Source organism: Massilicoli timonensis (assembly GCF_900199515.1).
Classification (GTDB): Bacteria; Bacillota_I; Bacilli_A; order Erysipelotrichales; family Erysipelotrichaceae; genus Massilicoli; species Massilicoli timonensis.
This window is the reverse complement of the sequence record NZ_LT963434.1, coordinates 1,787,605-1,902,947: the sequence shown is the minus strand read 5'-3', so window position 1 is coordinate 1,902,947 and position 115,343 is coordinate 1,787,605. Positions and strand designations below refer to the sequence as shown.

The following is a 115,343-nucleotide window of genomic DNA, read 5'->3' as shown; positions in this document are numbered from 1 at the left end:
GTCTTTAAGATCAATTCTTTATTATCATCGTATGAATTTAAGAAATCATATACGATCTTTTTATATTTTTCAGTCTTGATACCGGCTTCGTCGATGAACTGTTTTAAGAATTGTTCACGCAGTCCCGGGTTTGCAGCAAGTGTCTCAGCCATTAAATCTTCCAGATAAACAACTTCAACACCATTGTCGCGCAGGATCTTGGCGAATGCATCATGCTCCTCCTGTGCCACTTTTAAGAAAGGAATATCATCGAATAATAATCTTTCCAGAGTGTCTGGTGTCAAGTTCAATAACTCTCTACCAGGCCTGTGCAAAAGCACTTTTTTAAGCTTGCCGATTTCGCTTGTTACATGAATTGCTGTCATAATGTACTAATCTCTCCTTCTTCTACTCATGTAGACCATAATGACTGTGCTCTGCTTTGTCAATCCCACTATTTCACAAATGGTAATCGCTTACAGAAACTGAAAAATGAAATTCTACAACTACCGCGGAATGTTGTAAGGGTTTCACTCCCTTTACACGTTTATCTTACACTTTCCTTCATCCCCTTGTAGGACATTTCGCCTAGTCTGAGATTGTATATTCTCCAAAATCATCGTCAAATCGCCTAAAAAAACCTATTTTTACTGAAAAATACGGCATTTTCATCAATGTAAAGGCTTTCATTTGCCGTTCTGCACCTCATTATGACAATCGCATCAAGATAAACACCTCTTACGATCCTGCCGGTTCAAATGGTATCACACTGCTTTCAAGCCGCACGGATACCATTACTAACATGGCAGAACCGCGCTTATTTATACATAATTCCAATTATTAACACACTTGTGAAAATAAATATTTTTATCACATTTACAAGACGGTTTTCTCCGTATTCCTATCCTTTCTTTTATCCTTATGCAGCGAATATAAAACGGTTCGTGCGTTTTCCTTTGCTTTTTTTCAAAACATACGGCATGCGCGTTTCTATCCTTTGCTTCGGTACAAAAAAACAGTGAACGCGCGTTCACTGCTCTTTTCTATTACATTCTTTCCGGTGCGCTGACACCAACCAGATCCAACGCATTGGCTAACGTGATCTTGGTCGCATTCAACAATGCCAGACGTTCATTGGAAAGCTCCGGATTCTTGTCATCCAGCACCTTGCAGGCATTGTAGAAGCTATGGAAGTGCTGTGCCAGCTTCTGAATATAGTTGCATACTTTATTCGGCTGACGAGTAAGCGCCGCATCGGCAACCATTTCCGGGAACTCGGCGATCAGCTTCAATAACGCCTTTTCCTTTTCACTTGTCAAACGTGTATATTCGTTTACTTCCTTTAAGGCAGGCGCCTGCCGCAGGATCGAGCACATACGTGCATGTGCATATTGTGCATAGTAAACCGGATTGTCATTGCTCTTCCGTTTTGCCAAGGCGATATCAAAATCCATATGCGTATCTACCGCTTTGGATACGAACAGGTAACGCGCCGCATCGGCACCGACTTCATCAACCAGCTCGCGAATCGTGATCGCATTGCCGGCACGCTTCGACATTTTTACCTCTTTGCCGTCTTCCACCAAACGCACCATCTGGATGATATCTACTTCCATATCATCCCAGCCATATCCCATCGCATGGATCGCTGTTTTCATACGGGCGATATAACCATGGTGATCCGCACCCCAAAGATTTACCATCTTCGGATAGCCGCGGGCGATCTTATCCATGTGATTGGCAATATCCGGTGCAAAATAAGTGTAAGTACCATCCTGCTTGCGCAGTACACGGTCTTTATCATCACGTCCAAACTCGGTCGTCTTGAACCAGACAGCGCCATCCTTTTCGTAAGTCAGCCCCATGTCTTCCATCTTTTTCAAAGTTTCCTCTACCAGACCGCGGTCATATAAACTCTGTTCAGAGATCCAAGAATCAAAATGTACGCGGAAGTAATCCAGATCGCGCTTGATCTTGTCCAATTCCAGACGGATTCCTTCCTTGCGGAAATGCTGCAGGCGTTCTTCTTCCTGATCGGCCGAAACATTGACCCACTTATCGCCTTCCTGTTCTTTTACGATCTTGGCGATATCCGCAACATCCTGCCCGTGGTAACCGTCCTCCGGCAATGCGGCATCAATGCCGAACAACTGTAAATAACGTGCCAGCAGGGACTGTCCCAGCTTGGTGATCTGCACGCCCGCATCATTCACATAGAACTCGCGCAGGCAGTTATAGCCCGATTTATTTAACAGACGCGTAATGCAATCGCCCCACGCCGCACCGCGCGCATGACCCAAATGCAGATCGCCGGTCGGGTTCGCAGATACATATTCGACGAGGATCGATACACCTTTCCCGCTTTCATTTTCCCCAAAATGTTCCCCTTCTTTTAATACGGTATGGATTACATCGGCAATTTTTGATTTCTTGATCCTGAAGTTGATGAAACCTGCACCTGCTACTTCGGCGCTTTCTACAAACGGACTTGCTTCCTTGATCGCTTCCAACATTCCTTCCGCAATCGCACGCGGACTGTTATGCAGCTGCTTTGCCAAACGCATTGCCACATTTGTAGAATAATCTCCCATATCGGGATTTTTCGGGATTTCGATTACGACAAAGTCGTTTTCTACTTCCAAGTCATATACTTGTTTCAAAGCCGACTTGATCCCTTGTTTCAATTCAGTTTCAATCAAACTCATATCAATATCCTCCATTTTCTTAAACGCTCATATTATACTATACTTATACACAAAATACTACCTATTATGAGAAGAAAAAAACACGCCTTTTCTCGACACCTGCACCACGGTCAAACACTTTTATGCCCCTTGACGCACCATTGACGTCCCATATCTTTTGCGTGCATAAAAAAACTTCTCTTTCGAGAAGCATTTTTCTAAATGGCGCGCCCAGTAGGAATCGAACCCGCAACCTTTTGATCCGTAGTCAAACGCTCTATCCAGTTGAGCTATGGGCGCATGTTGCTATACCTTGAGTACGTTTATTATCTTACTACATGTTTTCTAAAAATGCAAGGACTTTTTTCCAATTTTATCGCTGTCTGCCGGATTTTCACCTTCCCCTCTGCATCGCCTTTTCTAAGCGTTAGATATAAAACGTCTTTTTGTTTCGCTTTTCTTATTTTACAGCCTATTAGCAAAAGTATTTCCGCTCTTTTTCATTAGCCGATCATACAAACAGCCGCTTTCTTCTACAATAAAAAAAACGCACATGCCGTGCGATCTGAAACAACTGGTCGGGATGACAGGATTTGAACCTGCGACCCCTTCGTCCCGAACGAAGTGCACTACCAAGCTGTGCTACATCCCGATATGCCATTATTCTAAACAATTTCCATAAAAAATGCAATAACAAATCTCATTCTTTTCGCAAATCCCATAAAAAGTTTGGCATGCAATGAAGCAGTCCCATAAAAAAAGTTCCGCATCGGAACATTTCTATTAACTGGCGGTCCAGATGGGACTCGAACCCACGATCTCCTCCGTGACAGGGAGGCATGTTAACCACTACACCACTGGACCATCTTTTATCGACTGCTTGCTTATTATAACATAACGCAACCATTTGTCAATGACTTTTTTTTACTTTTATTATCATAATGGCGGAGATGGAGGGATTTGAACCCTCGCGCCAGTTTCCCGACCTATGCCCTTAGCAGGGGCACCTCTTCAGCCACTTGAGTACATCTCCGTTTCTGAACCATTACTGATAATGCTCGTATATAATATCATGTTTCACTATAATTGGCAATAGGCTTTGAGAACTTTTTTACGCGTTTCCCAAAGCCTGATTTACCTGTATCAAGAACCAATATTTCGCTCTAAACCAAGCGATATTTTGATTGCCTGATCAACCTTTTCCAATGTTTCGCCGCTTAGATGACAAAGCCATTGTCCCAGCCTTTTTTTGTCGATCGTACGTACCTGCTCACATAAGATCATCGATACATAATGCAAAGCGTCATCGGAAAAGATCACATGGGTGGGGATGGGCGGCTTGCTCATACGCGTGGATACCGGCGCGACGATGACCGTTTTGGAATAACGGTTGCCTTTGTCGTTTTGGATAATGACCACCGGGCGCATACCGCCCTGTTCACTGCCCACTACCGGCGAAAGATCCGCATAATATACATCTCCGCGTCTGATCATTATTTCATCACTGCCACCTGCATGCTGGAAATGACCCGCATCATTTCCTCCAAAGACAGATCATCGCTGAATACGCTGAATTCCACCCCATTTTGAATCGCACTCATATGATTGCCGTCATAAAAGCCGATCAGATCCAGCGCATCGACCATTTCACCGCTCATCAGCACCACTTCTGTTTCTTCTGCAGGCGCATAAACACTTTGAATGACCGTAAAGTTCTTATCCCCCGTATACTCCATGACATAACGCTTTTTATCACCGGTTTCCACCACACTGCGGTTTTGCAGGACCGCATCAAACACCTGCATCGGATAAAGCGGCAGATCGGCTTCGCTGATGGTGGCAGCCGCTGTTTTCTGCTCCAGCTTCTTCGGCGTCTCAAATACGCTGTCCTTTACCTTTTTGTTATAAGTGCAGGTATGAAAAACCAACTTCATCTGTGTGCTGTTATCTTTGTCAAAGATCTGGATCCATTTGATCTTGCCTTCTTCATCAAACATCATCTCCTGTTTGGCAAAAGTCGGATTATTGGGATAGTCAACCTCGCTTTTCACTAAGTAACCTTCTTTTTCCTCACTGATTTCCGCCTTTTCACTGTTCACGATCTCTGCCATTGACTGAAGCAGATAAGGCTTCGGGGTATTGAGCGGCCAATCCCCTTCAAACTGAAACACTTGATTCAGGCTCGGCGTTGCCACGAATACACCGTCTTGATTGCGAATGATGGTCTGTTCCTGATTCAGCTCCTTATCATAGAGCGATACCCGAAACAGATCCTGCTTTTCCTTTTTCTGATAGGCGACAGACAGTGCAAAGCTCTTTATGTCTTCCCCTTTGGTAATTTCCATATCGCCTTCTAATTCATAAGATGTCAGATCCTGCATCACATCGTCAAAGCGATCCTCAAAAGACTGCGGTTTCCACATCAGCAATAACAATACGACCAAAACGAGCGCACTGATGCCCGCAATAAGTTTTGCTTTCATTTCGTTCTCCTTTCTTCACCTTTAATTTATGCCAAATCTGTCGATAAAATACATAATCAAAGGAAAAGAAATCATAGAGTAATAAGGGTGATAGCATGAATCTTTTACAAAAGAGCGCTCTGTTTCTTTCCATTCTTTTAGGCGTCCAGGGCGGCCTTTATCTGCTGTTTGATTTTGATCTGGGAATTTATGAAATCATGGGGCATCATGGCATGCGCATGGTATATGGAGCGCTGCTCTTAGTCGGTGCATTTATCAATCTCACACTGTTTCGCAAACGCTGAAATGCACATGAAACATGTTTTATCTTTTTGCATCTTTCCATGATCGTTTCCCTATTCTTTTCCACACCGTCTTTTGCCGGCTGATTCCCCTTGCAAAAAACAAAAAAAAGGAAAGCATTCCGGCATTTCCTTCTGTTTGATCCAATCATTTTCAATAAGACTATAAGACCGTAAAGCCGATATCGGAGATCGTCTTTTTCGCAACATTGATCATGTCCGCATCGCCGTACACGATCACTGCTTTCTGCTCCAGATTGACTTCAAAATCCACTCTTGTCTGCTTCAGCGCATTCTCGATTTTCTTGGCACAGTTTTCACAGGCCATATCGCTTACCATTAAAATATGCTTTTTCATCATACTCACCTCGCTCTATTATTATAGCACGCAAGATGAAAAAATGCGCGGCAATTTCACTTTCCGATCACCAAAAATCATCAGGAACCGATCCATGTTCCCTCCTCTTTCGAGAAAGTACCTTTTACATAAATGCGGATGTGATGATCACGCGCATATACGACACAGCGATCATGCAGCACCCGTGAATGCAAAGCAAGCATGCTTCCATAGCTCAGATATTCATATTTGCGGGCGTTCTTTTGCTGCTTGGGATCTTCCACATAGACGCCGTTTACATCGGTATAGATGATCGCTTCCTTTAATCCCAGCATATCGGCGAACAAGACCGCGCTGTAATCACTTCCTCCTCTGCCCAGCGTCGTTACTTCCATCTCCTCATCTATGGCGATAAAGCCGCCGACCACCACGACATCAAACTGTTCCAATGCTTTTAAGATACCGCTTGGATCCATATATTTGACCTGTGCATAATCATAGTGCTGATCGCTGATGATCCCCGCTTCCAGAAAAGAAAGGGTACAGGCGCTGATTCCTTCTTCCAGCAGCTCCGCACACAAGGTCAAGGCAGACAACTGTTCCCCGATCGACACGAGGGAAGCCTGTTCTTTTTTCCGCATTTTCAGTGAACCGAGGGAAAGCAGGGTATCTGTCGCATAAGGGTCGCGAAATCTGCCCATCGCAGAAACAACGACGACCAGCTTTGCTTTCTCCCGCTGCGTTTTGATATGTGCGATGACTGCTTTTCGCGTCGTGCGTGTACGCATTGAAGTGCCGCCGAATTTCAGCACCTGAAGCGGCATGGACGCATCTGTCCGTATGAACCGACCGTTTTTCTCCTTCACTTCCATAACCCCCATATCTGTTCTAAACTATGCGTAAAAAGCAAAGGAGGCTGGGCAATTTTCCTATATGGATCGTTACTTCGTCAAGATGCGTTTTGTCAATTTGCGATAGATCGGCAACATATCCTGTTCCCGTATCACTTCCTCATAGCAATCGATCGCAAACCATTTGACCCCGCTGTTTTCATCCGGCTTGATACGCAAAGGACTTTGATCATCTGCCATCAATGCATAAGTAACATTCAAATGCAGGTGAGCGTTCACGGCTTTCCCGTTTTTACGATGCGCAAATACCGGTGCGATCTCGCAGGAAAGCGGCTTTTCATCCAGCACGGTAAATGCTTCCAGTCCGGTTTCTTCCCTTGCTTCCTTTAACGCACAGGCAAGCAGATCCCGTTCTCCGTCCGCATGGCCCCCGCACCAGCCCCATGAATCATAAATGTTATGATAGATCAACAATACTTTACTTTTATCTTGATTGACGATCCATGCCGAAGCGGTGAAATGGGCAATGCGATTGCTTCGCAAAAATGCGTCGTCATGCTCCTTCAAATATGCGATCATGACCGCTTGATCCGCCTGTTCCGTTTCATCATAAGGAACCAGCGCTTCCAACTGTTTTAACAATTCCATCTCGATCATCCTTTCAGCCATAAGGCAACGGCATCTTTATAGCGCTGATAAGCGCTTGGCAAAGCATACTGTTTATTTAACGTATCCAGATCCACCCATATGCCATCTTGATCAAAGGGTTCCTGCAAGATCGCCAGCCAGCCGTTCATATGCCATTCCAAATGGGTAAAGATATGCTTTGCTTTGCCTAAAGGTACTAATTGCTTTAAGTGAGCAGCTTCTTGCAGCTTGTTCGTTAATTGCGTTTCCTCATAAACGCCTTCATAAACATCGAATTCGTAAAGGGAAGCCAATAAACCGCCGGCTTCACGTTTGCGCAAGTGAAGCTGATCTTCATAAAGATAAACGACAACCGTTTTTTGTTCGATACGGCGTTTTTTCTTGGCGCTTTTGACCGGCAGTTTTGAGGTGATGCCCAGCCGATGCGCTTCGCAAAGCGATGCCAGCGGGCATAAGGAACAATGGGGAGCGCCGTTTGGCACACAGATGAGCGCGCCCAGTTCCATGATCGCCTGATTAAAGATGCCGGCACCGCACGTTGGCACATATTGCATGACGACCGCTTCAAAATGTTTTTTCGCTGCCGCTTTGGCAATATCGCTTTCATCATTACACAAGCGGGAAAATACCCGCATGACATTGCCGTCTACCGCACACACCGGCAGATCATAAGCGATCGAAGCGATGGCGCCTGCCGTATAGCTGCCGATCCCGGGCAGCTTTTGTAATTCCTCATAATCAGCAGGCAAACAGCCGTCATAGTTTTCCATACAGATCTGTGCGCATTTTTTCATGTTCATGACCCGATTATAATAGCCCAGTCCTTCCCACAGCTTATGCAGCTCTGTCTCATCAGCCATTGCTAAATGTCTTAATGTCGGCAGCGCTTCCATAAAACGCGCATAATAGCTTTTGACCGCCTCTACCCGCGTCTGCTGCAGCATGATCTCGCTTACCCAGATCCGATAAGCATCCTGATCTCTGCGCCATGCCAGATCTCGTTTATTTTCTTCATACCACTCCATTAGAGCCGTTGTGATGCTTTGTTTCATGCTCTTCTCTCCTTAAAAGAAAGCCTCTCTGTAAAGAAAGGCTTGTTGATCATGCCAATTTCAGGGCGGCCTCTAACGCCACCTCCATCATATTGGTAAATGAATTTTCTCGCTGCTTTGCCGTAGTCTCTTCATGCGTTACCAAAGAATCGGATATCGTCAAAAGACAAGCCGCATGTTTTCCCAGCACTTTGGCATTGTGAAACAGCGCAAAGCTTTCCATTTCCACACAGACACAGCCATGCTTTGCATAAAACTCCCGATGGCCATCCACATTCGCTTCATGATAGAACACATCGCTGGAATGAATACAGGCTTCCGTTAATGGTTTTTGCAAGGAAGCAGCTGCTTCTTTGATTGCTGCGTTTACCCTTGCACTTGGTTTCTGCCGCGTTTCATCATCGCCGCTTTGGGCAAGTGCAAAAGTGGATTCGCTCCATGCCTCGCTTGCTAATACCAGATCGAATAAATGCAGTTCCTCGGTATAAGCGCCGGCGCTGCCGATGCGAATGATGCACTCCACATCATAGTGAGAGAACAGTTCATAGGAGTAAATGCCGATCGAAGGCATCCCCATGCCGCTTCCCATTACGGAAATGCGTGTTCCTTTATAAGTTCCGGTATAGCCGTACATATTGCGCACGGTATTGAACATCGTCGGATCTTCTAAAAATGTTTCGGCAATGTATTTGGCGCGCAGCGGATCTCCCGGCATCAGCACCACTTTAGCGATCTCGCCGTTTGCTGCCTGATTATGCGGTGTAGACATATAACAACCTCCTTTTTCTGATGAGCCCTATGCTCTTGGTTTCATTATAACATAAAGTATTGGCACTTCAAGAAAAAAGGGTTATACTAAAACATAAAGGAGTGTGATACGATGAAACGAAATGAGATCGAAACCAAGTACACTTGGGATCTAACCAAACTATTCCCCGATCAGCAGGCTTTTGACAATGCGCTTGCCAAGGCCAAACAAGGATTAGCGGCGCTGATCGCGATGAAAGGACATCTGGCAGATACCAAAGACCATTTTATCTGCTATATGGAAACGAAGGAGGATATGGAGCGCTATCTGGAACAGTGCATCGTCTATGCGAATATGAGCTGTGATGTAGAGCCGTCCATTCCCCAAAATACGATGAATAAAGCCGCAGCGATGCAGGTGTATCAGCAGGCGATGACCGGCTTGAGCTTTTGTGATGTAGAACTGATCGAAGCAAAAGAAGCGATCGACTCTTATTTGCAGGATGAGGCATGCGCGGATTTCCGCTATCCGATGAGCGAGCTGTTTCGCACCATTCCACATCGTCTCGACGCGGAAAAAGAACAGCTGTTGGCAGAGATCGGTGAAATCGCCACAGCCCCTGCTCAGATCTATGACGCATTCAGAATGCGTTTTGATCCGGTCATGGTAGATGGAGAAGAGCAGTTTTTAAGTGATGCGACCTATACCTCTTTCTTATTTCACCCTGATGTCGAGGTCCGTAAACAAGCTTTTACGAATCTGTATCAGGAATACGAGCGTTATAGCAATGCACTCGCCCAGATGCTGAAAGGGCATGCGAAAGGACAGGTGTTTAACGCCAAAATGCGTAACTTTTCATCGGCGCTGGAAGCAAGTTTATTCGCAGATGGCGCGGATCAAACGCTGTATGACAAAGTGCTGCATATGGCAAATGAAAAATACAAGCAGGCACGCCATGACTATTTTGCCTTCCGTAAAGAACAACTGGGATTAAAAGAACAGCACACATATGACTTACTGCTTCCTTATATCAAGGACGTCAATGTTTCCTATACGATCGAAGAAAGCTTTGACATCATTCGCAAAGCGCTGGCGCCGTTAGGCGAAACCTATGGAAAACTATTGACGCGTGCGCAGGAAGAACGCTGGGTAGACTGCTTCCCGCATGAACAGAAAGTCGGCGGCGCTTATTCCGGCGGCTGTCATGATTCCCTTCCTTATATCTTAACAAATTTTACGGGCAATTATGATTCCCTCAGCACCCTGGCGCATGAACTGGGCCATTCGATGCACTCTTATTTCTCCCGCACCACCCAGCGCCCGCTGCTGTCCGATTATCGTATCTTTGTGGCGGAGGTTGCCAGCACGGTCAATGAGATCTTGTTAAACAATTATCTGCTGAAGACAAGCGATGATCGCCAATACCGCAAATACATCTTGGCAAACCTGCTGGAACAGCTGGTCGGCACATTATACCGTCAGCCGATGTATGCGAAGTTTGAAAGCCATCTGCATGAACTGATCGAACAGGATCAGCCGGTATCTTCTTCTGTTTTGACTGATTATTTCATTCAGCTGTCAAAAGACTATTACGGAGAAAGTGTCTGCATTGACGAATTAGAAGGCTATAAGTGCTATTATATTCCACACTTCTACTACAACTTCTATGTCTATAAATACACGCTGGGAATGGCAGTCGCTTTAAGCTTCGTCAAGAAGATCGAAGCAGGTGAAGTAGCAGACTATCTCGCTTTCTTAAGCAAAGGCGGCAGTGAATCGCCGATCGATGAACTGGTACATGCCGGCGTCGATCCAAGAAGCGATGCGGTCTACGACGATGCCTTCACATATTTTGAAGATGTGCTGAAGCAATTAAAAGAATTGATGTAAAAAGCATATGGTAAAAATGAAATAAAAACAAACAAGGATTGATTTTCATAAGTCGATCCTTGTTTTCTGTCATCGTTTTTCCATATGCGTGATGTTACAGGATTTTTTAGCTTTAGGCATATCGTTTGATGATATGCTTGGCAGCCTCTTTTTTAGAAATGCAGTGATCCATTGCTTTTTTCTCAAGATAACGATGCGCTTCAGGCTCTGACATCTGCAATTCCCTGATCAACAGCCACTTGGCACGATTGATCATCCGGATCTCTTCCATCCGTTCTTCAATGGAAGAAGTGTTTTGTTCCAGTCGGCGCAGTTGTTCTCTGGCGCTGGACATCCAGCGAAGCGCCTGATGCAAAGTGGCTCTGCTGGTTGGCTTCGGCAAGGTAAACACCCCATATGCCACAACCTTTTCATGTACTTCATCATGCACATCTGCACCCGCCAACAAAAGCACTACCGTATTTTGACCACGGCAGCAGTCAATCGCAAAATGAACGCCTGTGGCATCTGTCAGCGGCGAGTTGATGATGATAAAATCAAATGTACGCACTGCGAGCAGACGCTTCGCCTGATTCACACCGCCCGCAAAACAAATCGGTTCATATCCAGAAGCAGGGAGCAGCTCCGTCATAACCGTTTGAAAGTGTTTTGATGCGGAAACGACCAGCACACTGTAAACACGTTCTTGTAAAGACATGGCATCGCTCCCTCCTTCCCTGATTTCATGAAAACTATTTCTTGCAGTAAATATCTACGACTGCCTGTGGCACATGTTTTGCGATAAATGTGCTCTGTTTGGCAAGCAAACGCGCCTCTGCCAAAGAATCAGGCAGTTTTTGCAGGTGCGCAAGTAGATCCGCATCTGCCTTAAACAGATTTTGATCGACTGCCTGCGGCATGGTCAATTCCTTTTGGATTCCATATAACCCCGCATAAATGATCAAGGCAAACGCAAGATAAGGATTTGCCATCGGATCAGGAGAGCGCAGCTCAGCACGACGATACTCCCCACGGGCAGCGGGAATGCGGATCAACTGGCTTCGATTCTCACTGGACCAGGAAATATAGCGCGGTGCGCGACTATGGCCAAAGCGCAGATAAGACGCTTCGCTCGGATTGAGAAAAACCGTCATTTCCGCAATTTTATCAAGGATCCCTGCCACTACATGATGCAGATGATCGGCCCCGTCATCACTCTTGATCGACACATTGATATGGAAGCCGTTGCCCGGTTCTTCTTCAAGCGGCTTCGGCGTAAAATCAGCACAGAGACCATTGCGGTAAGCAACCGTTTTCACGATCGTTTGAAAGGTCATGACATTGTCGGCAGCCGTAAGCGGGTCCGAATAGCGAAAATCAATTTCATTTTGTCCCGGACCGCCTTCATGATGAGAGCTTTCCGGTCGGATCCCCATTTGTTCCAATGTCAGGCAGATCTCACGGCGGATATTTTCCCCCTTATCATCCGGTGCAATATCCATATAGCCCGCATGATCATAAGGCTTTTTCGTCGCTTCCCCGTTTTGATCCAGTTCAAAGAGATAAAACTCCTGCTCTGCACCGAAATAGAAAGAAGCCCCAGCCTTTTGTGCATCCCGGATCGCTTTTTTTAACAGATATCGGGTATCGCACTCATAAATTTCACCGGAAGGATAGGTTACCTCACTGAACATCCTGACGACCTTGCCATGCTCCGGACGCCAAGGAAGCGCCATCAGTGTTTGACTATCCGGTTTTAAGAACAGATCGGAGTGCGTTTCATCGCCATAACCCTGCACCGAGGACGCATCAAAAGCGATGCCATCCGCAAAAGCACGATCCAATTCCGTCGGCATGATCGAAATATTTTTTTGTCTGCCAAATACATCACAGAAAGCGAGCCGGATAAATTTTACATCATCTTCACTGATGTACTGTTTTACTTCTTCCTCTGCATATTTCATAAAACTACCTCTTTCCTTGATCAAGTGTATATATCTGTTTTTATGATGATCTTGTTTTTTACTTCAACTGCTTAAAATTATAACATATCTATCTTCTTTTTTTCTATGCTCCGATCAAAAAGAACGGTTATCAAACAGGAAAGCCTGCTGAAACGCATTGACAAGCAAACATTCCTATGATAGTATTTCTTCGTTAAAGGCAAAGGCGTCTTTAAGTGGTTTTCATACCCTTAAAGACGCCTTTTTCTATTTGATCGAAGGAGGATAAGGAATGAGCCGCGCAACAGCGATTTTCGGCAGTAACGTTTTCGATGACAGAGTGATGGAGGCTGTGCTTCCCACTGACAGCTATCATGCGCTAAGAAAGGCGATGAAAAAGCGGGCAGTGGAAGCATACAACAAAGAGATGCCCAGACCATCGCTTACAAGCAAGTCAATCATCTGAAATGCCCTGCTCATCAAACTTGCAGATGTCATTGTGCGTATCGCCGCTTTGACAGAAGATCTGCTTGAAAAAGCAGCGGCTGCTTATGATAGCTTGTGCGATCAGATGGGAAAACTACGTATGGTCACTGATGAAGCCGAATGTGTTAGCGCAAAACAGTATTAGCTGTTTCCAACCTATGCTGATCGGCTATTAGGCATTTGTCTAATTGATAAAAAAGAAAGAGGTAGATCGATATGAAAAAACAAAAACTGCTGTATGAAGGAAAAGCGAAAAAAGTATATGAAACCGATGATCCCGCTTTTCTCATCGTTTCCTACAAAGATGATGCAACTGCACAAAACGGGCACAAAAGAGGAACGATCGAAGGAAAAGGCATCATCAATAACAAAATGAGCAATCTGTTCATGCAGGAACTGGAAAAAGCCGGCATACCGACTCATTTTGTAAAAGAATTAAACGAGCGGGAAACGCTGGTAAAAAAAGTAAGCATCTTCCCGCTGGAAGTCATTGTCCGTAATCTTTCCGCGGGATCGTTTGCGAAGCGATACGGCATCGCTGAAGGCATCCCCTTTCCTGCCGCAACCATTGAGTTTTCCTATAAAAACGACGCGCTGGAAGATCCGCTGTTAAATACGTATCATGCGGTAGCATTAGGCCTTTGCGAGCAGGAAGAAATCGAAACGATCAAGCGATATGGCTTTATGATCAATGAAGAGCTGAAGCGATTTTGGGATGAACGCGGCATTACCTTAGTGGATTTTAAGATTGAGTTTGGAAAAGATACAGCCGGCAGGATCCTTCTCGCCGATGAAATCAGTCCGGACACTTGTCGGCTCTGGGATCAAAAAACCGGGAAAAAACTTGACAAAGACCGCTTTCGCTATGATTTAGGCGGCGTTGAAGAAGCATATGGCGAAGTGATGAAACGCGCTTGCGGCCAAGTTTGATAAAGGAGGACATTATGGCAAACTGTGTAGTTGTAGGTATTAACTGGGGAGATGAGGGAAAGGGACGAATGGTCGATCTTCTGACTGCGCATTATGATGTCGTGGTGCGCTATCAGGGCGGCGGCAATGCCGGACATACCATCATCAATGATAAAGGCAAATTTGCCCTGCATCTTCTTCCCTCAGGCATTTTCAGAGAAGGAGTCGTCAATGTGCTCGGCAACGGCGTCGCGCTTGACCCGGAAAGCCTTTGGAAGGAAATCGTACAGGTAAGTGAAAAGGGCGTAGCCATCACTGCGGATAACTTGAAGATCAGTGAACGCGCTTCTTTACTGCTGCCATGGCATAGAGAGATGGACGCACTTGAGGAAATGCGCCTTGCGGATAAAAAATACGGTTCTACCAAACAGGGGATCGCCCCGTTTTATTCGGACAAATATCAGAAAAAGACCGTTTTGGCAGGAGAATTGTTTTACCCGGAAGCATTAAAGGAACAGTTACTGGATCTTATGGAATGGAAAAACCTCACATTGACAAAGGTCTACGGGGCCAAGCCTTATACCGAAGCCATGCTGGATGAATGGCTGCACACTTACTGCGAACAGATCAAGCCGTTTATCTGCGATACCGGCGCCTATTTGAAGAAAGCAGAAGAAGCGGGAAAACAGATCTTGTTTGAAGCCCAGCTCGGCTCGCTTCGTGATCTGGATTTCGGTATTTATCCCTATACCACTTCTTCTAATACCATCGCGGCTTATGCGCCGATCGGATGCGGCTATCCCGGCATAAAAATAGAAAAGGTGCTGGGCATTGTCAAAGCGTATTCCACTTGTGTCGGTGAGGGACCTTTTGTCAGTGAACTGTTCGGCGAAGCGGCTAAGCAGCTGCGGGAAGCCGGAGGAGAATATGGGGCAAAGACCGGCAGAGCGCGCAGGGTCGGCGCACTGGATCTGGTTGCCACTGCATATGGCATTGCCATACAGGACGCAACCGAAATTGTCATTACCAAGCTGGATGTACTGAGCACGATGGAAAAGATCCCGGTCTGTATCGCCTATGAGATCGATGGGAAAACAGTTACGCGCTTTCCTTTCCCCGCCGCCCTTGCTAAAGCAGCGCCGATCATTCGCTATTTTGACGGCTGGATGTGTGATATCTCAGCGATTCGCAAATGGAAAGATCTGCCCGAAGCCGCTAAAGTCTATCTGCGCTTTATAGAAGACACGATTGCCTGTCCGATCCGCTATATTTCAGTAGGTGCGGAAAGAGAAAGCATCATCATCAAAAACAAGGAGGAAGAATGAAAATGAAACAACAATATGAATCTCCATTATCAAACAGATACGCCTCTCCCTATATGCTCGCCTTGTTCTCAGCGGATAACCGCTATCAGACTTGGCGCAGGCTGTGGGTATCTTTAGCAAAAGCCCAGTCCCGATTGGGACTGCCGATCAGCGAAGCACAAGTCGCGGCACTGGAAGCACATATTTGCGACATTGATTATGAATGTGTCAAACAAAGAGAAAAAGAGGTTCGTCATGATGTCATGGCACATGTATACGCTTATGGAAAAGCAGCGCCATCGGCTGCCGGAATCATCCATTTAGGCGCTACCAGCTGTTATGTAACGGACAATGCCGACCTCATTATTTATCGAGACGCCTTACGCTATTTACGAAAAGAATTATTAAAGGTAGTCGCAAATCTCGCTGATTTCGCACAAACCTACAAAGCACTGCCTACCTTAGGCTATACCCACTATCAGCCGGCACAGCTGGTAACCGTCGGCAAACGGGCTGCCCTTTGGTTGCAGGATCTGATGAGCGATTTAGAGGAGATTGATTTTGTACTCGCCCATATGCGTTTTTTAGGATGCCGCGGCACGACCGGAACCGAAGCCAGCTTTGTGGAGCTGTTTGACGGCGATCATGACAAAATCGATGAAATGAATCGTTTGATCGCTCATGATTTTGACTTTGATCAATGTTATCCGATCTGCTCACAAACTTATCCGCGCAAATTAGACAGCAGGATCTTAAACTGCCTTTCCGTAATCGCCCAAAGCTGCTACAAAATGGCAAACGATATTCGTCTGCTCCAGCATGACAGACAAGTGGAAGAGCCTTTTGAAAAAAATCAGATCGGTTCTTCCGCCATGGCTTATAAACGTAATCCCATGCGGACAGAACGTATCTGTTCTTTGGCGAGATATCTCATCTTTGACAGCGGCAATGCGGCCATTACCGCCTCTACCCAGTGGCTGGAAAGGACTCTTGATGATTCCGCTAACCGCCGCATCTCCATGCCGGAAGGATTCCTTTGTGCCGATGCGATCCTGCGCTTAGCACAAAATGTGACAAGCCGGCTTCATGTAAATGAAAAAATCATTGCCAAAACAGTACAGGAATACCTGCCGTTTATCGCAACGGAAAACTTAATGATGGAAGCAGTCAAGCGCGGCGGCGATCGCCAACAGATCCATGAGATCATCCGCACCTGCTCTATGAGAGCGGTGGAAGAGATGCGAAACGGCGGGACTTGCGATCTGCTGCACTTTTTGAGCGCAGAACCGCAATTTGGACTCAGTGAGGCGGAAATGAAAGAACTTTTGAAGCCGGAACGATATATCGGCAGATGTGTGGAACAGGTAGATCATTATCTTGCACAAATCAAACCGTACATTTGCGATATTGACAGAACATCCGCAGAAATAACACTGTGATCATACATAAAAGAGCGAGGAATCGATTATGACAAAATATATCTTTGTAACCGGCGGCGTCGTATCAGGACTTGGCAAAGGCATTACCGCCGCATCACTTGGCAGGCTGTTAAAGGCACGCGGCTTAAAGGTCGCGGCACAAAAGCTGGATCCTTACATCAACGTCGATCCGGGAACGATGAGCCCTTATCAGCACGGTGAGGTTTATGTAACCGAAGACGGCGCTGAAACCGATCTTGACCTTGGACATTACGAGCGTTTTATTGACGAGGACCTAAACCGCTTTTCTAATCTTACTACGGGAAAAGTGTACTGGAATGTATTGAACAAAGAAAGACGCGGTGAATATTTAGGCTCTACCGTGCAGGTCATTCCCCATATCACCGATGAAATCAAAGCATTTGTGTATCGGGTAGGAAAACAAAGTGATGCAGATGTCGTCATTACCGAGATCGGCGGCACCATCGGCGATATTGAATCACAGCCGTTCTTAGAAGCGGTCCGTCAGATCTCATTGGAAGTAGGAAAAGAAAACAGTCTGTTCATTCATGTTACCTTAGTGCCTTTTTTAAGCGGCTCAAACGAGCACAAATCAAAACCGACCCAGCATTCGGTAAAAGAACTGCGCGGCATGGGCATCGATCCCGATATGATCGTACTTCGCTGCAATCGACCGCTGGAACAGTCCATCTTCAATAAAATATCGCTGTTCTGCAATGTCAAAACTGACTGTGTCATTGAAAACATGACGCTCCCCATTCTTTATGAAGCGCCGCTGATGTTGGAAAGATCACACTTTTCAGATGTTGTCTGCCGGGAATTAGGCATCAAAGCCGCACCGCCTGATCTAAGCGATTGGACCGGTATGGTCGAACGCATCAAGGCACGCAAAAACAGTGTAGAGATCGGGCTGGTTGGGAAATATACTGAACTGCATGATGCTTATTTATCGGTAGCCGAAGCGCTGCGTCATGCGGGCTATCATCATAACACGCACATCCACATTCACTGGATCGATTCTGAACAAATTACAGCAGAAACCGCAGATGCCGAGTTATCCGCATTAGATGGCATCATCGTACCCGGAGGCTTTGGCGAAAGAGGCATCGAAGGCATGATCCTTGCGGCCAATTATGCCCGTAAGCATGCGCTTCCTTATTTCGGTATTTGTTTGGGCATGCAGATCGCAGTCATCGAATATGCGCGAAATGTGTTAGGCATTGCCGATGCGAACTCCGGTGAATTTAACGAAGCCTGTGCGAATAAAGTGATCGACTTTATGCCGGGACAAAGCGATACGGTCGATAAAGGCGGAACCTTGCGCCTGGGCGCTTATCCTTGTCTGGTAAAGGCAGACACCGTCTTGAAGAAATGCTATGGCGAGGAGCTGATCAGTGAAAGACATCGCCACCGCTATGAATTCAATAACGCCTATCGCAGTCAGTTTGAAGCAGCGGGACTCACTTTATCCGGTACATCGCCTGATGGAAGACTGGTCGAAACGATCGAATTATCCGATCGCGATTTCTATGTCGGAGTACAATATCACCCTGAATTCAAAAGCCGCCCCAATAAACCGCACCCTCTTTTCAAAGGCTTTATCGGCGCTGCTTTGAAACAGGCATCTAAACAAGAATCCTGATCTTTGGCATTTCAGGCACAGCCGTTTTCTAAAAATAAGCACTGTATGATCAATTCACACAGTGCTTATTTTGTTCCTGTTTTAATTGTTTCCCCAAACTTCCACCCGGATGATATCGGAAGAAATCTTGTTTTTGAAACTGTTTTGCAGAAGACAAAGCGCATGCGAGCGCATCACCAAGCACCAGCATCATCGTGGTAGACGATGTCGGTGCCAGATTCCATTCATCCGCTTCTGTCGGCTTTGGATAGTGAATGTGATAGTCACATGCCTGAGCCAGTGCAGAATCCCGGTTTCCGGTAAATGATGCGCAAACGATATGTCGTGCTGTCAATGGTTCAAGATTCTGCAATACTTCTGTTGTTGTACCACTGTTTGACATCAGTATCACAAAGTCATCTTCATCGATCATCCCCAGATCACCATGCACGGCTTCTGCCGCATGCACGAAAATGCTTCGTATGCCTAAGCTGGAAAAAGTCGCAGCCAGTTTTTTCCCGATATGACCGGATTTCCCGATCCCCATAAATACGACTTTTCCCTTGGTTTCGACAATCGCCGCACAAACTTGTTCCAATTCTTCCATACAGCACTGTTCCAAAAGCCGCAGTGCCTGTATCTCCCGTTCAATCGTTTGCAGTATGATCTCTTTCATTATTTCACCAATTTGTCATATGCAATTTGCATACGTTTTAATCCTTCCTCTATTTTTCTTCTTGGACACCCTACATTGAGCCGCAGACGATGCACAGCCCCATATACCTGTCCTGACATCACCGCAACTTTTCCTTCTTGTACCAGCGCTTCCTGTAACCGTTCATCACTCACACCTAAACGATCGGTATGGATCCATGCAAAATAGCAGCCCATCGGCAAAGTCATCGTCAATAAGGGCATATGCTTTTTCAAATAAGCATCTACATAGCGAAGATTTTCCAACAAATAGCCGTTCAGTTCCTCTACCCAATCATCACATTGATAAGCCGCAACCGTTGCGATCACGCCTAAGATAGCCGGTGAGTTCACAAATTCTGTATAACGCGTCATCGTTTCAAATCGTTTCCACAGCCGCTGATCGGGAATCAGAATATAAGAACCGCCCAGCGAAGGAATATTAAAGGTCTTAGAAGGTGATGAACAAATGACACAAGGTACTTTACAAGGCAGTGACAGGATCGGCGTCAGTTTGTTCCCATATGTGATATCCATATGAATATCATCGGAAATGATGGCGACATCATAGCGTTCACAAAGCGTGATGATCTTCTTCAGCTCCGCTTCGCTGAATACTTTGCCGATTGGATTATGTGGATTACAAAGCAAGAGGATCTTTGCCTGTTTCAGACATTCCTCCAATTTTTCAAAATCGATCTCATAGTCCATTTGATCCTGCTGAAACGCACATGCAATCAAGGTTCGCTCATTATGCTCGATCACATGATAGAAAGCATCATATGCAGGTGTAAAGATTACAACGCCTTCTCCTTTTGCGGATAAAAAGCAGATCATCTTGGCAACCGCATACATTACGCTGGGACTGTAACAGATCCACTCTGGATCGATTTCACAGTCAAAGCGACGTTTATACCAACCGCAAATTGCCTGTAAATAGTCATCGTTTTTCCATCTGCTATAACCATAGATCGGATGTGCGATCCGTTTGTGCAGCGCTTCCTGCACTTCATCGGGACAGGCAAGATCCATATCGGAAATGGTGAAGGGCAATAGTCCATCCACATGAAAACGATCTTTTACATAATCCCATTGCGTACAATAAGTTTGCCTTCTATCGATCCATTCATCAAAACGGCTCATCATGACAGCTCCATTGCTTTATTGATCTGTTTGCGCAGCGCATATACCTGCGTACCGACAATTACCTGAATGGCATGTTCATCTAAATGCACAACCGCGATACCACCGGCATTTTTGATCTCCTCTTCATTGATCAGCGAAACATCCTTTAATTCCAAGCGCAGTCTGGTTACGCAGTTATCAATGGCAATGATATTTTCTTTTCCGCCAAGCGCCTTTAACATTGCGATCCCCTTATAAGCAGAAAGCTGCTCAAATTCACTCGCTTCACTTTCATCCAGTTCCAGCTCTTCTTCACGTCCCGGTGTCTTGATGTCAAAACGTATGATCGCCCATTTGAAGATAAAATAATACAGCACAAAGTAACCTGCCGCAAATGCGACCGCAATCGGCCATCCGGTGCGCGTGCCACGCAATACCCCGAAAGTAACGAACTGGATCAAATCACCGGTATAACCCATCAGCACGCCCAAATATGGCAGCACCATATTCGCCAAACCGTTTAGGATCGTATGTACGACAAATAAAGGCGGGAAGGCAAATAAGAACAAAAACTCGATCGGTTCGGAAATGCCTCCAACCACTACGGTCAATGCGCCGGTGATCAACATGCCTTTGATTTTTTTCTTATTCTGCGGTTTTGCGCAGTGATACATCGCCAAAGCAGCGCCGCATAATCCATACTGGATCATCAGTTTCCCCTGCTCCATCTTACCTGCAAGATCAAGTGGGATATCCATGTTATTGGCAACATAAGCCAAGAACATATTTACTGTTCCCATATACTCCTGTCCGTTGATGATCGCGGTACCGCCGATCGGAGTAAAACGGAAAGTGCTTGTCACAAGGTGATTGAGACCAAACGGAATGGTAACACGCTCTGCCACCGCATAAGAGAAATAGCCGATCGGCCCTGAAGTCGTGATCCATTCTCCCAACATCTTAAAGAACGCATAGAACGGCTGCCAAAACAGCGGTACGACGACCAGACCGAATACGCCCATGATAAACAACATTGCGATCGGCGCCAGTCTTGGTCCACTGTAAAATCCTAATGCTTCCGGAATTTTTAAGGTCGCCAGTTTCCGATACAGCGCATAAGCCATCAAACCGGCTACGATCCCGCCCAGCACACTTGTGTTATACGTTTGGATCCCTAAGATCATCGTTTGCCCGGCCTCGCTCATTTGATCTGCGGCCGCTAATTGATCCGTAGCGCTCAAATAAAAGTTAGTACCGATATGCATCGCCATAAAACTGACAAGCCCGGTAAAAGCCCCAAATTCTTTTTCTTCCTTTAACAGTCCTAACGGGATCGCCATTGCAAACAATGCCCCTAAGTTATTGAAAGCAAATAACCCCAATTGCACCATGAATTGAAAAAACAGATTTACATACGTATTCCCTAAAAACGGAATCGCTTCGATCATGCTCTCATTGGTAAATGCGGAACCGATTCCCAAAAGCATACCGCAGATACTGAGCAGTGCAATCGGGAACATAAATGTTTTCCCTAGCATTTGAAAAAACTGCCAAGTATTGCCTTTTTTCTTTTTTGCCATAAGTTTTCTCCTTTTCTAAAAAAAGACTATGCCCATGTATTACCATGAGAATAGTCTTGCCTTTTCAGTCACAATTACTATTTTTTGATTCTGACAATATGAATCATGATGTAAAATAATTCCTGTTTGTCTAGACAATAATCATAATTACGTTTCACAAATGCTTCGATGCGTTCCAGACAAACAGATAAATTAGGATTCATTCCCAGCATCATCTCATACATCTGGGGATTGTCCTCCATTTTCAGCTCTTCTTTCTTTTTAGAAAAGATACGCTGTCCTAAATACTTTAAGTGCGTCATCAAACGACTGTAGTCTAAATTATCTTCATGCACATCCAGTTTCATCGTTTTTTCAATCAGATCGATGATCTGTTTACTGAAATTCATGATATCCGTCGCAGTTTTCCCACCATCAGCACTTTTGGCATTGATGATGTGCATGGCAATAAATCCAGCTTCATCATAGGGCAAAGAAACACCGGTACGCAAAGCGATGTACTTTAACGCCCATACCCCGATCTGATATTCCTTATGGTAAAGCGTACGGATCTCCGATAAAAGTAAATTCGGTACTTGGATATGATCTTTTTGACGCTGTAAAGCAAAAGCAATGTGATCTGTAAGCATCAATACCATTTGCGAACTCAGACCTCCCTTAAACTCTTTCCAAGCCCTTTTGAAGATAATTTCTGATATTTCAAAATACTCGACCGGCACTTTTTCCAGCATCTGGTAAAATCGTCCTTTTTGCGAATCTTCGATCAAATAGCGCTTTTCTACCTTGCGTTCGTCCAGTTCATCACCGATCTTTTTTTGAAATCCGATACCCGGACCGGTTACGATCATTTCGACTTTATCTTTGGAGAGGGTGGCCACCGTATTGTTATTAAAAACTTTTTCAATTTTCATACATGCTCTCCTTTCTGATAAAAAAAGACCATCGCTGTTATAATAACAGTTATATGGTCTTGCCTTTTCAGTAACAATCCTGTATCTGCTTTCATTATAGAATATTTTACTCTTTTGTCAATAGTCAATTATCGAAAAAACGCGGTGATTTTTGGAAAGGCAAATCTGAACAAACCAACATCAAAAAAAGGAAATGAAGAGATGCAAATATTGATAACTTCATATTGACAAATCAGACAGAACTCATTATCATGTATATAACAATCAGGCATGTTACTGTTGAATCAGGCATGAGTTCATCGAGTGGACTTATGCCTTTTTATTTGGAGGGATAACGATGTTTCATTTATTTAAGAAAGAAAGTATTTGTGTACAGGCGCCTATAAGCGGAACTGTCATTGCATTGGAGCAGGTAAACGATCCGACATTCGCACAAAAGCTGATGGGTGATGGTTTGGCGATCAAGCCGTCTAATAACACCGTCTGTGCGCCGATCGAGGGCGAATTGATCTTAGTAGCAGATACCTTGCATGCTTTCGGTATTCGTGCCAAAGACGGCACCGAGCTGCTTGTTCACATCGGTATTGATACGGTCATGTTAAAGGGAAGCGGATTCCAACAACTGCATCAGCAAGGAGAAACGATCAAAGCACAGGAACCGATCATCACTTTTTCTGAAACCTACTTGCATCAAAAAGATCTTGATCTGACGACCATTGTAATTGCGACCAATGCCGGCAGTAAGTCTTTAGGTAATATGCGGGAAGGTGCGATCCACACAGGCGATCTTCTGTTTTCGCTAAAATAATTCTATTTTCCGTCAAAAAAGCGCACATTTTTGTGCGTCTTTTTTATACCGAAAACTTATCGTAATATTCCAGATCCTCCAACATAGATACATCGTCGATCGGGTTATCGTCTAATCGCAGCTCATATAAATTCTTCAGATCGATCAGCGGCGATACGTCGATGATATAGTTGGCTTTTAAGGTCAAAGAAGTCAATTCTTTCATATTGCGCAGCGGCTCCAAATCAATGATACCGTTGTGATCCAAACGCAGCCGTTTTACATGCGGCAGCTTTGCCATCGGCATCAGATCGCCTACGATATTGTTATAGAAATCAATTTCCACCAGCTTGGTTAACTGCGATACCGCATGAATATCTTTAATGGCGTTATGCGCAAACAAGATCTTACGCAGTTCGACCAATTCTTTGATGCAGTCAATATTGCGTATGCGGTTATTCGATACATTTAAGATCTCCAGCTCTTTGAAATTCTTGACGACCGTAATATCGCTGATCTGATTGTTAAACACATTCAGTTCCTTCATTTTGGTGCAGTGATGTAAAAAGTCGATGTTTTTCAGCTGGCAGCCTCTGGCGATAAAGCTTTTCAGATGCTCATGCTTAGAGAGGCTCTTTTCATGAATGATGCGGTTATTCGAGACATCCAGATATTCAAGATCTTTCATATTCTTTAACAGCGTCAGATCACTGAAACGGGTCTGGCAAAGCGAAAGGTGCGTCAAGCCGTCCAGCTGCGTTAAAAAAGCAAAATCAGCCGGCTCATTATAAGAAATATCCAAATGCTTTAATTCTTTCATCTTCTCTAACAGCGTATAATCTTTCAGATATTTGTTATTAGACAAATTCAGTTTGCGCAAATGCTTCATATTCATGAGCGGAGATAAATCATGAAATAAATTAGTAGAGAGATCCAGTACCTGCAACCGGTCTAAATAATAAAGATCGCTGATCTCATAAAGCCACATACTGGAAAGATCCAGCTCCTCTAAATTCGGTAAAGTAGATAAAGAAGTGAGCTTGAGCGTATTGCAGATCACACCCAAATGAAGCACCCGCAGCTTTTTCATCCCCTCGATCGCATTGATGGAATCTACCTTTGTTCGATGCAGATTCAATTCCTCTAAGTTATCCAAACGAGCAATACCGGACAAATCCAACAAATACAGATTATTGCGGGACAGGTCTAATCTTTTCAGATTGTAAAGTCCGTTCAGCGCCCAGACATCACGAATCTGATTTTTGGAAACATTTAAGATTTCAAGCTGCTTTAACTGTTCCAGCGGCTTCAGTGAAACGATCGCATTGCCGGTCAGATTCAGCTCCCGTAAATTGACGCAGGCCTCTAAGCCGTCTAACTCCGCAATATCATATTTTCCGGCATTCAGTTTGGTAATGGAAGCCAGTTCTTCTTCAGTCGGTTCATGATCCTCTTGGGCGTGCAGCTGCCGCAGGATCGCTTTTTTTAATCCTAGATCTTTTATCATGGTCATCCCTCCGCTTCTGTCTTTATTATACTATCATCTGCCTTTTTTTTCTCATTAAATTTCATTTATTGAAATATAGGACACGACTATCTATAATAGAAGTAGGATCATCAAAGGAGGATAGGATGATGAAAAAGTTTTGGATTATTTTCTGTGCTGTATTTCTGCTGTTTGGCTGTACTTCCAAAGCGCCTAAAAAAAGCGATGCGCAGGGAAGTGATCTTTTAGAGGAAGCAATGCAGGAGGAGGCAAAAGAACCGGAAGATGTCATTTATGATGCCTGGCAAAAAACAAGAACGGTGAAGAGCTATGACGTCTCCTATTCTTGGGAAGCTACGCCTGCCAATGAATTTTACAAATACTCTAAGACCACTTTTGAGGGAACGGTAAGCGACGCTGAAAACGGTGTTCTGGAAGGCTACTACTATAATGAAATGCTGGTAAATGACAATGTCGATCCTTCCACAAAAAGAGGCGATCTGATCACGGAAGGACCAATCACCCAAAAGGCCGGAGAAAATGCGATCTTGCCGGCGGAATATAACGGCGGATATGAGTATTCACCGGGAAACATGAACATTTTTTTGAATACCCCTTATCTTTTTTGGGGAATGTCTGAGCAGGGAGAAGGTTTATTAGAATATTCGCTTCAGGAAGAGGAAAGCGAAAACGGTACGCGTTATATCATTCATGCGGTAGAGAATAAAAAATATGATGACGGAAAACCGGAATTCCAACAAACGACCGACTGCATCTATGAAGTGAATAAAGAAGGCTATCTTGTTTTTTATAAACAAACAAGCGTATCACCTTTTTTCACATTAGATAATCAGCTTACCGATAGAAATCGTACGATCGTGAAACAATGCACCTTCTCTAATCTGAAATAAGCACACGCATCAAGAATTGCGAAATGAGGGGAGAAAATGCTGCGATAAGAATGAACAAGACAGGAGGGATGCGCATGGATCGCTTAGAAACAGTCAGAGCATTCGTTTTTCAGGCATATGCGTCTATTCAGGATGATGCTTTGCGTCATTTGGCAATCGCTCATGCCGCTGAATGTGCTGCGATTGCGGCGCTGCTTGCCGATCGTTATGGTGAAAATGAGGAACTTGCTTATATTTGCGGACTTTGTCATGATTATTATCGCTTCGCCTATAACGGCGTAAAAGAGCATGCGCAAAAAGGAGCACTGCTCATCCGTAAAAAATTAGCAGAGAGCGGCCATTTCAAAGAATCAGAAATAACGATGATCGAAACAGGCATTCGCCATCACAGTGAGAAAACAAAACGGCACGATCGCTTTTCACAGATCATCAAATGTGCCGATGCCCTTTCACAAAGCATGCAGGAAGGCAATACCGAAAATCTGACAAAACTGATCGCATTTTATCTGCCTTAACCTATTTTTTCACACCGCCGTGATTTCCCGCTAAGATATTGGTGTCATAAGTGGTGATCATGGCGTCTTTTCGTCTGGTGCGGCGAATTGCGATCTGGATCAGGCGCATGATGAGGTGACGAAACGGCACCTTGCTTTCTTCCCAGAGATAATAAGCGAGCGAACCGGGAATCGTATTGACTTCATTGATATATAACTGCTTGCCGTCATATAGAAAATCAATGCGGCATACACCGCTTAAACGCAGTGCAACAAAAGCGTTTTTTGCCATGGCTTCCATCTGCTCGCGCAATGCATCCGTCAGTTCCGCGGGAACGATGCGGTTTAATCCCGCCATGCCTTTGCTTTTAGAGCCTTTCTCATATTTATCATGGTAACTGAGAATTTCATCATTTTTCATCACTTCTTCGACAACGGAGGCTTCCTGTTTTTCCTCATCGCCTAAGATCGAAATATTGTATTCTCTGACTTGTTTCAAATATGGTTCTACGACCACATGGGTATCATACTGAAAGGCTTTTTGCAAGGATTGACAGGCTTCTTCATAAGAAGATGCTACCTGAATGCCGATGGAACTGCCCAGCTTTGCCGGTTTGATGATGCACGGATAGCTGATTGCATCAAAACAGCTCTGCCACTGCTTGGCATCTTGAAAAACGGTGATGCCGCGCCATTTCAAAACGGCAATGCCGTTCGCCTCCAAGATCTGTTTCATCAGCCACTTGTCCTGACCGATTGCGGCTGCGGCGGTTTCACTGCCGGCAAAGGGAACGCCGTACATGGAAAGCAAGCCCTGCAAGCAGCCATCCTCGCCCATATTGCCATGTATGACCGGCAATACGACATCAATGTTGATATACTCTTTTAACAATCCTTTTTTCTTGCGGACGATCATCAGCTCCTGACGCTGCCTGATCAACTGTACCGGCTTCATCTTAGCGCATAATTGTTTTAGATCCTTGTAATTATCTAAATCAAATAACGCATCATCGCAATACCAGTCAAGCTGTTTGGATATATAGATGGGGATCGGCTTATAGGGGCCGCTTTCCATCGTGTGCAGTACCTGCATCGCCGATAAAATGCTGATTTCATGTTCGACGCTGGGGCCGCCGAAAATAATTCCTACTTGTAAAGTCATGTCATTCCTCCTATCGATTGAATACTTGCGGAAGATCGTTTTCAATCAAAACGATATCTCCGCTTTTTACTAGTCTGCGCAAAATCGTAAAAGCCATTTCACGATCTGTGGCAATATGGATCGCCTCTTTGGCAAAACATGCTTCCAGCAAGCCGTCGTAAATTGCCTGTATCTGATGTCTGCCCACTAATATTACTATGGATGCACATTGTGCGATCTGCTTGCCGAAGGTGCGGTGCGCCTCTTTCTGATAATCACCCAGATCAACGAATCCCGGCGTCATGACGATCTTTCTGCCTTTCATTTGGGATAACACTTCTAAGGCATAAGCAGCCGAAGCCGGATTGGAATTATAGGCATTATCGATCACATAATAATCGCGCTGACATAAAAGCTGCATACGGTGTGCGACATCGGGAATCTGTGCGACCCGCTTTCTAATGATATCCCAACTGATGCCCAACGTACGTGCACAGGCAATCGCCGCTAAGATATTCAAAACATGCTGCTTCCCTAACAGATGGGTGTGCAGGGGAATGCTTTGCCCTTCATAAAGCAGTAAAAAGGAAGTACCGTAGTGATTGACCTTGACATGCACCGCCCGTAAATCAACATCTGCACTGTCGATCCCATAGCGAATGATCCGGCAATGATTTTGTATGGCATAGCTGCGAATATAAGGATTGTCCATATTGATGATCGCGGTGCCATTGGCAGGCAATGCTTCTACCAGCTGCATCTTTTCCCGCAAAATATGTTCCATTGACCCAAACGTCTGCAGGTGCTGCGGAGCAATGCCGGTAATGATGGCGATAGAAGGTTTTATGAGTGCTGCCAAACGGGTGATCTCTTTCACATGATCTGCTCCCATTTCCGCTAAAAATACCTCATGACGCGGCTTCAAATGTTCGCGGATCGTTCTTGTAAGCCCCATTTCATTGTTGAAAGAGGCCGGTGAAGCACAGGTGTTGAACTCTAAACGTATCAGGTGCAGCAGGATCTGCTTTGTCGAGGTTTTCCCATAGCTGCCGGTAATGCCTACTTTTTTAAGGGTGCGAAGAGAACGCAGCTTTTGTTTTGCCATGTGCACATAACAGCGCTTGATCAAATATTCGATCGGTGTCAGCAAAAGCGCTACAGCAAAAAAGAGTATCCAGCACCACAATGGGAAAAAAAGGGCATACAGCCACATTGCCGCAAAATGATAAGAGCAGCCCCAAGCGCTCACCACAATCAGCAAAAAGCAAACAGACAGCAGTCGTTTCATGCGCGCAGTAATGGCCGGCCGATCATCTTCAAGACGTCGCCATAACAGCACCGCCAGTCCCTCTATGCACAAACCGATCACCAGAATGTTTTTTTGTCGGAACAGAAAAAATACGGTCCATAGAAACAGATGTGCCAAGAGATACTTGTGAAAGAGAAAAGAATGTTCTTTCAGCCAATAGAGCAGCCGCCTTTTCTGATAACGGCACTGCTGAAACACAAAAGCGGCCTTTTGAATGATTTTGACAGCGAAAAGCACGGCAGCGGCGACCCATAAACAGCTCATAAAAAACCTCCCTCTAAATACGCATCGATCACTCTCAAAAACCTCGGCATTTGATGATAGTAGGCAAAGTGATCATCATGGTGAAAAACCACCAGCGTCGCATGCGGCATCTGTTTTTCCATCATCTTCCCCATCCAAAGCGGCGTCTGTTCATCTTGTTCGCCCCATACCAGCAAGGTCGGCGTTTTGATCTTAAAAAGATCGGGTGTAATCGTTTCATTGACGACTTTCACCATGATCTTTCGCATCATGCCCTGTGCCTGCCGATAATCTTCACTTCCGCTTTTAGAAATGGGCAAGTGCAGTTTTTTTCGTACTTTATAGAACGCGACCTTTCCATAGTAACGCAGTGTTCTTCGCTTGCGAATGCCGGCGGCACCGGTCAAGATCATACAGGCGGTTGGATAATGCAAGGCATATTGAAAGGCGATCCTGGCACCGAAAGAATGCGCTATTAAAATCGGTTCCTGCAACTGATTGGCTTCGGCAAATTCATGCAGCCATGCGGCATATTCTAAACTGCCCCACACCGAAGCCGGCGCATCACTGCCGAAAAAACCGGGCAGATCGAGGTTGAGCACCCGATACCGCTTAGCAAGGTGATCTTGGATCGGCCGCATCATTTCCATATTTTGTCCCCAGCCATGCAATAAGATCACCGCACGCCCGTTTCCCTTGATCTCATACCGTATCATGCTTCGCCCCTTTCAACCTACTATATGTAAAAAAAGTGTTTTTCATGCTTGCCTGATAAAGTCTTCTAGATACAACTTTGAAATACTCTGTTTTTGATCCAATACAGAAAAATGATACCTCCTAAGCGGTAGGTCGGAGGTTCAAATCCTCTTAGCGACGCCAAAAACTCCGCCGAAAACTTTGATTTGCGCGAGGCACGAGCCAAGCGGAAATGCTTGCATTTCCTTTGGCGACGCCCGCGTCAGTGAGAAACTTGTTTCTCACGTTCAAGGTTTTCGGCGTTTTCTATTTTCCGAGAAAAATCGAACGCATAGCAATGTGCAATTAGCAAGAGCCAATTCTGCTAATCAGTCAAAGCCAGAAAACAATCGGACTTCACCTCCTGATTTTAGTCATAAGAAAAGCGCCGCTGATTTAGCAACGCCTTGCCTTACAAGTGTCATTAAGTTATTTTCTCGGAGTTTTTCCAGTTAAATGAATGATAGGGTAATTGATATTGACTTTTTTGCTTTTGTATAAATCTTTTCTCATACTTTTCAGTAAATCAGTCAATAGTTCGTCATGTTTCTCTGACACAAAATTGTTTGAATTTGAGGGTTTTATATAATCATGGAAAATCATCAATCTTGCAACTACATCAGCACTACCTACCAATAATAATTGATTTTGTGCGTCTGCTAACTGATCGCGTGCCTTATCAGAATTATCAGAGATAACTATATTACTTACTGCCTCTATATAGTTTAAGTAATGCTTTTCTTTAAGGCGATTTTCATCTGCCGAAATTTGTTGTTTCTTTGCAAAATAGTAAGTAAAGGCTGCGGATACTGCTGCTACAATGATACCTATTACAGGAATGAGAAGATCAATCCAATTTTCAACTGTCATTCCATCACCTCCAATATTTTTCGGTTTGGTCGTCATAACGCGGTACAGCTCCGTATCCTGCGAGAAGCTGTCCACAAATGACAGTATCAATTTTCTATAGAAGATCAGCTCCTCACCGGTTCCTGAATGGGTCACATAGGAAAGTTACTGCGGGGAGATAGCAAATTTCCTTGAAAGGATTTCCCTGCCGCAGGCTATCTGGTTGAGCATATACACGAAGTCAGAGTTTTCAAAGATGTTCTCCACCTCACGGGAAGAAGGCAGGTCCTTAACGTTCTGACTGATACCTGCCGGGATACCGCCCCATTTTCTAAATCGTTTCCAAATATACACGGAATAAGCGGCAGTCTGTTCTTCTTTCAGGAGCAGATGGAACTCGTCACAGTAGAACCAGCTATTTGCGTGCAGCTCACGGTTTTCGTCACCCTGCCTCAGACCTGGTTCTGGATAGTTAGCATACGAGTTTTTTTAGCTACTTGCTAAGTTCCTTGATATCGAGACATACAAGACAGTCCTGAATCTCCACGTTGGTGTTCTCACGCTTCGCGGGGAAACTTTTACCGCTGCCTGGGGTTCACAGAATAAGACTGTTTGGATTTTTAAGTTGTTTGCAATTCGCTATAATCATGTTGCCGGATAAGGCATTGAGCCCATAGTACAGGGTCCCGCCGCCATGGAAAATTCCTAAGAGGTGAACCGTACAACCATTAGAAAAGAAGGATATAAAAGAAAGATATTCCCGAAAAGGAACTATTGTTCCAATTGGATATCAGCCTTTTATGAGATGCTCTAAGCAACATGAATTTATGTTATTACCAAGAAATGCTGTTAAAGCTATTCGATAATCCAGAGATGGCGGCGTTGTCAAAATCATTGACAAAGAATTTATAACCGAGAGGGGCAGTTAAAAAAGATTGTCCTTTTTCTTTGTAGATTTATGTGGTAAAAAATCTGCCGCATGATATAATGAATTTGTCGATAAAGAGCGTTTGAGGTCACGGGCTGTTACCTTAAAATGAAGATACATAAAATTTGAAATGCTATTCTGGCATAGTAAGACAAACTTAAACTTTCAGATTGACATTTAAAATCACGAGCTTAGAACTTGAAGTCGCAAATTGTGACTTCAAGTTCTACCTAGTTTTGATATACCAATTCGGCACCTCAAAACGATAAAGGAGAGATAGGCATGGTAAAAGCAGAAGAAACAGCTTTGGTAGAGCGGAATATTGATTCATCCGTATCGAATGTAGAAATGACGGGATATGATATTAAGAGCATGATTTATGTTGTCCGCAATCAGCAGGTTATGATAGATAATGACTTGGCAATGTTGTATCAAGTGGAAACCAGAACATTAAATCAGGCAGTGAAAAGAAATATAACAAGATTTCCAGAGAGATTTCGTTTCCAGCTAACAAAGGATGAATACAAAAACTTGAAATCACAAATTGTGATGTCAGGTTCAGATGAAGAAAGCAACGGATATGGTGGAAGAAGAACATTACCATTTGCTTTTACAGAACAAGGAATAGCTATGCTATCGTCCGTTTTGAGAAGTGAAGTCGCTGTTCAGACAAGCATCCGCATTATGGATACTTTTGTAGAAATGCGGCGTTTTATTGCCAACAATGCCTTACTCTTCGAGCGTATCAGTAATGTGGAGCTGAAGCAGTTAGAATACCAGAAGCAGACGGATGAAAAGCTGGAGCAGATATTTGAGTACATATCCGAGCATGAAGAAGCCAGTCAAAAGGTATTCTTTGACGGTCAGATTTATGATGCGTTCAGCCTGATTGTCAGCCTGATACAAAAGGCGGAAAAGGAAATTATGCTGATAGACGGATATGTGGATGTGGGAACATTGAATTTGCTATCAAAGAAGAATGAGAATGTGTCTGTGACAATCTACACACAGAAACGGACAAGGCTCACGAAAACGGATGCGGAGAATTTTAATGCACAGTATCCGACCTTAGAAGTGAAATATACGAAGGTATTCCATGACCGTTTCTTAATTCTTGACCGAGAAACAGCCTACCATGTGGGAGCTTCCTTGAAGGACGCAGGTAAAAAATGTTTTGGCATTAACCTCATTCAAGATGCGGGGATTATCAAAGATATATTGCAGAGGTTGGAACTGGAAACAGAAGAATGATGTTTGAGGTTGCAAATTGCGACCTTAAAAAAATATTGTAACTCTGTAACCGCTATGTTAAAATAGTAGCAAGTTAAACGATATGGACTGCGATAAAACAAGCGGTCATATGAAGTTATTGAGAGGTAAGAATTTGACACTGTAGCATTTCCCTAATTACAGGCGGCTTGCTAATTTCCTGCAAAACACAGGCAATAAAACCACCTAAAATTAGCAAGGATACGGAGGCACGAGATAACTCCGTAATCAGTGAAAAGCCAGTAAATACATGGATTAGATAACATTATAAGGGAGCTGCGTGACCGCACTGGTCGCCACTCCTAAGAAGTATCACTTGCTTATCTTACTGGTTTATTTCATATAAAAGATGCGTTCACGATAATCAGTTATCAGTTTTTCATTAAATGCATCACCACCATCTACATTGGCAGAATGAAAGATCGGTGGTTCTACTCCCATCTCTAATAATCGTTCAACGATCATTATCAGTAAACAATTCACGATTGCCGCTCCTATAATCGTTGAAGTAGGAGCGATTTTTTGCTTCATTCCTGCTAATTGCATACAAGAATCTTCCAGTTCTCCGCAATTATCGATCACGATATCCGCAATTTCAAATAAATTCATACCACATACATGACGGCTAGTTACTTGCTTTGAATAGTCAAGACTGGTAATGGCAATGGTAGTGATTCCCATCTTTTTTGCTTCCAGCGCCATATCAATAGCAATAGTATTTCGTCCGGATACCGAGTGCAGGAGCAACACATCGCCTTTATGGATACCGCTGTTTTGCAAAGCGATGCATCCATATCCTTCTAGACGCTCCATTTGCGAAGTTTTGGTAATCGGCCGCACATCCAGCATGACCTCTTTAGGGAAGATCGGGTTCACCACAGCCAAACCACCAGTACGATAAAACATCTCCTGAGCCAAAATACCAGCATGAGAGGCACCGAATACAAAAATACTATGTCCTTCTTTGATAGCATCTGCCATCTGCGCTGCACCTTTTTGCATTACCCCCATCTGCTCTTTTTCCAAGCGTTTCAGCAGTTCTTTGATATGTCCTAAATATTGATTGCTATAATCCATAAGCACTCCTATAAATTGCGAATACGATAAAAATATTTATCCACCAGCTTTTCATTATGATCTGCACATGCTTCCTTCATGAAAGCCATATGTCCGTTATAATAAACATCCGGTTTTATGCCCTCTTCTACCAATAATTCCACCATCTCTACTAAAATGGCATTTTGTAAAAATACATTTGGAATTGTGCTGGTCGATCCCACTTTCATATCAAATCCATCAATTTCCACAGCCGCATCACCAATAAGCGAACGATTATCCAATACGACATCTGCCACATCTTTCAATTTTACATTGTCTTTGTGCTTCGTATGCAAATAATCACTATAAGCACATGCGGTAATGGCAATGACTGGTATTCCCTTTTCTTTTGCCCGCAATGCCGCGTCTACCGGAGCGATGTTATTGCCAGAATTAGAAATGATGATCATGCAGTCATTTGGGGTAATTCGATGATAATCTACAAGCAGCTTGCCGATTCCATAGGTATTCTCGATATGATAGCTTTTGGTAATTTCAAAACTCCCGGTCGCACTTTGCTCTAACAGCGCACAGTAGTTCGCTGGGGTTGCGGCACGCCAAAATGCATCATCGCAAACCAAATGCGAATGACCTGTACCGAACCCATAAATAATACCACCCTTCTTCGTTGTATCCGCCAATATGCGAGCAGCTTTCATAATTGCTTCTTCTTGTGTTTCTAATACATCTTCCACTACTGCCTGCATCGTTTGAAAATAGTTTTGCCAAGCTTTCATCTTTCTTCCTCCTTTATGTTTTACTGTTGTCTAAATTTTCAATCAGGACTTCATAACTCTGATTTTTCGCATAATAGTTGATTCTTGTCTTTTGATCTGCCCAATTCGAGATCAGATGATACATATGATGAACAATTTCTTTGTCCGTTTCCGCATTCATATTCATAAAAAACAGATAGCGTACATGATGCTTTTCCCATAGCATAGGATTCTTCAAACTGATAAAGGCTATAAGCGGTCGTTTGGCATCGTAGCGAGAATGCAGGCACACAATATCATTTCCCACTTCATTTCCTAAGCGATAAATTCCTTTTATCAGTTGCTTTGCCTGCTCTTCACTGCCAATCGTTTCCAGCATTTCCTTTAACGTCATAAATACATCCTGCTTCGTTTTGCAGGCGACACTTTCACGGTACAAACATTCCGGCAAATATTCCCGTATAGAATTATTGATGTCGTATTCACTTTTTAACAAGGACAATATTTCATGATAATAATATTCTACCTTTCCCTGTATAAATACCACTGGAGCACTTACACAGGTCATGATCGGAATGGTCGTAATGATAATATCATTGTGCTGAAAAGAAAATGTTTCTAACTCAAAGACATCACATGTAATGATCTCATCAATCAAGCCTTTGAAGTTTTCGTTTAGGGTGTTTAAGGTCATGATCATTTCCGGCCTGCCATAGCCGCTTACCAGTATCAGCCGTTTTTTGATCCGGCTTTGGTAACGATTCCATGCTAGATTAAAATAAAGCACAAGATAACCAAATTCATTATGATCAATTTCAATCTGTAAAGTTTGTTCAATCACATCAACTGCTTCTAATGTTAATTCTACCGCAAAAGGATAACGCCGATTGTTTTCTAAAAGCAGCGGATTGCGCAGAGTCAACTGCAAACGGATGCGCTCTGCCATCGAAGGGATATGAAGTTTTAAGAATTCATAGATTTCCGTATCTTTTTTCAAATGCAAATGAAAGCGTTGCTCTAATCGTGCAAATACTTTTTCCAGCAGGCTGTCCATATGAGATAGATCACCTTTGCGAATATCCTCACTTCCCATGACCGTTTTCGATAAAATGTGCATTGTCAGGTAAATCGTTTCCTGTTCAGGAAGATAAATGCTCAACTGTTCCTCCAGCATCTTTTTTAATGCAACTGCCGCCTCATATGCTTTCAGTGATTTCATTTCCTTGATGATTTCTTGATCAAAAGATACATATTGATAAAACTTGCTTCGGCGCAGAGCAATTACGATATGAATCACCATATTTTGAATAGATACATCAGAAAAGTGGATATTATGCTGATTCAAAACATGCAACAACGCTTCCCGGATATAGCGAATCTCATTTTGATTGTATTCACTGGAAAACATGATATTGTTTTGAACAAAAAAGTCTTTCATCGCATCTTGAAAAAAGAAATCATTGATGCAGAGCCGTTTCTGGATCTCACTGCCTTCCACAATAATGCCGTTATTTGATTGTACAATTGTTAAGTGATAGTTTTGTAAAAGTCTCTTTACTTCTCTGATATCTAAAGAAACGGTATTGCGACTGACATATAATTCATCAGCAAGATCATCCAATTTGATTGGATAATCAAGTGAAAGCAGTTTTTTAATGATATAGATTGAACGTTCTTTTTGCGTATGAGGAAAATGCTTTGATGTCTGATTAGCGATTCGGTTATTGATTGGTAAAAAAGCTTCTTCTGCTATAATATAAAGACGATATCCAACACCGCGTTTAATTTCTAATACGGCTCCATATCCCTCTAGCTCTTTTTTTAGTCCTTTCATTGTGCTTTTGATCGTTCTAACACTGATATTCAGGGCATCTGCCAGTTGTTTGCTCGTCACATAGTTATCTGCTTCTTTTAGTATGCGAATAATTTCTTTTAAGCGTTCATTCAGCAAGATCATAAACTACCTCCGATTTCTACAAATAACTATGCTGTTTCAGCCATGCATAGATCCGTTTCATCCCCTCCTCAAGTGTTGCACGCGGGCAGGCGACATTGATACGCTGATAGCTGCTATAAGCTGAGCCAAAACCACTTCCCTCCTGCACCTCCACATGACCTTCCCACTTTAGTCTGCTCGCAAAGTCCTTTGGTACACGCAGTTTTGAAAAATCCAGCCATGCCAGATAAGTCGCCTGTGGAATTGTGAATGCAACCTGCGGCATATACGTTTCAATAAAGTGTTTTAGAAACTGAAAATTCTCATAAATATAAGTACAGCATGCTTGATTCCATTGTTCTCCTTCCCGATACGCACAAATAAGCGCCTCAAAGCCAAAAATATTGATGCTGGAAAGGCCGCTTGCTTTTGCTTTCGCCGCAAACTCTGCTTGCAAGGCGTTATTTTTTACAATTGCATACGATATTTTCAATCCTGCCAAATTAAATGTTTTAGTCGGTGATCCCAGTACGATCAAATGATCATGATAAGATGCATCACATTTCAGCGCACTCACATGATGCTGATTCGGCATGACAATATCCGCATGGATCTCATCAGATATGACCCATACATGATAGCGATCACAAATCGCTATGATACGTTCGATCTCTTCAAGCGTATAGCAGTTACCGGTTGGATTATGTGGATTACACAGAAGGAACAGTGATATAGAAGGATCCTTTTTCAAGTGTTCCTCGAACCCTTCAAAATCCATATGCCAGCCATTTTCATCATGAAGAAGCGGACTATATATGACTTTACGGCACAGGCTTTTCGGCGTGTTGAAAAAAGGCGGATAAACAGGCGGCTGGACGATTACTTTTTCATTTTCTTTTACCAGCATTTCGATCAGAGCATAAAATCCATAGACGACTCCGGTGTTCAAAACGATTTCTTCTTTTTTCACGGTTATGCCATGGCGGCGTTTCTCCCATTCAATAATTGCCTCATATACATCATCAGATGGATCGGTATAGCCGTAAATAGGATGCTGAAGCCGCTTTGCCATTGCTTCCTTGATTTGTGGCATACATGCAAAATCCATATCAGCAACCCAAAGTGGGATCACATCATGCAGCTGATAGCGGTTCTCATAACGATCCCATTTTGTACAGCTTGTATGTAACCGACTGCATACTTGGTCAAATTGATACATTATTTCACCTGCTTTCTATTTCTTTTTCGATATGGAAGAAAACATCACATAATGTGATGCCTTCCACTTATTGTTTATTGATTAGTTCTATTAGATCATCATCGGCATTATCCGGTACTTGTTTCCCGGTTAGTTTTACCCCGCGACGATTTAATTCTCTGCATTCTTCCATTTCCTGTATCGTCATATTGATGCTTTTTTTGATATTGCGCGTTCCTTCCCGCGCTGGAAGATTACCGATATTCACTTGTGTGATAGTTACTCCGCGATCCATCATTCTTAAAACATCGGCAGGACGACGTACGACTAAAATGACCCGCTGTCCTTCATATTTTCCACTCACTAAATTCTGCGCTGCTTTTTCGACATCTAACAGCGAGGACTTTAAGCCTGCCGGCACTACTAATCTTAAAGCTGCTTTCTGCACTTCATTTTGATACATTTCATCATTGGCAACCATGATTCTGGTCGCATTGACCGCATTGCACCAATAAACTGCAACCTGTCCATGGATCAAACGATCATCTATGCGCACATGAACTAATCCTTTTGTCATAATGATTCCTCCACTAACCTAAAATACCGGCTGCACTGCACGCGATTCCTAAGATCATAACGAAGATGATCGCTTTGAAAGAAGTCATGCCTTTTCGATTCAACAATGTATATACCAATAAGACAAGTAGCACCGGAATCAATCCCGGCATGATCTGATTCAAGATCGCCTGCAGCTCCATCTCTACTTCGCCGCTCTTAAACACAAACGGCACATTAGCACTTACCACACTTGGAATCAGCGCTCCAACCACCGTTAATCCTAAGATACTTGCGGCTTCGGTTACACGATTCATTTTATCGCCTAAATTTTCAATAAGTTTTGTTCCTTCCCGATAACCGATGCGAATGAAATAACCACGCATGATAACACGTACGACGCCCCAGATCAAATACAGGAAGATACCAATCGGATTCCCTTCCAGCGCCATATAAGAGCCAACTGAGAAAAAGATCGTATTGGCAATGACACCAAACAGCGTATCACCGATACCGGCAAGCGGACCCATCAATCCAGTTTTGATCGCCGATACCGCCTCTAGTGAAGCAGCACCTTCTTTTTCTTCCATCGCGATGTCAATTCCTAAAATGATCTCCGCAAATTCCTGATGTGTATTAAAGAACTGTAAATGCGTTTGCAATGCTTTTTTCATATCTGCTTCATCCGGATATAGTTTCTTCAGCACCGGAATCATTGAATAACAGTATCCCAATCCCTGCATTTTTTCATAGTTCCATGCGGCTTCACCAAGCAACAACCAACGATAACGTACTTTTTTAATATCCTGCAATGAAATTTTACTCATCTTCATCCGCTCCTTCCATTGACTTTACCAATTCTTTTTCCCCACTTTTACGATAAGCCATCAAGGCTAATGCTGCTCCGACAAGTGCTACCCCGAGCATCGGCATACTTAGATATGCTGCCAATACAAAGCCGATCAGCAGATAAGCAGTATATTTTTTAGTAGGCAGATACTTTAATAAGATTGCGATTCCGACAACCGGCAACAGTCCGCCTGCTACCTTTAAGCCTGCGCTTAGCCAGTCCGGGAAATAAGCGACAAAATTTTGTACCAATTCACTGCCTAATACCAGGCATAAAAATACCGGAATGGCACGAGATAAGCCCCAGCAGAATACCCCCAACACATTCATGCGTTCAATACCTTTGATATTAACGCTTTCCATATAGCGATCCGCACGGTGCTGAAAGAAAGTGTTTGCAAAACGGGCAAATACATCAAGCTGCACCAGTAGCATACCTACCGGCACTGCCAAGCCGATACCAAATTCCACTCCTTTTCCGCTGATCGTGCCAAGCGCGGTTCCAATCAGTGCCGCACTCATGAAATCAGGAAGCGAAGAACCACCGAAGGAAGAAACACCAAGCACCATCAACTGCAGTGTTGCACCAACACTTAATCCAAACGCAAGATCTCCCATTACAAATCCGGCAAAGCAGCCGGCAATCAAAGGTCTGTTTAATCCGAAATCCATGTGGATCGCATCATTGATTGCGATAAAAGCATACAATGTTAATAATATAATCTGTATAAAATTTAGACTTTCCATTATTTCATCTCCTATTCATCTTCACTGTTTTCTTTTACTTTTAATAATCGTTCATTCACATTTATCACATTGTCTTTCGCGGTTTCGACAAGATGATCCAACACCGTTTGTAAGTCACTGTTCCTTTGCATATAAGCTTCCATGACCAGTGGTAAATTGATGCCGGCAATCAAATAGCACTCTTTTTTTGCCTTAAATAGGTGCATGATTGCAGTACGGCATGGTGATCCGCTGTAAATATCTGCCATGACAAGCAACGGTGAACCGCTTCCCCAGTCGATAATGGAAGCAAGCTTATGCTCCAGCTCCTCACTTGATTCACCTTCTTCCAGCGCACAATATGTAAGATTCGGTTCTTCTCCTAAGATCATCTTCATTGTCTGATAATACCCGCTTGCTAAAGCACCGTGTGATAATATCAGCATCTCGTACAAGTATTTCTCTCCTTCCTCTGCCTATTCTTCATTCATTCGCTTGCGCACATTGACAATATCCTCTAAAGCTGCCTGCTTTGCTTTTTCTGCTAAATCCGTAACATCATAAAAATTTCTTTCACGAATCGCATAAATGAGCATTGCCAAGTTTACCCCGCTGACAATCTCAATTTTCCCCCTCGGTAATAAAGTTGCCGCAATCTGGGTAGTAGCAGCAGAAAGCATATCGGTCAATACCAGAACATCTTCCGCTTCTGCTATTTTTTCTTTTAACAAACAACGCAATACTTTTATATTGTCATCTTCAAACAATCCATACCATTCACAATCTTCAATATCCACAAATGAGGCAGCTGTCTTTAACAGCACTTTTCCTAATTGTTGATGTGTCAGCACCAAAATTTTTGTATTACTGCTCATACTCGGTATCACTTAGGTCAATCAGCTGTTCCTTCTCTGCCGGAATTTGTCTGATTTCTAATTTGATTCCTTTGTTTAACAGTTTTTTACAAATCTCAATATCTTTTTTCCGCAAAATGACGAAACGATTGAGCGCAACTGTATCCTGATCTGCTTTATTGCGATAGCCGCCGATATTGATGGAATGAATGGTTGGCAAGATCTCATGTACGATCCATACGTCATAAAAGTTTTCAACGATCACCATGACACGATCATCATTGATCAGCGCTTCAAGCAGTGCATCTTTACAGTTGTCCAATTCGAAAAACAGCAGTTCTACGTTCTTGGGTTTTGCTAAGTTCAGCGTAATCTTAGAAAACTCATCATTTACGATCTCATCATTGATAATAAAAATCTTATCGATCCGATAAAATGATGTCCAGCTCTGTGCAACTTGTCCATGAAGCAGGCGATCATCTACACGCAATACCTTTATCATGTTTTGCCTCCTCAGTATTGATTCGATCCACGCCCCCAAATGTGAATATAGGGAATCTATTTTTATTTTAGAATAGAATACTTGATTGAGATAGGTAAATGATTGCACCAATATTCGTGCAATCGACCATGTTGTTTTTTAGTAAAGCCGTGTGTATTGACGATAAAGTGCATCGTTGACACTTTGATCCGCCAATCCGTTCAAACTCACAAAAACCGGTGGTTCTATACCGAGTGCAGCAATTTTTTCTGCCGCTAATACGCTGATCGCTTGTACGATAAATGCATTGGCAATGGAAGAGGTCGGCATCATTTTAGTTGCACATCCCGGTACACTGAGCGCCGCATCGCCCAGTTCCCCGCAGTTGTCAATCACGACATCTGCTACTTCCATCAGTTTCTTTCCGCTGGGTGCACGCGAAGGAGTTGCTTCACTATGACTACGCGAAGTAATCGCAATCACCTTAGCACCCTTTTCTTTTGCATACTGTGCTAATTCTACCGGATAAGCATTCCTTCCGGAATTTGAAGCGAGCAGCACGACATCGTCTTTTTGAATGTGATAAAGTTTACCTAAGATTGCTGCATAGCCGCTTAGCTTTTCAATATAGGAGCTTTTAGTCGGATGTTCCGTCATCGTCAGCTCTGAGGTCAAAATCGGAACACAGAACGCCAATCCCCCGGCACGACCATAAAATTCTTCACATACGGTATGCGAATGTCCGCTGCCACTCACATAGAAAGTATGTCCATTGACAAAAGCATCAGCAATCAAGTGTGCGCTGGTCTCGATTGCTTTCTGCTGTGTCTGCCTGATCTTGTTTACGACCGTAAGCCCTGTCTGAAAGATTTCCTGATACATATTCCATCTCCTTTCTGACTTTATTTTAGAAAGCAATGGCATGTTTTCACAGATAAAAAGATGCACGTTTTGTTAGTGCAATAAATTTCTTTCATACTTGCACCTTTTTCAAGTGCAATAAAAAGCCCATGCTTTCACATGGACTTCTATGCTGTTTTATTGTCTTTTGCGCGTCGTTTCGTTTCTTTCTTTTCCTTGCGTTCCACCTTGCTCATTCTGAAGATGACGCCATCGCTTGTATTCTCACCGCTGACCGTATAACCGTTGGCATGAACGACCTTTGCCACAATGGAAAGACCTAATCCGAACTGTCCATCCTGTCCCTTTTCAAACGGCTTAAACAAAGCTGCGATCCGCTCTTCACTCATGCTCGGACCATCATTGGAAATCGCCACCTCGTCTTCACGTAAAACGATTTTGATCTTCGACTTTGCATAGCGCAGCGCATTTTCCAAAATATTTTCGATCGCTACCCGCCAAGATTCCTCTAAACCGGTAAAAAAGACTTCCGGCTGTAAATCTGTTTCGATGACCACATCATCACGAATGGCTTTGATCGACAATATCACATTGTCGATGACCACATTCATATCGGTAAGCGCACCTTCGATATCCTGTGATACCAGATATTCCACACGGTTGAGATAAAGCAGAGAATGCACTTTCTTTTCAAGCCGGTCGGCATTATTGATGATGACATCTACGCTCTTTTCCAATGTTTCATACGGATAAATACCGTCTTTTATGCTTTCCCCATAAGACTTGATCGTCGCAATCGGCGTTTTCAGATCATGCGAGATATTATGGATCATTTCTTCTTTGGTCTTTTCCTGTCGCTGCAATTCCTGCCGCATATCGACCAAAGCCCGCGCCAAGGCACCGATTTCATCCTGTCGATTGATCTTTAACTGTGCATCTTCGCCGTTTTTCACCTTGTCGATATAGTTACGGATCTGATTCAGCGGGTGGATCAAAGCAGCCATCCAGATCATCAAGATCACAAAGAATACGCCTACCACCACGACCGTAATATTGACCACACTGCTGAGCAGGCTGTCCTTCAATAATTCCTGATACTTATTATCATTGAGCGTAAGCAGCCATTTATCATCGGTAATCGCCATGATGCGGTAATACGTTGTCGTATTATCGCCATGATATTCAAAAGCTTTGGCATCTGCCCCATCCATCTGGTTGATGCTTTTTTCAATGTGCTTCAACAGATCGGTGCTGATCACTTCATTTGCCTGCTGTGCATTATTCGCTACGATTTGTAACTGAGGATTGCTGGTATTGGCATCAGTGATCATAAAGTGCTGGAAGGTACTTTCCAGACTGCCGTTTAATAGCAGCTTCTGCCATGTCGTATCACTGTTCTCGATCAAGCCGCGAAAGGTTTCCTGCTCCCGCTCCAATGAGCTGTACGCCTGACTTTTGATCACTTCATTGATATTTCCATTCAGATAGATAAAGAAGAAACAACAGAAAAAAGTGATAAATACGAAGATGAGAGAAAAAAGCTGCTGCGAAAGGGAAAGATGTTCAACCCAAGTATTGAACTTTCTCATTGTTTATCCCAGACGATAGCCATATCCATAGATGGTATGAATGTTAAGCTTCGGCAGTTTTTTACGCAATCGCCGCAGTGTATCATCAACGACCCGATCGCTTCCGAAATAATTATCTTCCCATACATTTTCCAAGATTTTTTCACGACTGAAAGCGATGCCTTTGTTTTTGATAAACATCATCAGTAAATCAAATTCTTTGGTCGTCAGATCAATTTCCACTTTATCGTCAAATACTTTGCGCTGTTCTTCATCCAACTCATAGCTGTCAATGGTAATACGGGTATTTTCTGATTTATAGGTACGCTTCATGATATTATTGACGCGAAGCACGAGTTCTTTCGGGGAAAACGGCTTGGTGATATAATCATCGCTGCCTTTTTCCAAACCGATGATGCGATCGAACTCCTTATCACGGGCAGACATGAAAATGACCGGAATTTCAGCGCCCTGATGGCGGATCTCTTCAAGCAGATCAAAACCGCTCTTGTCATCCAACATGATATCAAGGATCCAAAGCTGTACATCGTCATCTCCGACATGAATGCTCGCCTCTTCATAAGTATAGTAGGAACGCACTTCATAGCCTTCCTTGATCAGATACTGTGCCACCAGATCGTTTAGATTTTTTTCATCATCTACAACACAAATTACTTTTTTCATAATCATCACCTCTTTGTATTCATTATATATGAATTATGGGAAAGAAGAAAGAGTATGCTTTTTTTTCATACAATTTCACATTGTTTCTACCGGATTCCTTTACTTTTTTTCAGCTTTTCCATATAAAAGGAATCGATCCTATGCAATCGATTCCCTGTTTTCTCTTATAATCCTTTCGCTTTGATAAAATCAACGATGCGCATGACGTACTGCTCGCATAAAGCATCGGTCTTTGCTTCGACCATGACCCGAACCAGCGGTTCTGTACCGCTTGGTCTAACCAGGATGCGTCCTTCTTCGCCAAGCTCTGCTTCGACTTCACGGATTTTTGCAAGCAGCTCTTCATTCTGTAAAGCCGCATGCTTATCCTTTACCTCCACATTGATCAAAAGCTGTGGATAGATGAACAGATCCTCACTCAGTTCCCGCAGCGACATGCCGCTTTTCTTCATGACCTCCAGCAGCTTCAACGCGCTTAACAAGCCATCTCCCGTATTCATATGTTCTTTGAAAATAATGTGTCCGCTTTGTTCCCCGCCCAGCACAAAGCCGTTTTTCTCCATATTCTCAAATACATATTTATCGCCGACATCGGTTTTCTCATAACGGATCTGACAACGATCAAACGCTCTGTACAGCCCTAAATTCGCCATCACGGTCGTTACTACCGTATTCTCCTTCAAATGACCGCGGTTCTTCAAGTAATTACCGCAGATATAAAGCGTATGATCTCCGGTAATGAGATCGCCGTTTTCATCTACCGCAATCAGACGGTCCGCATCGCCGTCAAAAGCAAATCCACAGTCAAACATGCCTTTGTTTTCCCGCATCAGCTCCTGTAATTCTTCCGGATGGGTCGAACCGCATTTGGTATTGATATTCACGCCGTTAGGAGAAGAATGGATCACTTCCAGCGTTGCCCCCAATTCCGAAAGCACCTGTGCCGCTGTTGCCGTAGCGCTGCCATTGGCAAGATCCAAAGCGATCTTCATGCCGCTGAAATCACAGTTCACACACTCCTTCAAATAGCTTTCATAAAGCTCCAGCCCTTCATGCCATTCGATCGCTGTTCCCAGCGCGTCATTGATCGCATATTCCACTTCGCTTTCACCGTCCATAAAAGCTTCGATTTCTTCCAGCACCGCATCATCCATTTTCTTTCCTTCATGATTGAATAATTTGATGCCATTATCATAGAACGGGTTATGACTGGCGGAGATCATCACACCACAGTCAAACTTTTCCTTTACGACCAGATAAGCCACGCTCGGTGTCGGGCATACGCCTAACAGATAAACATTCGCTCCAGTTGCGGTCGCGCCTGCCGCCAGCGCCATTTCAAACATGCTTCCGGATAAGCGGGTATCTTTCCCGATCAGGATCTTCGCATGGCGCTCCTTGCCATAATAAGCGCCGATGTACTTCCCGATGGCAAGTGCCATATCCAGTGTTAATGTGTCGTTTGCACGTCCTCTGACGCCGTCTGTTCCGAAATATTTTGTCATGCTTGTACCTCCTAGTCCGCTTCGACTACTTTGACTTTGATCTTTGCTGTTTCACTCGTATAAGTTGCAAGATTGTTTTTACCGGCAGCGGTAAGCGTTAATTCATATGTGCCTGCCTTCGTGATCTTGCTCATATCAAAATAAACCTCGATATCTTCGCTCTGGATCGAATCCAGTACGCTTTGCGCACCGATCACCTTGACATTCGCATAAGCATCATCGTTATCCACCGGCGCAACCTTAAACTTTTTCTTATTGTTTTTATAAGCAACCGGTATTTTCTCAAATACTTTTTCCTTGCTGTCTGCCAGCTTGATCGTGATATTGACGCGCTGGGTGCTGACCTTGGTGACACCGCTAGGTGTAATGATCGGCATCGTTACCGTCTTATCGGCAGTCAGCGTGTTGGCCGGCAGCTGGATCGTTACATCATTGATGCTTTCTAATACATCCAGCGGTCCATAGATCGTTACGGCAGAAGCGTCCATCTGGTATGACTCGATCGCTTTTCCGTTTGGCACCTTGCCGACCGGTACCACTGAGATCGGCACATCTTTGCTTGGTGTCGTAACTTCTACCTTCGTTTTCATCGTCGCCGGCAGAATATCGACTTCCACCCGTTCTCCCTGCTGGTTATAAGCAACGATGCTTGCTTCGGTTTCAAAGGTCTTGGTCACATCCGATACATCGATCAGCGCTTTTACAAACGCCACTTCATCTAACGTATCTTCCGATGCGCTGACCACGACTTCTCCCTGTTCAAACTCCGGTGTTCCTAACGCATAGATCTTATCCATCTTATCCGTATTGACGAAATCATAGCCCAGCGTATAACGACGGCTGGTCTTACGCTTGATCGTTACCATCGCCACCGACGGATCAAGCGTTACATCGACACGCTCCGAAACATTTTTCGGCAGCAGCTTCACTTCATGCGTTCCTTCGGTAAAATCCGTTAAGTCCGCCACGACCTGAAAATTCCCCTGTGAATTGACCAAGCTGATGTCGCTTGGATCACCGACCAGCGTCGCATTGACCGTTTCCGGTACGCCGCTCACTTCATATACCTGATCGGATATGATCGTCGAAACCGCTACATTGTTCAACGTCGTTGCACTTTTATTCGTCGTAAACAGACTCATGCTGTCATCACCGCCTAAATTGACCATCGCATAAAGCGCAACGGCCAGCGCCAATGACACCACTTTTCCATACTTCTGGTTAAATAGCAGCTTATCGACCCAGGAGGACAGCCATCGAAAGAATCGTGTAACCGCATTTTCAACCGATGTATAAGTTTTCGCAACTTTCTGCCCTTTCTCGGCGATCGATTTTGCCAGCTCGACTTTTCCTTCTGAGGAAAGCTCGGTATTTTTCTTCTTTCTAGCCATTGTTTCCCTCCTTCACTTTTTCTTTCGGTGAAGTAGATCGCCGTCTTGGTTTCGGTGTATAGTTCACTTCCAGCGGCTCTAGTTTCTTATCCTGCGGCGCAGCTGTCTCTGCTTTGGCAGCCGTGCTTTTCGTCGTCCGCCTGCTTTTCTTCTTCTCCTCATCAAGCGCATCCTTTAAGCTCTTGCTCGATGATTTATTGTATGCCATTTTCATCGAGCGTACCGCCTTCTGTTTTTCTTCGGCGATCTCCGGCGTTTCTTCTTCATGCGTAGAATGGATCTGTTTTTCCAGTTCATCTAAATTGGCTTCTTTCACTTTCGGCAAACGCGTGCCTTCTTTTTTCTGCTTACGCTTCTTGCCTTTCAGATAACCGCTCAGAATGCCGTTTTGTGTTCCCTGCTCCACATCTGCCGATACCTGCGTCTGCGCCACTTCCCGCAGCGCCGATGTCGTTACCATATTCAAATACTCGCGCAGTTCTTTTTCATTCACGACCATGAGCGCACCGTTGCGGGCAATCGAAATATTACCGGTTTCCTCGGATACGACGATCGTTACCGAATCGCTGATCTCGGAAATACCGACGGCCGCACGATGTCTTGCCCCATAGCTGCTTGGCAGATCCTTGGTAGTCGGCGGGAAATAAGCGGCGGCACAGGCGATCTTGACCCCTTGAATGATGACCGCGCCATCATGCAGCGGGGTTCCCGGCACAAAGATCGAACACAGCAGCTCGCTGGTTACCATCGAATTCATCTGTGTACCGGTCTTGATATAATCGCTCAGTGAATGTCCCTGTTCCAGCGAGATCAAAGCGCCTGTTTTCGATACCGACATGGCAGAACACGCGCGCACCAGTTCATCGACCAGCCGTTCGCGTTCATTGACCGTCAAAGTGGAAATGCGGGAAAAGACACTTGTTTTTCCCAGTTTTTCCAACAGTGAACGAATTTCCGGCTGGAAGATGATAATGATTGCCAAAAAGCCCCATGTTACAAATAAATCGGCAATCATCATGATCGTCTTCAGGCCGAATATCGAAGCAGCTGCCCTGATGATGAAGATAAACAAGATTCCCTTGAAAATCTGAATGGTTCTTGAATTATTACGAACAATCTTGATGCAGTAGTAAATGACGACCCACACACAGCCGATATCGGCAAGCAGGCGCAGCAAGGCAATCAGATTGTTATAGGTCAGATAGTCAAACATACCGACACTCCCTTCATAGTGTTTATTATATCATAAATCAAATCACGCCACGTTACTTTTTTCATATGCCCGTTATTTCTTTTCTTCCTGCTTGGCAAGCAGATAAGCGATGGCTTCTCCAACTCCCGCAAACACATAAGCCGCATGCGCTTTGATCGCATCATCGGCATGTGCGACGCAGCAGCCGATATAAGCATCCAGCATCGGCAGGTCATTATAGGAATCCCCGATCGCATAGACCTCCCCCTCTGCTTTTAACAAAGCGATTGCCTGCTTGAGTCCTTTTCCTTTGTCACAGCCTTTGGGCACGATGTCGATACAATCCACATTGATAAAAGGCTGCACGACATCACCGAAACGCGTTTCGATCTCTTTGGCAATCTGATGACGCAGCGTTTCATCACCGATAAAGAGTACAAACTGCGCGATCCTTCCTTTCGCGATGATCTCTTCAACGCTGTAAGGGCCCGCTTCTCTTCCCTTCGCATCATAAGATGCTTCATCCAGCACCTGCACTGCCCGATATTTTCCTTCATTTACGACAATGGAAGAGCACGGCAGCTGCGTCAAATAGTGATAAATATGCATGGCCTGCTCAAATGGAATCTCATTGACCTTGACCTGACATCCATCCCTGTCATACAAAGCACCGCCGTTATTGGTAACGATGAAATCAGGGTGAAACGCATTGATTTCCATCTCTTTTTCAAATGTCTGCATGCTTCTGCCGGTAACTGCGATAAAACGATGTCCTGCCTGCTGCCAGCGGCGGATCATTTCCAGATCATAGGGTTCTACACGCTTGGAAACACGCAGTGTTCCATCATAATCGCTTGCTAAAATCATCTTCATTCCTCATTTCCGTTTCTATCGTATTTATTGTAAAAGATATGCCGTAAGAATACAAGTTCACAGTTTGCTTTTTCATTTTCCCTCTGTTCAAGCAATGGAGAAAGTGCTATAATACAGATAAATCTGTCAGGTTAGGCAAACGGTTAAGCCACAGCCCTCTCAAGGCTGCATTTGCGGGTTCGAATCCCGTACCTGATACCATTTTACAAACAAAGCGGATCCTTGCTTGCCCGATGCAAAACAGATCCGTTTTTTTATCGCTTTTCTATGCCGTTAAGCACCTTCCTACAAGAACGTCCCTTTACACCACGGCATCGCATATCCCACTCTACGCCCTTATCGACATCAAATCGCTTTTTTTCAAACTTTTGTGATATTTTGCGCACAGCCAGCCACACTACTTGCAGGAGGTGCTAAATATGAGCAAAAAGAAATACCGTCCCGGACAGAACTGCGAAAAGACCGCAAAATATTCTGCCTATGATGAAAAGGGAAAAGTGGTAAACGAAGACGTTGATGTCGAAAAAGGCAAACGTTTCCCACCGGCACAGGAAAAAAACTGCTATTACATGGAGCAGTAATGTAGAAAACAAAAACACCGAGAACGGCATCGAAAAAACGCTTTCGGTGTTTTTTTATCATTATTTACCGCTTTACCATATCGGTAAACGCATAGCCAAACGCTCGTTTCATAAGCGCTTTGCGAACATGGACGCCATTGGTCATCTGTTTGAAGATACGTGATTTCGGATGTTCCACCAGATCGCTTTCGATCTCTACCCCGCGATTGACCGGCGCCGGGTGCATGATGATCGCATGTTCCTTCATCGCTTCCACACGCGCATACGTCAAACCATATTTCTGTAAATAAGCCTCTTTGGATAACTTCATCGACTGTTCATGACGTTCATGCTGAATGCGCAGAAGCATTACCACATCCGCCCACTTTACCGCTTCATCTATATCCATGAAGATCGACTGATCATCTACCCAATCCGCCGGACCGGAGAAGCGCACATCACAGCCCAGACGCACCATCGCATCACGATTGGAGTGGGCAACACGGGAATGTGCGATATCGCCGACGATCACTACCCGCAAACCTTCAAACTTACCAAACTCCTGATAAATCGTAAGCAGATCCAACAAGCACTGCGTCGGATGATTCTTTTTACCGTCGCCGCCATTTAAGATCGGAATGTTGATATTTTCCAATTCCTTAAAGTATTCTTCCTGCGTATGACGAATGACCACCGCTTCATAGCCGATCGCTTCAAAGGTCTTGATCGTATCATACAAGCTTTCACCTTTTTGCACCGATGATCCGGATGCGCTGAAATCCTCTACCCGACATCCCAGCTGCTGTTGTGCCGAAGCAAAGGAGTAATGCGTTCTCGTGCTCGGTTCAAAAAATAAATTCGCCACCAGATGTGCTTTCGGAAATTCCAGCCCCGGTTCATCCGCAAATCGCTGTCCATCCTCCAGCACCTTGTAGATCTCCTCTACACTGAGATCATTCATGGTAAATAAACTGTTTTTGTGCATCTTCTTTTCCTCCGATCATTTTCAGTTTTCTCTGAAAAAAAGGCCCTTGTTCTACACAAAAGGACCTTTATCGGTTTGTTCTGTTCTGATACCTTCATAACCTCTCTGGATTATGTTAAAGGACCTTCTTTTCTTTTACCATTTTAACATATCTAAATGGAAAAGCAATACTATTCTTCTTTTCTTTCAGCGTTTTCCGTTTCCGCATCTTTCTTTGTATGATCGCGCTGTGCAAGCTTGCCTAAAGAAACCGCTGATTTCTTGAATCGATTACTGCCGCTTTTCCATGTCTTGCGTACCAGCTGCCCGCTTTTTATCAAAGCCTGCTTGCCATATCGCCCACTTTTTACAAGACCGCTTTTTACTTTTTTGCCGGTCTTGGCAAGGCTTTCTCCCCTATCCATATGAACTTCACTGTTTCCCTGATAGTTCTCATACACAGCCGGCAATGTTTCTTCGAGCGTCTTTACATTTAAGATGATATCCTCTCTTTCATCAACGCTCTCAAATACATCATGGCGATAGCTAATCCTGGTACAGTTCGCAAAGAAACGCGCTGCCGCACTTTTATTAGGCAAGTAAAGCTCACGCACAAATCGTTTTATGCGGTCTTGCGCATCTGCCGCTAATTCCATATAGCGCAAGCTCTGACATTCATCTTTACTTGGCAGATGATCAAATAAGGTATCATGGAAACAAACATATAGGCGATCCTGCGACAATGCCGTGATCCTGCTGATCTGATGATGCAAAGCGACAACGACAAATACCGCATAGTTTGTTTTCTGCTCATCGAGCGGATAAGCGATCACATCGCCTACATGAAAATTACAGCGCATACAGAACGGACTCATCACTTTTTTCGGTGCGCCCTGTTCGCTCATGATCTTATCTTTTACTTTTTGTAATTCTTTCTCCCGTTTCAAAACGGTCTTTTCATCAGCGCCGGCTGCCTGCCAATAGGTAAGATCGCCGCCTGCATCGATCATTTTTATGACCTTCTGTTTCATGGTATCGTTGAGTCTGCCCAGTTGGTGCATGATCAGCGCCAATGCGCAGTAAGCCGTGCAGGTATCTTCCACAGCCAGCTGTTGAAAGCCACGCGTCGCGAAGGCAAGCGCTTCCTCATCACATCTGCCGCAGCCAATGGCATTTTTATAGTCTTTTTGAATGGCAGATGTTAAAGAGCTGGATGCGATCGTTACTTTTGAAAGGTCCATAAATTACACTCCTTCACTATAAATTCTTTTCTATTATAACAAAATACACAAAAAAAGAAAGACTTTGCGGCGTTTATCACACAGGTCCCACTTTATGGGAACGCACATCTCTTCCTATCAAACAACAAAGCAGACAGAATCATTCTGCCTGCTCATTTGCATTGTTTTACTGCTGTTCGCTTCTTCTGTTCTTGCGTAACATTGCAGCGAATACGATCACACTTCCCCCTAGCAGTACATAATACATTCCCTTGCTTACTTCATCTCCTGTATTTACTGCTTCACTCTCCTCTTTCTTGATCTCCTCGATATTGCTTTCTCCCTTTTCCTCTTCATTTGGTGTATTCGGGTTCTCCTCCGGTTCACTTGGTGTTTCTTCCGGCTCTGTCGGCTTTTCTTCCGGTGTTTCCGGCTCTTCCGGTGTTACTTCTTTATATCCTGCATATAACTGTAACGTACCATCTTCTACCGTCATAAAATCGATCATATCGGTTTCTGTTAACGGCATCGTACATGCTTCATCTAAATACCAGCCGCTAAATACGAACCCCTCTTTGTTAAGCACAGCAGATGGTGCATCTTTTACGATTTCTGTCCCGGTAAAAGTAAAATCCTGTTTTGCTTCTTCCATTGTAGAGTAGATAAAATGATCTGATTGATATAACAGTTTCTCATTATTGGTGCTTCCATCTGCAAATGCTCCGTCATTACTGTGATAGACAACTTTTGCATAGTATGGGGTTCTGCCAAAAATACTGTCTGCTTGGTCAAAGTGCATCAACCCTTGACAGGTTGTAATAATGATCGTCGGCACCGGTATTTTTGCATTTTCTAACATAAAAGCACTATAAGGATAATGGTTGAAAGCGTAACCGTTCGCATATCCGCTTAAATCAAAAATATTAAGATTGTAACAATTCTGAAACTCGGTGCTAAGAAAATTATTGTCACTATATCTCTCATCTTCAGTCATCTTCTCCATACCGACAACGGTTTTAAGATTCCAGCAATTTAGAAAAAGGGATCCCCAACGTGAATCATCCCAATTCCAGCCACTGAAATCAACCTTTTCTAAACGATAACAGGAAACAAATCCCTCACTAATATCTAATCTATCGCCAAATCCGCTCGATGTATCCAGGCCGCTTAGATCAGCTTCTACTAATTTCGTAAAAAAATAGCGATCACTTTCATAAGGACTAGGAGAGAGCAAACGATACATATCTCGATGTGTCACAGTGACTTTTTTATCCGTTGTGCCGATTTTCAACGATACCAATTCATTATAGTATTTCGGATCTCCTGATGGATCCTCTTTTTTGAGATTATCAAATAAACTGTACAGAGCCCGGTAATTACTAGTATCAATCTCTACCGATTTACCCGGCGCTTCCGCAAATTCAGATGGGATCACAACATTTACCGCATTCCCTGTGTATTCCGTTAATGTGATCTTATCACTTGTTTCTGTATAAACCCAATCACTTAGCGTTAGGCCACCTGCCTCAGTTTCAGAGTACTGATTTACAGTACCCCCCCCCCCTGGGCAAAAATCATGTTCGACTTGACTACCATGCCCAGCATCAGGCACAGACTTGCCAAAAGCAACGATACTTTCTTTTTCATCTTTTCCTCCTTCTCGTCTGTTCTTCTTTACAGACGCTATCTTTGCTTGTTTACACTATACCATATTTCCCCATATTTATCTACATCGAATGATACCGATCCCATGCTTTGTACTATGTGCCATACGAACATGAAAAAATAATCAAATAAAAAGCAATTTCTTTTGATCTTTCATCTTATTTTAAGGGTTCGGTACTATACTGGTAAGCGCGTAAAGGAGGAAACTAAATGCGCTATATTTTCAAAAACGCCTCACTTTCTATTACCAGAAACAAAGGCAGAAACCTGCTGATCGGCATCTTGATCCTTGTCATATCCTGTGCCGTATCTGTGGCTTTGGCAATCGATCATGCGTCTGCTGCCTTGATCGCTTCTTATGAGGATAAATATGAAGTAGAGGCAACGATTGCAATGAATCGGGAAAACATGATGCAAAACTTTGACCCGGAAAACAGAGAAGATGCGAAAGCGGACATGAATGAGGTGTTTCAAACTGCCAGCAGCATCACTGCCGCCGATATTGAGGCATATGCGGACAGCGACTATGTGAAAAGCTATTACTATACCATGAATACTGAAATGAACGCCGTTTCACTGGAAAAAGCGGAACAGTCGATGGCGGGCATGCCGCAGCAGAAAAGAGGCGATCAGGAATTTGAAGAAATGGCAAGCGGAGATTTTACCCTGCAAGGCTATTCTTCTTTATCCGCAATGAATGAATTTATTGAGGGCAGCTACCAGATCGTCGATGGCGAAGTCGCATCAGATTTTGAAAGTGATACTTGTTTGCTGAATGAGGAACTGGCGACCTTAAACGACATACAGGTAGGCGACCAGATCACATTAGTCGATCCAAATGATGAAACGATCACTTATTCTTTGACCGTAAGCGGGATTTATCAGGAACAAAGCGAACGGGAAAACGGTATGAAACAGTTTGCCAACTCGGTCAATACCATCATCACCAACGCTCATGTCGTTGAACAGATAAGCGCCGCAAGTGAATCGCTGCGCGTTTCCATTACCCCGACCTTCATTTTAACGGACAGCAGCGTCGTTGATGCGTTCAGTGCGGAATTAAGCGAAAAGGGGCTCAGTGAATATTTAAGCGTACAGACAAATCTCGATCAAGTAGAGAGCGCCACAAGCACCATTGCCAATGTGCAGACTTTCTCTGTCACCTTTTTGATCATTACCTTTATCATCGGTACGATCGTCTTACTGATCGTTAATTTCATCAATATCCGCGAACGCAAGTATGAGATCGGCGTACTGCGAACGATCGGTATGAAAAAATCAAAGGTCTGCCTTCAATTCATCAGCGAACTGCTGATCGTATCGCTTTTATCGCTGTTATTAGGTGCGGGAATCGGTGCGGCGATCAGTGTTCCGGTATCGAATTACATGCTGGAAAATGAAATTGCTTCCGCACAGAATGAACAGCAGTCGATACGTGATCATTTCGGCGGCAATGGAAAAGAGATGATTCCAGATCAAGGAGAAATGCCTGAACAAGGTCCTGATACGGGAAAAAACAACTTTCAGGGCGTCATCGAATTACAGGCATTTAACAGCATCGACGCCGTTGTCGATATACAGGTAGTGATACAGCTTTTGGGAATCGGACTGGCCCTTACCGTCATTAGCTCTCTCAGTGCGATGATCAGCATTCAAAGATTCTCACCGCTAACGATATTAAAGGAGCGAACATAATGGAAAACAACAATATTTTAACGATGGAACATGTTTCTTATCGCTATAAAGACGCAAAACAAAATGAATATGTATTAACAGATCTGAACTTCACTTTCCAAAAAGGGCTTGTCTATGCGATCAAGGGAAAAAGCGGAAGCGGCAAGACCACGCTGCTTTCTTTGCTTAGCGGCTTGGAAACGGATTATGAAGGAAACATTTACTTTCGCGAGCGGGAATTAAGACAATTCGATCTGGATCGTTACCGCAGCCGCGATATCGGCATCGTCTTTCAAAGCTATAATCTGCTTCCGCATTTAAGCGCCGCAGAAAATATCATCTTGTCGATGAATGTCAGTCAGTACCCGATTCCCGATAAAAAAGAAAAAGCGGTCGAGCTTATGAAACGAGTCGGGTTATCAGAAGATCAAAAAGATCGTCGCGTATTGAAATTATCCGGCGGCGAGCAGCAGCGTGTGGCCATTGCAAGGAGCTTGTCTTATGAGCCTAAACTGATCTTAGCAGATGAACCGACCGGCAATTTGGATAAAGAAACCGAAAGAGAGATCATGGATATTTTAGTAGATCTGGCAAAACAGGAGCAGAAATGCATCATCATCGTAACGCACTCCGATCCTGTCTGTAAACGCGCTGATGTCGTCTATCAGCTATGATGTGTCTTTAGAAATGGAAAAAGCAAGTCGCTTGCATCAAAACACGGCTTGCTTTTTTTTCGTTACTTTAAGTGTTCACGGAAGAAAGCTTCCAGCTTATCAAATGGGATAACGTCCAAATTGTCATAGAGATCGGTATGCACCGCACCCGGGATCAACAGCAGTTCTTTGTTGTCGGTATATGAAGAGTCTTTGATCATTGCCGCATAAGCATCTTTGCTGAAGTAGCAGGAATGTGCCTTTTCTCCATGCACTAACAGCACGGCACTTCTGATCTCGTTTGTATAGCGCAGGATCGGCTGATTGATAAAGGACATGCAGCCGATCTGGTTCCAGCCTTCATTAGAGTTCAGACTTCGTTTATGATAAGCTCTGCCTTTATAATAGGCGCTGTAATCTTTCACGAAAAACGGTGCGTCATCGGCAACCGGCAATTCCATACAGCCGCCTGCACGGGCATAGGTACCGTTTCGATAATCCATGACTCTTTGTTCATTCAACGTCTTTTTTAACTGATAGCGGGTTTCTTCCTGATCGCCTTCATCGAAATAACCGTTTGCATTCACTCTTGCCATATCATACATCGTCATCGCGACAGTTGCTTTGATTCTGGTATCTAAGCTGGCTGTATTCAGCGCCATACCGCCCCATCCGCAAATTCCTAAAATACCGATCTTGTCATGATCGACCTCATCCATGACAGACAGAAAATCCACGGCTGCCTGAAAGTCCTCGGTGTTGATATCGGGACTTGCCATATAGCGTGGCATCCCTCCGCTTTCACCGGTAAAGGAAGGATCAAACGCCAATGTAAGAAATCCTCTTTCCGCCATCGTTTGGGCATACAGTCCGGCACATTGTTCTTTTACCGCACCGAAAGGACCGCACACGGCAATCGCCGGCTGTTTCCCGCTTACTTCTTTTGGCATATACAAATCTGCCGCCAAAGTAATGCCATAGCGATTGTGAAAGGTTACTTTCTTTGTAATTACCTGATCGCTTTTAGGGAACGTCTTATCCCATGCTTTTTCTAATACCAATGTTTCATTCATTATTTCAACCTTCTTTCTTTCTGCGGGTAAGCAGTAATCCTACATGGATTGCGCTTATCAACAGATAAGCTGCTTCTGCTCTTACCGTTTTCATTATAGATGCTAAACTTAACTTTAGGTCAAGCGTTTCTATAAAATTTTTTATGTGCAGCCGGGAAGGCATGCATCTTCATGAATCTACTACTGAGCGAGCGTTTATGCACAAAATAAAAACCTCTTTTACAAGAGGCTGTTTTCTAAATGGTGCCGCTACGCGGAATTGAACCACGAGTTCATCCTTACCATGGACGTGTATTACCATTATACTATAGCGGCGAATGGAAACTATTTCAGACAGTCTTCCATTTCCCGTTTCAGTCGGGCAATCGGTAGACCTACTATATTATAATAGTCCCCTTCGATTTTTTCAACTAAAAATGCACCTTTTCCTTGAATTCCGTATGCGCCTGCTTTATCAAGAGGTTCTTTTGTGGCAATATACGCCTTTATTTCTTCTTCTGAGAGCGCATAGAAGGTTACTTTACTGACTTCATGAAAGAGGTGTGCCGTTTTGCCGTCATAAATACAAACAGCAGTGATGACTTGATGCGTTCTGCCTGATAAGCGTTTCAACATCATTTCCGCCTGTTGTTCATCTTGCGGTTTTCCCATCACTTGATCGTCCAGACAAACGATCGTATCTGCTGAAACGATCCACTCCTGCGGATATTTTTTTGCCACTGCCGCTGCTTTGCGATACGCGATATCCTCGATCGCTTCATACAGCGGAAGCTCTTTGTTCAATGTTTCGTCGATCTGTGCTCCTTTTACCGTAAAAGGAACATCCAGCTTCGCCATCAGTTCCCGGCGACGCGGACTTTCACTTGCCAATATGATCCTGCGCATACACTGCTCCTTTCTGCTTTTTCATTACGTGCTTGAGGTAGTAAAGCGACAAGCCAAATAAAGTGAGGAATACGATGGCAAAGGCAAGCACGATCCTGCTTACCATTGCAAAGAAAAACGGTTCCGGAAACATCTGGATCATTCGATCCGTAGCCGGATTCAGCAGCCAAAGATCATTGCTGAAGAACAGTCGGTGAAAATTCGTCCAAAAGGCCGTGAAATCACTCATGATCCATAAGCCCAGCACACCGGCGATCACCACCGCTGCGATCGCACACTGCACATAGCGATAACATAACGCAAACAACAGATCTTTTCGTGCTTTCCAAAACAGGAGCGCAAAAGCAACAAGGGTGATCAAAAACGCATAGAAGCGCACCTGCATCGCTCCCTGATACAGATTTTTGACATCGACCATATGTGCTGTTTCTCTTTCATTAAACATTTCCACTTTTTCTTCCGCTGCGACAACCTGTAAAGAAATGTCATCACGTTCATCTTTCAAATAGTCCAGCAGTACATCGGTAGCACGCATCAGATCCTGCTTTGACATATTCATGTCCTGTGCGGTATTTAATTTCTGATATTGTTTTTCAAAAAAGGAACGCCGAAACGCAAAATGATCGACACAGGTCAATAAGATCGTAATGATCAAGCCTGCCGCACTCAAGATGCACAGCGCTGTTTTTCCATATTTCAATGTTCTCACTCCTTGCACATGCAAAAATATCATACCACAGATCGCATACAATGAAAATCACAGAAAAACAAAAAACAGGATCGCTCCTGTTTCCCTTCCTTTATTTATCTTTGCTTTTTTCCGCCATCTGATAGACGACCTGATGCACTTCATTGAGCTTAGCGCTGATCACACCTGCCGCATAAAGCAAAAAAGCGATGCCGAAATACACGGAAACATGCTCCAGATAATAAGAAATAATGAACGTCATGTTTTCCGATACGATCAAATCATTAGAATCGATCAAAGATCGAATATCGCTGTAACAGCCAAAGATCTCAAAAGTGGCAATACATAAAAAAACGATCGCAAGTGCGTACAGCACATAAACAGACGATGGGGTTTTTACTACTTTCATGAAACAGGCTCCTTTCCGCTTCTTTTTACTATATGTCCTTGTTTTTGAAAAAAGTCCCTTTTGGGACTTCATCGATAACTGGTGCAGACGATGGGACTTGAACCCACACGGGCATACGCCCACTACCCCCTCAAAGTAGCGTGTCTGCCATTCCACCACATCTGCGAAAAATGGCGCGCCCAGCAGGAATCGAACCCGCAATATCAGAACCGGAATCTGATGTGATATCCTTTTCACCATGGACGCAAGATGATACTGTCTGGTAGTGGATCCCTAAATATGGCCCGCTTATCAGGACTCGAACCTGAATCTAACCCTTAGGAGGGGTTCGTACTATCCCTTATACTATAAGCGGAATTGTATGGAAACCCATATTCTTCCAGATCGTAAATACTGCTTTATCAAGCCAAGATATTATATCATTATCCATCCATTCTTGCAACAGCAAAAATGAGCCTCCTCCACAAGAAGCATGCTGGAGAAAGACAGAAACACACGTTATCATTTTCCTGCCATTTTATGATCGGCAAACAGCTGAAAGGCCTTTTCCATATCTTTACTGTCGATTTTCGCAAAAGACAAGATGATTTCTTCTGCATTTTCATCATAAGCGATTTCTTCGGGTATTTCATCAGGTAATACGGATGCCTTGCGAACATGGATACGCAAAGCTGTTTCATGCAGCACCCATTCCCAATGCGGTACCGATCGCTGCAGCAGTTCTGCCATTTTACGATACTTCTCGGCATAGCGTTTCCGCAGCTGATTCAAATGCTTTTCCATGTGCGCATTGGTCAAATAACGTGCCAATGCTAATTGCTCCATCTTAGAGGCAGTCGGATTATAATCACTTTTTTTCGCCTCATAGCGTTGCTTTAACGGCTGCGGCAGGATCATATAAGCGATCCGTAAGGACGGCGCCAGCAGTTTGGAGAAAGTGCTGAGGTAGATGACCCGTTCCCCTTCATCAGCCGCAAACAAAGCGCTCTCACTCCTTCTTACATAACGCAGTTCCCCGTTTTTATCATCTTCGATCAAATATACATGATGCCGTTTGGCTAATTCACAATACGTTTTACGCAAATGCCTTGGCATTGGTGCTTTCTCATCCCCGAATGCAACCGTATGCAAATATAGAAAAGACATCTTTTCCCAGTCGTTTTGGGTGAGCGCCGTTACATCGCATAAATGCACTTCCCATCCACAGTCCTCAAATACCTGCTTTGCCTGTGAAAAGGGCGGTGTGTGCATATAAATGATTTTTCTTTTGCCTAATAAGCCGCAAAGCTGATACAGCAGCGTCTGCACGCTTGCTCCTACTAGAATCTGATCTTCATGACAGGCAATGCCGCGGTACCCGTACGCATGACGCTGCAAAGCTTTACGCAGCACGGTCTCTCCCTGCACCTCTCCATATTCCAAAAGATCCTCCTGTTCCATGGCGAAACGCACACAGCGTTTCCAATTCAGGGAATCAAAGCTCGCCTCATCGATCGCCGATGTCTTAAAATCATATTGGAAATGCGGCTTTTGTTCTGTTTCATCGCTGCGCAGCAGTTCTTTTCTTAGATTTACCCCTGCTTCACTTACACAAACAAAGTAACCCTGCCGCGGCAGCGCTTCAATATAGCCTTCCTCCTCCAACTGTGCATAAGCATTTTTAATAGAAGTAAGCGATACCGACAAAAGACCGGCACAACGGCGGATCGAAGGCAAATGATCGCCCTGCTTCCAATAACCGCTTAATAACTGTTCTACGAAAAAATCATGAATTTGCTGATAGAGCGCTTTCCCTTTTTGTTTCTCAAACTGCATCCAAACATAGTCCATATCCATTCCTCTGTATCCCAAATTTATTTATTTTCTGTATATTTTTTAATATACAGTATTATGATAGAATATGCAAGAATGAAAGAAGGTATCTGAATGAAAAAAATCAGTGTCAAACAAATGAGCATCACTGCGCTGCTTGCGGCATGCTGCTACATCGGCTTTATGTATTTGAAGATCAATATTCCGGTCGGCGATATGATGACCGCGATCCATTTCGGCAACACCTTTTGTGTCCTTGCGGCGCTTTTATGCGGCGGGGTTTCCGGCGGTCTTGCCGGTGCGATCGGTATGGGGATCGCTGATCTCATGGATCCTCTTTATGTCGCCAGTGCGCCGAAGACGATCTTTTTGAAATTTATGATCGGCGTCATTACCGGTTTTATGGCACATCGCATCTTGAAGCTTGCCGATGCGCACCAAGATCAAAAACGCTCGTTGAAGCTTGCGTTGATCGCTTCTTCCTGCGGCATGCTTTTTAATGTCATCGCCGAGCCGATCGTATCATTCTTTTATAAAAACTATCTGCTTGGCGTACCGTATTCCGCAGCCAAGATGTTTGCGGCTTTCACTGCTGCGACAACCTTGACCAACGCGATTACCAGCGTTATCATCGCATCTTTGCTATACAGTGTATTATGCAAGAAATTTTACTACACCAAGCGCGATTGATCGCATTTAAGCAAGCACGTTCTGCTACCGAATCGGAAATTAACATGTCAGCACAAAAGCAAAGGAGAAACCCGAACATGGCGTTTCTCCTTTTCTATGCTTATTCTATCACACTTAATCGTCCGCTCAAATAAGCGATCTTTTTCGCGATTTTTTCCAGTTTCATATCCGCATAACTGTCATCATCGCTGTCAAATACATCATAGCTTTCTTCAAGATCTTGATGTTCCTCCAAATAGTCAGAAGAAAGCGATGCAGTCTCAAATAACACATAAACGTTTCTCGTTCGTGCTTCATAGGTATCGTCAAAATAGCTGGTTCTTACTTGACCTTCTACCGTTAATTGATAAATATAAATATAACTGCCCCGCGATGACTGGAAAAGATCATTTACATGAAACAGTTTCCCCTTTAATTCCCGATCTGTTACCACGATGTCTTTATCATCATCTAACGATAAATAGCGATCACCCAATTCCACATCCTCGATAAACAAAGCGAGCGCCTCTTCCATCTGCTTTTCGACTTCATTCTTGATTTTCTTCGGAACATCCTCATCACTCACATAATATTCGATCAATCCTTTTACTTCGGTACTGAACGTATCATCAGTGATGCGCAGCTTCAGCGCCTTCGCTTCTTCCTCGTCATAAACCGCTTTTACCTGCACCTGATCACCGTTTTGGAAGGTTCCGTTTTCGCCTTGCACTTCATATTCGATATTGTGCACAAACGATGCCAGTCTGTCATTATTTTGATTATACGCGACCTGACAGCCGCTTACTGTCGCATAGCCGTTTCCGGAATCCCCATCTACGCTGATCTTGCATCCGTTGATCAAATTGATATCCGTTTTCTTAAAGACATTCACATAAACCAAATAACCCAATAACAGTACGATTACCGCACCGATCCCCAGCACTGTTTTTTTGCCGTTAGGCGTCTGATAGAAGGCTTTTATTTTATCTGTCATCGTATTGACGTTCTGTTTCAATGCCTCTGTCGTATCAGCAGCGCTTTGCATCATCGCTTCCTTTGTTTCCTGTACTTTCTGCACATCGACATCTAATTTCCCATCGCCTGCAAAAAAGCCGTCTTTCTTTTTCCAATAGAAGAAAAGATTGCATCCGCCATATACAGTGCTGACGATATAAGCAAAAATCAAAATTTTTAATCCGTTTTCCATTTTTGCGGTAAGATCAGCAGAACTCATATTCCCGTATTTGGAATAAAGCGAAAAAGCGCTGCCTAAATTTCCGTTCAAAACCTGACCGGCTTCCCGCAGAATAGAAACCGCGGAATTTGCCAGCAGCATCGCCAGCAGGACCACTGCCGCAACCCCCAGCGTAACAAGTAAGTTGCGATCCTGCTCCTTGCGGTAAAAATAGATTGTCGCCGCAATTCCCAAAGCGATCAGTTCTAAAATGATCGTAGCGACAAACAGAAAATACAGAAAAGAAATCTGTCCGCTGATTCCCGATAAACTTCCGTTATAGCTGCTTTTCAGGGTAAGCTGCTGCAACAAAGCGATCAATCCGACCACGCCGGCAGCCATATTCACATACATTAAATTGCGTTTTGTTACATACTTCATATCATTTTCTCCCTTCCCGATCATCATACCTTTATTTTATCATACGTCTGTCATTCCTGTTTTTCATCGCTCCTTTCCCTATTCAACCGACTTCAGTGATTCCACCATTGGAATCTGACGCAGTCTGCGATACATGACGATATTCACGATCATCGCAAACACCAGCGTCAAAATCATCGAATATACAAAGGAAAGCGGCTCAATATTTCTTCCGAACATCACTTCCGGCATTTCCGCCAGATTCATGATCAGCGCATGCAGCGCGATGCCAAGCACCAACCCGCAAAGACCGCCGATCAAAGTCAGTACGATATTTTCCCGATAGACATACGAAGAAACTTCTTTCGGATAAAAGCCCAACACTTTGATGGTCGCAATTTCTCTGGTGCGCTCACTGATATTGACATTCGTTAGATTATACAATACGACAAACGCCAATAGTCCCGCCGCACCGATCAAAACATAAACGACAAAAGAGATCGAAGCGATCGTATCTTCAAAGGATTTGGCAACACCGCTGTAAAAGGACATAGAGGAAACACCATCCAATTCCATATAGCGGCTGCCCAAAGCGGCTTCCGTTTCATCGCTCACTTCTTTCATCTGGATATAATACGCATTGACCACGGTGCGTTCACCGCTTAATTCCTTGTAATAACCCGGTGTCATATACAGCGTATGGCCCACATAGTTTTCCATGACACCGGTGATCTTGACTTCCTTCATCTGCCCGTTTTCCAAAGTGATCGAAACGTTGTCGCCAACCGAAACGCCCAAATTCTTAGAAAGTTTTTCCGTTATGATCGCCCCATCGCTGTTCAAATGCAGTTCTTCCTTGCTTCTGCGATTTTGCATCAGCACAAATTCATTAAAATCACTGCTGTCCTCTGCGATGATCAGCGTTACATTTGTTTCCTCGCCGTCATCGTTTACCGTTGCATTTTTCTGCATGATCCCCTCATATGCCTTGATCTGCTTATCTTCTTTCAGTTTGGTTTCCACCTGATCGCGCTGCTGATACGTGCTGTCTGCCGAAAAGGTAAGCATGCTGTCATACTGCATGATCTCTTCATACTGTTTATCGACGATTTCCGCAATGCTGTCCTGAATGCCAAAGCCCGCCACCAGCAGTGCCGTACAGCCGCTGATACCGATCACTGTCATGAAAAAGCGTTTCTTGTAACGGAATAGATTGCGCGCCGTAACCTTTTGCGTAAAAGAGAAGCGGCTCCACAGAAATGACAAACGCTCCAGCATGATCTTCTTGCCGTTTTTCGGCGCTTTCGGCCGCATCAACAAAGCCGGTACTTCCACCAATTCATGATAGCATGCAAAGATCGTCGCTGCGATCGTTACCGCAATGACGCTGAGCGATGCCTGCAGGGCCAACGGAATTTGTATTTCAAATTGGAGATCCGGCAAATTATACATGAGGTTCCACGCATAAAAGATCACGCTTGGAAACAGATGCATACCGATCAAACAGCCGATCACACTGCCCACAATGCCCGCAACAAGCGCATACAGGACATATTTCATCGCAATGGCGACTTTAGAATAGCCAAGCGCTTTATAAGTACCGATCATGCTGCGCTGTTCATCTACCATACGCGTCATCGTCGTTAAACAGACAAGTGCGCATACCAGCAAAAAGAACACCGGGAATACTTTGGCGATCCCATCCATTCGCTCGGTTACGCTCTCATAATCACGATAGGAATAATGAGAATTGCGATCCAGCACATACCAGGTCGGTTCCGGCAAGGAAGACAACTGTTCTTTTCCCTGCGCCAATTTTTCTGCTGCCAAAGACAGCTCCTGTTCGCCTAGAGTACGGTTTTTCTCTAATTCCAATTTGCCGTTTACATAAGCCTCCTGCGCTGCGTCCAACTGTTTTTGCGCCTGCGCAAACTGCGCCTCGCTTTCCGCTTTTTTTGCAGCCAATGCTGCTTTCGCTTCCTCCAGCTGCCGCTTGCCGTCTGCGATCATCTGTTCAAAGGTCGCAACTTTCTCATCCACCGTCACAACTGCTTTTTCACTGTTTTCGATCGTACTTTTTAACTGTGCGATCTCTCTTTGCACAAGCTGCAGCTGTGTTTCCAACGCCGCTTTTTCTGCCTGCGACAAAGCCGGATCAGCCAGCTGTGCCTGCAACCTTGCTTCCTGCGCCTGCTGCTCTTTCAAACGCGCTTCAGCCTGTTCGATGATCGGTTCATATTGCTCGTGCATCTGTTTCTGTAATGCCACGACTTCTTCCAGCTGTATTTCATACTGCGCGATCGTTGCTTCATTTTGCGCAATTTGCATTTCACTCAAAGCAACTGTGCTTTCTAAATTGATCTTGCCGCTTTCTAGCTGTGCCTGTCCTAGTAAAATTTCATCTCTTGCACTTTCTAATTGACTTTGCGCTTCACTGATCTCAGTTTCAAAAGCCGCACGCGCTTCTTCATACTGCGCTTCTTTTTCCGCTAACGCTTCCTGTGCCTTTGTCTGTATCTGTTCATAGCGAATGTCGCTGCGATCTTGTCCGACCTGCTCCAAAGCCGCGCTCACTTGGTTCACCACATCAAAATAGGCGTCCGTATAGCTGTTATATGCCTTTGCCCCTTTGACCGTAACCAGCACTTCACTGTAATAGTCGCTGCAATAATTGTCCGCATCGATTCCGATAAACAGATCGACCTTGCCGCTGCCGATCGTCGATGTCCCCTTTTCATGACTGAGATAATCCGGCGTATAGACAGTACCGACAATACGATACGTATCTCGCTTCAATGTATCGCTTAAAGCATCTTCACTGCCGCTTTCTAACCGGATCGTATCACCGATCGCAAAACCGCTCTTGATCAGTTCCTGCTCTTCGATTACACATTCATCACTTTTCTTCGGCATTCTGCCTGATACCAAACGCATTTGATTGATATAGTTCGGATCATTTCGATCATCGCCGGATAAACCGATTACTTTTACGACATACTGCTGTGTATCATAATGTGTCAAAAAATCCATGGAATAAGCCGGCATCACACCTTCTAATCCATCTACTGCACGGATTGCCTCCACATCTTCATCGGTAAAGCCCATCGTTGAAACCAATCGTATATCCATTAGGTTATACGCTTTGTAATATTGATCGGCAGTATATTTCATGTCGGGAATACTGGCCTTTACACCGGCAAAGAAGGCGGTGCCGATCGCCACGATCGCCATGATCGAGAAAAATCTGCCGAAGCTGTGCCGCATTTCTCTGATGATATCCAGCACATATGCTTTCATTAGTATTCGATCCTTTCTACCGGCATTGGATTTTCATTGATTTCAATGCTTTCGATCAGGCCGTTTCTGACCTTGATGACCTTATCTCCCATCGCCGTAAGCGCCAGATTATGCGTAATGACGATCACACAGATCCCCCGTTCCCGACATGTATCCTGCAGCAATTTCAACACTTGTTTCCCGGTATTGTAGTCCAAAGCACCGGTCGGTTCATCACATAAAAGCAGTTTTGGATTTTTTGCCAACGCTCTGGCAATCGCCACGCGCTGCTGTTCCCCGCCGGATAACTGTGCCGGAAAATTATTTTTACGATCAGCTAAACCAACCGCCGCGATCGTTTCATCAATATCCAGCGGATGTTTACAGATCTGCGTTGCCAGTTCCACATTTTCTTTTACCGTCAGATTCTGCACCAAATTATAAAACTGAAACACAAAACCGATATCATAACGGCGATAAGTCGTCAGTTCTTTCTCATTATAATCACTTACCAGATTGCCATCGACATAGATCTTGCCGCCGGTACAGCTGTCCATACCGCCTAAAATATTCAAAATGGTGCTTTTCCCTGCACCCGACGCCCCGGCAATGACGACAAATTCACCTTTTTCAATCGTAAAATTGACCCCTGCAAGCGCGGGAATTTCCACTTCTCCCATGCGATAGATCTTCTTTACATCTTGAAATTCAATATAACTGCTCATTTTGATCACACCTTTTACGATAGTCTGTCTGCTTACTACTATTTTACATTTTTTACTTTGAAAATACAATTCTATACCAATAAAAAAGGAGGAAGTTTGCGCGAATGCAGAAAAGGGTAAAAAGTAATACTCTCTGATTACCATCGTGATCAAAAACAAACGCCCCTAAATGATAGAAAAGCGTTTGATCGAGCAGTGCGGCATCATATGTAAACAGACAATGAAAGAGCAGCAGCCCTATCAGACTTACTGCTCAGATGATCGATCACGATGATGATCAAAAAACTTTTCCTGTCACAGCGATGCTTTTGTTTCTTTATATAATTTGACTGTTCGCCAGATATACCCTAGCAATAAAAGCGGATACAGATACAAATGCTCTGCCAAAAAACTTAAAAAAGCATCCTGACTGATCACCAACAGCATAACGATCAAGTAAACAGCCATGATCCAAAAGCGTCCTGAACGGAAGTATGTGCCATATTTCCCTTGATAGGTGAGATATTCCAAAACCCACTCGACCAGCAACAAGGATAAAATACCGCCCCATAAAAAGCCTTTGGTTTCGCGCGTCATAAACGCCGCAACAAGGAAAGCAAGCTGTATCACAAGCAAAAGCTTATTGCACACACCATCCAGATAAAGCGTTTTATTATTCTCCATAAATGATACCTCGTTTTTGTAATATTGAATGATTGTGTTTTATTGCGACAACTGCCGTTTATGCTTTATTTTTTACTTTTCCTTTTTTACAGAAAAAGCAAGATCTATGCGTAAGAGCAATACAAAGCGGGGTTCTTCTCCAAATGGTTTCATAGAACACTCCTCCTGACATTTTCATTATATCACAAGAAGCATAAAACAAAATCATCAAAAAGATAAAAGTAAGTATATTAAATTCGATCAATTTACTGTCTTATGATCAAGACTTGATAAAAAAGGAAAGCTTCTCATGCTTTCCCTTACTGTTTTACATTCACAAAATTAGGTGTATCCTTGATCTTGTCTAACTGATCGACACGATTATCGTGTAGAACATGAACCTGCTTTGGATAAAACACAAGATACACATTCTCTACATCTTTAAGGCAATAAGTGTCCTTCTCATCTGTTTCCACCAGTGTATATTCCTTTATTTCACCAAGCTGTTCATAAAAAGAGGCTTTGATCACACCGTCTTCTTTCATCAGGACCAAGTAATACTGGCTGACGATCCCTTCGCCCAGCATATACGTACCGACGATATTTTTTTCTTCCTGATAGGCAGCCAATTCTTTACGCATCGCAAAATGATTCACTGTTAAATATACCAAAAGCAAAATGATCAAAATAACAGAAATGATGCTGCCAAATAATTTATACTTGCTTTGCATATTGATCCACCTTCGTTACTGTCGTAGTTTTACTTCTAAGCCATACGGTTTTCTTCCCTTGGCTGTTTGTATAATATACGACATATGGCTGTACACGAACTTTTTTGGAAACATAAAGCTTAAAATAATGGGTCGTATCAGGAGCTAGTACAAATACGCCGCTACTTCCAACTGATCCCAGCGTAACGGAAACACTGATCAAATCATAAGGTGCAGGAAAAGATACATTTAATGAAGCAGTAGGTCCACCGCTATCAGAGAACCAAAAGCCTCCTCCTGTGTTAAATCTTCTGCCTCCTGCCGGCTGATTTCCGGCATATCCGCCAATCGTTACCGTTTTGGCTGTTCCGTAGACCGTTTCATAGGTCGGTCTGGCTCTTACTTTCTTTTCATCCGCATAACCCGGAACAACACGCTCTAAATACTTTTCGGTTTCTTTTTTCATGATTCTATCAATTTCCGCATCACTTAATTCATCAACGTTTTCTATTACAATTTCATGATCTGATTCCACCGTGTTTCTTTCAAGTTCATTGGCTCGCAAAGAAATCGGTGAAATTGAAAACAAACATAACAATACCGTTATAAATATCTTTTTTTTCATTTTTGCTCCTCTCTCATTAAATGATTTAATTTTTTTCTATCCACGTTTCTCTTGAACGCGGTTGCATGCTTTCTACTGCATTTGCCGTCAAAACGATCAAGCAGAAAAGCAATGCTAATTTTAATAATATCTTAGTTCTTTTCATCATTACAACAATTTTATTATAAACTCCTTTCCTATCTTTAGATTATCACACGCCATAACAAAATGCCACTGTTTACAAATAGGTTAGATAACGCTGAAAAAAGTTGCATAATTGTTTACTTTTTATGTGATTTATCTATTCTCCAGATAGCGGAAAAGATCTGCCTTTTTATCTTTCATACTAATCATATATAATTCTTCCCTTATTTGAAATTTCGTATAATCCTCATGATCTTTCATGACTTTCGCAATCTTATGCAAATAACGAACCCGTTGTGCATTTGTCATATCGTTCTTCTTTAGTAAATATTGAAACAAATAATAATCAGCCTTGCTTTCAAAATGTTCTTTTTTCAATGCATAATCATAAGCGATGCTATAAGGAATTTGAAGTTGGCTTTCGCAAAAAGTGATATTATATATAATGCTCACACGATCATGAACATTCCCTTGTAAACTGTATTCTTGTATCTCTTGAAATGCGGCTAAAGCCTTTTGATATTCATGCTTTGAAATACACCGTTTGGCATAATTACGATAGTATTGCATCTTTTTGATTCTCGGAAAATGGATTTGCTTCATGATTGCTTCTATCTGTTTCTGGGTTTTCTCTACTTGATTTGGTTCATATCGAATATAATAAGCAAGCATATTCTCATAATACTCAAACAGCATATAGTGATTTTTTGTTTCATGCGCTTTTTGATAGATTTCGTTTCCTAATAACAACGCTTTTTGAAATTGTTTGCAGTTGATCAAATATCCCATATAATGAACCATGATCGGCAAATAATCCGATACGCGTAATGCTTCTATCTTCTCATATAAATATTGCTGATAGGTAAAGCTGATCTTAGTAGCAGAATAGATCATATAATATAAAATGAGGTCCTTCAATGGTTTTGGCTTATTCTGATAATAAGATAACAATGCTTCAATTTGGCTTTCACTCAAATAAACATCATTCTTTACATACTGTAACAGTCTATGCAAAAACAATCGCAGATTGATGCTCTCTATACAGGTATTTTGTATAGATAAATGATGTTCTAATTGTTCAAGCAATGCACTGCTGCTTTCTAATTCACATCTGCTCAAAGCATCATGCAGCGATACGATTTGTTCTTTTATTTCGTGATAGACCAGATCATGTTCAATGTCAAACCCATAATATGACAGTAAATCAACGTAGCTCTGGTCCTGTATGCGATTATTCGCTTCCTTCATTTTGGCATACGTCGCATAAGATATCATGTCTGAAACAAAACGATTTTGCGACCAGCAATGCCAGAGGCGATACATTTCTAATTCATGATAAAGATTTCTTTTTTTCTGTAATGACAGCACATCGTGCCTCCTCCCAGATGTTTTCTGTTTCTATTATAACAGGATGTAAGTAGAAAAACAAACACGCTTCTTTTCATAAAAAAAGCAGATCAATTCTGCTTTGACTGATAATATTCCCATATCGCCTGTGTGCCCGCGTCATCATATCCCATTTCCCGCAGCGTTTCATAAATGCTTTGCACCTGCGTTAAGATCGGGAAATGCAAATCCATCTGCTTCAGTTCTGCTGCCGCGATGTTCATATCCTTGATAAAATGCTTGATATAGAATCCCGGTTCATAATCATGACACAACATCTTCTCCCCGTTGTGGGTCAGTTGGAAGCTTCCAGCCGCTCCCTTTGCGATCGCTGCCAATACCTGCTTGGGATCCAAACCTGATGTTCGCGCATAAGTGAGTGCTTCTGCTGCTGAGGCAATGCACCCCGCCAAGGCGATCTGATTACATGCTTTGCAGTGCTGCCCGCTGCCGGCTTCCCCCTGGTAAGTGATCGTTTCCGCAAAACAGGAAAAAAGCGGCTCCATCTTTTCAAAATCAGCATGATCCCCGCCGCACATTACCGTAAGCGTTCCTTTTTGTGCGCCGATGTCGCCGCCTGATACCGGTGCGTCCAACACATGGAAATCATGTGCGTCATGTGCGATCCTGCGTGCCAAAGACGGCGCGGAAGTTGTCATATCGATCAAATACGCGCCCTTTGGCGCGTGTGCCAAAATTCCCTGCTCACCATAATACACCGCTTCCACATCATGCGGTTCTCCCACCATCGTAAAGACGACCTCACAATCTGCCACACAGTCCGCGATCGTTTTCATCGCCCGTATGCCCACTGCCTGTAATGCTTCTGCTTTTTTACCGGTTCGATTATACGCTTTGACTTCATGACCTGCTTTTTGTAAATGACAAGCCATCGCACTGCCCATGACACCGGTGCCGATCCATGCAATTTTCATTTCCATCACCTCATGTCTATGATAACACATTCTATTTACAGACATAAAGCATCTTTTTCCCTATTCAAACTCATGGAAAACAGGTGTCTTCGGATCGATATAATTACCGCTGTCTAATTCCCATGCCCGCTCATTTTCATAATCATCACTGAAATGCCGCTCACTGTCATGCGTCATCTGTGCGATCACCTGCCGATAAGCAAAACGCATTTCCTCTAAACATCGGATCCAGCCTTTCAGCACCTTTTTCATCATTTCGTCTTTGCTCATGCCTAATGCCTGTGCATATACCTGTTTTAATGTTTCACAGCCTTCTGCAAGCCGCATCAACAAGCTACAGTAATCATCGGGGCACTTTTCCTCAATCGGTTCCTGTTCCAAAAACAACTGTCCGCTCGATAAACGAATGGCCTCATCATCAGGATTGCCCAGATCGATCACATCGATCATGCGCGCGTCATTCCCCTGTAATTTCCGCAGAGCAATGCCTGCCTGCTCTGCCAGATTCAGCCAATTCACACATTGTATCATCATCCAGTCCGCCTGCTGCTCTGATCCCAGATGCGATGATGCTTCCAGACACCATCTTGCCATTTGAAGCTGTAAATGCTGGGCGCTCTTGCTTAAAAACACATACAGCATTCCATCTGTTTTGATCTGATAGACGTCCTGTTTTTCGTTTTTCACATATTGAAACATCGTATCACTCCTCACATTTCATTGCTAGTATGTGCACTTTCTGTCTTCCCATACAAAAAATCAGGGAAGCTCCCTGATCGTTATAACGGTGTCTGCATGATCTCATCAATGAATTCCATGACCCGCTTTGTCGATTTCCCATCCCGATAACGGAAAAACTGATTTCTGAACTGCTTGATGCGCTTTAAGTCAAACTGATCAGCTAAGATATAAGCGCTCAGCTCCTTTTCATCATAGCAGATCGGTCCTGGCATGATTGCTTCATAGTCCAGATACATGCCGACCTCTTCCTGATACTGCGCAAGATCCGGTGTATAAAACAAGACCGGTTTCCCCAGTACCGAATATTCAAAGATCACACTGGAATAATCACTGATCAAATAATCGCTGACCGCAAATAAGCGCTTGATGCTGATATCATTGGCATTGATGATCATCGGATCATTCATCTCATCGAGCGATGCTTCTCTTAACAACGGATGCAGTTTATAAATAATGCAGTACGCTTCGCCAAGCGTTTGTTTCATCGCCTTTAAGTCGATCTTTTCATAATGATAGTCCTGCATGACATTGCCGCGGAAAGTAGGTGCATATAAGACGACCTTATGACCTAAGATCTGCGGATACAATGCTTCGATCTCTTTCTGATATTTCTTCATCCGCTTTTTTGAAAAGATGCGGTCCGTTCGCGGAATCCCGATCGGAATCACCTGTTCTTCCTTTACCCCGAAGGCGCTGGCATAATACGGCTTCCAAATATCGGCGCATGCCAGTACATAGTCATAGTTTTTGATCGGATAACTGCGTTTGACATCATTGCCGAACTTTTTGATCGCTCCGCTCGCATGCCACACCTGCAATACCTTTACCTGCTTTTTCTTGAAATAAGAAACCGCATAGTTATTGGAATCCAATAATACCAAATGAGAAGTATTGATATGGTACAACTGTTTTAACAGCGCAAAGAAATAGGCAAAACAGCCGGGCAGATTGCGCTTGAACTTCGCCAATACCGATACGACTTCATATTCCGGATGTTCTTCCAGCTTGCGGGCGATGATCTTGAAATCTCCTTCCAGCTTCTCGCTGCTCAAAGAAATAAAAGCGATCTTATTCGGCTTAATGGGAAACAGCAGGGTAATGACATACATCGGACCCATGATCATATTTAATACCAATCTGGCAAGAGACATGCTTTCACCTCATCTCGTCTGTTCTTTCTTAAATACTATATCACAAACACGCTTGCTTGCCCATCCGTCTTCATGCACATGGAAACGCTTATGAAATGCGGAAATACGGTTTTCTTCATATACACCGCCGGCAATATCCGCCAGCAACAAGTCTTCCTCCGTATAGATGCGCCCCGGCAATGTCTCATACAAATCGAAATAAAAGCCGCGCAGCTCATTTGCATAGCTTTCGATGTCATACATATAGAAATAGATCGGCCGCTTTAGGATCGCGTAATCGAAAAAGACACTGGAATAATCGGTGATCAGCAGATCCGCAAGCGGATAAAGCGGGGCGATGTCTGCCTTGGCGTCGATCTCGTAAACAAAGTCTTTTACCTGACTCATATCAAAGGTATTGACGATCAGATAATGCGGCTTGAACAATACGATATACGAATCGCCTAACACCTGCTTCCATTTTAGAAAATCAACTTCCAGCTGAAAGGTATAGCCGGATAGACGATAACTGTTGTCCCGCCATGTCGGCGCGTATAAAATGACTTTTTTATCGGTCGGAAGATGCAGCTTCCGCTTCATTTGTAAAACATCCTGCTCGCTGAAATGAGAAAGAAAATCATTACGCGGATAGCCGGTTTCGATCAAGCGTGCCCGGTCGATGCGAAAAGCGCTTTGAAACACCTCGGTGCAGAAAGGATTGGGGCTGATCATATAATTGTATTTTGCCACATCCCTGTCATAGGTAGTCTGCATCTGCGCTTTGCTCATCTTGGTGCGATAAAAAGTCGTATCATCGCTCACATCAATGTCATGCGCCAATTTTTTTAACGGTGTGCCATGCCACGTCTGTAAATAAATCTGCTCGTCTTTCTTCAGGAAATAATCTGCCAGTTTGCAGTTTACGATCCAGTATTGTGAACGCATCAGATAATAGAAGTAAAACGGACCGTTGTAGCGAATGACCTTAGCGCCCTCGATCTTGCGCTTAGGATCACGCAGCGCCCAGATAAAGCGATAGTTCGCATACTCACCGCAGCTGCGCATATATTCGTAGATGGCTTTAGGATTGTCGCTGTATCCCCGTCCATGAAAAGACAGGAAAAATACCGTTCTTTCTTTTACTTTTACATGACGATACGTATGACGATACAAAAACGCCAGTATTGCGCGGATCGCTTTTTTTGCCTTAATGATCATCGTGCTGCTCCTGTCTGCTTCGATCGAGTACGATTTCTAATATGCGTTTAGAAGCGTTGCCATCATCGATATGGTTGAATTTCTGATGGAAGGAAGCGATCTTTTCCGCGTATTCCTCACGCCAGATCGCCTGTTTCTCAATGGCTTCCACCACTTCCGAAGTCGTACGGCAGATCGGACCGCACGCCTCTTTTTCAAAATCGAAATAGAAGCCGCGCAGGGAATCGCGATAAGCGTCGATATCATAAGTATAAAACACGATCGGACGGCGCAGATTGGCATAGTCGAACATGACCGATGAATAGTCGGTAATCAACAGATCGGATACCAAATACAGTTCCTGAATATCAGACCCCGCACTGAAATCATAGGCGAAGCCCTGGTAAGCGTGAATATCCAAAACATTCATGATCAGATAGTGCATTCTTAACAGCACCACATATTCTTCACCTAAACGCTCCTGCATCAATTTCAGATCCAATTCCATCTTCATCTGATAGTAGCCTTTGCGCACAAAATGATCATCTCGCCATGTCGGCGCATATAAAATGACTTTTTTATCGAGCGGGATCCCCATCTTTTCCTTTAATGAGCGAATATCCTGTTCATTGTTTTTCGTAAACAGCACGTCATTAGCAGGATAGCCCAATGCCAATAACGATTTACGGAATACGAAGCAGCGTCTGAATATATCGGCGGAATACTGATTCTGCGCAAGCAGATAATCCCAGCGGCGGGAATTGGCATAAAACTGCCGCTTGTATTCTACGATATTGCTCTGTGATGCCATGTTCACATCGTCCATATCAAAACCAAGACGTTTTAGCGGCGTGCCATGCCATGTCTGTAAGTAAATCGTCTTTTTGCGCTTGATGATATCACTGTCCTGACGTGTATTGAAAATCCAAAAACCGGCTGTCGCCATATGATAATAGTAGCGAATCGAACGGCGCAGGATCTTTTTACCGGGCGCGCTGATCGTTTCATCGGGATCATTTAAGATCCAGTACATGCGATAAGACTTGCCGATCTCATGGTTGCATAAATATTCATAGAGATATTTCGGATTGCCGGATACATTTCGCCCTAAAAAGCTTTCAAACAAGATCTTGTTTTTACGCACCGGCAATTTCAAAAACAGACGGTACAAACGCTTGCCTAAGGTACGGTAACGGCGTGATTGAAAGACATGCTGAGAAAAAGTCGCATAGATACGGCTGTAATCCAGCTCTTTGATCGTATAGCAATAGCGCTGCTCCCGATAGCCGAGCATCATTTCCAATCCGGATTGCCGAAGCTGTGCGATCATCGCTTCTAAGTCTTTGCAGGGAACCTTCAGCAGCAGTGTTCTTGCACCGCGTTTTTGCAGTCTGGCGCTTTGCCAAGCATCGCCTATTTTCACCTGATATGACAAACCGCGATAAATGGCGCTTACATCCTGCTGCATCCGCATATGGATACGCAAATGCCCAAATAAATGCTCCATATAATTGATCTTGCTGATATGAACCGGCGCAAGGAACTGCACATAGACATTGCCTTTTTGCTTAGTGGCGCTTAGCTGCAAAGAACAAAGCGTTTCGCTGCCCCATGTCGCTTCATACAGGATAGCGGCATTTAAGGTTTTCCCTTTGACGATCGGCAGCATGGCGATCACATCATCGCCTCGTCTTAATTCCAAATACAGATCCCAGCGTTTGGAAAAACGCTTCTGCATTTCTTCCAGCTGTTTTTCGGTAATATGCAAGGTAAACTCGCTTTCATCACCGTCCATATCCACGCTTTCTATCGCACTGTCATCGCCGGCGCAAAAAAGCATTGTTTTTTCACAGTTCTGTATCAAAGAAAGCGGCGCATTCCACTTTCCGCTTACCTCGATTTGTTCATCGTGAGCGATCAGCGCATAGATTTCCGGATGCAGCGCCTCCTCAATGCCTGTAAAAGTAAGCGTTGCCTGTTTTCCCATATCGATCTTTACAAGACTTGCCGCCTGCTCTTGCAGGAAAGGAATCATGCAGTGCAGTGTCTCTTCCACCTGTATCGGGAATAACCGCTCCGCTTTCTTAAAAAATAATTCATATTGCAACCCATGCAGCTTTGTGAAAGCCGATGGCTCAATGGTAAATGCGTGATCCTGCAGCATCGCCAATTCGATGCTTTCTTCCTGATGCACGGCGATCAGACAAAGTCCTTCCACTGCCTGATCTAAATACAGTTTGATCTTACCATCCTCGATGCCAAGTCCCGTACATGAAATTCCTTTGCCAAACGGCAGCTTTTCTATGTCAAAAAGCGCACCTTGCTCATCCTGCCTTAACGCATAACGATAAAGCGCACCGTTCCAAAGCAAGGTACGTGCTTCCTGGGTATTCTCGATTACAGCCGCACGCTCCCCCTGCATCTCGATTTCCATAAGACGAAAGGTCGTATGCGCTCCCATCAGATGCGCATTTTCCTGTAATAAAGTACGCACCGAAAAGAAGCCGTTTTCCACATTGAGCCGCAGCGCTGCTGTTTCTGCCGCCAGATAATAATAGGCATTGCGGCTGCCTTCGATCTTCACTAAGCCAAGATCGCGGTTCATCCTATTTCCCGTTTCCATGTCAAGCTCCGATCAGGACTTGATGCTGAGATCCTGTTTGATCTTGGTAGAGGAAATGCCCTCCGTACGCGGCAAGTACACCACTTCGCAATAATCCTTCAAAAAGTCAAACTTCCCTTTCCAGTCATCGCCCATGACAAAGACATCAATATCATGTTCTTTTACATCACGGATCTTCTGATCCCATGATTCTTCTAAGATCACTTCATCCACATATTTGATCGCCTTTAAGATCTCCATGCGATCTTCCTGCGAATAATAGGCTTTCTTGCCCTTCCCGGCATTGAAAGCATCAGAGGATACCGCAACGACCAGATAATCGCCCTGTGCCTTCGCTCTTTTCAAAATATTCAAATGTCCGACATGAAATAAATCAAAAGTTCCATATGTTATGACCTTTCTCATTATTTCCCTCCTTTCACTTTCAGCAGCACCCGTTCAATCAAGCTGACTTTTACGTTTTTAACAACACGCTTTTGAAACTTCTTTTTACGGAATGCCTTTTTTTCTTCCTCGCTGCGCTGTCTGTCTGCTTCCACATAAGCGTCATAATGATCGCACACCGCATTGATTTCATCATATTCCATCATCTGCCCGCCTTCGATCCAAAGCCCCATATTGCAAAACCTTCGGACTTGACTGAGCGAATGAGAAATGAAAAAGATCGTCTTTCCTTCTTCCTTAAACGCATTCATACGCTTCATGCACTTCTCCGCAAAGCCCTTGTCGCCAACGGAAAGCGCCTCGTCGATAATGATGATATCAGGATTTAAGTTGATCGAGATCGCAAATCCTAAACGGCTCTTCATCCCGCTGGAATATTTTTTTACCGGCTGATCGATGAAATCACCTAATTCCGCAAAATCGATCACTCCGTCAATGATCTCTTTAATCCGTTTTTTCGATAAACCAAGCAGCGCTCCTTTCAGCTTGATGTTTTCTAATCCGGTCAGTTGGTTGTTCAAACCGGAATTGATTGCGATGAGCGCCTGTTCGCCGCTGATCTTTATCGTTCCGCTGTCGATGCTGGAAATCCCCGCTAAGATAGAGGAAAGCGTGCTTTTCCCCGATCCGTTTGTCCCCAGCACTCCGACAACCTCCCCTTTGGGTATTTGAAAACTGATGTCTTTGAGCGCATAAAAATAGACCGGTTTCCCTGCGTTTTTTCCTTTTTTCTTCAGTTTGTAAATTTTTGACACATGGTCAAATACGACCGCACATTCTTTTTCCATGCTTTACTCCTTAGAACATATCAATGAATTTATGTTTGAACTTATACATCAAGAAACTGCCGATTACAAACAAAGTCAAAGTAACCGTCCAAAATACGATCGTCTGGTTTGGGACCGTACTGAAGCCATAATGGTAGTAAAAACAGTCGCGATATCCCTTTACCAGATAATAAAGCGGATTGATCTTCAAAATATTGATAACGGTATAAGCCTGGTCTGCCAAAGCGCTTTTCACCAGCGCCTCTGCCGGCTCCCAGAGCACCGGCGTCAAATATAAAAGCAGACGCATGCAGGAATTTACCAGTTTTTTTACATCGCGGGTAAACATCGTCAATACCGAAGTTACCATGGAGATCGAAATACATAAAAACAAGGTGCAGAACAAATAATAGCCAAGCATCAGCCAGTCGATGTCGCCTAAAGAAAAGCCGGCATGAAAGACATAGACCGCCAATACGATCGGCAGCATGCACAAATGATTAAAAAACTCCTTCAATACGACCGTAACCGGCAAGATCGCTACCGGAAATTTCATCTTTGTGATGACATTCACCTTGGCATGAATGGCATTGCATCCGCCGGTAATGCACTTCGATACAAAAAACCACACAAAAATGCCGACGATCATCCAGTCGATATAGGCAATGCCTAAAATAGAACCGCGATCGCCTCGCAAAATACCGCCGAATACCAGCCAATAGGTCAAGACCTGAATCACCGGATTGGCGAAGTTCCAGAACAGTCCCAGTCTGGTATCGCGCATATCCGCCAGCAGTTCGTATTTAGAGATGGAAAAGATCCGATTCAGATTTCTAAAGTTCTCACTTAATACATAACGGACACTTCTAAACATACGCGTTGCTCCTTACTCCTTGTCCCAATATCACAATGCTTCCGATAATTTAAGACATTATACCATATTCCACTCTAATTGGAAATACGGAAAACATTTCTAACAAAACGGTAAGATTCACCGCTCATAATGCGCGGTTGCACTGAGCCGCAGCCCTTTTGGATAATGGTTTTTGATCTGTGTTCCATCTCCCTTGCCAAAGCCTAGGATGCAGCCTCGATAAGCAATCGCCACATAACCGTGCCAGCCGCTTTTCATGATCAAATTGCCTTGCAGATACGCATACGCTTCGCTTAATTCATGCAAAACGCAGACCTGTTTGAAATGAGACCGCAAAACGGCGCTCATATAAAGGTGATGCATCGGTTCAATGCGCTTTGCTTTACGGATGCCGGCCTGGATTCCTTGCCGTAATACCTTTACTTTCTTTAACAGCAGAAACGGTGTCTTTTTCAAATAGATCAGTCCGTTTTCTTCCATCGCATAAGGAAATGCCTCATCTACGATACCGGCCAGCCATTCTGCCACATCTTTTCGCGGTTTTGCTTCCTGAAAATAGAGTTTGCTGCTTGTTTCCGGTCCGATCTTGCGCATTTTTGCGATGAAATGACCTTCTCCACCATCCATCGGCAAGATGCGCCGTACCTTTTCAGCATCTAAATCACCATAAGCGATCCCGCTTCTTCCAAAGGAAACCGCACAATCTTCCAGTTCCATTTCCGGGTGGCTGCGCAGGAACTGATCGATCACCGCTTCATTTTCCTCAAGCGCATAAGTACAGGTGGAATAAACAAGCGTACCACCGCTTTTCACACAAGCGCAGCCGCTTTCCAAAATGTGAAGCTGCCGCTTTGCACATGCCTGCACATGTGCTTCGCTCCATTCCTCCATTGCCCGCGCATGCTTCTTAAACATGCCCTCTCCGCTGCACGGCGCATCGATCAAAACTTTATCAAAACAGCCTTTTAACTGCTCACAAAGCACACGTGGATCCGCACAGGTTACCATGTTCTCACTGACTCCCATCCGCTCTAAATTAGAAAGCAGCGTCATGGCGCGTCCGCTGTCAATTTCATTGCTTAATAAAAAACCGGTATTTTTTAATTTCGCCGCAATCTGTGTACTCTTCCCACCGGGCGCCGCACAAAGATCCAGCACCCAGTCATGTTCTTTTACATCTAAGATTTCCACTGCACCGGCAGCCGAAGGCTCTTGCAGATAAAACATACCGCCCATATGATAAGGATGATTCCCCAGTCTGGTATCATCTTCTATATAAAAGGTGTCGGCACAGATCGATGCAGGACGAAGTACCGCGATCCCACTTTCCTGTATCTGATCGGCAGTACATTTTAAGGTATTGACACGCAGACCGCGATACGGCGGCTTTTGCAAGGTTTCCAAATAGGCGTCATACTCCTCGCCAAGCATCTGCTTCATCCTTGCTAAAAACTGCTCTTTCATGCCTGCTCTAACAATTCCTTCAGTTTTTCGATCGCTTCCGCAAAGCTGTAAACAAAATGCCCGTGCTTTAACACCCCGCCTAATACATAATGATTCACACCATAAGTAGGAAGTTCATAACGATGCGCATCCCGTAGGCGAATATCACTGTTAATGCCGATGATGATCTTGGTTTTCTCATTCATGATCGCAATCCCCAATTCGCACATGACTCCCGGATCATCATTGGTCAAATCAGCGATGAAAATATCACAGTCTAAGACCGCTTCCGTATCACCGTCAAATATCATCTCCGGTGAAGGCAGCGACGCTTTATTTTCATTAAAGGGCTGATCGATCGGATTAAAGATCTCCAGATTCGGAAAAGCTGCCCGCAGCAGTTCCCCTTCCCGCTTGCGCTGTGCAACTTCCGCTTCATTAAACAAACTGCCCGCTACATATACTTTCATGTTTATCCTCGCTCTCCATTCACTTTGTGTCTCCCTTATTATAGTCTATTTTAGCGCTGGTTACAACGCATGAAAGAAAGAAGCGCTTTTCCCATCTCTCAGCAAAGAAAAAAGATGCCCTTTGACAAAGAGAATGCGGTAAACATTCGCTCTATCCGACATCTTTTTTACATACTTGTTTCTTGCCTCTTTTTTGCCAAGATCTGCGGAAAACGCTTTGAAAATATGATCACCGTTACGCTGACCGCCAAAATATCGGCAACCGCTTCCGCCAACAATACCCCGGTCGTTCCCGGTTTGACAAACAGCGGCAAAAGCAAGATCAGCGGCAAAAGCAAGATCAGCTTGCGCAAAAACGCCAGAAACATAGAAACCTTTGCTTCCCCCAGTGCAAGAAAAGTTTGCTGGCAAGCACTTTGCGCGCCCATAAACATCATGCCGAACATAAAGATTCGAATGCCGGGCACCGCAATCTCCATTAACGCCGCATTGTCAGGTGCAAATAACTCGATATAGAACTGCGGAAACAGCTCGACACTGCCGACCAAAAGCAATGAATAAACAATCAGCGCCTGAAACAGCAAGCGAAAAGTTTTGCGTACCCGTTCATAGTTGCCCGAGCCGAAATTATAGCTTAGGATCGGCTGTGCTCCCTGAGAAAATCCCTGCATCGGCAGCCAAATAAACTGCATGACCGAAAATAAGATCGACATCATCGTAACATATAGATCGCTTCCATAATAAGCAATGCTTTTATTAAAGGTTAATTGCACCAGACATTCCGTCGCCTGCATGACAAAAGGCGAAATCCCTAAAGCCAGCACCGGCATCATGACCGTTCGCTCTAATTTCAGATTCTCTTTACGAATCTTTAAGATCGTACGTTTCCCCACAAGGAAGTACAAAACCCAAAGCGCCGATACCGCCTGTGATAAGATCGTTGCCAATGCCGCTCCACGCACTCCCATATCAAACACAAAGATAAAGATCGGATCCAGAATGATATTGATGATCGCTCCGATGCAAACGGTCGCCATTCCGGTTTTCGCAAAACCTTGCGAAGTGATGAACATGTTTAATCCTAATGCAAACTGCACAAAAATCGTACCGATCAAATAGATGCCCAGATAATCACTTGCATAAGGCAGCGTTTTTTCACTGGCGCCAAACAGCAGCAAGATCGGATCTTTGATCCATAAAAAGACGATCGTAAGTATGATCGCACAGATCGTAAGTGCACTCACGCAGTTCCCCAGTACCTTCTCCGCTTTATCATTGCGCTTCTCTCCCATATGAATAGAGGCTCTTGGGGCACCGCCCATCCCGATCAACGCCGCAAATGCGCTGATCAACATGATGATCGGGAAACTGACGCCCAGACCTGCCAATGCCAGATCACCGACTCCTGCCATTCTTCCGACAAAAATTCTATCCACGATATTATAAAGCAGATTGACTAACTGCGCCAATACCGTCGGCACTGCGAGGGAAAACAATAATTTCCCGATCGGCTCTGTTTCCATACGGCTTTTATTCATACCATCAGTCCTTTCTGATAACTTCATTATTTTATCTCAAAAGTCTGAAAATGTATAGCGCAGGCAATAAAAAAAGACCATAGCGTTCTATGATCTTATACTTTTTCGTTCCAAGTACCCATAGGCATCGGCTCATCTGCCGAAACCGGTGTAGCAAGAGCTGCCAGCATTACGAACATCAAAGTACCTAATAACATTTTTCTCATTAAACACAACCTCCCTATTAACGATATGATTTTACCAAATCTCTCACAAAAAGAAAGAGATTCTTATAAATTGGTTTTTTGCCTTTATTTTATTGAATTTTCCTCATGTTTTATTCCGCAAAAACCACATTTTCTAATGATTACATCGTTTGTAGGATCAAATCTAAATTTTTACTTTGATCGATTATTCTCATCAATTCTAATCGAACCATATATTTAGTGAAGTTATCATCTTTACTAAAGTGCTTGATTATTTTATTTCTGATAAAACGAATTTTCTTATCTCTTGTTTCAAGCAAAGACTGTTCCATAAAATATTCATATAAGTAATAGTCTGCCAAACTATAAAATTTGTTTGTTGTTAATACTTCTAAATCTATATCATATGGCATATCACACATATGTTTACAAAAAACTATATTGGTATAAATATTTCCATCTAAACACAATTTTAATTTACTTGCCTCATGAAGATAGCGTTCAAAATAATACAGAGCTTGATCAAAACAATTCAAAAACACATAATTATGTGCTGCGTTGTTATAAAATTGGATTTTTTTCGCATTTGGAAAAGAAGACTTATTTATTAGTTCTTCCATACTGATCAATGCATCTTTAACCTTATCCGGTTCACATTGAATATAGTAAGTGATCATGCTGTCATAATATTCAAACAGCAGTACATGATTGTCAGTCTCCATTGCCTGTTTTTTCAGACCGGCACTTTTTATAATCCCGCGTTCAAATTCTTCATAATTAAAATCGTACGCCATTGCATGCACAACAACTGGCGGAAATTTACTATATCCTATTTCAGTATTTTGATAAATCTCATGCATCAATAAGCGTGATACCTTCTGTGCTGAATAAACACAATAAAACTCTATCAAATCCTTTATTTCTGTCGGATATAAATGCGCAATGCTAAGATATGCCCTGATCTGCTCTTCGTCTAAATAGTTGATACTTTCAAAATATTCTCTTAGCTCTTCCAAAAACAGCCACAGTAAATACACCCGTATATCCTGACTGGATTTTAATTGTGCAGTCAATTCATCAATCAAAGCGATGCAGGTATCATAACGATAAAAAACAACTGCCTGATGTAACTCCCTGACAGTATGCTGCTCTTGTTCGTTTAACGGAATCGTTTGGCAATATGTTTTTTGATGAAAGTCCAATAAATCTAAATATTGATAATCAGAAACCCCTTGATGCCCCATTCTGCGATAGCTCGTAACAGAACAGCCGATCTTCCCATTATTTGCTGTAAATTCTTTTACGCTTTTTCCGCTGATCTTACGATACGTTTCCAACAACAAATAGATTTCTTCCTTTACCTGCTGTGACATCGTCTTCATTTTATTTCCCATAATACCGCCCTCTTAAAATAACCGTATTTATCTTACCATAGATTCTTTTATCTTCCCACTACTTTTGAAATTATTTCTATCACATTGAATACGCATGATAAGCAGAAAAGGACAAGCGTATTTCCTTCGCTTCTCCTATTTCCTATCACGATGCGTGCTGCTTATTACTTATATAAATCCGAGCCTGCGTGATGTTCATGTGGGGTGCCGGTCGGTGCATTCCACGTACAACTACCGGTCGCATTCGGTTTTACCGTGGCGGCTGCCATTACATTATTGTATGTATCTTTCACATACACGGCTACACGCGCATCTTTCACATCATCACATTTTCCCTGTGTTCCAAATCCATTTGGCGTATCCATTGTCTGGGCTCTTCCATACTTTAAGGTCACGCTGCCCGGATCCGGAATCTTCTTCATATCCGCAAACACAGTTGCTCCCGATGCGGCTATCAAAGCCATACTGCATAAAACTGTTTTGGTGATTTTCTTCATTTTCTTTTCCTCCTTTCACCAAATTTATATCATCATATTACAGAAACAATATGATCATATCCCCGCTATGAAATCATGATCGTCCGATCTGCCACCGCAATCATCTCTTCATCATGTGTAACGACCACGATCGTTTTCCCTAACTTCTGTAAGTTCTTTAATAAGTCAAACACGATTTTTTTATTTTCGTGATCCAAGCTTCCCGTCGGTTCATCTGCCAAGACCAGATCACAAGGCTTGATCAAAAGCCGTGCAATCGAGATCCGCTGCTGTTCCCCTCCCGAACATTTATAGACCTTTTTATTTTCATACCCTTCTAAACCGACTGCCTTTAACGCTTCCGCAATCTTCGTTTTCTTATCTTTGATCTTCTGATTTTCTATCGCCAGCATCATGTTGTAATAGACGCTCTCATTTTCCACTAAGGCAAAGTTTTGAAACAAATAACCGATGTGATGCTTCAACATTTTTTCGGCGCGCATGGAAAACGGTTTGATATTCTTTTCCCCAAATAAGATGATATCTCCGCTGCTTGGTTTATCCAACAAACCGATCATATTCAACAATGTCGATTTCCCGCTTCCGGATTTCCCCGCAATCGCCACAAATTCATTTTCTTCTACTTCCGCATAAAAATCTTCGAATACCTGCTGATCGCCAAACGCTTTGCACAGTTTTTTCACTTCTATTATTTTTGCCATCGCTCTACTCTCCTTTCAGCACTTCCACGATACGATTTTTTTCAAAATGCGTAATGATCACGTAAGCCGCCGCTAATTCCACTATCATCGCCAATGCAGTAAACGCCAATATGTCAAACAATGCGATATGCAGCCGGAAATATCCGTATAAAAGCGGTATTGCATATGCACCTAAATTTAGTTTTATCATATCGCCATGTCGTTCCCAATAACTGCTTCCATTCAGATAACGCACCGCAAACTTTGTCTTGTTCTCAATGAAGTAGATAAATATATTTTCATATAAGAAGGTGCAGATGATTACCAAATAAATAACAAACAAGGATAAAACCGATATCAGATCATCTTTTACTTTCTCTTTCATTATTTGATAGTGCTGCTGCGATGTCGCCAACAGTACCTCATCCTCTAATCCGACTTCATGCAGGTACTGATTCAATTTTTCCTTTTTTTGCTCATCGTCTAAATAGATCGTCATGTACGAATAATTCCATTGACAGTCAGAATCCATTTTAGTTTTCACATAGATGATCGGATCATCTGCACCGAGAAAGCCATTCATAGAGCTATAAACATCAAGATTATCAATATGATAGCCGTTCTTCAAAACGATGATTTCCCCATCATAGTACCCCTTGTTGTTTTCCATTCCATAGTAACTCAAATCTTGATATTGGTACTTTTCCGGAACTAATAATTGATCTTGTTTTAACTTTGAAAGATCCAGTTTCTTGCCGTCAGTTGTATAAAGATCATAGTTTTCCAGATAATTCTGATTTACGACCACATACGGATATTTTATCTCCGGAATATATTTTCGCCAATCCTGATACCAGCCCCCGTTTTCATTAAAATACTCTCTCATCTTTATGATGATCGGTCCTAAATTGCCGGTATTTTCTTTCAAGCCATAGATGAACAATAAATTGGATAATACATGCCCCTGCTCATTCATATAGAGAGCGGTTTGTGCTTGCCGTATCCCTGTTTTTGTAAAACTGATCAACGGTTCTATGATCAGTATGATCACAACGATTTTTAAGATCATATTGATGATCGGAATCTGCTTTTGCGTATTGCTTCGCTTGATGGAAGAAATCTCTTTCCTATTCCAAATGAACAAGATCATAACGACTGCCAACACCAGTATCATACAGCTGTAAATCGTGAAATAGCGAAGCAGTATGTCAATCAGTCCATGCGTTGCGGCAGTGATCTTGCCGACAGCGAAATAAAAGCAGATGATCTGTACAACGATATAAATAAGGAAAAAAGCAAGTAATTCCCATAAATATTTCCTCATGAAAATGGAAATTGACGACATCCCCTGCATTTTCCTGATCAGGATCTCTTTTCGTTCCTGCACGATTTTACATAGAAACAGCAATACCATTGAGATCAATGATACAAACAACAGCAGTACGATCAGTTGATTGACTGCGGCAGGTTTTTCGGCGGAATGAAAAATGCTCGCTTCATCTCCTTCTCTTATATACTGTTTCAGATTAGAGTGATTGAGCTGATAGATAAATTTCTCCGGATGCGCTGTGATAAACCACGCTGCCAGAAACGGCTGTTCTCCTTTTTCAAAAAAACGATCAAAGTAATGAAACTCAAATTTATCGCCGTATGCTTTCAGATATTCACGATTAACCGTTTCAATATAGCCGGTTGCCTGCTCATCATTCACATTAGTCGTATAGTATGCGTTATGGTCATCAAAACATATCTGCTTGCCATCGTACAAAAAGAAGGTTCCATCAAATATCCGGCAATCTTTTGTATATACATAATAGCTGGAAACATCGGTAAAATCCGGATGCTGATCGGTTCTTCCACCGAACACGATCAAATCGTTCTCATCGGCAAAATCCATGATATCCTCCAGCAGATTACCCTTGCCATCATCAGTAAGAACCACCCGATATGACGTTTGATTTAATGCTTTACTGATGCTGCTTGTCGGATTTTCTAAATTGAGCCATTCAATCTCTCCATACTCTTGGAAACTGATATGAAATACCAAAAAGGAAATAAATACGATGAATACGGAAATAATTTTTTTCATGGTCGATCACCTACACTTTTTATATGAAGATATGATAGTAATGTTGTTCTAATTTAAGCATATCAAGTGGTTTCTTGTAAACACTTTTTCATAAATTGGTTTTTTAACTATAAAAACGAACAAATACTTTACTTTTGACAAGAGAAAAACCAATTCTCTTATTCCTTTGCCATAGCGTATGTTCGCGTATCTGATGTCCTATAAAACAGCAGATAATCCGTACATTTCATTGCACATCGGTTTTGAATCATGTAAAATGAGTAAGGATAACAAAGGAAGGGAATTTACATGAAACATGTGGTCATCATCAATCGGATGGCAAAGCAGAAAAATCTAAAAGAATTATTGAAAGAGATGGAAACGACCTTTCGTGCACGTGCGCTTCCTTATGCGATTCATCTTACCAAGGGCAGTGCGGAGGCAGACGCCATTATCGCTTCTTACCATGATCCATGCCGCTTTTATATATGCGGAGGCGACGGCACTTTGCATGAGGTCATCAACGCATTGCAGGGTTCTTCCCATGAATTAGTGCTGATTCCCTGTGGTACCGGCAATGACTTTTCCAGAATGTTGAAGGATCGAAAAGATATCCTCGCACATTTTCGCCACTCGCTCGCAAAAGAGGCAAAGGCGATCGACGTGCTGAAAGTAAATGATCATTATTGCATCAACGCCGCTTGTTTTGCGCTGGACAGTGATATCGCCAAGCACGTACATGATGAAAACTGGTCGCTGATTCCTCGAAAACTGGCATACCTGACAACGGTCTTGCGCAGAGTGTTTGTCTATCCATGCAATGAAGTGGAACTGATTGCCGATGGCAGGCATGTATATCAAGGAAAAGCCTTATTTCTTGCCTGCAACAACGCGAAGTTTTACGGCGGCGGTTTCTGCTTTACTCCTGACGCCAAATTAGATGATGGAAAAATGGATGTTTGCTTGATTCGATCTTTTCCCAGATGGCGTATCTTATATAAGTGTCCTGCCTTGCTTGGCAATAAGCCACAGCGATTAAAGGAGTGTTCGATCTTTCAATGCGAGCATCTGCAAGTTCTGTCAAAACAGGGAATGAATTTGGACGGAGAGCCTTACCCGGATGATAGAATCGAGATAACGGTATTACCGAAAGCGATCAGACTAGTGAATGAAATAAAATAAGGATCAGTGTCATAAAACGATGACGCTCATCCTTTTTTCATGGCATTCGATTTCCGCTGTTTTCAAATATCATAAAGAACAAAACGCGTGCATGATCATGTTTTCAGCGACTTTCTTTGAAATCAAGCGCGTTTACAAAACAGATGACACTCCCTGATCAAACTGTTCCATCCTGATGAAAGGGATGCGTTGCATAAGCATATGCGCAATTATTTTCTTTCTTTACTTTCACAACGGCATCAAATAGACTGTAATCGACCCGATCATGGCTGATCATGATGATCGTATTTGGCTTTTGCATGAAATACGCATAATATTCTTGTTTGGCTTCTTCCGACAATTCCGCAAATGGTTCATCTAATAAAATGAAAGCACGATCCATATTGAAAATACGATCCAGCAGCACAAATTTCTGTTCGCCGCCGCTTAATCCTTCTCTGTTTTTATTTCGCCGTATCTTGTCATTGGAAATCAGTTTATTCACCTGTAACGGATAACTGTTAAACAAAGTAACATTATTCTCATAATCAGATAAAAACAAGTGATCGGACTGTCTTAAATAAGCGATCCAATCCGTGCAGTCCACTGCTCTGATATCCATTCCATCGATCTTTACACTGCCCTCATAATCGAGTAATTGGCTGCCTAATAGATTCAATAGAGTGGATTTCCCGGCTCCATTCTCACCGACAATGAGATATTTTTTTCCTTTTTCAAAGATCAGTTCCTCTATTTTCAGCTGATAGGTTCCAATCTGATAATCAATGTGTTCCATCGTGATTTGATTCCCGCTTGTCGCTTTTTGCTTGATGAGCGGTGTTTGATGGTTATTTACAAAGTGTAAAAAGCGGTCTTTGAGCGTACTTGCCGTATGAAGTGCATTGATACAATAAGTGATTTCCGCAAATGGATCGACAAATGTAGCGATATTCATCATAAGTGAACTGGCTACGCCAAAAGACATCCTGCCGTTTTTTAATTCTATACCGACTAAAATGATCGCAACTAAAATAATCATCATATTAGCGCCGGCATTCATTACCAATGCGGCAGATTTGCACTTTCCATAGCGAAAATCTTTTTCTAATTGTTCGTCTATCTGTTTTCGGTTTTCTTTCTGAAAGGCTGCTTTTGTTCTATTATTGATCCAGTTATAGCCTCGTAATAAGTCCTGATTGTATAACTGAAATTTCTTCATTTGTTCGATCGCCTGATCTCTGCGCTTAGCTAAACTTTTTGCGGTAATCTTAGGAATCAACAAACTGACCAGCGCCAAAAACATGACAACAAACAAGATCCATTCCTGTATATATATTTTTAACACCAAAAAATTGATCAGCAAGGTCATGATACATTTTAGAATAGACAACATTGGCATCAGGTAGTCTGCTTCGATCGCCTTTAGATCCTGTGTATGAAACTCAGTATAATACTGTGCCGGTTTACTGTAAAAATCGGTCGGTTGCTGCTGAATGACCGATGTAAAATAGTCCTCTGATAGAAGCAAACGAAAACGATTCCCATATACCCACTGCAATAGATTACAGAGATAAGCAGTGAGCAGATGGATTCCTATTGCGAAAGCGTATAGGAAAATGATTTTTATAAATTCGCTTTGATAGCCTCGATCAATAAATCTGATCAATAATATGGACATATATGCAGTGGACAAAACACTCACTCCATATAAAATGATATCTAATAATATAAAATATTTGATTTTTCTATAATATCTTTTCATCGTACTGATTCTCTCCCGTTTTTGATTTTCTTTTCTTGGATGGCGTGAACAAACAAACTTTCGGCTATTTCAAGATGATCGATTCCCATCATGCTGATCTTTATTCCTTCTGACAAGGAAAAGGTTTTCCTGTTATGGGAAAATGATCATGGATGTGTCATCTAAACATCTTAACCATGCTTTTTATACACAACGCAACTTTTTTTCTCACATGAAACGATGCTGCGTCGGTATTTGTTTTCATGATCTTGTCTCACATTGTATTAAATATTACCATATCCGCAAAAACGTGAAAATAGTATTACCGCCATTTGAACGCTTGCATGTAAAACATAGTTAGTTTCTTATATTTCCCTGCCAAAAAACCAATTTTGCGCCGTCAAAGGTGCAGGCCATTCCATAATTGATCACCTGATAAAACCGTAAAAAAGAACAGTTCCCTGTTCTTAGATGATCACCCCATCACAATGATCGATTTCATGCTGGATGATCTGCGCGCTTAATCCCTGAAAAGATCGGATACGCCTTTTCCAATGCACATCTTCATACTGCACTTTTATTTTCTCATAGCGCAGTGTTTTTCTCACTCCTGTTAAGGAAAGGCACCCTTCCTCGCTCTCATATCGCTTCCCGCTTGTTTTTAAGATGATCGGATTATACATCAAGACCGGCGTTTTATCATCAAAAAACGCAATGATGCGCTTAGAAGCGCCGATCATATTAGCCGCCAGTCCAAGGCAGCGCGCTTGATTGGCAGTTAGTGTATCTAACAGATCCTGTGCGATGACCTGATCTTCCTTCGTTGCCGCTGTACTGATAACAGCGAGAAACACAGGATCTTTTATGATCGCCCGTTCCATCTCTCCCGCCTCACTGATTGATATATTGCAGGATTTCCTCTGCGTTTTTTGCTTCATCTAATAAACGGAAAAATGCCTGATCATTCAGCAGCTCCATCAATTTCGCCATGGCGCGGATATGATTTTCGTTGTTTACGGCGCTTAAAGAGAAAATGTATTTGACCGGATCATTGGCCTCATTTCCGAACACGACCGGTTCCTTTAATACGGTAATGCCCAAGGCTTCTTTCAAGGCGCCAGCTTCAGGACGAGCATGCGGCAATGCGACATGCTGCGTAATGACGATATAAGGCCCGATCATTTTTACGCTTCGTATCGTTTCCTCCACATAATTTTGTGTGATATAACCTTCCTTTACCATCGGTGCAAAACCGATCCGCACCGCCTCTTCCCAGTTTTGTGCCGCTGCCTGTAACTGAATGATCTTTGCATTTACCATATCCGATAAGGTCAAAGTGCTTTGGGTCTGCGGCAGTGTATCGACATGCGAGAAATAAGCGATCAGCTCATGATAAAGCCCCTCTTCTTCCTTGATATCCGCATATTTAGAAACAATATTCATCACAACATCGACACTTGGCTGTTTTAAGAATGAACCGCCCATCTGCACATATACCTCTCTGAATACCTGATAGCGTTCCGCAGTAGACATGATCGGACTGACCTTGATCACCGGAATATGCCCGCTGACATCCGCCGCTATATAATTGGTGGAAAAAATGATATCCACCTGTCCGATATAGGCATGTACCTGTAATGACTCTGTCGGCGGCAGAAAGTGAAATTCCGGAAACATCGCTTTTAACTCATTGTAGAGGATCGCTGAGCTTCCAATGCCATGTGAACAAACGACGAGCGCTACTTTCTGCGGCGCGCCCTTATGGTCCTGCTTCCCGGAATAGATCATGGAAAAGTGCATTGCCAAATAAGCGATCTCATCATCCGGCAGCGCTTCGCCGAACATAACCTGAAACGGCTTCATCGTTTCCGCCACCAAGCGATACAGTTCCGGATATTCCTCTTTTACCTTTTCCCGCAGTGGGTTAAAGATCGGCAGCTTAAAGATCAACCGGTAGTAGGCCGGACGAAAATGCGAATATAACTGTATAAAGATCTCTTCTGTATTTTTATAATGCGTACCGCTTAAATATTCAAAACGCGTCATGATTTTCCCGATCAGATCGGATATGACGATACAGTCTTTCGTATCTTCGTTGATATCACCGAAAGAAATTCCTAAGATCCAAGCGGCGATATAGTTCACATCGCTTTCCTTGATGCCGTCCGCATTCTTATAGTTTTTCAACAACGCTCTTGTAAATTCATATTCCTTCATGGACGTCATGATTTGCAGATCCATTATCTGTTCGATTTCCGCAGAGGCGTCTTTGCCGCGCTGCATTCTCGCCTTTAAGAAGATGAAAATATAAATAAATTCCGCAAGGCGATCTTCCACAAAGCGAATATGATAAGTCTGTGCCAATTCACTGATCACCAAACGGGAATAGTCGAAAATATCCAACTGCTGCTTGTCGATAAAAACATCAAACACCTTGCCGCTGCCCTCTGCCAGCGTATAGATGACATCGCGCATCATATAGCGGCGGATCTCCATTTCCGAACCGACCAGATAATAGCCCTTTACCCGATTATTTTTGATCTTGATATGATGTTCTTCCAAAATCTGCGTCAATTCTTTTAGATCCATCAGTACCGTAGAACGGCTGACCTGCATCGCATCGATAAAGTCCGGCAGGGACACATATTCCAAATCTAAAAACAATAACAGATAAATATAGATCAGACGTTCCTTCTTACTGAAATAATAGCCTTCATTCACATTGGCAGAGGTCAAAAACGCTTCGATCGCCGCCCCGGTTTCTTTTGACAGCTTCATCGGTTTCCGTGCCGAAGTAGAATAGCTGAGCTGCGGCACTTGCGCGCTTTTTAACAGATCATTCAGTTTGTCCAGACGATAAGACGCCTGTCTGGTCGTAATGTTAAAGTAAAGCTCAATATCTTTCAGCGTTACATATGTTTTCTTTGACAAAAAACGCAGCAGCGTCATGAGTTCATTATCCATATTTCTCCTCCTGCCTGCCATGTGTCATAGGCTACCCTCATTTTTTACCTATGTCTTTTTATAACGTAAAAACAGGCGCATATTACTACGCCTGTATTTTAACATACATTTTTTAACATTCCTAGATACTGTCAGGGACGTTTTTATGATACTCGCTTTTTCTGTTTTTCTGTCTTGCTTATTTTAACATGATGCTTGTTGAATAAAGCAAGGAGCGTCTGTTCGATTTCATCCAGTTCTCCACGCTTAAAATAATAGACAATGCCGACATACCACCAGCCGGAGGGGTGATCGACTTGGTCAGCGGCAAAAAACAGTTTTACTGATTTCCAATCGCGCAGCAGGCGCACTTCTTTGATTTCCTGATAACGAAGTTTCTTTTCGTCGTTGGTCCATGAGTGAAACAGAACATATTGTTCTTTGCATACACAGACAGGTTGTTTTCTGATGTATCTGCTTCCATAGCGGCACATGTATTTCACACTGAACCACAGCGCCGTCATCGCAAAGAAAGCGAGCAGGAAGTACTGATTGCCGAACAGATAAAGAATCGCAAATAATAAGAGTAGAGTTAGAGTGAAGTTTAATAATGTATAACATGCCAGCTTTATCTGATCGTCTTTCACAATATATTGTTTCATCATCATGCTCCTTTTTTCAGTCTGTACCTAGAAGTAATAGTGCAGCATTTCTTTGATCTTTTCATCATCTTCTGCACTTAATTCTCGCACCGGTCTTCGCGCCGGTCCCACTTCTGCGATCCCCGCTAATTCCACTGCCCGTTTCATTACGCTCGGTACCGTGCCAAGCGGAAGCACCCCTCTTAATACATCAATATCATTTTGCAGTTTCTTTGCTTTTTCTTCATTTCCTTCTTTTAATGCCTTATCTAATCCGACCAGCGTATCCACGATGACATTGCTTGTCCCTGCTACTGCTCCTTTTGCCCCTAATCCATATCCATAAGATATCTTCGAATCAGAGCCGATCAATAATTGCAGGTCTTTTTCTTTTGCGATCTGCGCATATGCCTGTAAGCGTTCCGCTTCTCCGCTGCTGTCTTTGATCCCTTTGATGTTTTCAATATCTGCCAAGCGATCTACTAACTGAGGACTGAGCGGACAGCCGGTTGCTTTTGGAATATTATACAGCATGATGGGAATGGATACACTTTCCGCCACTGCTTTGTAATGTGCATACAGATCTTCATCGCTTGGTTTTAAGAAGTAAGGGGTAATGACAGACAATGCGTCTGCACCCAATGCTTCCATCTTTTTAGATAAACGTATCGTTTCTTTCGTAGAGCAGCATCCTGTTCCCACATATACCGGCACTCGATGATCGACGATGTCGATGACCGCTTTGGCATAAGCGACCTTTTCTTCCTCCGACAAGACATGAAATTCACCGTTGCTGCCTAAGATAAAGATTCCCTTGACCCCATGATCGATCAGATGATCGATGAGATGTTTTGTCGCTTCATAGTTGATGCTCTCTTCTGCATCACGATGAAACGGCGTTACGATCGGTGTTATGATCCCTTCCATTTTCATATCACTTGCCTCCTTTGATGCTGGCGCCTAATGCACCGCCCGGATGCCATTTCACATATTGCTGCGGGTTCAAGCCTTTCGCATTCTGCAACAGGATGCTCAAGCTTTGTAACAGCAAGATCTCTGCCAAGATCGATGCCCGCGGCGGCTTGTTCATCGCATCGCCTTCCTGCTTCACTCCCGCAAATAACGCCACATCTCCCTGCTTCGCTAACCATGATCGTGTATTCCCGCTTACCGCAATGATCTTCGCTCCATTGCTTTTCAGCGTTTCCACCGTCGCTTTTAATTCACTTGTTTCCCCGCTGTTGGATATCGCGATCACGACATCGCCTGCCAGCACCTGCCCGCTGCTTCCATGCACCGCCTCTGTCGCATGCAGTTCATAAGCCGGAGTCCCTGTACTGGAAAGCAGAGATGCGATATAGCCTGCCACATGTCCCGGCTTTCCAACGCCGGTTACATGAACGCGATGATGCGCTGCTTCCGCTTCTAAGATCAATGCTTTTGCCTGTTCCAACGCTGCCATATCCATATTTCGGGCAAAGCTTTGCAGCTCCTGCGTCGCAATATCTGTAAATTTTATTACTTCATCTCTTGTTCCCATGTTGTTCCTTCTTTCTGTTTCAGTGCTTTCACATCGTCACAGGCCTGCTTGAGTCCTGCTCTGATGAGATTGGTGTCGATCGCCGAGATGATCAAATCGACCCTTCGATTCAGTTTTTTTATCAGTTCCATGCTGCCAATCACACCGAATGCCTTATGGTGTGCTTTGCAGGCATCCGCAACTTTGCGAATGGCTTGCAATTCTTCTTCGCAAAGAAGATCATCGGGATGTCCCATGGAAATGGCAAGATCACATGGCCCGACAATGGCACCGTCAATTCCCTCTACACTTAAAATTTCATCAATATGTTCGATACCGGCAGCACTTTCGATCTGCACGATACTCATCGTTTGCTCATTTAAGGCAGACATATGATAAGCATGACGGCCGCCTGCCGCATAATGGGTATTGGCGCCTCCGGAATAACTGCGTTTACCGAGGGGCGGATATTTGCTGAAGTCCACAAGCTGCTGTGCCTGCTCTTTGTTTTCGATCATCGGCACCATTACGCCGCCTGCACCGAGATCAAGCGTTCTCGCAATATCGCTTTTGGCTAACTGTGCTGTACGCACCAGTGTATAAATGCCTGCCATTTTCGCACAGACCAACAAATCATGCAGCATATTTGAAGAAAGCGCGCCGTGTTCACAATCATAGAATACAAAATCTAAGCCGACATCCTTTGCCATCAGCAGCATCGCCGGATTATCCACGATCTTTACCAGCACACCGACTGCCGTTTCATTTTTAATGCTTGTCTTTAAGTCCATGTCGATCCTCGCTTTCTAAGAAAACAGGACAAGGATCGTTTGTTCCCTGTCCCGTTGTGCATTAACCGAAGATTCCCAAGATCCAATGCAGGATTGCCCCGATGATGTTGTAATCGACATTCGGGAATGATGCGCCGACAATATTCAGCTGCGCAAATGCAGGATATAGGATCAGCGGCAGTCCGGTAAGCGCTAAGCCTACGACAAAGGAACCAACCAAAGCGCCCTTCCATCCGCCATAAGCATTACCGAAGATACCGGCCGTACCACCGGAGAAGAAGCAGATACCTGCTGCCGGAATCATGATGACACTGCTGTTGAATGCCACCATCAGCGCCATTGCCGCCAAACCGCCAAGGAATGCACCGACAAAGCCGATCAATACCGCAGTAGGCGCAAATGGGAAGATTGCCGGACAGTCAACTGCCGGTTTTGAGTTCGGAATGTATTTTTCCGAAATTGCCACGAACGCCGCAGTGATTTCCGCGATGAACTGACGAACACCGTAAATCAAGACACTCATACCTGCCGCAAACTGCAAGCCTTGCAAGAATGGATAAATGAACCAAATATCGTTTCCTGCTTTCTCTAATACGAAGTCCATCTGACCGTTTGCCACACAAGCGATTACCGCTACATAGAACAATACGACCATGAATAATGCCACAGAGAAGATGAAATCTCTGAACAGTTCAAAGAATTTCGGCATATTGACGCTGCTTGCATCCTTTGCTTCGCCGCCTTTATTGAACTTACCTAAGAATTTTCCGATATAGCCGGAAAGTGCATAACCGATACAGTTGAAATGTCCCATTGCCAGATTATCTGCGCCGGTGATCTTATTCATGAACGGCTGACAGAAAGAAGGCAGCGCCGCACCGCAGAAACCTAACAAGATACCGCCAACTACAACTGTTACTACCATCGGCAGATCATTTGCGATGAAGATAAGCGCAATGACACATGCAAAATACAAGAAATGCTGACCTGTCAAGAAAATCGCTTTGAAACGGGTAAATTTCGCTACGATCAGGTTGATCACAAATCCAAGCAGCATGACCATGGCAACCTCTGTACCATATTCATTTAATGCCAAGCCGGTCGCAACCTCTACCTGTGTGGTAACCCCCTCAATTCCGAATGCGGTATTGAACAGATCGGTAAAAGTCTGTACGACCGCTGACATCGCATTGGAACCGATATTGAATACCATAAATCCAATGACTGTTTTCATCGTTCCGCTGATCACATCTGTCGCTGACTTCTTTTGCAGCAATAGACCGATCAAAGCGATGAGCCCCATAATCAATGCCGTGTTACGGGACTGTGCTAGAATCATATCTAACATATTCAAATCCTCCTCTTTCTTTTATTTTCCCTTTCGCTATTCGCCTGTCTTTATTCCTTTGATTTCAGAAATGCTTCGATCTTTTCTTTCATTTCCGCTTTATCGACAATGTTGCGAATACCCAAAGCGTAAGGAACCTGATTTTTCAATTCATCGGCTAAGTCTTCCATCGTGATGACTAAATCACCGCTGAATCCTACCAAAGAATCTAAGTTCCCATGTTCCGTCTGGATCGGGAAGTTATTTTCTTTGATCACTTGATCTGCTTTGATCTTTAACAACATGCTTGAGCCCATTCCGGCCCGGCAACATACCAATGCTTTATACATCTTGTTTTCCTCCTTTATTTGCTGATGTATGCAATAATTTCTTGCGGATCATCTGTACGATCCAACAGTTCAAAGAACGCCTGATCTTCAAATAGTTCTGCCAGTTGCGCAAGTGCCTGTAAATGTTCCATATCATCTTTTGCACTTAGGCAAAACAGATATTTGACCGGATCATTTGCTTCATTGCCGAATACGACCGGTTCTTTTAAGGTCGCAACTCCGATCGCACTTTCCAGCGCCCCTGCCTCCGGCCTTGCGTGCGGCAATGCAATGTGTTTCGCTAATACGATATAAGGTCCGACTTCTTTGATACCTGCGATCATGTCGTCTATATAGGACTGTTTGATCTTGTGTTCATCAAGCAGCGGCTGTGCGGCTTTTCTGATCGCATCTTCCCAGTCTTTTGCCTCAATGCCAAGCCTGATCAGCTTTTCATTTGTCAAGTCCTTTAACATTCACATTCACCTCCTGTTCATGAAACTGTATTGCTTGTTTGCATTTGTATCATAAAAGAGTTCGTAAGCCTTTTCAATGTTTTTTCAGTTCAATATTTGTGCTTGAAAAAGACAATTCCTAAACTAAAAAAGAACGGTAAAAGAAGCATGTTTTCAGCTGTTTGTAAAGTACAAAAAATGTTTCCTGCCCTGCTATTTTTTGGATAAAAGTGGTAAATACGCAGATAAACAGTGAAGATTTTGCCGCTTTCAGCGGAAAGAAAAAATGAATGTTTGTTATTTTTTTCTGTATATTTTATTACTTTTTTGAACAGCGCAAGGGCAAGATTCACGTATGGAAGCAGATAAAGAAAAAGTGAGTTTCTCACGCATAAAAAAAGTGATCTCAAGTGATAAGATCCTTCGTTTTATCGAAGTATCTTTGCTTAAGATCACGATTGATTTGATATCGTTTTGAAGTATTCAGTTGATCGCTAACGGTCGTTTTTTCTTTGTTTCATCACAAATGCACCGCTGATGAATAAGGCAGAAAGAATTGCCATCATCCCCCATGTATAAACATGACTGTTATCACCGGTTTGGATTCCGGTATTTGTATCCTCATTTTTATCCGTCGGCAGTTGCGCATGCGTATCATCTGAAACTTCGCTTTGCGCTTTCACATTGATTTTGATTGCCACCTCAACACATTTGTAATTGACCTGATCCTCAGGTGTGTAGATTGCAATGTACTGCTTCTCCCCGATGCCGCCTATCTGCATATCGCCGTCTTTCCATGCAAAGCCTTCCGGAAGAGCTATATCTGCCAGTTTTGTTCCCACATATGCGCTCAGATCATTTGGCACATAATAAAGCGGTTCAGCTTTTTCAATCGAAAAAGTCAGCCAATCTGTCTGTGCACTTTTATGCGTATCATTTTCCAGAACAACTGCTTTTACCCGATAAGTCCCGGCATTGATCGGCGCAGTATCCATCTCCTGCCAAGTATCTTTGTCTTTCATCTGATATCGGAAATCAACCGTACCGGCACCTGCGGTTACTGTGTAATCCGCTGATGATAAAGATATTGGCAGTTTATCATATGTTTTATCTAATTGTAAGCTATCCTTGAATGATATTGCGGTATCTGTCTTTTCGATCCATTTCGCATAGTAAGTTTTGCCGCTTTCCGGTATATTTATTTGATCACCCCATATATCATTTGTCCCATCTTGCGTAAACCATCCCTCAAAGCGATAATCTCTTTTGATCGGTGTAGCAAGTGTAGCAATATTGAGATCTGTACCTTCTTTGAAAGTGCCGCCATTTAATAAAGCGGTAACTGCTCTGGAATCAAATTCGTTGGCGCCGCCGGAAATCATTTGTGCATATACGATTCCATTAACCCCATCACAGCCGCGAAATGCATCGCTTGGCATTTTTTCTGCGTTTGCTACACTGATATGCGGACCTAGATTTGAACAATTATCAAAAGCAAGTGCATCTATTGTAACAGCATCCAGACGTAAACTGCCTTTTAATGCAGTGCAATTTTGAAATGCTTGACTTTTAATGACTGTCGCTTGCTCAATAAAATCTGTTGTTTCCAGCGACGAGCAATCTCTGAATGCAGCTATGCCGATCACCTTTACCCACTCTGGGACAGATACTGTTTTCAAGTTTATGCAGCCTCCGAACACACCCCAAGCATTATTAGTATTATCTCCACCGATATTGTCTGCTTTACTTTCAATAACGGCTTTTGTTAAACCGGTGCAGCCGTTAAATGCACCGATATAAGATTCCACTGTTTCCGGAATCGTTATCTCAGTCAGCGCAGTACACCCCATAAATGTACGATCAAGTACGCTGACATGTGAAGGGATTGTGATTTCTGTTATGTTTTTGCAGTTTTGAAAGGTTGTCGTTAAAGTGGTAATACCAGAAGGGATTTCCGGCATCTGGGTCAACTGGGAACCTTGAAAAGCTCCCGTACCTAGGGAAAGCAGACCCGCGGGTAGTGTTACTTTATTGATTTGAGTGCCATTAAAGGCATGATCCCCGATGACCGTGACACTTTCCGGAATCTTAATTTCTTTGGCAAGCGATCCTTTCCAAAACGCATTCTTTCCAATTTCTCTTAAATTTTCAGGAAGCGTGATTTCAGTAAGTGAAGATTGATTAAAAGCACTTTCTCCTATAGAAATAAGTGATTGTGGAAGGCTCACATGCTCTAATTTTTTCGCTAAAACAAATGTACGTGCTCCAAGATGTGTAATTCCGTCTTCCACTATTCCCTCTGTAATCTGACTGTCTAAATAAGCTCCCCATGGCACCTCGCCCTGACTTGCATAATCTGCCATTGCTCCTTCACCGGAGATAATCAGAGTATAAGTTGGATTGTAGCTGTCTTCATTGTTTTGCTTTAATTCCCATGTTATATGATCCTCTTGTGTTGCACCGCAGTTTCCGGACATATTCGGATCTGCTCCCTGTGCAAGAACAATCGACGGCAACATGGTCATCGTCATCATGATCGCCAGCAAGATTGCCAGCACCTTATTTTGTTTCATTATTTTCCCTACCTTTCCTCATGATTGATTTCTTGTTTTTGCCATAAGAAAAGGCGCATCTCGTCCCCGATAACATGGACAAAATACACCCTTTTCATTTACCTGTATGCTTGTTCCCAATACGAAAACTATAGATGTGCTATCTATTTGTTTGTTTGTTTGTTTGTTTGTTTGTTTGTTTGTAACATTCTGCCACCCTCCGACATTATTGTCAAGCCCCATTGTAAAGAATTGATCAAATACTTGATCTTTTTACGATTTAATCTTATCTTAATTTTCCATTATTTTCAAGTCATTCGTCAAACAATGTAAGTTGTGCCGTAAAATCATCCCATGTATTGTCTTGCGCTTTGAAACCGTTAAACTGAATCAGCATTTTTGTCGGTTTGCTTCCTTTTCTCACTTCGTTCAAAAGCGATACACTTTCGCTTATTTGCGCAGCATCGTGATATTGCAGTTCCACATATTCCACACATGGGTAATCATCAGGGATCACGCCTGTTTCTTCCTCTTCAATCACATTTTCACGACCATAATCTAAAGTAACCGGGAAAGACAGATCTTTTGCTCGCCGCTCTATCGTCTGTGCATCTTTTTGATAAAGCGTTTCGATCGTCGCTTCGTTTAATATCGTAGGTCCTCCCGTACGCAGCTGACCATATGCTTCTTCCTGATTCGGACTGCGATTATCAAATACGACTTTGCCGTTCTCTATCTTCGCATCTGTTTGAATTTGTACTTCTACATAACGCAAAATATCCCCTTGCTGCTCAGTTGACTGTGAAAACACCATAGCCGATACACTGAGGGTATACTGATCCTGCATCAAGGTAATCGTAGAAGCGGAAACAGGTATATTTTTTAACTGTGCTTTTACATAGGATTCATCACAGTTCTCAACATCGAGAAATTGCTGCACATAGATGCCGTCTTCCTTCCAGTAAAGGCCAACCAAATCGAATTGTTTTGTTTCATCAGGTAAAATGCCTTCTGTGATCTGCATCCCCTCTAAATCCTGTAAGTCTTTTAAGCTTACATCCGCCACATAAAATACACGATCATAAAGCTGCTGCGGCAGATCATTCCAGTTCTCTGTTACATAAGTATCGGAAAGTATGATCCATTCATCATCAGCCAAAGTCTTTAATTCTTCTGTACTCTGAATCGGTTTTATTTCAAGATGTGTCTTCTTTTCCACTGTCTTTGAACAGCCTGCCAACAACAGTATGCTCATCAAAAGGATTATTTTCTTTTTCATTATGTGCACCTCGCTTTCCTTATGAACTTGCAGTGGTTATTTTCTATGATGATTATTATTTCCATGTGTTATCATTTGTTATTTTCTTTCTTTACAACTTTATATTAACATAAATATTAAAAAAGAAAAGATATTTTAGAGATTCATGCAGTTTTTCCTATGTTCCTTGCATGCAAAAAATATATCTGCGCAAATGAAGCGATCTTTGAATCGTGACCACTGACTGTTCCTGTATTAAAGTGAAGCGTTTTTCACATCAAGCATCATCTATAAAATAGAAAATAAGACTATTTCAGCCGCTGAAAAACGAAAGCATCACTTTTATATCTCTATCTAACAACACATAAAAAACATCATGAAGCATTATAAAAAAAGCTCTAATCAAAAATATTAGAGCAATCACTATCAACTATGGTGGAGGTGAGGAGAGTCGAACTCCTGTCCAAAAACAGTCCCACGTATGAACATCTACAAGCTTAGTCTGTACTTTCGATCCGGCAGACAGCGACAGACAGGCATATGCCGGGGTTCCCGCTTTGTTTTCGTCATGCGATACGCAGGAGAGATCGCACGCTTATTCTTTCTGTTCTGACATCAGAAGAAGGCGAAAGACACTCCTTCAACTAACGGCTGCGAGCCAGTTATTAGGCGATTAGGCAGCGAAAGCTACTGCCTGGTTTCCACCAAACAGGTTAGCTAATTTCGTTTTTGCGTTTAAGTTTAGTCGGTTATTACGTAACCACTCGACTTGCCGTTCATACCAAACTTGTCCTTGTCGAAACCATGACACCCCCAAGTAAGGACCTGCTCATGCAGGTATTCTTATTATACTTCAAATTTTGAGAAATACAACACTAATAGCGCTTCATCGCCTTTGCAATTTCACGCTTTGCATCTCTTTCTTTTTCACTTTGCCGCTTGTCATGCAGTTCCTTTCCTTTCGCAAGTGCGATTTCCAATTTGGCTAACCCCTTTTCTAAATACAGTGAAGTCGGAACGATCGTATAGCCTTTTAATTTTACTTTCTGCTGTAACTTGCGGATTTCTTCACGATGTAATAACAGTTTTCTGATCCTGGTTTCATCATGATTAAAACGGTTGCCGAAATCATAAGGCGCAATGTGCATTTCTTTGATAAAAGCCTCTTGATTGACAAAACTGATATAAGAATCCTTTAACTGCACCTTGCCTTTACGAATCGACTTGATCTCGGTACCGGTCAGCACCAGCCCCGCTTCATAGCGATCCTCCAAAAAGTAATCATGCGCGGCTTTGCGGTTATATGCAATGACTTTTCGATTTGCCATATCAGCGGACAATTTCGATGTCCTTCACCTCCCCATATACCTGATCACACAGGTCATTCAAATATGCTACGGTCGTATTGGCAACGGCATGAGTCGATGCCAGCGTGTCGTTATAGTCGCGCAGCAGATAAATTTGGAAATTATGCCAAGAGCCGCCATATGCCTCATAGTAATTGACCGTCGGATATACCTTTGCCTGTTCGATCGTAACTTCGTTGCTGTTTCCGTCAATTACGATTTCACAAGTCATGAGCGCACCCAGCATCGTGTAATTTTCATCTTGCGCGCTTAGAATATTTCCCAGGGAATAGTTTACAAGTGTTTGATTTCCGTTCTTTCCGGTAAGAAAGGTCGTTTCCTGAACAACATGCGGATGCGCGCCAATGATGACATTTACGCCGAGATCCGCCAAAAACTGCGCCAATTCACGCTGTTCTTCATTTGAAGAAAACTGGTATTCCTGCCCCCAGTGCATACTGGCAAGAACAACGATACAGCCCGCTTCTTTCAGCTGTTCATAATCCTTTTTGATCTTCGCTTTATCAATTTCATTGCAATAAAAATCTTCCGGCTCTACATATCCGTTAAAGCCATAACTGTAATTCAACAGGCCGACCTTGACCCCTTTTACTTCCATGATGCGCGGACGTGCGGCTTCTTCTTCACTGCGGTTGATGCCAGTCGTAACTACATCCGGATAACGATCCCAGAAATCCATTGCCGAAATGATTCCGGCAGCGCCGGCATCCAATGAATGATTGCTTGCCTGTGAGACCCAGTTAAATCCGGCATCGGCAATCGCATCGCCGATCTCCTGAGGAGAGTTGAAGCTTGGGTAATGGCTCAATCCCAGCTGTGTACCGCCCAATACCGTTTCCTGATTGATATTGGCAATATCATAATCAACAAGAAAAGACTTTAGCTGCGCATAGATCGAAGTGAAATCATAGCTGCCGTTTACCTGATAATCCGAAGATAAGTAAATTGCGCCATGAATCAGATTATCACCGACTGCCGCCAGCGAAATCCTGGTATCTTCTTTTTCTGTTGTTTCGCTTTGCTTCGGGGGTTCTTTCCCTTCTTCTTTTTCGCTTTGTTCCCCGTTTGCGCATCCGCTCATGAACAGCGCCGTGATGAGCGTTAAAAACAGCACCCTTGTTCTTCTTTTCATTTCCTTCCTCCTCCAGCAAAATAAAATCAACCTGCTGCTTATAGCGGGAAGCGTCGATGACCTTGATCGTAACCCGCTGCCCCATACGATATGTCTTTTTGGTATGCGTGCCATAAAAAGATCGTCCCGCTTCATCGAAAATATAGTAATCATCGTTCATGCTCGTGATATGAACCAAGCCTTCCACGGTATTATCCAATTCCACAAACATACCGAATTTCATAATAGAACGGATATGACCGGTATAGATCGCCCCGATATGTGATTCCATATACTGTGCTTTTTTGAAATCATCCACTTCTCGCTCCGCTTCGATCGCATTGCGTTCCTTTTTCGAGCACTGAAGCGCACATGCTTCGATCCATGCCTCCTCATTCTGCATTTCCTGCACCTGATAGTTTTCCGCAAAGAAATATTTACGCAGATTGCGGTGTACGATCAAATCAGGATAACGCCTGATCGGTGAAGTAAAATGCGTATAATCCGTTAATGCCAAACCGAAATGCCCCTTACATTCTACATCATAACGCGCTTTTTGCATACTGCGAAGCAATAGTGCCGCAATGACATCATAGTCCTCTTTCCCTTTCAAAGTATCTAAGTAAGTTTGTAAACGCATCGGGTGCAAATCCGCTAAATTGCCTTTTAGCTTATGTCCCATGATCGTCGCTGTCTGCTGAAAGGCACGCATTTTTTTAAGTTCCGGAGGTTCATGCACACGATACATGCTAGGCAGATCCAGCCAACGGTTATGCGCCGCAACACAGCTATTTGCCTGAATCATAAAATCTTCAATGATACGCTCTGCTTCTCCTCTTTCCCTTACGATGACATCGTAAGGATCACCCTGATCATCCACCAGTACCTTGCCTTCCTTTACATCAAAATCAATCGCTCCCTGCTTCACTCTTGCTTTGCGAATGATCTGCGCCAAACGATATATATCCTTTAACATGCCCAGCAGCCATTCATAGCGTTTCTGCATTTTTTGATCGCCTGCCAAAATCGCATTGACCTTGCGATAGGTCATCTGTGCAGCGCTGCGAATTACAGAAGGATAAAGCTGATATTCACAAATCGTTCCTTCCTCATCGATCAGCATTTCACAAGTCAGCGTCAATCGATCACTTTGCGGAAGCAGAGAACAAATGCCATTTGATAAAGCCTGTGGCAGCATCGGTACGACCCGATCCGTTACATACACGCTCGTCCCTCTTTGATAAGCCTCTTCATCGATCGCACTGTGCGCTTTGACATAATGTGAAACATCGGCAATATGTACCCCGAGCCGATAACCGCCCGTTTCTTTTTTTACACTGATCGCATCGTCCAGATCTCTGGCATCATCGCCGTCGATCGTGATGATCAGTTCGTTTCGCAGATCGCGGCGGCCAAGCAAATCCTGCGCCTCTACCTGCTTAGGAATCTGTTGGACTTCTTTCATGACCGCATCAGGGAAACGCGGTTCAATATCGTGCGTCAAAAGAATCGAGAGTATGTCGATGCCGGGATCGTATTTATATCCAAGGATCTGTAAGATATTCGCTTCCAGTACCTCATTGAAATGCACGATTTCCACTAACAGCTTATGATCATGCACCAGATGAAAGGCATCTTCATTTAACAGTCTGATCTTGCGTCCATGTAAATTAGTATCTGCTAAAAAATAACCTGCTCCCTTTTTCTTTTTATAAGTACCGACCAGCTTCTGCACCGCTCTTTTCATAATGCGGATGACTTCCCCTTCTTTGCTTCCATCCGGATAAGTCCATATTCTGATCAGCACTTCATCCTTTGCCATGGCCTGATGCAGATGGTTTTGATGAATATAAATGCTTTCTCCTCCATCATCTATATCCACAAAGCCAAAGCCTCGCTCATGCAGCCGCAGTGTACCGATCCGATAAGGACTGTTTTCCAGCAGATGATAGAAATGTTCCTCATCTTCTATGATGATCCCTTCTTCCATCAAAGCATGGATCGCCTTCATGATCTCCGTTAAAGAATCATTCGGTATTGCCGCAGTAATCTGATGCACTTCCAGTCCTTTTCCTTTTGCCAATAAATCGATCAGTTTTTCTTTCATGTTCTCACCCCTTTCTTTCTTCCTCAGTATTTCCTTGTGATATGGTTTCATACATATAAAAAAGACCGAATCGGTCTTTTCTCTACAAACTTACAATAATGACAAGGGCAAAGAAAGTAATGCCCGCTACCAGTGTCAGATTCGATATGACCTTTTCCGGTCCACGCTCTTTCACATTCGCAAACAAGTTCAATCCTTCGCCGCCGGTAAAGGCGCCGTTGATTCCATCGCTTTTCCCGCTTTGTAATAAGGAGAGTATAATCAGAAAGACCGATACTACCATCAGTAGAATTTCTAATACATTCATAATGATCCTCCTTTCGATACGTTGTCTATTATAACAGACATGATGCGTAATTACAAACAAAATTTCACTTACTGCACCGTATGTTCGAATACATAACGATATGGCTTGCCTTCGACCGTGATCGTTACTGTATAATTTTTCGTTTCTGTCGGCTTTACCACTTCACCGAAAAACAGCACCGTTCTGCTTTCTCCTGCCGGAATCTGTGTTGCTTCACTGAAATCAGTGCCATCTGCATTCAGAATATCATACCATGCGTAGATGTAAGTTCCCTCATCATCCAGCGATACACAGATCTCTTGATCAAGCTCCATGTCTTTCTTACCGGTATTCGTTATTTCCAAATAGATGCCGGCACAGGCATTTGTTTCATCCTCAACGATGTAATAAGTGCTGTCATCAGTTGGATGAAGCGGCGGTATGACACTACCTACGGAAGCTGACAATACTTCAAAAGACATCTCATCCAGCTCGATCGTTTCCGCTTTGGCAAGCTCTGTTACCTTAGCGGCATATGGCTTGGCAGAAAGGGTATAGTGTGCATCCTGCAAAGTAATTTCGGCTTGCAGATCATCACTGATCGATTTTTCTTTTACATAGAAGATCTGATGCAGGATCGTTTTGTCCTTAGCTGCTAACTTAGTCTCATTTTCGATCTTCGTATAGTCTTCTATTTCCGTACACAGATCTTTGCTTTGTTCCTGTTCTTTGATCTTTAATTCCGCTTCAAAGTAATCTTTCAGATCAATTTCCTCATCACTTAAATTCTCCACATAAAACTGGAAATCCAGCAAGGTTTCCCCTTCTTCTTCCGTGTACCAGTATTGGTATTCATCATTCAGATTCGTCGGCTCAATGGAAGTTTGCTGCACAACCGCCTTCAGCGTGATCGCAACCTCATCATTGATTTGATACGTTTCTTTTTTATCCCATGGTTCACTTTTCGCAGAACATGCGGTAAACAGCAACATACAGCTGCACGTCAAAATCCACTTGGTTATCTTTTTCATGATCATTTCTCTCCTCTTTGTTACTTCATTATAGCACACCCATGAAAAAAAGCACACTTTGCCAAACGACAAAATGTGCTGTTTTCTTTCCTTGTGAGCGATTATTTATTTAATGCTTCAGAAATCGCTACTGCTACTGCAACAGATGCGCCAACCATCGGGTTGTTGCCCATTCCGATCAAGCCCATCATTTCTACATGTGCAGGAACGGAAGAAGAACCGGCGAACTGTGCATCGGAGTGCATACGTCCCATCGTATCTGTCATACCATAGGAAGCAGGTCCCGCTGCCATGTTATCCGGGTGCAGCGTACGTCCCGTACCGCCGCCTGATGCAACAGAGAAATATTTTTTACCCTGTTCGATGCATTCTTTCTTATAAGTTCCGGCAACCGGATGCTGGAAACGAGTCGGGTTCGTAGAGTTACCGGTAATAGATACGTCTACTCCCTCGTGGTGCATGATCGCAACCCCTTCACGAACATCGTCTGCGCCATAGCAGTTTACTTTTGCGCGTTCTCCGTCAGAATAAGGCGTAGTAGACAATACTTTCAGTTCTCCGGTAAAATAATCGAACTGTGTTTCTACATAAGTAAATCCATTGATACGGGAAATGATCTTAGCCGCATCTTTTCCCAAACCGTTCAGAATGACTTTTAACGGTTCTTTACGTGCTTTGTTCGCATTACGGGCAATACCGATTGCTCCTTCTGCCGCCGCAAAGCTTTCATGACCTGCCAAGAAAGCGAAGCATTTGGTTTCATCGCTCAGCAGCATGGCAGCCAGGTTTCCATGACCCAAACCTACTTTACGATCATCGGCAACAGAACCCGGAATACAGAATGCCTGTAATCCTTCACCGATTGATTTTGCCACATCATATGCGGTCTTATCACCTTTCTTGATGGCGATTGCCGCACCGGTAATATATGCCCAGCAAGCATTTTCAAAACAGATCGGCTGGATTCCTTTCACGATGTTATAAACATCTACACCTAAGTCATCCACTAATTTCTTTGCTTCTTCAATGGAAGAAATGCCGTATGAGTTTAATACTCGATTGATGGTATCAATACGTCTTTCGTAACTTTCAAACAATGCCATGATTTCTTCCTCCTATTCGTGTCTTGGGTCGATGTATTTCACCGCGTCTGCGTAACGACCGTATGTGCCCTTTGCACCATTCATTGCTTCAACAGGATCAACGCCTTTCTTGATCGCATCCATGAATTTTCCCATGTTTACGTATTCGTAACCGATGATCTCATCATTTGCATCTAAGCCCATCTGCATGATGTAGCCTTCTGCTAATTCCAAGTAGCGCGGTCCTTTTACTTTCGTAGAATAGCAAGTTCCTACCTGTGAACGCGTACCTTTTCCCAAGTCTTCCAAGCCGGCACCGATCGGCAAACCGCCTTCGGAGAATGCGGACTGGGTACGTCCGTAAACGATCTGTAAGAACAGTTCGCGCATTGCCGTATTGATCGCATCGCAAACTAAGTCCGTATTCAGCGCTTCTAACAGTGTTTTGCCTACCAGCGCTTCTGATGCCATTGCGGCTGAATGCGTCATACCGGAGCAGCCAAGTGTTTCAATCAAAGCTTCTTCGATGATTCCTTCTTTTACATTCAGCGTCAGCTTACATGCACCCTGCTGCGGCGCACACCAGCCGATTCCGTGTGTTAAACCGGAAATATCGCTGATCTGTCTGGAATTGACCCATTTTCCTTCTTCAGGAATCGGCGCACAGCCATGGCTTGCACCAACACGCACTGTGCACATGTTTTCTACTTCTTTTGAGTAAATCATGATTTAATCTCCTTTCATCTATCCTTCTTACTCGAAATGTATGCTACTTTATAAAAAAGTTGTAGCCTTTTTGTTCAGTAATCTTAACTACGCGTTTATAAATCAAGGATAGACGTGAATAGAAGGTAGTAGCGATTACTGAAGGCAAGAATGTGTGATTCCTTTCTTACCTATTATATGATAAACATTTCACGAATTGATGTCAATATCCGATCTGTTGCGAAAGCCTTTACATTTACAGTTCAAAGCAGACCAATTCGGCATTTGGGGCAATATGCGAAGTAGGGCTGCCATCGTATTGCTTCCCTTGTGCATAATAATATATGGCGATGCTGACGGCGCCATGCGCAACTAACAGCACGCTCTGTCCTGCCATCTTCTTTTTTAATTCATCCAGACACGTATAAATGCGTTCATAAAAATCCCTGATATTCTCACAGCTTTCATAATGCCGGTCCTGTTCGTAATCGAAGGCGGCATCGAAGTCCATTTCTGATTTCAAAACACCTTCAAACTCACCGAAGTCACGTTCCTTTAAGCCTTCTTCTTCCAGTATCGGCACCTGCAAGGTTTCATTTAGGAGCGCTGCCGTCTGCTTTGTACGCTGCAGAGGGGAAGTGATGATACAGTCGATCGCAAGCGTTTTTAACTGTGCCGCAAGCGCTTTTGCCTGTGCGATCCCTCGCTGATTCAAAGGAATATCAGACTGCCCCTGAATACGTGACTGCACATTCCAGTCCGTTTGCCCATGCCGTACAAAATATACCTTCATTCCACCCCTCCTCGTTTTTTATATTTTAACATGAAAAAAGCGAAAACTCCATGCGTGAAGCAGGAAATTACGCTTTTTTACGGTTATGAACGCAGTGATTTTTTACGACGGTGGCGAGAAGGATGATACAGCTGAAAATTCATCAGGTAAAAGCCGCCTGCCGCTAATGCGAGCGGCCAGTAACGGTCACATAAAAACTGAAAATAATAAACGATCTGTTCTACATCAAAGTTAGGCTGAAAGTACAGCAGCAGCCCGGCAATCGTCATCGCCATGCCGATCTTTTTACGCATAGGGGTTCCTCCTAGCTAAACTTTATCAAAGCAGACGTGTTTTTCCTGTCGATTCGTGAAAGTGCGTTCTCTCATTTTCTTATTTCTTGTATGTCGCATAGGATTGTCAGATGCAAAAAATGATCGTGTAAAGAGATGTTTTCAAAACCGGTAGTTTTGCTTTTTTGAAATGAGTAGGGTCATGAAGGGGAAGATGTGCATCAAACTGTGATGATTTACTTGTTTCATTCATCCGGCACGACCGGTATTTTCTCAATATCCCCGTTCATACAAATCGACCTGTTTTTTATTTCAGATGGCACAAACACCTCTCCTTGTTTCACAAGGCATACACCGTACTTAGGCTCTCATAGGTCATCTGCCAGAACGGATATTTGATGATCCTCGAAGTGTTTTGTTTATTGCACGCCGTTTCTATTCCTGTAATAGCCAGTCAACAATATCACAAATTTCAATTCCTTCATAACTGTATTTAGGGTGTCGTGTCCGTGCAATAATTTTCTTGGGATAAGCATCACGGATTTGCAGTAATGGCTGGCATTCCCTTTCAAGAGTTTTGGAATCCGAAATATTATCACTGACCTGAATATATATTTTTTCATTTCCCTTTTGTGCTACAAAGTCAATTTCCTTTTGGTACAGTTTCCCAACATATACCGTGTACTCCCGGCGAAGCAGTTCCATGCAGACCATATTCTCGTATCCCCTTCCATAATCCATGTTCCTGCTTCCCAGAATCGCATAGCGAATACCTGTATCACACAGATAAAATTTTTCAGAGCTTTCAAGGTATTTCTTTCCGCGAATATCATAGCGTTTTATATCATAAAAAACAAAAGCACTGCACAAATATTTAATATATCTGCCGACAGTTACATGGTTGGTAGTTGTCTTATTTGCAGTTAGAAGCCGGCTGACTTTATTTGGCGAAGTCAGATTGCTGATATTGTCCATAAGAAACTCACTCAGCCGCTGCAAAACCAGAGTATCCGTCAAAGAATATTTCTGTACAAGATCTCTTGTAACAATCGTTTCATAAACTTCCTTAACATAGCGGATTCTGTCTGCCTCTGTTTTATAAACATAAGAACCAGCCAATCCTCCCTTTATCATATACTCATCAAATAATTTCTCTTTATCGTCAATCTCATCATAGAACTGGCAATATTCTCGGAAACTAAAAGGAAACACATGAATCCCGATATAGCGCCCGGTAAATAAAGTCGCCAAATCCGCCCCCAGCAAAAAAGCATTGGAACCTGTAATATAAATATCATATTTTCTTTTCGAATAGAGACTGTTGATTGCCAGTTCAAATTTATGACACATCTGAACCTCGTCCACAAAAACATAGTTCGTTTTTTTCGCCTGATAATGCGCTTCCACATATGTGTGAAGCGCGTGGTATTCTTTGAGTCCTTCATATTCTATATCCATAAAATCAATAAAGATAATATTGATATTTTCAAAATGGCTCTTCAGATATGAAATATATGCCCGCATCAATTCTGACTTCCCTGCACGGCGAATTCCTGTAATAATTTTAATATCCGGAGTCTGATTTAGTTCAATGATTCGCTCCAAATACTTTGTCCTAGTTATCGTTTTCATACGCCCTCCCGGTTTCAAAAAATCAATATTTTTACGTTTTTGAAACTCTATCTTGAAATCTATTATACTATCATAGAATAGTTTACACAAGCAGGCAGTTTCAAAACCAAATTTTTTTTATTTTTTTGAAACTGTTCTGGCAACGAAAAAGAACATATACCCGACTGCTGCCACTGATCTATACTGCTTCTCAGCGCAGTCAGCACTTCTCCAATCTCCCATTCATGCAAGTCGGCCTGTTTTTTATTGCAGATGGCGCAAACACCTCTCCTTGATTCACGCTGGCGTACACCGCCCTTGGTCTCATAGGTCATCTGTCAGAACGTGTATTTCATAATCTCTGGAGTGTTCTATTTATTGTACCACTTTGAACTCGATCCAAATTTCAGTTCTTATCATGGCAATCTATATCGTGTATTCTTCCCCTTGCCCCCTTGTATAAGCAAACCATTCTCTACCATTTTCTTTAATAAACGTCCGCATGATGACTGGCCCATATCAAGCAGCATTTCAACTTCTTTTCTTGTAATAAACCCTTGTTCTTTTGTCAAAGCAATCACTTTCTTTTCCGGTATGTCTTTTTCTAAACCGATCTGCTTCGGTTTTGCTGATTCTGTAATTGCATTTAGATTAGGAAGAATGATCTTAAATGCATTATTAGATGTTTCAATCCGTGGCATCATCCCGGTTCCCTCGTAGGCATCCATGATTTTTACAAGCCCTGTTCCATAAGCTTCTATCAATTCCAAACGGTAAAATATATTTGCCAATTTCACGTTCCGGCAAACCGATATCCCCATTGTTATATCTTTTAAGGTTACACCATTTACCAAACCGCCAATAGAGGTAAATTCCAGTCTGTCTGTATAAAGACTGATGAAGGAACTGGCCCGAAACGAGTATTCCCGATGAACCAAAAGATTCAAAAGGGCCTCTCTTACTGCGGTTTCAGGATAATCCCGCCTGTCAATACGATACAGTTTCTCAAAAGTGGAATGCGTTTGATTGCGAAAATCGATAAAATCGTAAACTTCATCCATCTGCTGAAATAAAGACCCGGTAAATTCTTTCCGATCCTTAAATTCGTTTTGATTTGTCCCCTGAAAAACAGCAGCCTTAATTGTATGCACACACTGGTCTGAAAGCAGCAGACCTAAGTTGGTATAGACACCATCCTGCGTTACCAGTCCCAGTGTTTTCATCTGTGCAGCTCCAAATGCCACATTTCGTTTCGCAAATGTCTTTTTTGCGATTTCAAATGTTAAGTTCTGTTCCAAAGACCGCATTTCCTCAAAACGGTCTCCATCTGTTTCTTTAATCATGCACCGGATTGCCGTATTGGTAGCCGGAACGGAGGAATACCCCTGACGGACGTAGACGCCTTCCGGGCGCATACCTTTTTTTGCAATATAATACGGTCTTTCTGTTCCTTGCTGGACATCGACTGCAACGATTTTCTTTCCGTCTACCGTCAATGTTTCATAGTGGAGAAACATCGTCAAGTCCGGTTTAATAGAATCCCGAACCATATTGCTGATTTGTAAAGAAACTTCATCCGGATTATCCAATCCTAATACTGTTCCATCATCCTGAACGCCGACGTACAACTTCCCGCCTTCGCAATTTGCAAAAGCAATGATTTCTTTTTTTATATTCTCCACCACGAATGCTTTTAGTTCAACCGTTTCACTTTCCTGAAAAATCATTTGACCGCCTCCCTATTTTATTCTAACCATATTCTACTCATTCTAACCATTACTGTCAATAAGATGGTTAGAATGAGTAGAACAAAATAGGAGACGACACCAATACAGTATTCTTTCGATTCCTTTATGGTGGAATAGCAGTCGCAAATTTTGCGGCTATCACTTAGTACACACCGTGTATATTGAGTGTGCCTGTTTTAGACAAGGATATATTCTGCAGAAATACTTTTATAAGCATTCCAGCACTTCCCCAATATCCCCATCAATGCAAATCGACCGCTCTTCAATCTCTTTCGGTGCAAACGCCTCCCCCTGGTTCACACAGGCATACACCGCCTTCGGGTTCTGATAGGTCATCTGCCAAAACGGATACTTGATGATCCCCGGAGTGTTTTGTTTATTGCGCACCACTTTTTGAGAAGACCATCTACGCCTCATGTTCTGTCAGCACTCCGGCCTCCATAAGTAACTTTGTATTTCTGCGCATTTTGGGAGCTCTAATTTCCTCGCCGTTTTCGTCTCCGACTTTGCCGATAAAGCGGTAGTATATATCTACTTTCATTACAATCTCTCCGTTGATAACTTCTTTCTCATGCACAATGATCTTATCAAT

General features: G+C 43.3%; 109 protein-coding genes, 9 tRNA genes, 1 other RNA gene and 1 pseudogene (2 of these 120 only partly in view). 17 read left to right on the top strand and 103 right to left on the bottom strand.

Annotation, left to right across the window (positions count from 1 at the left end; genetic code table 11):
• The 8 genes from arcA to C1712_RS11495 all read right to left on the bottom strand — a co-directional run.
• Window positions 1-365, bottom strand: partial view of an arginine deiminase gene (gene arcA, locus C1712_RS11530; RefSeq protein WP_102269340.1) — the start only. The gene continues 883 nt to the left of window position 1, outside the view; the window shows 365 of its 1,248 coding nt (coding positions 1-365); its start codon is at window positions 363-365; the stop codon falls past the left edge of the window.
• Between the two features lie 660 nt (window positions 366-1,025).
• Complete coding sequence (gene argS, locus C1712_RS11525) at window positions 1,026-2,684, bottom strand: arginine--tRNA ligase (RefSeq protein ID WP_102269338.1); 1,659 nt, start codon at window positions 2,682-2,684, stop codon at window positions 1,026-1,028.
• A 202-nt stretch (window positions 2,685-2,886) separates the two neighbouring features.
• A tRNA-Arg gene (locus tag C1712_RS11520) sits at window positions 2,887-2,963 on the bottom strand.
• Window positions 2,964-3,238: 275 nt separating this feature from the next.
• Window positions 3,239-3,315 (bottom strand) — tRNA-Pro (locus C1712_RS11515).
• Between the two features lie 136 nt (window positions 3,316-3,451).
• Window positions 3,452-3,527 (bottom strand) — tRNA-Asp (locus C1712_RS11510).
• A gap of 78 nt (window positions 3,528-3,605) precedes the next feature.
• Window positions 3,606-3,696, bottom strand: a tRNA-Ser gene (locus C1712_RS11505).
• Between the two features lie 110 nt (window positions 3,697-3,806).
• The gene (locus tag C1712_RS11500) at window positions 3,807-4,157 is read right to left on the bottom strand and encodes a type II toxin-antitoxin system PemK/MazF family toxin (protein ID WP_102269336.1); all 351 of its coding nucleotides are present in this window, start codon (window positions 4,155-4,157) and stop codon (window positions 3,807-3,809) included.
• Window positions 4,157-5,146: a LolA family protein gene (locus C1712_RS11495; protein ID WP_102269334.1), complete on the bottom strand. Its 990-nt coding sequence runs from the start codon at window positions 5,144-5,146 to the stop codon at window positions 4,157-4,159. Before C1712_RS11495 ends, C1712_RS11500 begins: the two co-directional genes overlap by 1 nt.
• A gap of 95 nt (window positions 5,147-5,241) precedes the next feature.
• On the opposite strand from C1712_RS11495, the gene C1712_RS11490 reads away from it, so the two are divergent.
• Window positions 5,242-5,430 (top strand): hypothetical protein, encoded by a 189-nt coding sequence (locus tag C1712_RS11490; RefSeq protein ID WP_102269332.1) that lies wholly within the window; start codon window positions 5,242-5,244, stop codon window positions 5,428-5,430.
• A gap of 160 nt (window positions 5,431-5,590) precedes the next feature.
• Here C1712_RS11490 and C1712_RS11485 read toward each other — a convergent pair whose 3' ends face one another.
• The 5 genes from C1712_RS11485 to deoD all read right to left on the bottom strand — a co-directional run bounded on the left by C1712_RS11485 (window position 5,591) and on the right by deoD (window position 9,084).
• Complete coding sequence (locus C1712_RS11485) at window positions 5,591-5,785, bottom strand: heavy-metal-associated domain-containing protein (RefSeq protein WP_245858162.1); 195 nt, start codon at window positions 5,783-5,785, stop codon at window positions 5,591-5,593.
• Between the two features lie 80 nt (window positions 5,786-5,865).
• Window positions 5,866-6,636 carry an amino acid kinase family protein gene (locus C1712_RS11480; protein ID WP_245858161.1) on the bottom strand — a complete coding sequence of 257 codons (771 nt, stop codon included), beginning with the start codon at window positions 6,634-6,636 and terminating at the stop codon, window positions 5,866-5,868.
• A 69-nt stretch (window positions 6,637-6,705) separates the two neighbouring features.
• Entirely contained in the window at window positions 6,706-7,284 is a 579-nt protein-coding gene (locus C1712_RS11475) for an NUDIX hydrolase (protein ID WP_245858159.1), read from the bottom strand.
• Window positions 7,269-8,315 (bottom strand): A/G-specific adenine glycosylase, encoded by a 1,047-nt coding sequence (gene mutY, locus C1712_RS11470; protein ID WP_102269326.1) that lies wholly within the window; start codon window positions 8,313-8,315, stop codon window positions 7,269-7,271. The genes C1712_RS11475 and mutY overlap by 16 nt, the downstream gene beginning before the upstream one ends.
• Before the next feature lie 49 nt (window positions 8,316-8,364).
• Complete coding sequence (gene deoD / locus C1712_RS11465) at window positions 8,365-9,084, bottom strand: purine-nucleoside phosphorylase (RefSeq protein WP_102269324.1); 720 nt, start codon at window positions 9,082-9,084, stop codon at window positions 8,365-8,367.
• Window positions 9,085-9,195: 111 nt separating this feature from the next.
• Here deoD and pepF point away from each other — a divergent pair, with 111 nt between their 5' ends.
• Window positions 9,196-10,953 (top strand): oligoendopeptidase F, encoded by a 1,758-nt coding sequence (gene pepF, locus C1712_RS11460; protein WP_102269323.1) that lies wholly within the window; start codon window positions 9,196-9,198, stop codon window positions 10,951-10,953.
• A gap of 112 nt (window positions 10,954-11,065) precedes the next feature.
• Here the strand turns inward: pepF and C1712_RS11455 are convergent, their stop codons facing one another.
• Both C1712_RS11455 and C1712_RS11450 read right to left on the bottom strand, forming a co-directional pair.
• Entirely contained in the window at window positions 11,066-11,650 is a 585-nt protein-coding gene (locus C1712_RS11455; protein ID WP_102269321.1) for an ANTAR domain-containing response regulator, read from the bottom strand.
• 34 nt (window positions 11,651-11,684) lie between these two features.
• The gene (locus tag C1712_RS11450; RefSeq protein WP_102269319.1) at window positions 11,685-12,896 is read right to left on the bottom strand and encodes a glutamine synthetase family protein; all 1,212 of its coding nucleotides are present in this window, start codon (window positions 12,894-12,896) and stop codon (window positions 11,685-11,687) included.
• A 271-nt stretch (window positions 12,897-13,167) separates the two neighbouring features.
• Between C1712_RS11450 and C1712_RS12580 the strand changes: the two genes are divergently transcribed.
• From C1712_RS12580 to C1712_RS11430, 5 genes are all read left to right on the top strand, one after another.
• Window positions 13,168-13,341: a glutamine synthetase III gene (locus tag C1712_RS12580; RefSeq protein ID WP_146003340.1), complete on the top strand. Its 174-nt coding sequence runs from the start codon at window positions 13,168-13,170 to the stop codon at window positions 13,339-13,341.
• 236 nt (window positions 13,342-13,577) lie between these two features.
• Window positions 13,578-14,291, top strand: coding sequence for a phosphoribosylaminoimidazolesuccinocarboxamide synthase (purC, locus tag C1712_RS11445; RefSeq protein WP_102269317.1), 714 nt, complete (start codon window positions 13,578-13,580; stop codon window positions 14,289-14,291).
• A gap of 14 nt (window positions 14,292-14,305) precedes the next feature.
• Window positions 14,306-15,595, top strand: a complete 1,290-nt coding sequence (locus C1712_RS11440) for an adenylosuccinate synthase (RefSeq protein ID WP_102269315.1) — start codon at window positions 14,306-14,308, stop codon at window positions 15,593-15,595.
• Window positions 15,592-17,013: an adenylosuccinate lyase gene (purB, locus tag C1712_RS11435; protein WP_219718869.1), complete on the top strand. Its 1,422-nt coding sequence runs from the start codon at window positions 15,592-15,594 to the stop codon at window positions 17,011-17,013. Before C1712_RS11440 ends, purB begins: the two co-directional genes overlap by 4 nt.
• Window positions 17,014-17,041: 28 nt before the next feature.
• Complete coding sequence (locus tag C1712_RS11430; RefSeq protein ID WP_102269313.1) at window positions 17,042-18,655, top strand: CTP synthase; 1,614 nt, start codon at window positions 17,042-17,044, stop codon at window positions 18,653-18,655.
• A 49-nt stretch (window positions 18,656-18,704) separates the two neighbouring features.
• Here the strand turns inward: C1712_RS11430 and C1712_RS11425 are convergent, their stop codons facing one another.
• The 4 genes from C1712_RS11425 to C1712_RS11410 form a co-directional block, all read right to left on the bottom strand.
• Window positions 18,705-19,310, bottom strand: a complete 606-nt coding sequence (locus C1712_RS11425; protein WP_102269311.1) for a KpsF/GutQ family sugar-phosphate isomerase — start codon at window positions 19,308-19,310, stop codon at window positions 18,705-18,707.
• Entirely contained in the window at window positions 19,310-20,470 is a 1,161-nt protein-coding gene (locus tag C1712_RS11420) for a MalY/PatB family protein (RefSeq protein ID WP_102269309.1), read from the bottom strand. Before C1712_RS11420 ends, C1712_RS11425 begins: the two co-directional genes overlap by 1 nt.
• Complete coding sequence (locus C1712_RS11415) at window positions 20,470-22,032, bottom strand: PTS transporter subunit EIIC (protein ID WP_102269307.1); 1,563 nt, start codon at window positions 22,030-22,032, stop codon at window positions 20,470-20,472. The genes C1712_RS11420 and C1712_RS11415 overlap by 1 nt, the downstream gene beginning before the upstream one ends.
• Before the next feature lie 77 nt (window positions 22,033-22,109).
• The gene (locus C1712_RS11410) at window positions 22,110-22,943 is read right to left on the bottom strand and encodes a PRD domain-containing protein (protein ID WP_102269305.1); all 834 of its coding nucleotides are present in this window, start codon (window positions 22,941-22,943) and stop codon (window positions 22,110-22,112) included.
• A gap of 337 nt (window positions 22,944-23,280) precedes the next feature.
• On the opposite strand from C1712_RS11410, the gene C1712_RS11405 reads away from it, so the two are divergent.
• Window positions 23,281-23,751, top strand: a complete 471-nt coding sequence (locus C1712_RS11405; protein ID WP_102269303.1) for a PTS sugar transporter subunit IIA — start codon at window positions 23,281-23,283, stop codon at window positions 23,749-23,751.
• A gap of 43 nt (window positions 23,752-23,794) precedes the next feature.
• Here the strand turns inward: C1712_RS11405 and C1712_RS11400 are convergent, their stop codons facing one another.
• Window positions 23,795-25,237, bottom strand: a complete 1,443-nt coding sequence (locus C1712_RS11400) for a leucine-rich repeat domain-containing protein (protein WP_102269301.1) — start codon at window positions 25,235-25,237, stop codon at window positions 23,795-23,797.
• 128 nt (window positions 25,238-25,365) lie between these two features.
• Between C1712_RS11400 and C1712_RS11395 the strand changes: the two genes are divergently transcribed.
• Together C1712_RS11395 and C1712_RS11390 are read left to right on the top strand one after the other, a co-directional pair.
• Window positions 25,366-26,127: a hypothetical protein gene (locus tag C1712_RS11395; RefSeq protein WP_102269299.1), complete on the top strand. Its 762-nt coding sequence runs from the start codon at window positions 25,366-25,368 to the stop codon at window positions 26,125-26,127.
• A 74-nt stretch (window positions 26,128-26,201) separates the two neighbouring features.
• Entirely contained in the window at window positions 26,202-26,642 is a 441-nt protein-coding gene (locus C1712_RS11390; RefSeq protein ID WP_180963140.1) for an HD domain-containing protein, read from the top strand.
• Between the two features lies 1 nt (window position 26,643).
• On the opposite strand, the gene C1712_RS11385 is transcribed toward C1712_RS11390, so the two are convergent.
• The 5 genes and pseudogenes from C1712_RS11385 to C1712_RS13280 form a co-directional block, all read right to left on the bottom strand.
• A complete protein-coding gene (locus tag C1712_RS11385) occupies window positions 26,644-27,783 on the bottom strand; it encodes a D-alanine--D-alanine ligase (protein WP_102269296.1) in 1,140 nt (379 codons plus the stop codon).
• Window positions 27,784-27,793: 10 nt separating this feature from the next.
• The gene (locus C1712_RS11380; RefSeq protein WP_102269294.1) at window positions 27,794-29,335 is read right to left on the bottom strand and encodes a UDP-N-acetylmuramoyl-tripeptide--D-alanyl-D-alanine ligase; all 1,542 of its coding nucleotides are present in this window, start codon (window positions 29,333-29,335) and stop codon (window positions 27,794-27,796) included.
• Window positions 29,332-30,030 carry an alpha/beta fold hydrolase gene (locus C1712_RS11375; protein WP_102269292.1) on the bottom strand — a complete coding sequence of 233 codons (699 nt, stop codon included), beginning with the start codon at window positions 30,028-30,030 and terminating at the stop codon, window positions 29,332-29,334. Before C1712_RS11375 ends, C1712_RS11380 begins: the two co-directional genes overlap by 4 nt.
• Before the next feature lie 448 nt (window positions 30,031-30,478).
• Window positions 30,479-30,955: a hypothetical protein gene (locus C1712_RS13285; RefSeq protein WP_180963201.1), complete on the bottom strand. Its 477-nt coding sequence runs from the start codon at window positions 30,953-30,955 to the stop codon at window positions 30,479-30,481.
• Window positions 30,932-31,451, bottom strand: a pseudogene (locus C1712_RS13280) (VirB4-like conjugal transfer ATPase, CD1110 family); the annotation flags it as partial. The gene C1712_RS13285 and the pseudogene C1712_RS13280, both read right to left, overlap by 24 nt.
• A gap of 657 nt (window positions 31,452-32,108) precedes the next feature.
• Here C1712_RS13280 and C1712_RS11365 point away from each other — a divergent pair.
• A complete protein-coding gene (locus C1712_RS11365) occupies window positions 32,109-33,077 on the top strand; it encodes an ORF6N domain-containing protein (protein ID WP_102269290.1) in 969 nt (322 codons plus the stop codon).
• Window positions 33,078-33,428: 351 nt separating this feature from the next.
• Here C1712_RS11365 and C1712_RS11360 read toward each other — a convergent pair whose 3' ends face one another.
• The 17 genes from C1712_RS11360 to C1712_RS11280 form a co-directional block, all read right to left on the bottom strand.
• On the bottom strand, window positions 33,429-34,172 hold the full coding sequence (locus C1712_RS11360) for a sugar isomerase domain-containing protein (protein WP_102269288.1): 744 nt from the start codon (window positions 34,170-34,172) through the stop codon (window positions 33,429-33,431).
• A gap of 8 nt (window positions 34,173-34,180) precedes the next feature.
• Window positions 34,181-34,930 (bottom strand): sugar isomerase domain-containing protein, encoded by a 750-nt coding sequence (locus C1712_RS11355; protein ID WP_102269286.1) that lies wholly within the window; start codon window positions 34,928-34,930, stop codon window positions 34,181-34,183.
• A gap of 13 nt (window positions 34,931-34,943) precedes the next feature.
• The gene (locus C1712_RS11350) at window positions 34,944-36,866 is read right to left on the bottom strand and encodes a BglG family transcription antiterminator (protein WP_102269284.1); all 1,923 of its coding nucleotides are present in this window, start codon (window positions 36,864-36,866) and stop codon (window positions 34,944-34,946) included.
• A gap of 16 nt (window positions 36,867-36,882) precedes the next feature.
• Window positions 36,883-38,064 carry a MalY/PatB family protein gene (locus C1712_RS11345; protein WP_102269282.1) on the bottom strand — a complete coding sequence of 394 codons (1,182 nt, stop codon included), beginning with the start codon at window positions 38,062-38,064 and terminating at the stop codon, window positions 36,883-36,885.
• Window positions 38,065-38,131: 67 nt separating this feature from the next.
• Complete coding sequence (locus C1712_RS11340; RefSeq protein ID WP_102269280.1) at window positions 38,132-38,620, bottom strand: PTS sugar transporter subunit IIB; 489 nt, start codon at window positions 38,618-38,620, stop codon at window positions 38,132-38,134.
• Between the two features lie 13 nt (window positions 38,621-38,633).
• Window positions 38,634-39,425: a PTS system mannose/fructose/sorbose family transporter subunit IID gene (locus C1712_RS11335; protein WP_102269278.1), complete on the bottom strand. Its 792-nt coding sequence runs from the start codon at window positions 39,423-39,425 to the stop codon at window positions 38,634-38,636.
• Complete coding sequence (locus C1712_RS11330) at window positions 39,418-40,194, bottom strand: PTS mannose/fructose/sorbose/N-acetylgalactosamine transporter subunit IIC (RefSeq protein WP_102269276.1); 777 nt, start codon at window positions 40,192-40,194, stop codon at window positions 39,418-39,420. The genes C1712_RS11335 and C1712_RS11330 overlap by 8 nt, the downstream gene beginning before the upstream one ends.
• Window positions 40,195-40,205: 11 nt before the next feature.
• Window positions 40,206-40,619 carry a PTS sugar transporter subunit IIA gene (locus C1712_RS11325; protein ID WP_102269864.1) on the bottom strand — a complete coding sequence of 138 codons (414 nt, stop codon included), beginning with the start codon at window positions 40,617-40,619 and terminating at the stop codon, window positions 40,206-40,208.
• Between the two features lie 30 nt (window positions 40,620-40,649).
• The gene (locus C1712_RS11320; protein ID WP_102269274.1) at window positions 40,650-41,048 is read right to left on the bottom strand and encodes a PTS sugar transporter subunit IIA; all 399 of its coding nucleotides are present in this window, start codon (window positions 41,046-41,048) and stop codon (window positions 40,650-40,652) included.
• Window positions 41,038-41,529, bottom strand: a complete 492-nt coding sequence (locus C1712_RS11315; RefSeq protein ID WP_102269272.1) for a PTS sugar transporter subunit IIB — start codon at window positions 41,527-41,529, stop codon at window positions 41,038-41,040. Before C1712_RS11315 ends, C1712_RS11320 begins: the two co-directional genes overlap by 11 nt.
• Window positions 41,530-41,667: 138 nt before the next feature.
• The gene (locus C1712_RS11310) at window positions 41,668-42,390 is read right to left on the bottom strand and encodes a sugar isomerase domain-containing protein (RefSeq protein WP_102269270.1); all 723 of its coding nucleotides are present in this window, start codon (window positions 42,388-42,390) and stop codon (window positions 41,668-41,670) included.
• Window positions 42,391-42,536: 146 nt separating this feature from the next.
• Window positions 42,537-43,958 carry a HAMP domain-containing sensor histidine kinase gene (locus tag C1712_RS11305; protein ID WP_102269268.1) on the bottom strand — a complete coding sequence of 474 codons (1,422 nt, stop codon included), beginning with the start codon at window positions 43,956-43,958 and terminating at the stop codon, window positions 42,537-42,539.
• 3 nt (window positions 43,959-43,961) lie between these two features.
• The gene (locus C1712_RS11300; protein WP_102269266.1) at window positions 43,962-44,621 is read right to left on the bottom strand and encodes a response regulator transcription factor; all 660 of its coding nucleotides are present in this window, start codon (window positions 44,619-44,621) and stop codon (window positions 43,962-43,964) included.
• A 164-nt stretch (window positions 44,622-44,785) separates the two neighbouring features.
• A complete protein-coding gene (glmM, locus tag C1712_RS11295) occupies window positions 44,786-46,126 on the bottom strand; it encodes a phosphoglucosamine mutase (protein WP_102269264.1) in 1,341 nt (446 codons plus the stop codon).
• An 11-nt stretch (window positions 46,127-46,137) separates the two neighbouring features.
• Entirely contained in the window at window positions 46,138-47,517 is a 1,380-nt protein-coding gene (locus tag C1712_RS11290) for a CdaR family protein (RefSeq protein WP_102269262.1), read from the bottom strand.
• On the bottom strand, window positions 47,510-48,730 hold the full coding sequence (gene cdaA / locus C1712_RS11285) for a diadenylate cyclase CdaA (protein WP_102269260.1): 1,221 nt from the start codon (window positions 48,728-48,730) through the stop codon (window positions 47,510-47,512). The genes C1712_RS11290 and cdaA overlap by 8 nt, the downstream gene beginning before the upstream one ends.
• A gap of 72 nt (window positions 48,731-48,802) precedes the next feature.
• Complete coding sequence (locus C1712_RS11280) at window positions 48,803-49,576, bottom strand: HAD-IIB family hydrolase (protein WP_180963139.1); 774 nt, start codon at window positions 49,574-49,576, stop codon at window positions 48,803-48,805.
• A 131-nt stretch (window positions 49,577-49,707) separates the two neighbouring features.
• Here C1712_RS11280 and C1712_RS11275 point away from each other — a divergent pair.
• Together C1712_RS11275 and C1712_RS12575 are read left to right on the top strand one after the other, a co-directional pair.
• A tRNA-Glu gene (locus tag C1712_RS11275) sits at window positions 49,708-49,783 on the top strand.
• A gap of 218 nt (window positions 49,784-50,001) precedes the next feature.
• Window positions 50,002-50,163 (top strand): YjzC family protein, encoded by a 162-nt coding sequence (locus C1712_RS12575; protein ID WP_146003338.1) that lies wholly within the window; start codon window positions 50,002-50,004, stop codon window positions 50,161-50,163.
• 64 nt (window positions 50,164-50,227) lie between these two features.
• On the opposite strand, the gene C1712_RS11270 is transcribed toward C1712_RS12575, so the two are convergent.
• The 3 genes from C1712_RS11270 to C1712_RS11260 form a co-directional block, all read right to left on the bottom strand.
• Window positions 50,228-51,127, bottom strand: coding sequence for an aspartate carbamoyltransferase catalytic subunit (locus C1712_RS11270; protein ID WP_102269255.1), 900 nt, complete (start codon window positions 51,125-51,127; stop codon window positions 50,228-50,230).
• A 170-nt stretch (window positions 51,128-51,297) separates the two neighbouring features.
• Complete coding sequence (locus C1712_RS11265; protein WP_102269253.1) at window positions 51,298-52,347, bottom strand: hypothetical protein; 1,050 nt, start codon at window positions 52,345-52,347, stop codon at window positions 51,298-51,300.
• 166 nt (window positions 52,348-52,513) lie between these two features.
• Entirely contained in the window at window positions 52,514-53,761 is a 1,248-nt protein-coding gene (locus C1712_RS11260) for a hypothetical protein (protein ID WP_102269252.1), read from the bottom strand.
• A gap of 440 nt (window positions 53,762-54,201) precedes the next feature.
• Between C1712_RS11260 and C1712_RS11255 the strand changes: the two genes are divergently transcribed.
• Window positions 54,202-55,686: an ABC transporter permease gene (locus tag C1712_RS11255; RefSeq protein WP_102269250.1), complete on the top strand. Its 1,485-nt coding sequence runs from the start codon at window positions 54,202-54,204 to the stop codon at window positions 55,684-55,686.
• Entirely contained in the window at window positions 55,686-56,339 is a 654-nt protein-coding gene (locus C1712_RS11250; protein ID WP_102269248.1) for an ABC transporter ATP-binding protein, read from the top strand. Before C1712_RS11255 ends, C1712_RS11250 begins: the two co-directional genes overlap by 1 nt.
• 62 nt (window positions 56,340-56,401) lie before the next feature.
• Here C1712_RS11250 and C1712_RS11245 read toward each other — a convergent pair whose 3' ends face one another.
• The 9 genes from C1712_RS11245 to C1712_RS11205 all read right to left on the bottom strand — a co-directional run bounded on the left by C1712_RS11245 (window position 56,402) and on the right by C1712_RS11205 (window position 61,203).
• Window positions 56,402-57,391 carry an alpha/beta hydrolase gene (locus tag C1712_RS11245; RefSeq protein ID WP_102269246.1) on the bottom strand — a complete coding sequence of 330 codons (990 nt, stop codon included), beginning with the start codon at window positions 57,389-57,391 and terminating at the stop codon, window positions 56,402-56,404.
• Window positions 57,392-57,632: 241 nt separating this feature from the next.
• A tRNA-Thr gene (locus C1712_RS11240) sits at window positions 57,633-57,706 on the bottom strand.
• Window positions 57,707-57,715: 9 nt separating this feature from the next.
• Window positions 57,716-58,276 (bottom strand): Maf family protein, encoded by a 561-nt coding sequence (locus C1712_RS11235; protein ID WP_102269244.1) that lies wholly within the window; start codon window positions 58,274-58,276, stop codon window positions 57,716-57,718.
• Window positions 58,251-58,976 carry a TIGR01906 family membrane protein gene (locus tag C1712_RS11230; RefSeq protein WP_180963138.1) on the bottom strand — a complete coding sequence of 242 codons (726 nt, stop codon included), beginning with the start codon at window positions 58,974-58,976 and terminating at the stop codon, window positions 58,251-58,253. Before C1712_RS11230 ends, C1712_RS11235 begins: the two co-directional genes overlap by 26 nt.
• 100 nt (window positions 58,977-59,076) lie before the next feature.
• A complete protein-coding gene (locus tag C1712_RS11225; protein ID WP_102269240.1) occupies window positions 59,077-59,373 on the bottom strand; it encodes a hypothetical protein in 297 nt (98 codons plus the stop codon).
• Between the two features lie 79 nt (window positions 59,374-59,452).
• Window positions 59,453-59,538 (bottom strand) — tRNA-Leu (locus tag C1712_RS11220).
• 6 nt (window positions 59,539-59,544) lie between these two features.
• Window positions 59,545-59,619 (bottom strand) — tRNA-Arg (locus tag C1712_RS11215).
• A 34-nt stretch (window positions 59,620-59,653) separates the two neighbouring features.
• Window positions 59,654-59,728, bottom strand: a tRNA-Arg gene (locus tag C1712_RS11210).
• A gap of 146 nt (window positions 59,729-59,874) precedes the next feature.
• The gene (locus C1712_RS11205) at window positions 59,875-61,203 is read right to left on the bottom strand and encodes an aminotransferase-like domain-containing protein (protein WP_180963137.1); all 1,329 of its coding nucleotides are present in this window, start codon (window positions 61,201-61,203) and stop codon (window positions 59,875-59,877) included.
• 96 nt (window positions 61,204-61,299) lie between these two features.
• On the opposite strand from C1712_RS11205, the gene C1712_RS11200 reads away from it, so the two are divergent.
• A complete protein-coding gene (locus tag C1712_RS11200; RefSeq protein ID WP_102269236.1) occupies window positions 61,300-61,875 on the top strand; it encodes an ECF transporter S component in 576 nt (191 codons plus the stop codon).
• 100 nt (window positions 61,876-61,975) lie between these two features.
• Here the strand turns inward: C1712_RS11200 and C1712_RS11195 are convergent, their stop codons facing one another.
• From C1712_RS11195 to C1712_RS11090, 22 genes are all read right to left on the bottom strand, one after another.
• Window positions 61,976-63,469, bottom strand: coding sequence for a hypothetical protein (locus C1712_RS11195; RefSeq protein WP_146003336.1), 1,494 nt, complete (start codon window positions 63,467-63,469; stop codon window positions 61,976-61,978).
• A gap of 78 nt (window positions 63,470-63,547) precedes the next feature.
• Window positions 63,548-66,745 carry an FtsX-like permease family protein gene (locus C1712_RS11190; RefSeq protein WP_245858157.1) on the bottom strand — a complete coding sequence of 1,066 codons (3,198 nt, stop codon included), beginning with the start codon at window positions 66,743-66,745 and terminating at the stop codon, window positions 63,548-63,550.
• Complete coding sequence (locus C1712_RS11185) at window positions 66,745-67,449, bottom strand: ABC transporter ATP-binding protein (RefSeq protein ID WP_102269229.1); 705 nt, start codon at window positions 67,447-67,449, stop codon at window positions 66,745-66,747. Before C1712_RS11185 ends, C1712_RS11190 begins: the two co-directional genes overlap by 1 nt.
• 294 nt (window positions 67,450-67,743) lie before the next feature.
• The gene (locus C1712_RS11180; RefSeq protein WP_102269227.1) at window positions 67,744-68,112 is read right to left on the bottom strand and encodes a hypothetical protein; all 369 of its coding nucleotides are present in this window, start codon (window positions 68,110-68,112) and stop codon (window positions 67,744-67,746) included.
• A gap of 299 nt (window positions 68,113-68,411) precedes the next feature.
• Window positions 68,412-68,822 (bottom strand): hypothetical protein, encoded by a 411-nt coding sequence (locus tag C1712_RS11175; RefSeq protein ID WP_102269224.1) that lies wholly within the window; start codon window positions 68,820-68,822, stop codon window positions 68,412-68,414.
• A complete protein-coding gene (locus C1712_RS11170; RefSeq protein ID WP_102269222.1) occupies window positions 68,806-69,426 on the bottom strand; it encodes a hypothetical protein in 621 nt (206 codons plus the stop codon). Before C1712_RS11170 ends, C1712_RS11175 begins: the two co-directional genes overlap by 17 nt.
• Before the next feature lie 276 nt (window positions 69,427-69,702).
• Entirely contained in the window at window positions 69,703-70,917 is a 1,215-nt protein-coding gene (locus C1712_RS11165; RefSeq protein WP_102269221.1) for a hypothetical protein, read from the bottom strand.
• 89 nt (window positions 70,918-71,006) lie between these two features.
• A complete protein-coding gene (locus C1712_RS11160; protein WP_102269219.1) occupies window positions 71,007-71,900 on the bottom strand; it encodes an NAD(P)-dependent oxidoreductase in 894 nt (297 codons plus the stop codon).
• 30 nt (window positions 71,901-71,930) lie between these two features.
• Window positions 71,931-72,569, bottom strand: a complete 639-nt coding sequence (locus C1712_RS11155; RefSeq protein WP_102269217.1) for a hypothetical protein — start codon at window positions 72,567-72,569, stop codon at window positions 71,931-71,933.
• Window positions 72,570-72,649: 80 nt separating this feature from the next.
• Window positions 72,650-73,762 (bottom strand): CDP-glycerol glycerophosphotransferase family protein, encoded by a 1,113-nt coding sequence (locus C1712_RS11150; RefSeq protein WP_102269215.1) that lies wholly within the window; start codon window positions 73,760-73,762, stop codon window positions 72,650-72,652.
• Window positions 73,763-73,771: 9 nt separating this feature from the next.
• A complete protein-coding gene (locus C1712_RS11145; protein ID WP_180963136.1) occupies window positions 73,772-74,959 on the bottom strand; it encodes a CDP-glycerol glycerophosphotransferase family protein in 1,188 nt (395 codons plus the stop codon).
• Window positions 74,949-77,561 carry a CDP-glycerol glycerophosphotransferase family protein gene (locus C1712_RS12925; protein ID WP_219718867.1) on the bottom strand — a complete coding sequence of 871 codons (2,613 nt, stop codon included), beginning with the start codon at window positions 77,559-77,561 and terminating at the stop codon, window positions 74,949-74,951. The genes C1712_RS11145 and C1712_RS12925 overlap by 11 nt, the downstream gene beginning before the upstream one ends.
• 12 nt (window positions 77,562-77,573) lie before the next feature.
• The gene (gene tagD / locus C1712_RS11135; protein WP_102269213.1) at window positions 77,574-77,966 is read right to left on the bottom strand and encodes a glycerol-3-phosphate cytidylyltransferase; all 393 of its coding nucleotides are present in this window, start codon (window positions 77,964-77,966) and stop codon (window positions 77,574-77,576) included.
• On the bottom strand, window positions 77,966-78,793 hold the full coding sequence (locus C1712_RS11130) for an ABC transporter ATP-binding protein (RefSeq protein ID WP_102269211.1): 828 nt from the start codon (window positions 78,791-78,793) through the stop codon (window positions 77,966-77,968). Before C1712_RS11130 ends, tagD begins: the two co-directional genes overlap by 1 nt.
• A 10-nt stretch (window positions 78,794-78,803) precedes the next feature.
• Window positions 78,804-79,646 carry an ABC transporter permease gene (locus C1712_RS11125; protein ID WP_102269209.1) on the bottom strand — a complete coding sequence of 281 codons (843 nt, stop codon included), beginning with the start codon at window positions 79,644-79,646 and terminating at the stop codon, window positions 78,804-78,806.
• 117 nt (window positions 79,647-79,763) lie between these two features.
• A complete protein-coding gene (locus C1712_RS11120) occupies window positions 79,764-81,110 on the bottom strand; it encodes an NOL1/NOP2/sun family putative RNA methylase (RefSeq protein WP_102269207.1) in 1,347 nt (448 codons plus the stop codon).
• Window positions 81,107-81,559, bottom strand: a complete 453-nt coding sequence (locus C1712_RS11115; RefSeq protein ID WP_102269205.1) for a nucleoside 2-deoxyribosyltransferase — start codon at window positions 81,557-81,559, stop codon at window positions 81,107-81,109. The genes C1712_RS11120 and C1712_RS11115 overlap by 4 nt, the downstream gene beginning before the upstream one ends.
• Before the next feature lie 167 nt (window positions 81,560-81,726).
• Window positions 81,727-83,097: an MATE family efflux transporter gene (locus C1712_RS11110; RefSeq protein WP_102269203.1), complete on the bottom strand. Its 1,371-nt coding sequence runs from the start codon at window positions 83,095-83,097 to the stop codon at window positions 81,727-81,729.
• A gap of 346 nt (window positions 83,098-83,443) precedes the next feature.
• Window positions 83,444-84,676: a hypothetical protein gene (locus C1712_RS11105; protein WP_102269201.1), complete on the bottom strand. Its 1,233-nt coding sequence runs from the start codon at window positions 84,674-84,676 to the stop codon at window positions 83,444-83,446.
• 164 nt (window positions 84,677-84,840) lie between these two features.
• A complete protein-coding gene (locus C1712_RS11100) occupies window positions 84,841-85,173 on the bottom strand; it encodes a hypothetical protein (protein WP_102269199.1) in 333 nt (110 codons plus the stop codon).
• A gap of 65 nt (window positions 85,174-85,238) precedes the next feature.
• Window positions 85,239-85,874, bottom strand: coding sequence for an ATP-binding cassette domain-containing protein (locus tag C1712_RS11095; RefSeq protein ID WP_180963135.1), 636 nt, complete (start codon window positions 85,872-85,874; stop codon window positions 85,239-85,241).
• Window positions 85,875-85,878: 4 nt separating this feature from the next.
• On the bottom strand, window positions 85,879-87,942 hold the full coding sequence (locus C1712_RS11090; protein WP_102269197.1) for a DUF1430 domain-containing protein: 2,064 nt from the start codon (window positions 87,940-87,942) through the stop codon (window positions 85,879-85,881).
• 288 nt (window positions 87,943-88,230) lie between these two features.
• On the opposite strand from C1712_RS11090, the gene C1712_RS11085 reads away from it, so the two are divergent.
• Window positions 88,231-89,103: a diacylglycerol/lipid kinase family protein gene (locus C1712_RS11085; RefSeq protein ID WP_102269195.1), complete on the top strand. Its 873-nt coding sequence runs from the start codon at window positions 88,231-88,233 to the stop codon at window positions 89,101-89,103.
• A 157-nt stretch (window positions 89,104-89,260) separates the two neighbouring features.
• Here the strand turns inward: C1712_RS11085 and C1712_RS11080 are convergent, their stop codons facing one another.
• From C1712_RS11080 to C1712_RS10940, 27 genes are all read right to left on the bottom strand, one after another.
• On the bottom strand, window positions 89,261-90,844 hold the full coding sequence (locus tag C1712_RS11080; protein ID WP_102269193.1) for an ATP-binding cassette domain-containing protein: 1,584 nt from the start codon (window positions 90,842-90,844) through the stop codon (window positions 89,261-89,263).
• Between the two features lie 446 nt (window positions 90,845-91,290).
• A complete protein-coding gene (locus C1712_RS11075; protein WP_102269192.1) occupies window positions 91,291-91,704 on the bottom strand; it encodes a peptide deformylase in 414 nt (137 codons plus the stop codon).
• Between the two features lie 10 nt (window positions 91,705-91,714).
• Window positions 91,715-93,787, bottom strand: a complete 2,073-nt coding sequence (locus tag C1712_RS11070; RefSeq protein ID WP_102269190.1) for a BglG family transcription antiterminator — start codon at window positions 93,785-93,787, stop codon at window positions 91,715-91,717.
• A 143-nt stretch (window positions 93,788-93,930) separates the two neighbouring features.
• The gene (locus tag C1712_RS11065; RefSeq protein WP_102269188.1) at window positions 93,931-94,428 is read right to left on the bottom strand and encodes a hypothetical protein; all 498 of its coding nucleotides are present in this window, start codon (window positions 94,426-94,428) and stop codon (window positions 93,931-93,933) included.
• 27 nt (window positions 94,429-94,455) lie between these two features.
• Window positions 94,456-95,340, bottom strand: a complete 885-nt coding sequence (dapA, locus tag C1712_RS11060; protein WP_102269186.1) for a 4-hydroxy-tetrahydrodipicolinate synthase — start codon at window positions 95,338-95,340, stop codon at window positions 94,456-94,458.
• A 1-nt stretch (window position 95,341) separates the two neighbouring features.
• A complete protein-coding gene (locus C1712_RS11055) occupies window positions 95,342-95,947 on the bottom strand; it encodes an SIS domain-containing protein (RefSeq protein ID WP_102269184.1) in 606 nt (201 codons plus the stop codon).
• Entirely contained in the window at window positions 95,926-96,717 is a 792-nt protein-coding gene (locus C1712_RS11050; protein ID WP_102269182.1) for an HpcH/HpaI aldolase family protein, read from the bottom strand. Before C1712_RS11050 ends, C1712_RS11055 begins: the two co-directional genes overlap by 22 nt.
• Before the next feature lie 61 nt (window positions 96,718-96,778).
• Window positions 96,779-98,065, bottom strand: coding sequence for a PTS ascorbate transporter subunit IIC (locus C1712_RS11045; RefSeq protein WP_102269180.1), 1,287 nt, complete (start codon window positions 98,063-98,065; stop codon window positions 96,779-96,781).
• Window positions 98,066-98,115: 50 nt separating this feature from the next.
• On the bottom strand, window positions 98,116-98,394 hold the full coding sequence (locus C1712_RS11040) for a PTS sugar transporter subunit IIB (protein WP_102269178.1): 279 nt from the start codon (window positions 98,392-98,394) through the stop codon (window positions 98,116-98,118).
• A gap of 14 nt (window positions 98,395-98,408) precedes the next feature.
• The gene (locus C1712_RS11035) at window positions 98,409-98,849 is read right to left on the bottom strand and encodes a PTS sugar transporter subunit IIA (protein WP_102269176.1); all 441 of its coding nucleotides are present in this window, start codon (window positions 98,847-98,849) and stop codon (window positions 98,409-98,411) included.
• A 473-nt stretch (window positions 98,850-99,322) separates the two neighbouring features.
• Complete coding sequence (locus tag C1712_RS11025; RefSeq protein WP_102269172.1) at window positions 99,323-101,401, bottom strand: leucine-rich repeat protein; 2,079 nt, start codon at window positions 101,399-101,401, stop codon at window positions 99,323-99,325.
• Between the two features lie 292 nt (window positions 101,402-101,693).
• On the bottom strand, window positions 101,694-102,659 hold the full coding sequence (locus C1712_RS11020) for a hypothetical protein (protein ID WP_102269170.1): 966 nt from the start codon (window positions 102,657-102,659) through the stop codon (window positions 101,694-101,696).
• 412 nt (window positions 102,660-103,071) lie between these two features.
• Window positions 103,072-103,453: a transfer-messenger RNA gene (gene ssrA, locus C1712_RS11015) on the bottom strand.
• 60 nt (window positions 103,454-103,513) lie between these two features.
• Window positions 103,514-103,966 carry an SsrA-binding protein SmpB gene (gene smpB / locus C1712_RS11010; RefSeq protein ID WP_102269168.1) on the bottom strand — a complete coding sequence of 151 codons (453 nt, stop codon included), beginning with the start codon at window positions 103,964-103,966 and terminating at the stop codon, window positions 103,514-103,516.
• Between the two features lies 1 nt (window position 103,967).
• Window positions 103,968-105,086 carry a CapA family protein gene (locus tag C1712_RS13065; RefSeq protein ID WP_245858206.1) on the bottom strand — a complete coding sequence of 373 codons (1,119 nt, stop codon included), beginning with the start codon at window positions 105,084-105,086 and terminating at the stop codon, window positions 103,968-103,970.
• Window positions 104,971-107,223 carry a ribonuclease R gene (gene rnr / locus C1712_RS11000; protein WP_245858152.1) on the bottom strand — a complete coding sequence of 751 codons (2,253 nt, stop codon included), beginning with the start codon at window positions 107,221-107,223 and terminating at the stop codon, window positions 104,971-104,973. Before rnr ends, C1712_RS13065 begins: the two co-directional genes overlap by 116 nt.
• An 82-nt stretch (window positions 107,224-107,305) precedes the next feature.
• Window positions 107,306-107,530: a preprotein translocase subunit SecG gene (gene secG / locus C1712_RS10995; RefSeq protein ID WP_102269162.1), complete on the bottom strand. Its 225-nt coding sequence runs from the start codon at window positions 107,528-107,530 to the stop codon at window positions 107,306-107,308.
• Window positions 107,531-107,598: 68 nt separating this feature from the next.
• Window positions 107,599-108,540 carry a hypothetical protein gene (locus tag C1712_RS10990; protein ID WP_146003335.1) on the bottom strand — a complete coding sequence of 314 codons (942 nt, stop codon included), beginning with the start codon at window positions 108,538-108,540 and terminating at the stop codon, window positions 107,599-107,601.
• Between the two features lie 101 nt (window positions 108,541-108,641).
• Window positions 108,642-109,643 (bottom strand): GGGtGRT protein, encoded by a 1,002-nt coding sequence (locus C1712_RS10985; protein ID WP_102269158.1) that lies wholly within the window; start codon window positions 109,641-109,643, stop codon window positions 108,642-108,644.
• A gap of 12 nt (window positions 109,644-109,655) precedes the next feature.
• On the bottom strand, window positions 109,656-110,348 hold the full coding sequence (locus C1712_RS10980) for an iron-sulfur cluster assembly scaffold protein (RefSeq protein ID WP_102269156.1): 693 nt from the start codon (window positions 110,346-110,348) through the stop codon (window positions 109,656-109,658).
• A gap of 235 nt (window positions 110,349-110,583) precedes the next feature.
• Window positions 110,584-111,120 (bottom strand): histidine phosphatase family protein, encoded by a 537-nt coding sequence (locus C1712_RS10975; protein WP_102269154.1) that lies wholly within the window; start codon window positions 111,118-111,120, stop codon window positions 110,584-110,586.
• A gap of 83 nt (window positions 111,121-111,203) precedes the next feature.
• Window positions 111,204-111,413, bottom strand: a complete 210-nt coding sequence (locus C1712_RS10970) for a hypothetical protein (protein ID WP_102269152.1) — start codon at window positions 111,411-111,413, stop codon at window positions 111,204-111,206.
• 414 nt (window positions 111,414-111,827) lie between these two features.
• On the bottom strand, window positions 111,828-113,024 hold the full coding sequence (locus C1712_RS10960) for an ATP-binding protein (protein WP_102269150.1): 1,197 nt from the start codon (window positions 113,022-113,024) through the stop codon (window positions 111,828-111,830).
• A 62-nt stretch (window positions 113,025-113,086) separates the two neighbouring features.
• The gene (locus tag C1712_RS12790; RefSeq protein WP_102269148.1) at window positions 113,087-113,338 is read right to left on the bottom strand and encodes a hypothetical protein; all 252 of its coding nucleotides are present in this window, start codon (window positions 113,336-113,338) and stop codon (window positions 113,087-113,089) included.
• A gap of 81 nt (window positions 113,339-113,419) precedes the next feature.
• Complete coding sequence (locus C1712_RS10950) at window positions 113,420-114,730, bottom strand: RNA-binding domain-containing protein (protein ID WP_102269147.1); 1,311 nt, start codon at window positions 114,728-114,730, stop codon at window positions 113,420-113,422.
• A 228-nt stretch (window positions 114,731-114,958) separates the two neighbouring features.
• Window positions 114,959-115,168, bottom strand: coding sequence for a hypothetical protein (locus C1712_RS10945; RefSeq protein WP_219718866.1), 210 nt, complete (start codon window positions 115,166-115,168; stop codon window positions 114,959-114,961).
• On the bottom strand, window positions 115,158-115,343 hold the end of the coding sequence (locus C1712_RS10940) for a recombinase family protein (RefSeq protein ID WP_180963134.1). Its footprint extends 1,512 nt past the window's final position; only the last 186 of its 1,698 coding nucleotides appear in the window; its start codon lies beyond the right edge, outside the window; it ends in the stop codon at window positions 115,158-115,160. Before C1712_RS10940 ends, C1712_RS10945 begins: the two co-directional genes overlap by 11 nt.

Bases quoted from the DNA above. Each gene is read 5' to 3' on its own strand.
- argS (WP_102269338.1), bottom strand. From the start codon at position 2,684: ATGAGTTTGATTGAAACTGAATTGAAACAAGGGATCAAGTCGGCTTTG.
- C1712_RS11500 (WP_102269336.1), bottom strand. From the start codon at position 4,157: ATGATCAGACGCGGAGATGTATATTATGCGGATCTTTCGCCGGTAGTG.
- C1712_RS11495 (WP_102269334.1), bottom strand. From the start codon at position 5,146: ATGAAAGCAAAACTTATTGCGGGCATCAGTGCGCTCGTTTTGGTCGTA.
- C1712_RS11490 (WP_102269332.1), top strand. From the start codon at position 5,242: ATGAATCTTTTACAAAAGAGCGCTCTGTTTCTTTCCATTCTTTTAGGC.
- C1712_RS11485 (WP_245858162.1), bottom strand. From the start codon at position 5,785: ATGAAAAAGCATATTTTAATGGTAAGCGATATGGCCTGTGAAAACTGT.
- C1712_RS11480 (WP_245858161.1), bottom strand. From the start codon at position 6,636: ATGGAAGTGAAGGAGAAAAACGGTCGGTTCATACGGACAGATGCGTCC.
- C1712_RS11475 (WP_245858159.1), bottom strand. From the start codon at position 7,284: ATGGCTGAAAGGATGATCGAGATGGAATTGTTAAAACAGTTGGAAGCG.
- mutY (WP_102269326.1), bottom strand. From the start codon at position 8,315: ATGAAACAAAGCATCACAACGGCTCTAATGGAGTGGTATGAAGAAAAT.
- deoD (WP_102269324.1), bottom strand. From the start codon at position 9,084: ATGTCTACACCGCATAATCAGGCAGCAAACGGCGAGATCGCTAAAGTG.
- pepF (WP_102269323.1), top strand. From the start codon at position 9,196: ATGAAACGAAATGAGATCGAAACCAAGTACACTTGGGATCTAACCAAA.
- C1712_RS11455 (WP_102269321.1), bottom strand. From the start codon at position 11,650: ATGTCTTTACAAGAACGTGTTTACAGTGTGCTGGTCGTTTCCGCATCA.
- C1712_RS11450 (WP_102269319.1), bottom strand. From the start codon at position 12,896: ATGAAATATGCAGAGGAAGAAGTAAAACAGTACATCAGTGAAGATGAT.
- C1712_RS12580 (WP_146003340.1), top strand. From the start codon at position 13,168: ATGAGCCGCGCAACAGCGATTTTCGGCAGTAACGTTTTCGATGACAGA.
- purC (WP_102269317.1), top strand. From the start codon at position 13,578: ATGAAAAAACAAAAACTGCTGTATGAAGGAAAAGCGAAAAAAGTATAT.
- C1712_RS11440 (WP_102269315.1), top strand. From the start codon at position 14,306: ATGGCAAACTGTGTAGTTGTAGGTATTAACTGGGGAGATGAGGGAAAG.
- purB (WP_219718869.1), top strand. From the start codon at position 15,592: ATGAAAATGAAACAACAATATGAATCTCCATTATCAAACAGATACGCC.
- C1712_RS11430 (WP_102269313.1), top strand. From the start codon at position 17,042: ATGACAAAATATATCTTTGTAACCGGCGGCGTCGTATCAGGACTTGGC.
- C1712_RS11425 (WP_102269311.1), bottom strand. From the start codon at position 19,310: ATGAAAGAGATCATACTGCAAACGATTGAACGGGAGATACAGGCACTG.
- C1712_RS11420 (WP_102269309.1), bottom strand. From the start codon at position 20,470: ATGAGCCGTTTTGATGAATGGATCGATAGAAGGCAAACTTATTGTACG.
- C1712_RS11415 (WP_102269307.1), bottom strand. From the start codon at position 22,032: ATGGCAAAAAAGAAAAAAGGCAATACTTGGCAGTTTTTTCAAATGCTA.
- C1712_RS11410 (WP_102269305.1), bottom strand. From the start codon at position 22,943: ATGAAAATTGAAAAAGTTTTTAATAACAATACGGTGGCCACCCTCTCC.
- C1712_RS11405 (WP_102269303.1), top strand. From the start codon at position 23,281: ATGTTTCATTTATTTAAGAAAGAAAGTATTTGTGTACAGGCGCCTATA.
- C1712_RS11400 (WP_102269301.1), bottom strand. From the start codon at position 25,237: ATGATAAAAGATCTAGGATTAAAAAAAGCGATCCTGCGGCAGCTGCAC.
- C1712_RS11395 (WP_102269299.1), top strand. From the start codon at position 25,366: ATGAAAAAGTTTTGGATTATTTTCTGTGCTGTATTTCTGCTGTTTGGC.
- C1712_RS11390 (WP_180963140.1), top strand. From the start codon at position 26,202: ATGGATCGCTTAGAAACAGTCAGAGCATTCGTTTTTCAGGCATATGCG.
- C1712_RS11385 (WP_102269296.1), bottom strand. From the start codon at position 27,783: ATGACTTTACAAGTAGGAATTATTTTCGGCGGCCCCAGCGTCGAACAT.
- C1712_RS11380 (WP_102269294.1), bottom strand. From the start codon at position 29,335: ATGAGCTGTTTATGGGTCGCCGCTGCCGTGCTTTTCGCTGTCAAAATC.
- C1712_RS11375 (WP_102269292.1), bottom strand. From the start codon at position 30,030: ATGATACGGTATGAGATCAAGGGAAACGGGCGTGCGGTGATCTTATTG.
- C1712_RS13285 (WP_180963201.1), bottom strand. From the start codon at position 30,955: ATGACGACCAAACCGAAAAATATTGGAGGTGATGGAATGACAGTTGAA.
- C1712_RS11365 (WP_102269290.1), top strand. From the start codon at position 32,109: ATGGTAAAAGCAGAAGAAACAGCTTTGGTAGAGCGGAATATTGATTCA.
- C1712_RS11360 (WP_102269288.1), bottom strand. From the start codon at position 34,172: ATGGATTATAGCAATCAATATTTAGGACATATCAAAGAACTGCTGAAA.
- C1712_RS11355 (WP_102269286.1), bottom strand. From the start codon at position 34,930: ATGAAAGCTTGGCAAAACTATTTTCAAACGATGCAGGCAGTAGTGGAA.
- C1712_RS11350 (WP_102269284.1), bottom strand. From the start codon at position 36,866: ATGATCTTGCTGAATGAACGCTTAAAAGAAATTATTCGCATACTAAAA.
- C1712_RS11345 (WP_102269282.1), bottom strand. From the start codon at position 38,064: ATGTATCAATTTGACCAAGTATGCAGTCGGTTACATACAAGCTGTACA.
- C1712_RS11340 (WP_102269280.1), bottom strand. From the start codon at position 38,620: ATGACAAAAGGATTAGTTCATGTGCGCATAGATGATCGTTTGATCCAT.
- C1712_RS11335 (WP_102269278.1), bottom strand. From the start codon at position 39,425: ATGAGTAAAATTTCATTGCAGGATATTAAAAAAGTACGTTATCGTTGG.
- C1712_RS11330 (WP_102269276.1), bottom strand. From the start codon at position 40,194: ATGGAAAGTCTAAATTTTATACAGATTATATTATTAACATTGTATGCT.
- C1712_RS11325 (WP_102269864.1), bottom strand. From the start codon at position 40,619: ATGCTGATATTATCACACGGTGCTTTAGCAAGCGGGTATTATCAGACA.
- C1712_RS11320 (WP_102269274.1), bottom strand. From the start codon at position 41,048: ATGAGCAGTAATACAAAAATTTTGGTGCTGACACATCAACAATTAGGA.
- C1712_RS11315 (WP_102269272.1), bottom strand. From the start codon at position 41,529: ATGATAAAGGTATTGCGTGTAGATGATCGCCTGCTTCATGGACAAGTT.
- C1712_RS11310 (WP_102269270.1), bottom strand. From the start codon at position 42,390: ATGTATCAGGAAATCTTTCAGACAGGGCTTACGGTCGTAAACAAGATC.
- C1712_RS11305 (WP_102269268.1), bottom strand. From the start codon at position 43,958: ATGAGAAAGTTCAATACTTGGGTTGAACATCTTTCCCTTTCGCAGCAG.
- C1712_RS11300 (WP_102269266.1), bottom strand. From the start codon at position 44,621: ATGAAAAAAGTAATTTGTGTTGTAGATGATGAAAAAAATCTAAACGAT.
- glmM (WP_102269264.1), bottom strand. From the start codon at position 46,126: ATGACAAAATATTTCGGAACAGACGGCGTCAGAGGACGTGCAAACGAC.
- C1712_RS11290 (WP_102269262.1), bottom strand. From the start codon at position 47,517: ATGGCTAGAAAGAAGAAAAATACCGAGCTTTCCTCAGAAGGAAAAGTC.
- cdaA (WP_102269260.1), bottom strand. From the start codon at position 48,730: ATGTTTGACTATCTGACCTATAACAATCTGATTGCCTTGCTGCGCCTG.
- C1712_RS11280 (WP_180963139.1), bottom strand. From the start codon at position 49,576: ATGATTTTAGCAAGCGATTATGATGGAACACTGCGTGTTTCCAAGCGT.
- C1712_RS12575 (WP_146003338.1), top strand. From the start codon at position 50,002: ATGAGCAAAAAGAAATACCGTCCCGGACAGAACTGCGAAAAGACCGCA.
- C1712_RS11270 (WP_102269255.1), bottom strand. From the start codon at position 51,127: ATGCACAAAAACAGTTTATTTACCATGAATGATCTCAGTGTAGAGGAG.
- C1712_RS11265 (WP_102269253.1), bottom strand. From the start codon at position 52,347: ATGGACCTTTCAAAAGTAACGATCGCATCCAGCTCTTTAACATCTGCC.
- C1712_RS11255 (WP_102269250.1), top strand. From the start codon at position 54,202: ATGCGCTATATTTTCAAAAACGCCTCACTTTCTATTACCAGAAACAAA.
- C1712_RS11250 (WP_102269248.1), top strand. From the start codon at position 55,686: ATGGAAAACAACAATATTTTAACGATGGAACATGTTTCTTATCGCTAT.
- C1712_RS11245 (WP_102269246.1), bottom strand. From the start codon at position 57,391: ATGAATGAAACATTGGTATTAGAAAAAGCATGGGATAAGACGTTCCCT.
- C1712_RS11235 (WP_102269244.1), bottom strand. From the start codon at position 58,276: ATGCGCAGGATCATATTGGCAAGTGAAAGTCCGCGTCGCCGGGAACTG.
- C1712_RS11225 (WP_102269240.1), bottom strand. From the start codon at position 59,373: ATGAAAGTAGTAAAAACCCCATCGTCTGTTTATGTGCTGTACGCACTT.
- C1712_RS11205 (WP_180963137.1), bottom strand. From the start codon at position 61,203: ATGGACTATGTTTGGATGCAGTTTGAGAAACAAAAAGGGAAAGCGCTC.
- C1712_RS11200 (WP_102269236.1), top strand. From the start codon at position 61,300: ATGAAAAAAATCAGTGTCAAACAAATGAGCATCACTGCGCTGCTTGCG.
- C1712_RS11195 (WP_146003336.1), bottom strand. From the start codon at position 63,469: ATGAAGTATGTAACAAAACGCAATTTAATGTATGTGAATATGGCTGCC.
- C1712_RS11190 (WP_245858157.1), bottom strand. From the start codon at position 66,745: ATGAAAGCATATGTGCTGGATATCATCAGAGAAATGCGGCACAGCTTC.
- C1712_RS11185 (WP_102269229.1), bottom strand. From the start codon at position 67,449: ATGAGCAGTTATATTGAATTTCAAGATGTAAAGAAGATCTATCGCATG.
- C1712_RS11180 (WP_102269227.1), bottom strand. From the start codon at position 68,112: ATGGAGAATAATAAAACGCTTTATCTGGATGGTGTGTGCAATAAGCTT.
- C1712_RS11175 (WP_102269224.1), bottom strand. From the start codon at position 68,822: ATGCAAAGCAAGTATAAATTATTTGGCAGCATCATTTCTGTTATTTTG.
- C1712_RS11170 (WP_102269222.1), bottom strand. From the start codon at position 69,426: ATGAAAAAAAAGATATTTATAACGGTATTGTTATGTTTGTTTTCAATT.
- C1712_RS11160 (WP_102269219.1), bottom strand. From the start codon at position 71,900: ATGTGTTATCATAGACATGAGGTGATGGAAATGAAAATTGCATGGATC.
- C1712_RS11155 (WP_102269217.1), bottom strand. From the start codon at position 72,569: ATGTTTCAATATGTGAAAAACGAAAAACAGGACGTCTATCAGATCAAA.
- C1712_RS11150 (WP_102269215.1), bottom strand. From the start codon at position 73,762: ATGTCTCTTGCCAGATTGGTATTAAATATGATCATGGGTCCGATGTAT.
- C1712_RS11145 (WP_180963136.1), bottom strand. From the start codon at position 74,959: ATGATCATTAAGGCAAAAAAAGCGATCCGCGCAATACTGGCGTTTTTG.
- C1712_RS12925 (WP_219718867.1), bottom strand. From the start codon at position 77,561: ATGGAAACGGGAAATAGGATGAACCGCGATCTTGGCTTAGTGAAGATC.
- tagD (WP_102269213.1), bottom strand. From the start codon at position 77,966: ATGAGAAAGGTCATAACATATGGAACTTTTGATTTATTTCATGTCGGA.
- C1712_RS11130 (WP_102269211.1), bottom strand. From the start codon at position 78,793: ATGGAAAAAGAATGTGCGGTCGTATTTGACCATGTGTCAAAAATTTAC.
- C1712_RS11125 (WP_102269209.1), bottom strand. From the start codon at position 79,646: ATGTTTAGAAGTGTCCGTTATGTATTAAGTGAGAACTTTAGAAATCTG.
- C1712_RS11120 (WP_102269207.1), bottom strand. From the start codon at position 81,110: ATGAAAGAGCAGTTTTTAGCAAGGATGAAGCAGATGCTTGGCGAGGAG.
- C1712_RS11115 (WP_102269205.1), bottom strand. From the start codon at position 81,559: ATGAAAGTATATGTAGCGGGCAGTTTGTTTAATGAAGCGGAAGTTGCA.
- C1712_RS11110 (WP_102269203.1), bottom strand. From the start codon at position 83,097: ATGAATAAAAGCCGTATGGAAACAGAGCCGATCGGGAAATTATTGTTT.
- C1712_RS11105 (WP_102269201.1), bottom strand. From the start codon at position 84,676: ATGGGAAATAAAATGAAGACGATGTCACAGCAGGTAAAGGAAGAAATC.
- C1712_RS11100 (WP_102269199.1), bottom strand. From the start codon at position 85,173: ATGAAGAAAATCACCAAAACAGTTTTATGCAGTATGGCTTTGATAGCC.
- C1712_RS11095 (WP_180963135.1), bottom strand. From the start codon at position 85,874: ATGGCAAAAATAATAGAAGTGAAAAAACTGTGCAAAGCGTTTGGCGAT.
- C1712_RS11090 (WP_102269197.1), bottom strand. From the start codon at position 87,942: ATGAAAAAAATTATTTCCGTATTCATCGTATTTATTTCCTTTTTGGTA.
- C1712_RS11085 (WP_102269195.1), top strand. From the start codon at position 88,231: ATGAAACATGTGGTCATCATCAATCGGATGGCAAAGCAGAAAAATCTA.
- C1712_RS11080 (WP_102269193.1), bottom strand. From the start codon at position 90,844: ATGAAAAGATATTATAGAAAAATCAAATATTTTATATTATTAGATATC.
- C1712_RS11075 (WP_102269192.1), bottom strand. From the start codon at position 91,704: ATGGAACGGGCGATCATAAAAGATCCTGTGTTTCTCGCTGTTATCAGT.
- C1712_RS11070 (WP_102269190.1), bottom strand. From the start codon at position 93,787: ATGGATAATGAACTCATGACGCTGCTGCGTTTTTTGTCAAAGAAAACA.
- C1712_RS11065 (WP_102269188.1), bottom strand. From the start codon at position 94,428: ATGAAACAATATATTGTGAAAGACGATCAGATAAAGCTGGCATGTTAT.
- dapA (WP_102269186.1), bottom strand. From the start codon at position 95,340: ATGAAAATGGAAGGGATCATAACACCGATCGTAACGCCGTTTCATCGT.
- C1712_RS11055 (WP_102269184.1), bottom strand. From the start codon at position 95,947: ATGGGAACAAGAGATGAAGTAATAAAATTTACAGATATTGCGACGCAG.
- C1712_RS11050 (WP_102269182.1), bottom strand. From the start codon at position 96,717: ATGGACTTAAAGACAAGCATTAAAAATGAAACGGCAGTCGGTGTGCTG.
- C1712_RS11045 (WP_102269180.1), bottom strand. From the start codon at position 98,065: ATGTTAGATATGATTCTAGCACAGTCCCGTAACACGGCATTGATTATG.
- C1712_RS11040 (WP_102269178.1), bottom strand. From the start codon at position 98,394: ATGTATAAAGCATTGGTATGTTGCCGGGCCGGAATGGGCTCAAGCATG.
- C1712_RS11035 (WP_102269176.1), bottom strand. From the start codon at position 98,849: ATGTTAAAGGACTTGACAAATGAAAAGCTGATCAGGCTTGGCATTGAG.
- C1712_RS11025 (WP_102269172.1), bottom strand. From the start codon at position 101,401: ATGAAACAAAATAAGGTGCTGGCAATCTTGCTGGCGATCATGATGACG.
- C1712_RS11020 (WP_102269170.1), bottom strand. From the start codon at position 102,659: ATGAAAAAGAAAATAATCCTTTTGATGAGCATACTGTTGTTGGCAGGC.
- smpB (WP_102269168.1), bottom strand. From the start codon at position 103,966: ATGGCAAATCGAAAAGTCATTGCATATAACCGCAAAGCCGCGCATGAT.
- C1712_RS13065 (WP_245858206.1), bottom strand. From the start codon at position 105,086: ATGAGCGGATGCGCAAACGGGGAACAAAGCGAAAAAGAAGAAGGGAAA.
- rnr (WP_245858152.1), bottom strand. From the start codon at position 107,223: ATGAAAGAAAAACTGATCGATTTATTGGCAAAAGGAAAAGGACTGGAA.
- secG (WP_102269162.1), bottom strand. From the start codon at position 107,530: ATGAATGTATTAGAAATTCTACTGATGGTAGTATCGGTCTTTCTGATT.
- C1712_RS10990 (WP_146003335.1), bottom strand. From the start codon at position 108,540: ATGAAAAAGATAACCAAGTGGATTTTGACGTGCAGCTGTATGTTGCTG.
- C1712_RS10985 (WP_102269158.1), bottom strand. From the start codon at position 109,643: ATGGCATTGTTTGAAAGTTACGAAAGACGTATTGATACCATCAATCGA.
- C1712_RS10980 (WP_102269156.1), bottom strand. From the start codon at position 110,348: ATGATTTACTCAAAAGAAGTAGAAAACATGTGCACAGTGCGTGTTGGT.
- C1712_RS10975 (WP_102269154.1), bottom strand. From the start codon at position 111,120: ATGAAGGTATATTTTGTACGGCATGGGCAAACGGACTGGAATGTGCAG.
- C1712_RS10970 (WP_102269152.1), bottom strand. From the start codon at position 111,413: ATGCGTAAAAAGATCGGCATGGCGATGACGATTGCCGGGCTGCTGCTG.
- C1712_RS10960 (WP_102269150.1), bottom strand. From the start codon at position 113,024: ATGAAAACGATAACTAGGACAAAGTATTTGGAGCGAATCATTGAACTA.
- C1712_RS12790 (WP_102269148.1), bottom strand. From the start codon at position 113,338: ATGACCTATGAGACCAAGGGCGGTGTACGCCAGCGTGAATCAAGGAGA.
- C1712_RS10950 (WP_102269147.1), bottom strand. From the start codon at position 114,730: ATGATTTTTCAGGAAAGTGAAACGGTTGAACTAAAAGCATTCGTGGTG.
- C1712_RS10945 (WP_219718866.1), bottom strand. From the start codon at position 115,168: ATGAGGCGTAGATGGTCTTCTCAAAAAGTGGTGCGCAATAAACAAAAC.